Genomic DNA, 94842 nt, shown 5'->3' with positions numbered 1-94842 from the left:
CGGCCATGGAAAAGATGAACAGCGGCTTCCAGATAGAAGTATCGCAAGATGCCAAAAACTACCGGAATTTAGCCTTTGTACCAACCAAGAACGGCAACACTACGGCTAAACAGGTATACGCCTTCCACGACAAAGAAAACGGCAAGTACGGCACCCGTTACTACCGCATCAAACAAATGGATGCAGACGGCAAATCCGAATACTTTGGACCGAAAGCTGTACAGATGGATGAATTAGTAGACCAGATTGTTGCTTATCCGAATCCGTTCAGCAGCCAGGTAAACCTGGATATTAATGCCGAAGCGGCCGGTAACATGCACGTGCTAGTAACCAATGCGGTAGGAGCCAAAGTACTGGAGCGCACCCTTACCGTGCAGAAAGGCAGCAACAAAGCCCAACTGCAGCTGAATGCCAACTTGCCGCTGGGGATGTACATTGTTACTACCCGACTAAACGGCAAAACCACCCACATTAAACTACTTAAACAATAACAAGCTTTATTAGGGTTAAAGCTGATATTCTCAGAATAATCTTACACAAAAAAGCCCTTGTAAGTTTTACAAGGGCTTTTTTGATAAATCTGTTTAAACTTTTAATTATTAAAACGTCCGGATAACAGCGGGGCCGGTTTTCTCTTTGTTTGCGGCTTTCTTTTTATCTTTTTTAGATTTTTTATCGTCCATCGGCAAAGGCACTACTTTAGTTTCGGCCGGAATGGAGGAGGTTTGCTTTAAATGATTTCCTTCGGCATCTAACTCCATTACTTCGTAGCCCAGTTTTTCTAGGCCAGGCTTAATTAAAGCTTTATCGCCCACCAGCGTAATGTGCATTTTTTCGGCAGGCAGGTATTTCTTGGCCAAAGCATTTATTTCTTCTTTGGTAATGTTCTGCAAGATTTCGTTCTGCCGCTTCACATAATCTTTATCTAGGTTATAGCGCAAAATATTGTTCAGGAAGGCTGCTTTCTGAAAGGCCGTTTCGTAAGAACGGGCCTCGCTCTGGCCCATGGCACTTTTCACAAAAGCCAGTTCCTCATCGGTAATGCCTTCGTCGCGCATACGCTTAATTTCTTTCATAAACTCTACTACCGAGCTATCCGAAGAATTGGCCCGAACGCCCGCCGAAGCGGTAAAAGGACCCACATATTCGGTGCCGGAAAAACCGGACCGCGCGCCGTAGGTAAATCCTTTGTCTTCGCGCAAATTCATGTTTATGCGGCTGCTAAAGGCCCCGCCCAGCATGTAGTTCATGATGCGGAGTTTGTAGTAATCGCCGGTAGCATCGTAGGGCAAGGCCATGTAACCAATGCGTATTTCAGATTGCGCTGCTTTTTCCTTATCTACAATAAATATTTTCGTCTTATCAATGCTGGCGGTTTTGGTATCGGCGGGAATTTGGACCGGTTTGGCTTCCCATTTTTTCAGGAAAGCCAGTTTGGGTATTATTTTGTTTTCTTCGGTATCGCCCACCACCACTAGATTGGTTACCGACGGCGAAAAATTATCGGCATAAAACTTTTTCACGTCGTCTACAGAAATATTGTTTACACTGGCCGTAGTACCCGATACCGGCACCGCCATGATATTACCTTCGCCGTAAAGCAGTTTGTTGTACACATTATTGGCTACTACCGTAGGTTGGGTGCTTTGGTTCGCAATGGCTTCCAAGCGCTGCTTTTTCAGCCGGTCAAAATCATCCTGGGCAAATTTGGGGCGGAACATTCGCTCTTCTAACAAGGCCAAAGTTGCATCCAGGTTTTTAACTAAAGATTGAACCGAAACCGTCATTTCGTCGGCATCGCTGCCAAAACTAATAGAGCTACCCAGCTTTTCTAACTGACTACTGATTTCCTCGGCGGAATATTTTTCGGAATCTTCGTTGAGCAAAGCCGCCGTAAGCGAAGCGATACCGGCTTTAGAAGGGTCTTTGGCTTCGAGGCGGTGACCGCCTTTAACCGAGAACAACATAGTGATGGTCGGAATCTCGTCGTTTTTGGTACCAATTACTTTAATGCCATTTTCTATTTTGTCGGTCCAGAACGGCGGCACTTTTACCACTGGGTTCGCTCCGGCGGCCGGGCGTTTGCTGCGGTCGAAGTTGTCTTTGGCTTTTATATATTTCAGGCCAGCGTACTGGTCGGCGGGAGCTTTGTAACCAACAGCGTTTACCTTAAAATTATCGGCGTGGACAATAGCCTCAGTTTTGCCTTTAGGCACCACACTTAATATAACGGCGCTTTTACCTTTAATATATTGGTTATATACCCGCATTACATCGGCTTTGGTTAAGCCCTGAATCAACTTAAGTTCGCGCGGCAATTGGTTGGGGTTACCGGTAAAAGTTTGGTGCGCCGCCAATTGCGATACTTTACCCGAAACACTGGCCAAGCGGTAAATAGCACTAGCCTCGGAAGAAGATTTAAAGCGGGTTAAGGCATCATCGGTAACGCCGGTTTTTTCAAATTCCAGAAAAGCGGCCCGTACTTCTTTTTCCATGTCGGCCAAGGTTTGGGTTGGGAAAGTCATAACCGATACCGAAAACTGCCCGGCCAGTTCGGCGCTGTAGTTGCTGGCACTGGCGCTAGTCGCTTTCTGGGTTTTAATCAGGTTTTTGTACAGGATAGAATTTTTACCGCTGCCCAAAATATCGCTTAAACAATCCAGGGCTATTTCATCGGGGTGGTAAGCCGGCACCGTAGGGTAGGTAAGCTGCACCAGCGGGAACCGCACATTATCTTCGTAGGAAATATAACGGTTTTGGGTTAATACTGGCGCTGGCAGGTCCATATCTTTTACTTCGGGGCCGCGCGGAATAGAACCAAAATATTTCTCGGCCAATTTAAGTACCTGCTGGGGTGTTACATCGCCGCCCACGGTTAAGGTAGCATTATTGGGGCCGTACCAGCGTAAAAAGAAGTTTTTTAAGTCTTGTAAAGTACCGCGGTTCAGGTCTTCGAGGTAGCCGATGGTAGTCCAGGAATACGGGTGTCCGTACGGATAAAGCGCCTGGGCAGTTTTTTCGCTCACCAAGCCGTAAGGGCGATTGTCGTAATTCTGCCCGCGCTCATTTTTTACAGTAGAGCGTTGATTTTCGAACTTGCGCTGCGTTACCGCGTCCAGCAAAAAGCCCATCCGGTCGGCTTCGAGCCACAAGGCCGTTTCGAGTTGGTTGCTGGGAATGGTTTCGTAATAATTGGTGCGGTCGCGGTTGGTAGAGCCGTTAAGGGTACCGCCGGCTTCCGATACAATTTTAAAATGCTCGTCGTCGGCTACGTGGTCGGAGCCCTGGAACATCATGTGCTCAAAAAAGTGCGCAAAACCCGATTTACCTACTTCTTCGCGCGCCGATCCAACGTGGTACGTCACATCTACGTGCACAATCGGGTCGGAGTGGTCTTCGTGTACAATCACCGTCAGGCCGTTGGGCAATACGTATTTCTCATAAGGTATTACCAGTTCGCTGCCTTTGCGGGTAATTTTTTCTACTTGTTTGGTTTGGGTAGTTTTCTGGTTCTTCTGGGCTTGTCCGGCTAGCGGCAAAGCTATTACCGCACTACCCAACAGCAATAATTTAATATTTTTAAACATGAATACTGTATCTTAGAATTATAGGGCTTGATTAAATTAATTGTATAAAGCTTATTAAAGTTCAGGGATAGACTAAATAAATATAGATATTGGCTAATTAACTCCTACAAAAGCCAATTGCTTGCCTTTGGCATCCAGCGCCAAACGGGTAATATTTTTTAGGCCGGTAATGGTAAAATCGGCAATTTCTTCCCAATCTTTAGATTGCTGCGGTTTATATCGGTAAAGTTTGGGACCTTGGGCCATTATAATCCAACCGTTGGCCGTCCAGATAAAGTCTTCGGCACCGGGCAAGGTTTTAACCAGCGTAATTATTTGCCGGGTGCGCAAATCTAATTGTTTAATTTCCCACGCATCGCCATTTTCTTTACTTACAAAACTTAGCGCATTTTTACCCGGTACTTTGTGCAGCGACCGGCCAATATTGGCTGCTAATGGCTCCGATAAATTTCCGGCGGTAGTAGCCAAATGCAAGGTGTGCGGCTCGCCCAACATAAAAACGGCCAGGCTATCGGGGGTTAACCAGCAAAAATACCCGACTTTACGTTCGTTGCTAAACAAACGCGCCGGCTCCTGACTACCTTTTAACGGAAACTGCCAGATTTGCTGTTCCTCGCCCCGCACCACCGAAATATTTCTTTTATCGGGCGTAATGGTGGGCGAATATTCCCCTTCGGGAGAGCTAGTCAACTGGGTAAGCCGGTTCTTTTTGATGGTGTAGGCATAAATATCGGTGGCCGGTATGTCGCGGATAGAAGTGAATAAAATGGTTTTATTATCGGGGGTAAAAGCCGGCTGATTGTCGTAGCCGGGGCGCTGGGTAATATTTTGGGGCTGACCTATCTGCCACACGCTTTTCTTTTGTTTTACCCGGCACAAATAAATTTCGGTTTCGGGTAAGGTTTGGGCCAACGTTACCGGCCCAAAGAAAAATGACAAAAGAACAAACAGGCTAACTAAACTAATAATATTTTTTTTCATGCATGAGTACAGCAAAACGCCGTATTTATTTACCAAAGATAATTATAAAACTTAGTCTTTTACGGCTGACTTGACGGGCTTAAATTAACTAACAGAAGATAAAGCAGGTTAATTGATACCGGATCATTTAGTTAACTAAGTAATTTAAGTAATTGGGTTTATTGGGCAAAACAAACCCTGCTCCGGCCGGGTGCGTAGCTAAATATAATATTCCCGGAACGTATAATATTACATTTATGGTACGCCCGCATTTTACTCGCCGCAATATGCTGCGCCTGACTGCTAAAGTTGGGGCACTGGCTTGTTTTGGGCCTATTTTTAATACCCTTGCAATGAACGCTACGGATAAATCAAGTTTAATTAAACGGGCTATTCCTAAAACCGGTGAATTGCTTCCGGTGGTGGGTTTGGGCACCTGGCAAACCTTTGATGTAGGTCCTTCGCCGGTAAGCCGCGCCCAGGTTAAAGAAGTTTTGCGGTTATTTGCCGAAATGGGTGGCACTTTGGTAGATTCGTCGCCGATGTACGGCCGCTCCGAAGAAGTAGTAGGCGATTTAAGCGTTGACCTGAAACTGCAAAAAAAGCTTTTTATGGCTACTAAAGTCTGGACGCAGGGCGAGCAGGCGGGTATTAAACAAATGGGAACCTCGATGCAGGAAATGCAAGCCAACCCCATCGACCTGATGCAAATCCATAACCTCGTAGACTGGCGGACGCACCTGAAAACTTTACGCAGCTGGAAAGAAGAAAAGCGCATCCGGTACCTGGGCATTACGCATTACCTCACAAGTGCTTTCGACGATTTGGCTCGTATAATCCAGACCGAGCCCATCGATTTTGTACAGCTTAATTATAATATTACCACCCACGAGGCTGCTAATAAATTATTACCTTTGGCCGCCGATAAAGGTGTAGCGGTAATTGTGAACCGGCCTTTCGAGAGTGGTGCTTTGTTTAGCGCCGTTAAAGATAAACCACTGCCCGCCTGGGCCCGCGATTTTGATTGTAATAGTTGGGGGCAGTTTTTCCTGAAATATATCTTGGGGCATCCGGCCATTACCTGCGTTATTCCGGCCACCGCCAAACCCAAACATCTTACCGATAACATGCAGGCTGGCTACGGCCGTTTACCCGATGCGGTCACCCGAAAAAAAATGGAAGAATTTATTCAGAAGCTAAGTTAAAACGGCACTATTAAATAATTAATACCAACACAATCAGGTGTATACACGCTAACCCGCAGGAGTACCCTGTACTTTAATAAAAAACTCTATAAAATTTCTAAGAAAATAAAAAATTATAAATTTGGTTAAAATATATCCTGTTACTTTTACTAAACTATAGTTATTTTATTCATTAAGATTATCTTATTTTAAAACTTTACTTTGAGTCGTTACGCCATTTCTGACATCCACGGGTGCAATAAAACTTTCCGATACCTGGTAGAAAAGGTTCTTAAATTACAACCCACCGACGAATTATACCTGCTGGGTGATTACATAGACCGCGGGCCCGATACCAAGGGCGTTCTGGATTTTATTATATATATGCAGGAAAGTGGCTACCAGGTTACTACCCTTATGGGCAACCACGAAGACATGATGTTGCAGGCCACCGAAGGCCGCGAATACGAAAAACATTGGTACCGCAACGGCGGGCAACAAACCATGGCCAGCTTTGGCGAAAAAAAACTAAAGGCCATTCCGGAAAAATATTGGCATTTTTTGCACCAGCTCGATTTTTACGTAGAACTGGAAGATTATTTACTCGTGCACGCCGGTTTTGATTTTGATTCTGCCCATCCGTTTCAGAACCACGCGGCCATGCTCTGGATCCGCGATTTCAGAACCGATGCCCACTATACCAAAAACAAAACCATTGTCCACGGGCACACCCCTATTCCGCTCTCCGAAATTGAAATAACGGCTGCCAACAAAGCAAATAAAGTTATAAATATTGATGGCGGCTGCGTGTTTGACTTGCAGTTAGGGCACCTTACCGCCCTGGACCTGGATACCCGCCAGATACACGCCGTTAGTTACCTCGAAGAAGAAGATTAAGACCGGCTTGCGCACAGTAGTAAAGGCAATATTTTAGCGCTGGTAGCCTTAAATAATCTGCAGGGGAGTGGCTTACTGCCTCGCAAAGTAGATATTATTGCGTGCTTCTGGCACCATGCCGGGCAAAAAATTTACCGGAGTAGGCGTTACTAATACTTTATACTCGGTACGGTTAGAGCCGTTGGTTTTCAGGATTCCTTTAATGGGGCTACAATCGCTATAATCTACGCCGTGGGCCGTTTTAAGGTGGTTGGCATTAGCTACTAAATTATTTGTCGGGTCAAAGCCAAACCAGCCGTGTCCCGGCACAAAACCTTCGGCCCAGGCGTGCATAACCGCCGTACCCAATAAATTATCGCCCTGGTTTAAATACCCCGAAACGTAGCGGCACGGAATACGGTTATGGCGCGCCATAGAAATAAATAAATGCGCATAGTCCTGGCAAACGCCTTTTTTTAGTTCCAGCACTTCAGAGGCATTGGTATGCACATCAGTAGGGTCAGGATCGTATACCAGCAAGTCGTAAATATATTGTTTCAGCTCCCACAAATAATTATATATTGTCTGGTCGGGCCGTTTCTTTAATATTAAAGGATGGTACTGTTGGGCAATAGCGGTGTAATTACCAAATTCTAAGAACAGGTGGTGGTCGATGTAAAATTCACGGGTGGCCAGTATGGCTTCTTCTTCGGCCAGCGTAGTTTGTAAAGGGCCAATAATTTTAGGCGGCGCTTTTAACACGGTAGCTTTCATCGAAAACTCCAAATCGGTAAAAGGCTTTACTGCCCGGAAACAATCGCGCTGAAAGCCAAAGGTATTTTTGTGGTGATAAACATCTACGCCCAAAGAGTTAAAAAAAGTTAATTGGGTAATGGTTTGGGTAGCATCCGGGCAAGGCGACACTAAAAATTCGAACAAAGCTTCGGTTACCGGCGCTTCGTAGGTATTATGGGTATGGTAAACAATATTATATTCTGTAAGCATGGTTTTGCAGCCACCGTTTGGCCTGTTTAAAACGATAAATATTTTTCTTCGAGCAAGCCCGCCAGGTTATATATTTTATCGATGGTTTTGCCTAAAAACTCAATGGTATTTTCTTCTACTTCTTCTACGGTAAGGAACTGAAACTGCGTAGCTATTTTACCAATTTTAAAGTTTATAGAGCCTTTGCCTTTTTCTTCCTGAAAAGCAATATCATGAATATTTTGCTGTACTACATTTAAGTTAAAAGCAACAGACTTGGGAAAAGCCGGGTTAAATAACAGAAAGTCCAACGTGTTGCGCCTAAATGGGTTGGTTTTAAAAAAGCGTTTATACATGTCGAAAGACTCGGCACTTTTAAGCAACATAGTCCATTGGTAATTTTGTACGGGGCCACCGCGTTTAGCGGCATCTATTTTTTCAATGTCGTTTAATTTGGTCTGGATTATTTTGGCTACTAATGCGGCCCGCTCCAAGTGTATGCCCAAGGAAATAAGCATCCACTCTTCGTTACGGATAAGGGTATTGGCAATATAACCTTTTATTACGGCACTGTTTACCTCTACCAACTGAGAAAAGTTAAAAGCGCCTTCTTGCTGTAATTTATCGGCGCTGTAATTATTTACGGTATGGTAAAAGCGGTTAATAGCTTCCCAGAGTTCCATCGAAATACAATCGCGAGTGCCACGGGCATTTTCCCGGATATACCCCACATTGGCCAGCACCGAATACGGATTCTGCTCATCCAGGGTAAGAAAATATAGCACCTGGTCTTCGTGCAGTTGTTTGTATTTCTGGCAGTAATCGTCGTAAGAGCCTACCATATCCAGAATAGATTTAAGCACAAAGCTTTTACTCTGAGCCAGCGGCGCATCTAACGACGACACATAATGCACTTTGGTATACCGCGCAATGTGCTCGGCCCGCTCCAGGTACCGCCCCATCCAGAATAAACTATTACCAATTCTTGATAACATATATTGGTTTTAAGTAAGTAGTAAGTAATTAGTAGGAAGACTTAAGGCTCGGGGCAAATTTTTATGATTAATATTTTAATAAAACCATTAATTAATTTAACCGAACACAAGCCCTATATTTTCAAATCAGCCCATTAGCACATTAACTAATTAGCCCATTAACTAATCGGCTAACACCCAGGTATCTTTAGAGCCGCCCCCCTGCGAAGAGTTTACAATTAAGCTGCCGCGCTTAAGCGCTACCCGCGATAGGCCGCCTTTTAAAACAAATTGTTTGTCTTTACCCAATAAGGTGTAGGTGCGCAAATCTATGTGGCGGGGCTCAAATTTATTTTCGTCTTCGATGTACGTAGCGTGCACTGACAATGCCATAATGGGTTGGGCAATATATTTGCGCCGATTAGTAGCTATAATGCGTTTAAATTCTTCGCGTTGCTCTCTGGTAGAGGCGCTGCCCACCAGAATACCGTATCCGCCCGATTCATCGACGGGTTTTACCACCAGTTCTTCCATGTGTTCCAGCACGTATTTATAATCGCTGTCGAGTTCGCAACGGTAGGTATGCACGTTTTTCAGGATAGCTTCTTCGCCCAAATAATATTTAATAATATCGGGCACGTAGCTGTACACGGCTTTGTCGTCGGCGGCGCCGGTGCCGGGGGCATTAAGCAACGTAACATTTCCTTCGCGGTAAGCACCCATTATGCCTGGCACACCCAACATCGATTCCGGGTTAAAGGCCAGCGGATCCAGAAAAGCATCGTCTAAGCGCCGGTAAATAACATCAACCTTGCGGGGACCATAAATGGTTTTCATGTAAACCTGGTTTTTGTCTACAAACAAATCCCGGCCTTCTACCAGCGGTATACCCATGTTCAGGGCCAGAAAAGAATGCTCGTAATACGCCGAATTGTAAGCCCCCGGGGTTAAAACCACGCAGGTTGGCTCATCTACGCCGTCGGGGGCTACAGATTGCATCATCGATAGCAAATGTTGCGGGTAATCTTGTACCGAACTTACGTTGTGTTTCCGGAACAAATTAAACAAGGTGCGTTTCATGGCTTCGCGGTTCGATAGCACGTAACTTACGCCCGACGGACACCGCACATTATCTTCGAGCACGTAATATTCTCCGTCGCTGTGTTTTATTAAATCGGTACCCGAAATATGGTTGTAAATATTCCCGACCGGATTAACATCCAGCATGGCTTTGTGGTAATTATTAGAGCTAAAAATTAATTCGGGCGGCACCACACCATCCTTTAATATTTTCTTTTTATGGTAGATGTCGTAAATAAACATGTTAATGGCCACATTGCGCTGAATAACGCCCTGCTCCAGCCGGTTCCATTCCTGGGCCGGAATAATTCGCGGGAATAAATCAAAAGGAAAAATGCGTTCTACGCCGCGCCTTTTATCGGAATAAACCGCAAACGTTACACCCTGGTTAAAAAAGGAAACCTTGGCGTGCTCGTTTAGCTCTTTAAAATCTTCCGGCGAAAATTGTTTAAACTGATCTAAAATCAGATTATAATGCGGTACATGATCGCCTTCGGGGTTAAATACTTCATCCAGCAGTGCCGGATTTAAGCTATAATTACCAAATACACCATTGTTATTTCCTAATAGCCGGACATCATCCATACACCCTTAAATTTTAAACCTTATTCCGGATTAACTTACAAAAAGTTATACCAATAGCCAATTATTTTAACGGCATAATTTAATTTTTAGTTAATTTATTTAAAATATTACCTAGAATTTACCTGTTTCATTACATTTATAAAAATATACTCATAGGCCTTAAAATACATTTAAAGCTATTCTTATACCTCTGCTGGAGTTCGTTTTTAGAAAATAATGCTTTAGAAACTTAGTTATAACTCTAAGTATGCGGCGAGAATTTACTTAATATATTAGCAGCGCTTTGCAGCGGGGCCAGGCACCTAATAATTGTACCGGTTGCCGGTGGGTTAAGCGAGGCTTATTCCTCTTTCAGCAAGCGTTCAATATCTTTTATCCGGCCAAACAATACCATTATATCACCTTCTTTAAAAGTAGTATCGGCCGATACCACGCCTATTACCCGCCGGGAATTGCTGTTGCTCCAGAGCTTTATGCCCTCCTGCAAACGCAGCAAGGTAAGTACGTTTACATTAAATTCGTTCCGGATATTAGATTCGGAGATGCTGCGGCCTACGTACCGGGCCGGCACGGTGGCTTCTATAATATTGTAGTCGTCGGTTAGGTCAAAAGAATCGATAACCCCCTTCATTTCCAGCCTTTTGGCCAAGCGTTCGGCAGCTTCCTGCTCCGGGCGCACAATCTGGTCGATGCCAATGGCTTCGAGCACTTTCTGGTGAATTGGAGAAATAGCCCGGCCAATAATGCGTTTTACGTTGAGTTGCTTAAACAAGGCGGTGGTCATAACGGAGGCCCCAAATTCTTCGCCAATACCCACTACCACCACGTCGGTTTCTTTTAAGGGTAAAGTATGCAGGGCTTGTTGGTCGGTGGAGTCGAGGCAAATGGTATGGGTAATATGGTTTTTGTAGGTATCTACTTTGGCCATATTTTTATCAATGGCAATTACTTCGTGCCCCATGGCGGTGAGTTCCATAGCCAGCGTAGAGCCAAAATTACCTAATCCAATAACAATGTATTTCATAAATATTGCGCTTTAAAGCAAAATTATACACGTAAGCAAGCTATATTTTGCCGTTATCTATTTGCCCGCTTCGTCCACAGATAACCGCCGCCGGCTTCATCGTTTTATTAGCTGATAATAATATTTTCGGCGGGGTAGCGGTAATGTTTGGCTTTGGCCTGCCCAATTAAACCCAATACAAATGTAATTACCCCTACCCGGCCCAAAAACATGGTGAGCATAATAATCACTTTGCTGTAGGCATTTAGTTCGGGGGTAAGGCCCAGGGTAAGGCCAACCGTACTAAACGCCGAAAACACCTCGAAAGCCACCGCCTGTAAATCGTGGCGCGAATCGAACAGGGAAATCAGAAATACGTTGAGTCCAATAATCATAAAGGACAGGAATATTACGCCAAAAGCTCTTTTTACCGATTCGTTAGGCACTTCCCGCTGCATTATTTCTAACCGTTCGCGGCCTTTGCCAATATTAATTACATTCATGAAGGCAATAGCAATGGTAGTGGTTTTTATACCGCCACCCGTAGAGGCCGGCGAGGCCCCTATCCACATAAGCAATAAATAAATTAATACGGTGGGTGTGGTTAGGGCGGCCATGTTAAAGGTATTAAACCCTGCGGTGCGGGGCGTAACCGCGCCAAAGAAAGCCGTTACCAGTTTACCGTAAAAACTATGTTCCTGCAAGGCGTAGTTGTATTCGGTCAGGCCAAACAGCAAGGTGCCCATCCCCAATAAAATAGCCGTAGTAATAAGTACAATTTTAGAATTGAGCAAAAGCAACCGCGGGGCATGGCGGAAATCTTTGCGCCGCGACACGCGGTAGTAAGAACTCTGACTCTTGTGTTGCAGGTACTTGTATACGTTAAATATTACCGGAAACCCAATACCGCCCAAGATAATTAACCCGCAAATAACCAACTGCAAGTTGTAATTATACCGGATCCGGATATCGTAAAGGCCATCGGTTAAAGTAGAGAAACCGGCGTTGCAAAACGCTGAAATGGCATGAAAAATAGCAAAGCTCCATTGGTCGCCGGTTTGATTGGGATAAAGCTGGTTATCCATGCTCATAAAAATAAAGCCCGCTCCTATTGCCTCAATGGTTAATGTAACGGCAACTATTTTTATAATGGTCCGGAAGGTTTGCCCCAGGTGCTCTTCGTTTACCATGCTTTGCAAAAACAACTGGTTCTGGAAAGTGCTGTTGCGCTGAAAAAGCAAGGCGATAAAACTGGTAAACGTCATAATACCTAAGCCCCCCAACTGAATCAGGAGCAATATTATTTTTTTACCGAAGGGCGTAAAAACGGTAGCCGTATCTACTACGGTTAAGCCGGTAACACATACGGCGCTGGTAGCGGTAAAAAAAGCATCCAGAATATGAATGGGTTGGTGCGTTGCGCGCGGTAAAAGCAGCAAGCCGGCGCCGGCCACAATTAAAAAAAGAAAGCTGTATATAAACAGCAAGGCCGGACTAAAAGTAAGCCGGTATAGTCCAATATTTTGCCGGGAAAGCTGTACAATTAAAATATAAACAAATACTAACCGGGTAAATAAAGCACTGTTAAAAAAGGTAATCCAGCCGATATCGGCAAAAAAACTGTGGCGCATAAAAAAGCGCATGCACAGGGCCAGAAAAAAAAATATTAGTATGGCTATTTCTAAGGTGCGCTCCCGGGTAATATTTTTAAAATTAAAAAGCGCAAAAAAACGCCCGGCCAGTATTATAAAAAAAATAACGACCAGATAAGAATTTACCCGGTGAATAGCCCGCTCGGTTTCCAGGTTGTAGGTAAACCCCAAATCATAGATCATGATTAAAAAAGCGAGTAAACTCAGGAAAAAGGCAACCCGATCGGCAACTTTAGATACTTGCTTCCGGAACCGAAGCAAATTTTGTTTTCTCTGTTTAAAGCGTTGCGCAATTCCCATGTTTTGTTTAAGCCAAGCTGGCTGGTAACCCGATAGTAGCGGCTTATTTTAAATATTTAAGTTAAGCAAGTGTACAAAATTAGATTAAAGAATCCGCCCGTATCCTGCTGGAAGTTGCCGGCAAGTTACCTATAAGTAAACCAGAAGATTCTTGCCAGCATAACGGAGACATAGAACTAAAATATAGCCATCTAATTTTGTCTTGGTACTTAATATTTATCTCTTTGCTGCCTTTACGTACATCAGCAAGAGAATATTTACCGGCTAAATAAAAGTTTACGCCGGAAGTAAAGCTACTTTTTAAGCGTCAGATAATAGTAGCGGTTTCGCAAAAACCAGTTTATTTTTTCAGGAACAAATATTTTACCTGCAAGCCGGTATAATAGTTCCGGCCGGGAGCAGCCTGAAAATAACGGTTGCCAAACCCATTTAAGTCGTTGCCCAAACTATACGTTACATCCAGCGCGTTGTCGAGGCCGGCGTAAATTTCGGTTTGCCAATGTTGGCCCCAGCCGCGCCGGAAACCGCCACGGGCATTCAGCAAAATAAAATCATCGGCATATACGGTATTGGCATCGTTTAGCGGCAGCCGCGAAGTATAGTTACCCGTTACGTTCAGGTAAAAACCCAGGCGGCTTTCGGCATCTAAACCGGCTACCCACACGTGCGGCGGCGTACCGGTTAATTTATTGCCGGAGTAATCCTGATCGTCGCGCTGGTAATTCTGGAACCGGAAATGGCTATAAGTATAAGTGCTCCAGATTTTAAGCAATGAAACCGGCTGCAGAGGCGCCTGAATAACGTTATACGCCACGGCCGCCTCAATGCCCCGCTGGCTGGTAGCACCAGCATTGTTAAACACCACCACGCCCGACGGTGTAGCCCGGCTCACAATGGTCTCGTTCAGGTTAAACTGAAAGCCTACTAAATCATAGGTAAGTTTTTCGTTAAATAAATTGCCGCGCACGCCTAACTCATAATTTACGCCCCGCTCGGGGTTTAGCGTAGTGTTAAAGCTGGCATCGGAAGGCCGGATTTCGGCATCGGTGGGCGGCGAGAAACCTGCACTCACACTGCCGTGCGCCGATAGCTGCGGCGAAAACACTTTTACCAAAGCTACCCGCGGCGAGAGTTGCGGGTCGAACTGGCGTTCGTTCTCCACAATAGAAGTTTGGCCAGCTCCCGATACCCGGTTCAGCACGTATCGCATGTCGTTCAGGCTCGCGCCTAACGTAAAAATAAAATTCCGAGGCAAATCGGCTTCGGCCTGGGTAAAAACAAACCCTTGCTCTAAGGTTACTTCATCGTCAAAATTTAATTTACCCGATTTGCCTTTAATATTTTCGTAGTGCCGGGAGTTTACAAAGCTGCGCTGCCACTCGCCGCCCAACATAAACCGGGTACCTACGCCGCCAATTACAGTTTTGTAAGTAGTTTTGGTGCGGCCGCCAAAAGCCTGGTTGGTATTGCGTTCGTAATCGTTGGTAAACGGATGGTTCAGGAAGCTAAAAACCCCAAATACCGAGGTGCTGTTACTTACCTGCGGGCTAAAATCGTAGCGGTGCGACAATCCTACGTTTACCCCATTTAAATTAATGGAGGCATTCTGGTCCAGGTTAAGCTGGCGGGCCTGGCGGGGGTTGGCGTCGTATTGTTCGCGGGTAATGGCGCCGGGCAGTTCGTAGTACAAATCAGAATAATAGCCGTGGAAAGAAAAAGTTTGCTTATCGGAGGGGTATATTTGTCCAGTGAGCAACAGTACATCGCGGTCCATGGCGCTTTGCTGGCGGTAACCATCCAGTTGTTGTTTGGCGTAACGTACCAGAAAATTGGTTTTATCCGAAGCGGTGGCTACTGTGGCCGTGTAGCGGCGCAGGCCAAAAGAGCCGGCCATGGCCCCAACTTCGGCGCTGGTTTCGCCAGCTCGCGGCCTTAAGGTTTGTAAAAGCACGGTGCCGCCGGTGCCCGCCCCGTACGTACTACCGGCGGGCCCTTTTATTACTTCTACCCGCCCAATGGTACCGGCATCAAATAAATTTAACGGAATGGTGCCGTTGGCTTCTACCAGGGGCGTTTCGTTTAAATATAATTTTACGTTGCGTACCCCAAACGGCGCCCGCAAGCTGCTGCCCCTGATAGAAAGCCGGTAACTGGCCGTAGCGCGCTCTTCCATGCGCACGCCCGGCAAGGTATTAAGCGCTGGTACCAGCGAGGTAGTATTAAACCGGTTAATTTCGCGGGAACTTAATAGCCCAATAGCCCCGGCCGTTTCGGGTAAAGGCCGGTTGGTTTCGTAACCCGTAACCGTTATCTCGCTCAATTGCTGACTAACGGCTTGTAACCGGATTAACAATTCGGTGGCTGCTTGAGGCACGGCCAGCCGCTGCCCCTGATAGCCCACCATGCTTACAAACAAACTATCGGCCCCAGCCGGTAAGGTTAAATTAAAGTATCCCTGCTCGTTGCTAATGGTGCCGGTACCCGTTAAGCTACTGCTTACCGATGCGCCGGCTAATGGGCGCTGGGTTTGGGCATTAATTACCCGGCCCCGCACCATTTCCTGGGCCTGGGCAACAGAACAACTGCAAACAACAAAAAGTAAAAAGGCTAAATAATTTTTCATATTATAAAAGGAGCAATCTCTCCTAAGACGAGATAACTACGCCCAGCGTTATACAACGGCTAAATAAATTTAAAAATGTACCCCGGCAGCCAAGCCCAGTAGCCCTTACGCTAACTTAAAGAAGGTATTCCGGCCCCGAAACTATAAAAAAACCGCCAGAAAAAAGCTTTTGCCTTGCAGATTTCGCCATTGTAGCTTATTCCAGTAAAGTGGTTAGAACTTGCCGCATAAAACTACAGGAAATAATAAAGGAGAAAGCTTGGCCGCATTGTTCTTTATTGAATATTTTAGCCAGGAAGCATTTTTAGCCATCAAGTTTTATTATTTGTACCGGCGGTGAGAACAAATAGACTTTAGAATTTTTAGAAATTCCGTCTTTCTCAGAAACAAAAATAGTTTTTCTATAGCCTTTTAATTCTTATATTTATATATAATATATTCGGCAATCCAGTTCCGGTTATCGGTTGATTTTGGATGGATAAACGGAATAAATTCCATATATCGCGTAGTTAAGCGTAATAGTAAGATTTAAAAAAATGTCAATTCATAATATTGCATTAGTCTACTTGGAAGAAATTGAGAATATCTACCAAACAGAAATGGTTGATGCTGAAAAAGAAGGAGATTATTACAGAATGGTAGCTCCTCCATTTTTTGCTAAAAACCTTGCTATAGATGATTTAATTGCAGTAGAGAACGAAGATGGGGTTCATTACTTTGATGACTTAATTGAAAAATCAGGGAGAAGTACGGTAAGGATACTCTTTTGGAACGAGGATATAATAAACAAAACTTTAGAAGAGGTAAAGCAGCTTGGAGCAGTAGTTTTTACTTTGCCCGAAGTAACTATATATGTTGCTTTGGACATTCCCGCAGAAATTGATTACTCCCTAATACAAGAATTTTTAGAAACAGGAAAGATAAATCAGTTATGGGATTTTGATGAAGCTTGTTTAGGGTGGAAATAAAAGGAAAACTACATCGCACAACCACACCTTTACTGTAGCTACGCCACAGCAAAGCCCAGTACGTTGTGTGTAATACAATGAATAGAATATTATTAATTATTGGACTTATGGTTTTCATAACGAGTTGCAATAACCTAACAACTGAGGACAAAAATTCCTATGTTGAGGAACATCCTTCCTTTTTTGAATTAAGGCATGGAAACTGGACTGATAATTCATGGATAAGAAAACCAAAAAACCTATTGATGGTCCACGAGACCTTTAAGAAGATAGGTTACATGAACTTAATCGGCCCTTATTTGTCCGACAATCCTTTAGTTATTCAAGATTTTTATATAAAAAAAAAGACCATATGACCTTATTGATAGTCTTTTATTGACTTATAATCAGAAGCACATCAAAATAAAATATTATAAAGAATTTTGGGAAAGGAGAAAAAAGGAAAGGAATGATAGTATTGTTTATCAAATAATTAAAGATTTAAAATATTCCTATGAAACAAAGTTTACTTCAAGTACACTTTCATTAAATGCTGATAATAAACTTGTAAATGATACCTTGTTCCAATTGCTAAACATCGAATACCGAAATGACAACCTTTCAAATAAACTAGCTTTGGAAGACTTTAAAAGTTTAGTGAAGTCGGGTTTTCATCAGTCAGCTTTTAATCTCCTTCATGAAAGGACTGAATACGAAAATATCAATTGGGAGAAGGGAGAATTGACTAAGGAACTAAAAAAAGCAGACACATATTCAAACGCTTGGTTTGAGGATAATTCAAAATAAAAGTACTACCTACAACAACACCTAAACGGCAGTCTTCGTCCGATGGCTTCGCCCGTCGTTTAGCCATATACGTTAGCAGCAACTTAAAAAATGAAAAGAAATCTGATAGTTCTAACTTTCATAGCAGTTATGATAGGTTGCAATGAATCTTACAAAAAGGGAGTTCAAGCAGCCGACAGAGAAAATCTTGAACTAACTAAAGCGGATACTGATTCAATTAAACAGGCCGCAAACTGGAAAGCATTTGAAGAATCTTTCGTGCTCAAGAATTATTTAGTTTCAAAAATACCTTCAAACGACTTTATATCTATATCTCAAAAAGCTGGAATCTTCATATCGCCCGACAGCGTGGAGATTGAGAAATTAATAAAAGAAAACGGAGAGGAAGACTTTTACACAGTTGCGGACGACAATAGTTACTTCGAACATGAAGCCTCAGAATATCTAAAAGAAAAGAAGTTCACAATTATTTACCCGACCAAACGATATATAAAGTTCGTCTCTAAAAAGAGTGAATTTTACTTTGATACAAAAGCAAAAGCCGCTAGAGGCTGGACGACAATCTTGTTCTCTCCTGAAAAAGGGTCACCTAAAATCATAAATCCTGTAGATATTGATTTAGAATTTCAAGAATACTTAAAATAAAAAGCAGCTGCTAACAACACCTAAACGTCAGCCGACGGCCTCGCACGTTTTTTATACTAACCGTTGGCGGTAATGCAAATAAAAAGAATGAGCAGTAACTGGTATCTTATCTTGACAGGTCAATTTGGCTATCCACAGCCTGAGAATGACTTTGGATATTTAGAAAGACCTTACGAGCCAGAAAGTGGATGCCCTACTTGTCATATAGGAATCATTCAAACCAACGCTTTTAGGTTTAAAAAAGAGTCAAAAGTAAACCGAAGCCACTTTATTGGTTTGAATTGGGTTTTCGACCAAATATTTGTCAAAGAGGAAGTAAAGATAAAGTTAGAAAACGAAAGAGTAAGCGGTATAAGATTCTCAAAACCAGTACTCCATAAAACAGGTGAACCTCTAGGCACTGTTTTTCAATTGCATGTAGAGACACTACTCCCAAAAGGTTTGATCGCATCTAGTCTGTCTTCTGAGGTTTGCCAGCAACCAACCGATATAAAAGAGGTTAAGTTTCTGGAAGCAATTGGAAGTAAATTGCTAAAAGGTCCATTTTGTGGTCGAACCAAGTACAACTTTCCGCAAGGGAGAAAGCTAAGCTTTCACAAATCTATTTTCCAAGACCAACCCGATATTGTGCGGACTACTGAATGGTTTGGTAGTGGTGGTAGCGCCAGTAGACCAATTATTATTTCAGAGAAAGTTAAAGATATAATTGAGCGCCAAAATTGGTGTGGAGCTTTTTTGCAGCAAATAGATATTATTGACTAAAAAGCACTATCCGCCAACATTGTGCATAAGCCATGCTACGGCCGACGGCCTTGCCGTCGTTTACACAAGTACGTTGGAGCAAATTTGAAAGATGAAAATAAAAGAGCTACTGAAGAAAACAGAACACCGGCCTTGGATACTTCCAACTAGAAACTGGCAGTACTATCAGGAATGGAATAATGCGGTATTTCTACACTGGCAGGTTGACATCAACGAGTTGAAGAAGTTTGTTCCTGACGACTTAGTGATTGACTTGTTTGTAGGCAAGCCATGGGTGTCATTAGTAGCTTTCACAATGGAGAAAATAAGGCCAAGAAATTTACCTTCTTTCTCTCCTATATCTAACTTTCACGAAATCAACATTCGGACATATGTGAAGTATAACAATAAAACAGGTGTTTACTTCTTAAGCATTGAGGGTGGGACAAAAATATCTTGTCAAGTCGCCAAAGGCTTATCTGAGCTGCCTTACCGACACTCAAGAATAAAGAGGGAAGAAAACTACTATTGCTCTGAAAACTGCAGTTTTGGAGATAGGCTTGAACTAAGCTATCAGGTTGGCCCACCACTGTCTAAGAAAACTGAACTTGACAAATGGCTAACCGAGAGATATGCTTTGTTTCAAGACACAGACACCTCAATTAATGAATTTGAGATTCACCATATTGAGTGGCCAACATCTAAAGTAGAATTGAAGAGTATTAACGTCAAATACCCCAGATTTGGCAAACTATTGAGCGGCATTCCAAATCTAAGTCATTACTCAACAGGAGTTGAGGTAGTAGCTTGGGACAAAAAGAAGCATAAAAAGCTGGCTCCAACACAAGCTATAGCGCATTAAAATGCGCCACAGCCAAAACCGTTGGGCAGCATTAATAAATAATACATGAATATTAAATGCGGGAAGTGCGGAATTGATTTAACAGAAGCGTTAGAATCACTTAATAACACGACCCTTCTGCATAAAAACCAATGAAGAAAACTATGTACCATGTGGAAAATTATTTATAAGTGATGGTGCATATTATACAAGAACGGAGGGTAAAATATTCATCAACTGCGCCGACTTGAAAAAGGCAAAGAACCATCCAGGCAATAATAAGGCTACAGGGCTGTTGCCGTTTAGATGGGTTAAATGGGCATGAGACAAGGATAGAGGAATCAGACTACCGGATAGCCCACGAAATAATATTCAAAAGCGATTTGGCAGCTATTGAATAAGAAAGTTACGCACTGCTAAATATAATTTAAACGGCAACCACTACTTTGCTGCCACTTACTCGTACGCGTTTGTAGTAATGGTACATGGTAACATAGGGCGCTTACTTATATTACCATGTAACAGAAGCAAATATCGTTAAAAGGTTGCCAGGCATTACCCAGTTTAAAATCTTTACGAGGGGCCATACTACAAATTAAAAACAAATATTGTGGAAGAATCAAAAAACAAACCTGGGCACGCCGGTTCTGCCGGTAACACTACTCCAAAGGTAACCGGGATTGGTGGAATTTTCTTTTTTTCGGAAAACCCAGAAGAAACAAAAGAATGGTACGCTAAAAATTTAGGGTTCGCGGTAGATGAATGGGGCGCCACCTTTGAATGTAGAAGTGTAAACCAACCCGACGAAATAAATCGCCTCCAATGGGCACCCTTTGCGCGGGGAAGTGAATATTTTGCGCCATCGAAAAAGGAGTTTATGATTAATTACAGGGTCCAGAACATAGAAGGCCTGGTAAATAAATTAAGAGAAAACGGGGTAACGATTCTGGATGAAATAGAAACGTTTGAATACGGAAAATTTATTCATATAATGGACGCGGAAGGAAACAAAATAGAACTGTGGGAGCCCATTTAACCAGGCATTTACAAAAACGAAAAAATAGTCCATTGCCGACATTAGACTTGTATGCACCTGATACTACATAAGGGTACAGCATAGAATCATGGCCAGTTTTAGATTACTACAGCTAATTGCCAGCCAAAAGCTTTTTTAAATTCACAAACGAATTATACGGGCCAACCGTAGCCGCCATATTTACCAGCCAGGCCGGAATAGCACCACCCGGATTTACGCTAAATACATATTCTACTTTTAAGCGATTGGGCGCGAGGGGTACAACGGTCCAGGTGGCTACGGAATACGGCACCCGCACCAAACCTTTTTTAACTGGCAAATATTGCGGCAGGCTTTGGGTTTTTATATCCAGGTTTTTGGTACCGGGTACTTCCGTAATAATCAGTTCCAGAATCAGGTCGCGGCCGGTAACGGGCCAGGGCGCTTCGGTTTCGGTGTAGTACACAATAGATGCTTTTGTTTTTTTAAGTACGTAGGCATTTTTGGTTAAGTACACCCAGTTTTTGTAGTTATCAATATCCTGCAAAATATTAATTAACTGGGTAGTAGTGCCGGTAAGCTCAGTAACTACTCTTATTTCTTTTAATTTTTGGTCGGTTATTTTGCGGGTATAAACGGCAATGCCGTTCTGGTTCTTTTTCAGTTCCCAATTGCCTTGGGCCCGGGCGGGTTGTTGCTGTAAAACCCCGAAAAAAATAAGTAATCCAAATAAGGCGGGTTTCATACGGGTGGTTTACGCAAATTATTCCAGAAAACGGACGTTGATATAACTGTTACTGTTCCGCCCCTGGTCGTCGGTACAGGAAATTTTGTATTTGCCGGCCTGCGTGGGAGCAAAAAACAGTTTTTCGTTGGCGGGGCTGGTTTGCAAAAATTTGTCGTTGATGTACCAATATACCTGTTTCACCTCGTTGTGGGCGTTGCAATGCAGCATTAGCTTTTGGTTTTCGGTACGCTCCAGTAAATATTCCGTATCGGCGGTAGGTGAGGTAATAACCGGCGCAAAATCCTGAAATATGCGGCTGCAAGCCGGGTTGTGCGCCGGAATTTTGGTGTAAGGAATATGCTCGGTGTTAAAAAAAGTAATTAGTTCGGGTGCATAATTGGGGTACTGCTTTTGGATATAATTGCCGTTTACCGGCAAACAAACGGTACAGTAAGCCAATTGTTCGTTGGGGCTAACGGGTATTTGTTTCAGGTGCGTGCATTTAACTACCCCCGACACACCCGGTATAAAGGTATCGGTAATCAGGTCGGCACAAAAATTATTGGCGGGGTTGCCGCTGGCGGCACAAACCTGGCGGTGACTTAACCCCGGCGGTTGTTTAAACCAGCCGGCCGGGCTGTTATAATCAATGGTGTTAAAAATAGAAAAGAGCAGCGGAGTGGCCGAGTCGGTGCCGTTCAGTTCCGGCACGCCTTCGCCGGAAAAATTGCCCACCCACACGCCTACCGTATACTTTTGGTTATAGCCAATGCTCCAGGCATCGCGGCGGCCATACGAAGTGCCGGTTTTCCAGGCTATTTTGGGCAAGTGCATACTGTTTTGGGCGTTGTGCGGCAAATCGGGGCGTTGGAGTTGGGTTAAAATCTGGTTTACCATGTACGCAGCTGCCGGCGAAAGCAATCTTTTTTGCACCGCAGCGGTATCTTGCTGCTGCCACCGCAAAGAATAATATTGCCCCTGGTTGGCAAAAGCCGAAAACAAAGTAGTCAGCTCTTCGAGGGTAACATCGCAGCCGCCCAGAATAAGCGATAAACCCAATTGGTTGCCTTGTTTCTTTATCTGCGAAAATTCGGCTTGCTGGAGTTTCTGCACAAAAGCCGGTACGCCCAACTGATCCAGAATTTTCACGGCCGGAATATTAAGCGAAGTAGCCAAGGCCTGCTCCACAGTAATATTGCCACTGTAATTGCCGTAATAGTTTTCGGGGCGGTAACCCGCGTAATCTACGGGCACATCGCTAATTATACTTTTGGGCGTAAGCAAACCTTTATCAAAAGCCGTGGCGTACAAAAGCGGCTTTAGCGTACTGCCCGGCGAGCGAATAGCCCGTACCCCATCTACCTGGCCCCCGTGGGCCAAGTCATTAAAATCGGCGGAGCCCAAATACGCTTCTACCGCGTGGGTTTGGTTGTTAATAATAATTACCGAAGCATTCTGAATATTTTTATAGCGCAACTGCTGCATATAATTATAAGTCAGTTGCTCGGCTTTTGCCTGCAGGTGGCGGTTAAGTGTGGTTTTAATGACGGGCTGCTGCGGGTACCGGCGAAACAACCGGTATGCTAAATGTGGCGCTACCTGCGGCGCTTCCACGCGCTCGGCTACCAATGGTTCCTGCAAGGCATCGGCAATTACTTTTTCCGGAAAGGCCTTTTGTTCCTGCAAATACCGCAACCATTTGTTTCGGAATACTACAATTTGCGCGTTCCGTTGCCCAATGCGCAACGACGAGGGTTTGTTGGGAATAACGGCCAGTGTAACGGCCTGCGCCAAACTCAATTGCGCCGGCGACTGCTGAAAGTATAACACGGCGGCTGCTTTTACTCCTTCTATATTGCCGCCAAAGGGCACCAGGTTCAGGTATAACTGCAAAATTTCGTCTTTGCTGTACTGCCCCTCCAGTTGCAGCGCCCGAAACATTTCGGTTAATTTAGCTCCGTAAGTTCTTTTCTGAGGATAAAGCAACCGCGCCACCTGCATGGTAATGGTAGATGCCCCGGAAGTAGTTTTGCCGCGTAAAGTATTATTCCAGAAAGCCCGGCCTAAAGCAAATGGGTTTATACCCGGGTGGTAATAGAAATATTTATCTTCTTTTAGCAGAATGGTTTTTTTTAAAACCGGGCTTATTTCGCCGGGCGCCAGTTGCATGCGCCATTTATCATCCGGGCTCAGAAAAGCATTTATGACACTGCCATCGGCGGCTGTAATAACCGGGGAATACGCTATTTGTACCCGCAGCGGGAATAAGAAATGAAGCAGCACCAGCGTAAATATTGGGAATAGCAACAAGCCTGCCACCAGCTTAACCCTCCGGCTACGGCCGTAAGTTGCTATTTTGGGCAGAAAATATTTCTTGTAAAAAACGGGCGGCCGCCACATGCTTAATTCTACTTGGGGTTATTGCGCCAAATATTTTATGAATATTCAACAACTTCAAATTTAATAAAGTACCCGGCATTTTTCCGGATTTATCAAAACTAAAGCACCTGCTCTTGTTTTAGAAATAGAGGCCTGAGGCAATAATAAATATTTACCAAAACGCGCTGGCCCTTTTGTTATTTTAAATCAACCAAACGCAACCCTGGCAAATATTCAATTTTGAACTTATTGAGTGTTTTATAAAATTAGCAGGAACTGCGGCCATGGGTGCTATTATCCCCGCCAATCTTTTAACATTTGCCGGACTGCTTGCCGGTGAAAACACGCAGCCAGGGCAAACGTTAGTACCATTGCCAAAATATTAAACAGCTTCTTTATAAACTAACGAAAGCATTAATATTTCCTGTTAACGGCATTCCTTGAATCGCTTACCTTAAAGTTTAAGTTTTTTTAAATTCAACCTTTAATCAAAAGTGAGTTTAGCCAATTGTATTGCCAAGATTAAATATTTGCAATATTTACCCAGGATAATTAAATATTTATTTAAGTAATGTTCTAAATTCTGAATATTATTTTATTTTTACTCACCATACAACTATTCTTCTAACATTTAACTTTGCATGCAGCATATTTACACCAAGCGTTTTTACGCTGTACTTTTATTTCTGATTTTAAGCAACTTTGCGGTGCGGGCGCAAGAAACTTTTCCGCGCAACGGCGTTTACGACGACCGCCCCGGCCTGGTAGCTTTTACCAACGCCACCATTTTTACCGATTACCAAACCCGCCTCGATAACGCCACGCTGCTTATCCGAAACGGCAAAGTAGTAGCTGCTGGTGCTAAGGTAAAAATACCCGAAGGAGCCGTTACCGTTGATGCCAAGGGCAAATATATTTACCCCGGCCTGATTGATATGTACACCAGCTATGGTTTACCGCCGGTAATTCCGGCTCGGGTAGCCTATGCCGCGGGCGCTACCGAATCGCAGAAAAAAGGGCCTTATAGCTGGAACCAAGCCATTAGGGCCGAAAACAATGCGGCCGAAATATTTAAAGTAGATACCAAAGCGGCCGAAGATTACCGCAAGCAAGGTTTTAGTACGGTGCTGGCCCTGCACCCCGACGGCATTGCCCGCGGCACCGCAACCTTAGTAAGCCTGGGCCAAAAGCGCGAGAACGAAGTAATCTTACTCGACCGGGCCGCTTTCGGGCTATCTTTCGATAGGGGCTCTTCTACCCAGGATTACCCCGGATCACTCATGGGCGCCATTGCTCTGCTGCGCCAAACTTACCTCGATGCGGCCTGGAACAGCAAAACGCCCGGCAAAGAGCAAAACCTGTCGTTAAAAGCCTTTACCGATACCCGCGCGCTGCCCCAATTATTTGAGGCCACAAATAAATTAAACGTGTTGCGGGCCGATAAAATAGGCGATGAATTTGGGCAGCAATATATTATTAAAGGTAAAGGCGATGAATACCAGATGCTGAACGAGGTAAAAGCCACCAAAGCTACGCTTATTCTGCCGCTTAATTTCCCGGAAGCTTACAACGTAGAAGACCCGTTTGATGCCACCCGCATTTCGCTGGAAGATTTAAAACACTGGGAAATGGCCCCCGCCAACCCTGCTACTATAGCCAAAGCCGGTATTCCGTTTGCCTTAACCGCCGCCGACTTAAAAGACAAAAAGAGCTTTTTCCCGAACCTGCGCAAAGCCATTGCTTACGGCCTCGACGAAAAAGAAGCCTTGAAAGCCCTGACCTACACGCCTGCACGCTTGCTTAAAGCCGAAAAGCTGGTGGGTGCTTTGCAGCCCGGCATGGTAGCCAGCTTCTTAATTACCTCTAAGCCTTTGTTTCAGGAAGACAACGTGATTCTGGAAAACTGGGTACAAGGCGAACGGTTTAAACTAAGCGAAATTCCGGTGGATGTACGGGGCGTTTATGCTCTGCAGGTAGGCCAGCAACCAATCGTAAACCTGCACATTTCCGGCAACCCCGATAAACCCGAAGCCCGTGTACTTTTTAAAGCCGCCGGTGCTACCGACTCCACCAAAGTTAAAGGCAAAATTTCCCTAACCGGCGATTTGATAACCTTAACGTATAACCCCGACGAAAAGAAAAAAGAAAACGTAGTGCGGCTGAGTGGCTGGTATGCTGGCCCTGATAAAGGCTTCCGGGGTACTGGTCAGTTACCCGATGCCACACCCGTAAACTGGACCGCCAAATTATCAAAAGCCTTGACCCAGCAGGCCCGGCAAGATTCGATTAAAGCCAAAGACCCCATTGTTTTAGGACCAATAATTTACCCGTTTGCGGCTTTTGGCCGGAAGGCATTGCCCCAAGCCCAAACCGTGTTAATTAAAAATGCCACCGTTTGGACAAACGAAAAAGAAGGCAAACTGGAAAACACCGACGTGCTGTTGCGCAACGGTAAAATAGAACGCATTGGTAAAAACCTGCCGGCTACCGGTGCCCAAGTGGTAGACGGTACCGGCAAACACCTTACGCCCGGTATTATCGACGAGCACTCGCATATTGCCATTGATGGTGCGGTAAACGAAGGCACCCAGGCCGTAACTGCCGAAGTACGCGTAGGTGATGTGATAGTTCCCGAAGATGTAAATATTTACCGCCAATTGGCAGGTGGCGTGGTAGCTTCGCAATTATTGCACGGCTCGGCCAATCCTATTGGTGGCCAGTCGGCCATTATAAAGCTGCGCTACGGCCAGGGCCCCGAAGCGCTTAAAATAAAAGGAGCCGATAATTACATTAAGTTTGCTTTAGGCGAAAACGTGAAACGCTCCAACACCCAAAACGTGGTACGTTTTCCGCAAACCCGCATGGGTGTGGAACAGGTGTTTTACGATGCCTTCCAGCGCGCCAAAGAATACCAGAAAGCCCACGAAAATTATAATCGCTTATCCGGTAAAGCTAAAGCCAGTGCCGAAGTACCGCGCCGCGACCTGGAACTGGAAGCTTTGGTAGAAATATTAAACAACAAGCGATTTATTACCTGCCACTCGTACGTGCAGTCTGAGATTAACATGCTCCTGAAAGTGGCCGACCAGATGGGCTTTAAAGTAAATACCTTTACCCATATCTTGGAAGGTTACAAGGTGGCCGATAAAATGCGCGAACACGGCGCGGGTGCTTCTACTTTCTCCGACTGGTGGGCTTACAAAATGGAAGTAAAAGATGCTATTCCGTACAATGCCGCTATTATGACCAACGTGGGCCTGGTTACTGCTATTAATTCCGACGATGCCGAAATGGCCCGACGCCTAAACCAGGAAGCCGCCAAAGCCGTGAAATACGGTGGTTTATCCGAAGAAGAAGCCCTGAAACTGGTAACCCTGAACCCCGCTAAATTATTGCACCTCGATAAACAAATGGGCAGTATAAAAGCCGGTAAAGATGCCGACGTAGTACTCTGGACTGACCATCCGCTCTCCATCTACGCCAAACCCGCCAAAACTTTTGTGGATGGCATTGCTTATTTCGACTTGGAAACTGACCAACAACTGCGGCAAGAGTTAGCCCAGGAACGCCAGCGAATTATTCAAAAAATGCTCAACGCCAAGCAAACCGGTGCTCCCACGCAAACTACTCCCCTGGCCCGCCGCGGTAGCACAGTACAGCACTGCGAAGATGTGGAGTAATTGTTGATTGTTGGATTGTTGAATTGCTGATTGCTATTGATTTTTCAAATTATCTGAAAGCCCCCTATTTAGTTAAGGAGTAAATCTTGTAAGAAGAGGAATATATACCCAAAGCAGTCGGCTACGGAGCAAACTCTCCCCTTGAGGGGAGATAAAGAGGGGTGTAAGGTTGGATTGACAACTGAGAAGCAAAAGCTATTGTGAATTTCTGCTGTCTTGACATCCCTGCGGTCCCCTCAAGGGGACAGTTCCCCGTAGCAAAGGCTTTTTGTAAACTACCAATTTATTTTAAAGATTATTAATATATATTAATAAGGGCCTAACAAAAACTTACCCTCCTATATTAGGAGGGGCAGGGGTGGTAAATAAATAGTTCGAAAACCACTCCTAAAAAGTATACTTTAATTAAACCAATATTCCCAATGAAATATAAATATTTATTCATAGCACTGCTGTTTAGCTATAGCGCCTGGGCCCAGGTACCAGCGCCGGCACCGCCGCAAAGCAAACCCATTTTACTCACGGGTGCCACCCTGCACGTAGGCAACGGTACCGTTATAGAAAAAGCTGCCGTTGCTTTCGACAAAGGCAAAATAACCTATGCTGGTCCGGCTACGGGTGCGCCGGCCAATGCTGCTTTTGAACGCATAGATGTAAGTGGTCAGCATATTTACCCGGGGTTAATTCAGCCCAACACGACCCTGGGGCTAAACGAAATTTCGTCGGTGCGGGCTACTCTAGACCAACAGGAAGTTGGCGTTATTAACCCCAATGTACGGGCTATGGTGGCCTTTAACACCGATTCGGAGGTACTGCCCACCATCCGGGCCAATGGCGTGCTGCTGGTACAAGCTACACCGGTGGGCGGCACTATTTCCGGCTCCTCGTCGGTAATGCAGCTTGATGCCTGGAACTGGGAAGATGCCGTGGTAAAAGCCGACGATGGTTTGCACCTAACCTGGCCGTCTTTGCTTACCCAAACCCAAACCGACGTAACCCCCGCTTATACCGAAGCCCTGCGCAACCGCGAAAAATCAATTCAGGAACTCGACCAGCTTTTCGGCCAGGCCTCGGCTTACCGCCCGGGTGCTTACGACAAAACCAACGTAAAATTAAATGCCATGCGGGGTTTGTTCGATGGCACCAAACGCTTATACCTGCACGCCAATCAGGCCAAAGAAATAATAGAAGGCGTGCGGTTTGCCCAGCAACGAGGCGTTAAACATGTGGTGCTGGTAGGTGGCCGCGATGCTTGGCGCATTACTGATTTCCTACGGGAGAATAATATTCCGGTTATTATATCGGGTGTTCATGCCTTGCCCACTTACGCCGGCGACGACACTGATTTAGCCTATAAAACGCCTTTTTTGCTGCAGCAAGCCGGTATTTTATACGGATTAGATTACGATGCCAGCTTGCACGGCGTACGGAATTTACCTTTTATTGCCGGTACGGCCGTGGCCCACGGCTTAACGAAAGAACAAGCATTGATGGCTATTGCGGGTAACACGGCTAAAATATTAGGCATTGCTGGGCAGGTAGGTACCGTAGAAACCGGGAAAGATGCCACGCTGGTAGTTTCGGCCGGCGACTTACTGGACATGCGCACCAACAATGTAACCCGCGCTTACATCCAGGGCCGTCAGATCAACCTCACCGACAAACAAAAATCCCTCTACGAGAAATTTAAAGCGAAATACAAAGAAGCAAAGTAGTACCTCTTCCAGAAAGACCAATTGCCTACAAATACGACTGTTGATAGCGATTAATAATATACAGCTACTGGCGCGGGCGTCCTCGCCCGTGCTGTTTTCCTCCGCCCTCTGGCCAATATTATACAAATCATTAGAATTGATAAATACCTCGGCCAGAGGCCGGAAGAAGTAATCACCGGCGTGACGCCGGCGATAGCAGCTATTTATTTACATGTGAACAACAGTTCTTGGTGAAAGCCGCTCCCCTAAATATCTATCCTCTCGTATTTAAATTAAAATAACCCAAGAAAGTTATTTCCATACTAAATTCTAATTACAAAGCTTTAAGCTTTTATCTTACATTGTTATTTTACGCTGGCCAGTTATAAAATATATTATGAACACATTTACGCTACCCGCCAATACATCTGTACAACAGGTTACCCTCCGTACCCGCCAGTTAGCCGAGCTGAGTAATTTTTACCAAACTGTGTTGGGCTTACGGCAAATAGACAGTCCCGCTAACCAGGTACACTTAGCAGCCGGCGAACAGACCATCCCGCAACTTATACTGGAAGAAGACAAAACCGCCCCTTTGTTTAGCCGCCGGCAACCAGGGCTGTACCACATAGCCTGGCTTGTACCTAACCGGCCGGAACTGGCCCGGGCTTTACGGCATTTACTCCAAACCAAGTGGCCGCTGCAAGGTTTTGGCGATCATCTGGTAAGTGAGGCTATTTACTTGGCCGACCCCGATGGTAACGGCATTGAGGTATATGCTGATCGCCCCCGCGATACCTGGCCAATCGTAAACGGACAAGTACAAATGGATACCTTGGCGGTAGATGTGCCAAACCTGCTCGCCGAAATAGAAAATACTGACACTAACTGGAACGGTTTACCGGCCGGCACTATAATCGGTCACATTCATTTGCAGGTATCGTCGTTGGCGGCCGCCAAACAATTTTATTGCGAACAGTTGGGCTTTGATGTGATGCAGCAAAATTACCCCGGAGCACTATTCGTTTCGGCAGGCGGCTATCACCACCACTTGGGCCTAAACACCTGGCATAGCTTAAACACCACGCCTGGCCCAGCTAATAAAACCGGCTTAGCTAATTTTACGCTGCAGGTACCCAATAATGAAGCATTTAATTTTCTAAAGAATAATTTAACAGCGGCTGGGCTGCTTGTTACTACCCTCACGCCTACTCTTTTTACCGTTATCGACCCCGACAACCTAACTATTTTTATCAGCGCCTAATTTAATCCAAATATTGTGGGAGTAATGGAGCTTTATCTTTTCAGACATAATGGACTTGCTTCTACCGGAAAACTCAGGACATGCGCTGCGGCCAATTATCCCCCTACCCCGCCAGTAATAAAAAATACTTGTCTGTTTTTCGGTTGCTGATTAAAATCTGTTGTGCCTCTTTTGTAAAAAAGAACAATTGATTTTAGAAACTTGCCCACCCAAGTGCGATTGCCGCTTACCGGTAGGGGGAAGCAATTATCGCCTCAGCACCTAAATATTTTACGCCATGCTCGTAACGGAAACAGAAGAAGTAGAAAAATATTACCGTGCTTTAGTCCGGAAAGACGCGCAATTCATTGGTATATTTTACGTGGGAGTAAAAACAACCGGTATATTTTGCATTGCCACTTGCCGCGCCCGTAAGCCTAAACCCGAAAACGTGGAGTTTTATACCACTGCCAAAGAATTGCTGCAGCACGGCTACCGGCCCTGCAAAGTTTGTCGGCCCACCGAAAATGCTTATCAAACGCCGCCCGAAGTACAATTGGCTTTAAATTTACTTAGCCAAAACCCAGCGCAAAAAGTTTCGGACTATCATTTAAAACAGCAAGGGCTGAGTCCTGAAAAAGTAAGGCGCTGGCTTAAAAAGCACCATGGGGTTACGTTTCAGGCGTACCAGCGCATGATCCGGATTAACAGCGCTTTTGCCGAGCTGCAAAATGGCAAAAGTGTTACGGCTTCGGCTTTTGCATCGGGGTATGAATCGTTGAGCGGATTTGGCTACACTTTTAAAAAATTATTGGGCCAATCGCCCGACGAAGGAAAAGATCGAACCATTATCCTGATCACCCGCTTTACCACTCCACTGGGCCCTATGTACGCCGCCGCCACCTCATCCGGGCTTTGTTTGTTAGAGTTTACCGATCGGCGCATGCTTGAAACCGAATTCCGGGACCTTCAAAAAAGCTTAAATGCTACTATTTTAACCGGCGAAAACGCCCATTTAGCACAGGCAAAAAACGAACTTACTGAATATTTTGCGGGCACCCGCCAGCATTTTGGCGTACCGTTGCACACCCCGAGCACCACCTTCCGGCAAAAGGTTTGGCAAGCTTTAAGCCAGATACCTTACGGCCAAACTTGCTCTTACCAGCAACAAGCCGGAAAATTAGGTTATCCGCAAGCAGTTAGGGCAGTAGCCTCGGCAAACGGGCACAACCGCATTGCCATTATAATCCCCTGCCATCGGGTGATTGGCAAAGATGGCAATTTAACCGGTTACGCGGGCGGTTTGGAAAGGAAAAAGTGGTTACTGGAACACGAACGCCAGCACTCCATTTAGCTTACGGCACTTGGCAAACTGGGCAAAAATAGGTAGTACGGCCGCCTACCTTGGTAATTTGCAGGGATGTCTGGTGACGTGCACAAACCTGCCGTTCACTGGCTTTTAAAGCATTGTCGTCCCAGCCCCGGGCATGAATTAAAAATGTTTTGGGAAAGTTCTGGTAAACAGCTTCGTGCGCAATGGCAGTTTGCAAAACGTGCTGAATAGCTTCGTGCAGGTGTTCAAAATCGGCAGAGGTTAAATTATTAGCCGCTTGGGCCGGATGAATTTGGGCTTGATATAGCACTTCATCGGCAATCCAGTTGCCAATGCCGGCCAGTATTTTCTGGTCGAGGAGCAAAGCTTTAATGGGTGCTTTCCGGTTTTCTAAGCGGGCCTGCAGTTGCGGTAAGGTAATATCCAGGGCATCGGGGCCCAGGCTTTTTTCCTTGCGGTAAGCCGTTACACTTTCGGCCAGCCCCACCCGGCCAAACTTCCGCGAATCGATAAAAGCTAACCGGAAATTATTTGTAAAATGGAAAACAATGCGGGCAAAGCGCGGCGTATCTTCGGCATCGCGGAAATATGCCAAATCGCCGGTCATGCCAAAGTGCAGCACCAAAATTTTGCCGGTGCTTAACTCAATTAAAAAATGCTTGCCAATGCGGTAAGATTCCCTAAACTGAGCACCTTTTAGCGCCTGTTGCAGCGTATCGTAATCGGTGGTTAACTGGCGCTGGTCTTCTACCTCCAGGTTAGCTACGGTATGGCCCAGGGCCGTTTGGTTAAAATATTGACGGTAAGTTTCTACTTCGGGTAATTCGGGCATCAGGCATTAAGCTGTTTAGTGGGCGCTAATTGATACGGATTTATACAAAACTCTTTCGTAAACCAAATGTTTTCTGTCCTTGCTCCAGGAGATTCAAATTATTCTAAATCTCAGTTTCCCCCTGACATTCTACTGACAACCTACTTATTATTAATGACTTATAACATAATTGGCAAACCTTTCAAATTATATTTAAGACTAATTATTTATGCGAAAAAAAGCCTGAGAAGTAAAACAGCTACGATTTTACTGTAACCTTAACCCCATAAATAAGCTAAAAGAAACGGTTAAGATAATTTTGCCCCAGCACTTATGACTAGTTTATTTTCGCCGCTAAAGATTAAAGACCTGGAACTGAAAAACCGGGTAGTTGTTTCGCCGATGTGCCAGTACTCCAGCACCGATGGTTTTGCCAACGATTGGCACCTGGTACATTTGGGTAGCCGGGCAGTAGGCGGAGCCGGGTTGGTGGTTTGTGAAGCAACGGCGGTTTCGCCGGAAGGCCGTATTTCGCCCCAGGATTTAGGCATTTGGCAAGACGAGCATATAGCCTTTTTAAAGCGCATTACCGATTTTATTCATAGCCAGGGCGCCGTAGCTGGTATTCAGTTGGCCCACGCTGGCCGCAAAGCCAGCACCTGTCCGCCCTGGGAAGGCAACTACCAGGTAGCCCCGGAAGCCGGCGGCTGGACAAATATTTATGCACCCAGCGCCATACCTGTTTCCGACACCACGCCGCCGCCAATTGCGCTGAGTACAGAGCAAATTAAACAAGTTATTCAGGATTTTAAAGACGCTACCAAACGGGCTGTAGCCGCCGGCTTTAAAGTTGCCGAAGTACATGCCGCCCACGGGTATTTGCTGCACGAGTTTTTATCGCCGTTAACCAACCACCGTACCGATGCGTATGGCGGCTCGTTCGAAAACCGGATACGCCTGGTAACCGAGGTAGTTAAAGCGGTACAATCTGAGTGGCCGGCTGGTTTACCGCTTTTTGTCCGGATTTCGGCTACCGACTGGGTGCCCGACGACCCTAATGCCTGGGATTTAGAACAAAGCATAGCACTGGTCCGGGTACTTAAAGATTTGGGCGTAGATTTAATTGATACTTCCTCGGGTGGTAACGTAAGCTGGCAAAAAATTCCGGTAGGTCCAGGCTATCAAACAAATTTTGCTCAGGCCATAAAAACACAAACCGGCATTTTAACCGGTGCGGTGGGCCTTATCAGTTCGGCCCACCAGGCTGACCATATTATCCGGACCGGCCAGGCCGATGTAGTGTTATTGGCTCGAGAATTTTTGCGCGATGCGTATTTTGGTTTGCGCGCCGCTACCGAACTCCGGCAAAACGTGCCGTGGCCGGTACAATACGACCGGGCCAAGCCCCGGATTTAAACTGATTATGCACCTAATAAATAAGCAAAGGCCCCAGACCGGATAAATAGCGCACCGTTGCCAGTAATACCAGACAATTATTCCGGATTATTGGTAGCGGTTCTTACCTGATTTACAGGATTATTAATACCCGATACCGGCTTTTTTAAATAGAAAGTGCCATAACCAAATAGGGCCAATTAGCAGAAATTTTACATCGTCGAGGAAAGAAGGCTTTTTGCCTTCTATCTTGTGCCCGATAAATTGTCCGATCCAGGCTATAACAAAAACTATCAGGCAAACCTGCCACATGGGGGGCCAACCACTGTTATTATGTAGCTTTTCGAGGGTTACAATGCCGGCCGCAAAAACAAAAATAACCAGCAGCATGGCCAAGGCCAAAGCCGGCGATAACCGAAAGTAATAAACCACCGAGAACAGGATAAGAAACGTAGCCCAGTTTATGTAACCATTTAGCCGCCCTAGTGCCTCAAACCTCGGAAAAGGAATGGCCCACACCAAACCCAGCAAACTAAATACAATTAAAGGCACACAAATCCAATGAATAAATTTATTTGTGGGGTTCTGGTGGCTCTCAGCATACTTGTTAAAGTAAGCATCAACCGGGCGGGGGTGGACTGGCTGTAGCATAGAGTAAAGTTATATTATTTCCGAAATTTAGCAAACCATTCGAAACATATTTCAACTTTAACCTAATTAGATAATTTACAGCTACTTACAGTACTACGCATCCGCCTACCAAATCGTCGGCATACCCCTGCAATGCTGAGGATGAATACTACTGCATCTTATAAATCCGGTCGATGTTATTGTACTTGAATAATAGGCAGTAATAATACCACTTATCGCACTTCAACTGCATTTTAGGTATACCATTAAACAGCCACATCATCAGTAATTTATATTTTTACTTATACTAAAATTAAAACCATTAAATTATATTTATTTTATAAACCCCATATCTTATACTGTATTTCATTATCTGACACAATATTAAGAACTAAAAAACAACAGGTAATAAGAACTACAATCAGTTACTTAAGAAGTGAATATTCTTAAAATATATTAAAATACTTGAAAGTAAGTATTTTAAATTAAAAACTTACCTATTTACTTTGAAACTGGCTTATTCAAAGTTACCGAAACAAATACTAAGCTATCATTATTTAATAATTTATAAACATAATACAATTTAATGGAAAAACACTACTTTAAAAATTTCACTTTACTGCAGTACCTGGCCATTTTAGTTTTGGCTTTAGGTATTTTTAATGGCTGCACCGAAACCGAAAACAAACCCCAAACGCCCGATGCCGCCAACTTTGCCGTAGAAAGTACTAATGTAAAAACCTACGAACTGGTTACCCTGAATACCAAAAACGCGGTAGAGAGCTCTACGAAGGGTACGTTTGGCGAAACCCCGGTTGATTTGATAAAAACCTCGGACAGCACCCTTACTTTTATTGTACCGGATGTGGCCGCCGGCGGACATGCACTCAACTTCTCTAATACTAAAATTGATTTTACCGTAGCCAAAACCATTGAGGTAAGTTCAGAACAGTTATTTAAAACCATATTCCAGAATTTCGACACCCGGCTAGCAGCACTGAACCCAAGTACCGATGCGGAAAGAGAAGAAGTACAGCAGTTGAATTTATTTAAGGCTAATCTTACGCAAACCTTAAACGCTTTACCAACTGAGCAAAAAAGGCAAACGGTATTATTTTATGAGGCAAATAAAGTTGCTTTTACCGCCTTTACCAACCAGGTAACCACCAACCTGGATGCCGCCACAACCCTCCGGCTGGCCAAGGTAAATAAGCAATCCGATTGCCCCGAAACAGATTATCGCTCGTTTTACGATTGCACATCGGCTAATATGACCAACTCTTATGCGGCTTTTAATGGTAGCGCCAAGAAAATGTTGGAAATGGCAGCCATGGCCGGCACCATGGCGGGGGTAGCGTTAAAACTTTCGGCTTTAGGGCCAGTGGCTTTAGGTATTACCGCAGTAGGCATGTCTTTGCCCTTAACCATGGCCCTGTATTTAGGTGTAACCGAAGTGTGGCCAGCCTGGGTAAAATTACGCTACGATACTAAATTGTTTTTAAAAGCCCCCTGGATATTCCGGCAAGAATTATTCGAGAAAATAAATATTTCTTTCCAGACCGATAAAGACGAAGATTTAGAGTTAGAGGCGGGCTTTAGAACACTTAGCGCCGACGATAATCAGAATACCCAAACCAATTATATACCCCGCAGTAGCATTTCGTTCCTGAATATTTTTGCGCGGGTAAACACTTACTGGGATAAACTAACGGCTTTATTCGGGGAGCTTCCTACTTTCCAGCCAAGCGAAAGATTAATTAGCTTAGCCACCGAGAATATTCAAATATCGGCTATTTCTAACAGCCAGGTGCAATTGGTAAGCAAAGCCGGCGAAAACGTAAAATTCAAGTCTTTATCGGGCCAGGACGAATCTTTTAATTTTAAAATTAAAGTAACCAAAGAAGGATTTACCCAGGAGAAAGTGGTAAGCGCCAAGGTAACCGGCCTGAAAGTTTACGCTAAAACCATAGAAAGCTACAGTGGCCATTTACAACCTTTTGCCATTACCAACCACCGGGCATTTATTCCGCTGCAAGTAAAAGTGAAAGATGCCACTGGCAAGTTATTGGCCGGCGTTCAGGTAGAATGGCGCGTAAAATCGGGGGGCGGCAAGTTGTATTCTGCGCAAACGGCATCTGTCCAAAATACCGCCACATCCCTTTCGCGCTCCAGCTGGGTAGATGACGATGGCATTGCCAGCATTGAGTTTTACCCCGGCAACGACGGCATACAGGAAGTAGAAGCCATTACCCGGAAAAAAGACGGTTCTTTGGTAAGCGGTTCGCCGGTGTCGTTTAAAATGGGATCGCCCCTACTGGGCAAGTGGAACCTGGTTTCTTATAAAACGCAATTCGAAAGCGCGGGCTGGAAAGCAAGAGAGATTGGCTCTGGTAATTATATCAACCTCACCATCGATACCTACACCAACGGCCAAATGATTTACTCCGACTTTTTCGATGGCAATACTTCTAAAGGCGGCTTCACCATTTCGGGCCATCGGTCCGCTCCTACTACTTATTTCCTGGGCTTCGACAACAAGAGCAGCAAACCCGCTTGTATAAACGGCACCTACTCCATTAAATCGCTAACTGCCACCGAAATGATACTGGAAGGCAGCTTTAAAGTAGAACGAAATGGTAGCTATTATAACCAGTACGAAGAAGTAATATTCAGAAGATAAACCACAGACTTCACTTAATAAATAATTTGACTACAAAGGCTGCTTTTCTGTTGAGCAGCCTTTGTAGTTTATTTCAGATCCGTATATTTGTAACCAAACGGTTACGCATTATAATTTTACCGAAAGATGAGAAGAGATGTTTTTCAGGCCATTGCCGACCCTACCCGCCGCGAAATTATTAACCTACTGGCGCACCAGCAACTTAACTTAAATGCCGTAGCCGAAAATTTCAAGGTCAGTCGGCCGGCTATATCCAAGCACATAAAAATATTAACCGAGTGCGGGCTGGTAATTATTAACCAACAGGGCCGCGAGCGGTATTGCCACGCCGATTTGCGGAAACTACAGCAGGTAAACGCGTGGGTAGAACAATACCAGGCTTTTTGGTCGGGCAAATTAGATGCGCTCGGCGAATTCCTGGCAAAAGAGCAGGAACAAAAGAAAATAGATTAATTCCCTCTCACTAAAATATATAAAACTATGCAACAGCAACCTTTTGTAATCGAACGCACTTACAATGCCCCAGTGCAAGCCGTTTGGGAAGCCATTACCGACAAAAACAAAATGAAACAATGGTACTTTGATTTAAAGGAGTTTAAGCCTGAAGTAGGTTTTGAGTTCCGGTTTTACGGCGGCGAGGACGAAAACCAATTCCTGCACATCTGCCGGATAACCGAAGTATTACCGGGCCAAAAACTAACCCATACCTGGCAATACGAAGGCCAACCCGAAGAAACCTTTGTTACTTTTGAATTATTTCCGGAAGGTGATAAAACCCGCCTGCGGCTTACCCACGAAGGCTTAGAAAAAATTGCCGGCTACGGCCCCATATTCGCCCGAGAAAACTTTGTCGCTGGCTGGACCGATATTATTGGAAACCTTTTAAAAGATTTTGTAGAGAAAGTTTAACCTAATATTTTCCGGGAGTTCGGTTATCTCTGACTCCTGGAAAATATCTTAAACAATAAATTTTTTGTTAAAGTAGTTGACAATAAGAATTTTGTCACCCGCAAAGCCTTAGAGTATACAGGCAACGGTATTTTGTGATTTAATGAGCGTTATACTCACTTCCAGGCTCACCTAATAGAACGCTGCCCTTGTTGGTGTTATCACCATAGGCATGCCGGCTAAGCTACTCGCACTGGCGCAAGTTTAGCGAAGCGTACTTGTGTCTATTTATAAGGGCCAGTTTTCAGCTGGCCGGCTGTCCAAAACTTCCTTTCACAAAAACACACCAGCTACAAGCTGGCGCGAGCAAACGTAAATTATTCTAAAATATTCCCTAGCCGGCATGCCTGTTGATAACACCAACAAGGGAGAAATAAGTTAATTTGGTAACGGTAAACTGCCCAAAGTAAGTTTTAGCCGGCATGCCTCTATTGATAACATTAATATAGGCGGAAAAATATATTAACCCGTAAAGTAAAATTAATGATTTATATTCCTATTTATAACGGCTCTAACCTTTCCTATGCTACTGGTTTTAAAGAATTGCTTTTTATTCTTTTAATACTCTCTCAGATTAGTTGCACTAACAAGCTATCGCCGCCATCATCAGTAAATACCCTCAGTAAAGCGGTGCCGGTAAATTCCAAAGCTACAAAAGAAGCAAGAGCGCTGTTGCAATATATTTATTCGATATCGGGTAAGTCTACTTTATCCGGCCAACATAATTATATTGGCCATTTATCGCGCTATTCCGACGAAGTAAATAACATTACCGGCAAGTATCCGGCTATTTGGGGCAGCGACTTTGGCTTTGCGGGTGCTTCTCACGACCCGGACAACATTGCATACCGGCAGAAATTAGTGGAAGAAGCTAAAAAACACCACGCGGCCGGGAGCATTATTACGCTAATGTGGCACTCCTGCCGGCCGCAGGACCCAGAGCCCTGCGGCTGGAAAGAGAGTGTACAGGCCGAACTAACCGCGCAGGAGTGGGAAGATTTAATAACGCCCGGTACGGCTATGTATACAGCGTGGGTGCAAAAAGTAGACGTTATTGCGGGGTATTTAAAACAACTGCAAGCAGCTAATATTCCGGTAATCTGGCGACCCTACCACGAAATGAACGGCGGCTGGTTTTGGTGGGGCCAGAAACCCGGCGAACGCGGCTACCCTGCTCTTTACCGGATGCTATACGACCGTCTGGTAAAGCATCATGAGTTAAACAACCTGCTCTGGGTTTGGAACACCGACCGTCCTCGGGCCGGAATAGAACAATATTATCCGGGTCCGGAATACGTTGATATTTTAGCCGCCGATATTTACGAAAACGACTACAACCCGGAATACTATAGCCGCTTTGTACAACTAGCCAACGGCAAACCTATTGCCTTGGGCGAAGTAGGCGAACTGCCAACGCCCCAAATATTGCAGCAGCAACCTAAATGGTCGTGGTTTATGGTCTGGTCAGGATTCTTATTAAGAAAGAAAACCCCAGATGATATTAAAGCTATTTATGATTTGTCCACGGTTATAAACCGGAATGCGTTACCAGTCAATTTAAATAAAAGTCGGTAATATTTATTTGTTATTTTATTCTTGTTGCCCTTGTTGGTGTTATCACCAACAAGAAGTACTCGTATGCTAACCAATGGAATTCGAACATCCTATCCAGTTTTTTACCGCTACCATTCTGAACTGGAAACATCTGCTTAAACCGGACAAGTACAAAGACATTATTATAAGCCGCCTGCAATTTCTAGTAAACCAAAAGCGCATCATTTTACTCGCTTACGTGATTATGCCCAATCACCTGCACCTTATCTGGCAGATAAATAATGGTTATAAGCGAGAAGATGTGCAACGTGATTTTCTAAAGTATACTGCCCAACAAATACGGTTTGATTTACAAGCTAATCATCCGCAGGTACTGGAGAAATTTCGGGTTGAGGCAAAAGACCGAACGTACCAGATTTGGGAGCGCAATCCACTAACAGTAAATTTATTTGGGAAAGAGATGGTAGAACAGAAGCTGCAATATATTCACTTGAACCCTTTGCAGGAGAAGTGGAACCTGGTGCAGGAACCGGAGGATTATAGCTACTCGTCGGCTAAGTTTTATTTAACTGGTGAAGATGCTTTTGGATTGCTTACTGATTACCGGGAGATTTGCTGAAGCTACGGCCGATGCGCTTGTTGGTGATAACACCAACAAGGGGAGAAATATTTATTCAGAATATATATTTAAATAAAAACTTTAAATATATTGCACGTACAGATTTTAAAAATCTTCATCTTAACTAAATGTCTTCCAACAAATTAGAATTCAAAATTACTAAAGACTCTCATGGCAAAGATATTGAGTTAGACAATATGTCTTTGGGTGCGACTAAGTCTTTAATAGTTCTTCTTGAATCACTAACAAATATTATTAATCTCACTTCAGGTAATGAAAATGTCAGGATTCAAATTATTAAAGGTTCTGCCGCTGTAGTTGCACCTATATCTAACGAACAACTACTTAAAACTGAAGAAGCGTTTGAAGAAGTGATTGATAATCAATCAAGTAATAGTGAATTAGTTAGTAATTGGAGAAACTTGCAAAGTTTAATCTTAGCAAATGGATTACAATATGAGCTAAATTTTATAAAGGACTCACAAAAGATTCCTATTATTGATAAAATAAAAACAAAGAAGCTATTTAGAACTAAGTCTGTTAAAAAATCTTCAGAGTTTGAACTAACATTCTTATCTGGCAAATTAAATGAAGTTGGAGGAAAGTTTCCTAATATTCATTTATTAGATAAATTAGATAATAAAATAACTGTTAATTGTAAGGAAGAAGAGGCAATTAAAGTTAATACTTTTCTATATAAAACGATAAGTGTATCTGCTTGGTGTAAGAAAGTTAAAGGAGAAAAAGAGCAATATTTTTTCTGTGACTTCTACCAAAACGAAGAAACATTTAATGATTTTAAGGCGCATTTTTCAGTTATAAAAGACCTTGATGAGGCTGATGCTTTAGTCGAATTACATTATAGATTAAGATTTTATATAGATAATAATAATTTTGGATTGATGAGAAAATTTTTAAGGCTTTTCCTTCATGAAAGTGTGGATATAGGGTCATTAAAAACAATCTTGATTATTACAAAATCCTTTAAAAATCACGAGATGTTAATAGAAATACGGCAAAAGATTAAATCTCTTGTTGAAGCGAAACTTGGTCGTAAATTAATTTAGCTTTAATATTATTTTCTGTGTATACCTTAGAAGAAATAGATAAACAATTAATCCAATCCGATAGTAACCATTTACCTGAGAATTTTATAGCTGCGGCTGTTAAAATCCAAGAAGGTAAAGCATACCACTCTGGATTAATAATTGGGGTTAACCAGAAGTACTTTTTGTTTCATTATACATCAGCAATAATTGACTTAAATAATGTACCAAAAGGGAAATGGTATTTTCATAAAGAGTTAAGTTTTATAAGTTCGGACGAAGTAACTGCATTTCTTGCCCATTGCAGAATAATCAAACAAAATGCCAACCCAGAATATGGTTATTTTTACTCAGGCTCATATTATGATGAGAATGGGATATATTATTCAGAAAATGACACGCCTGAATATATGACTTGTGTCGGATTTTGTATTAATGTTGTATTAGGCTTTCTAGAAAATGACCAATATTTTTCATATAATGATTGGACAGAAGAAAGCTTAGAAGACTCAGAAGAATATTTTAACCAATTTATTACAGAAGAAAAATTAGTCAATCCCAATATTAATCCAGACCAGTTTAAAAGCAGCTTAAGAAGAATTAATCCTAGTGAATATTTAGCTTCTGCTTATTTACCTGGTACAAGTATCCCAATAAGGAAACAGAAAATTGATGAAATTTTAGATAATGTAAAACAAGTTATTCAATCAAAAAAAATTGATTAATTTTTAATTGTTGTTTATTTTTCTTACAAGATTCCAATTATCACCAACAATTCACACATTCCGCCCTTGTTGGTGTTATCACCAACAAGCATATCGGCACCAGCCCTCAACCCATACCAAAAACAAACCAAAACTTCAACCCCTCTCCCTCCTTTCACTTCCCAATATTTAGCCGTATTTTCGCCTACAGAAAAAAAGCAAATGCGTGCTGAATGGAAGAGAATATTAATATCAATCACTACCTTAAAATTGCTACTGAGTTAAGCATCAGTATTAAGCAAGTACAAGCCACTACCCAATTATTAGACGAGGGCGCGACCGTTCCGTTTATTTCCCGGTACCGCAAAGAAGTTACCGGCTCGTTGGACGAGGTGGCGGTGGCTGCCATCCGCGACCGCATGGAGCAACTCCGCGAACTCGATAAACGCCGCGAGTCTATCCTGAAATCCATTAACGACCAGGGCAAACTTACGCCGGAACTGGAAGCGCAGATTAACGCCGCCGAAACCATGGCCGTGCTCGAAGATATTTACTTGCCTTACAAACCAAAACGCCGTACCAAAGCCACCATCGCCCGCGAAAAAGGCCTGGAGCCGCTGGCCACGCGTATTTTTGAGCAGGAACGTTTTGATGTAACCGCCGAAGCCGCGCAGTACATTAGCGAAGAAAAAGAAGTTAAAGATACCGAAGAAGCCTTAGCCGGAGCCCGCGATATTATTGCCGAGTGGATAAACGAGAACCCGGATGCCCGCGCGCGCATGCGGAATTTATTCGAGAAGAAAGGCGTATTTAAAAGCCGCGTGATGCTGGGCAAGGAAGAAGAAGGCCAGAAATACAAAGATTATTTTGAGTGGGAAGAGCCGATTGAAAAAGCCCCTTCGCACCGGATTCTGGCTTTGCGCCGCGGCGAAAAAGAAATGATTCTGATGCTGAACGCGCAGCCCGAAGAAGAAGCCGCCATTGAAATGCTGGAAAACCAGTTTGTAAAAGGCAACAACGAGGCCGCCGAACAAGTACGTCTGGCCGCTAAAGATGCTTACAAGCGCATGTTAAAACTCAGCATGGAAACCGAAGTGCGAATGAGCTCTAAAAAACGTGCCGATGAAGAAGCCATCCGGGTTTTTGCCGATAATTTACGCCAATTGTTACTATCTGCGCCGCTGGGTCAGAAAACGGTTTTGGCTTTAGACCCCGGCTTTCGGACCGGCTGTAAACTCGTCGTGCTGGATAAACAAGGCAAACTGTTGCACAACGAAAACGTGTACCCGCACACCGGCAACCGTCAGGCGCAGGAAGCCGCCTCTACCGTTAAATATTTAGCGAATAAATTTGAAGTAGAAGCCATTGCCATTGGCAACGGCACCGCCAGTCGCGAAACCGAAACCTTTGTGCGGAGTTTAGGCTTGCCGGCCAATATTGCGGTGGTAATGGTAAACGAAAGCGGCGCGTCTATTTATTCAGCTTCGGACGTAGCCCGCGAAGAATTCCCGGATTACGATGTTACCGTGCGGGGCGCCGTTTCTATTGGTCGCCGGTTAATGGACCCATTGGCTGAACTGGTAAAAATAGACCCGAAAAGCATTGGCGTAGGTCAGTACCAGCACGATGTAGACCAGAATGCCCTGAAACATACTTTGGATGATGTGGTAATGAGTTCGGTAAACGCCGTGGGCGTAGAAGTAAACACCGCCAGCAAGCAATTATTAACCTACGTGTCTGGTTTAGGTCCGAGTTTAGCCCAAAGTATTGTGAGCTATCGCAACGAAAACGGACCGTTTAAAAGCCGCTCGGAACTGAAAAAAGTACCACGTTTAGGCGATAAAGCTTACGAACAAGCGGCCGGCTTCCTGCGCATCCGCGATGCCAAAAATCCGCTGGACGCCTCGGCCGTGCACCCGGAACGTTACCAACTGGTACAAAAAATGGCTGCTGATTTAAACGCCACCGTTACCGATTTAATGAAAAGCGCCGAACTGCGCCAGAAATTAGATTTAAAAAAATATGTAACCGCCGAAGTTGGTTTACCTACGTTGCAGGATATTATGAGCGAGTTAGCCAAACCCGGCCGTGACCCGCGCGAAGGTTTTGAAGCCTTTAGCTTTACCGAAGGTGTGAATGAAATAAAAGACCTGCACACTGGTATGAAATTGCCCGGCATTGTAACTAACATTACCGCTTTTGGTGCTTTCGTAGATATTGGGGTGCACCAGGATGGTTTGGTACACGTGAGCCACTTATCCGATAAATTTATCTCTAACCCCGCCGAAGCCGTAAAAGTGCATCAGAAAGTAGAAGTAACCGTGCTGGAAGTAGACGTAGCCCGCAAGCGGATTGCCTTATCGATGAAATCGGACCCGTACGCCGCGGGTAAGCCAAGCGGTGAACGGGGCAACGGCGGCAACCGGAATAATAATGATAACCGCCGGAACAATAACAGCAAACGCGAAGAAGAACCGATGGATGATTTTCAGGCTAAGTTAGCTAAACTAAAAGGGATGTTTAAATAATATTCCGGCTATATTTCAGTCACGCCATTCAGCCGAATAAAAATGCCTCTAAGTAATTAGGGGCATTTTTTATTTATATCCTGGAGATTATCTAAGCAACCTCAAAGCTAAAGATGCATTCGCTTGTACTTATTTATTTATTAGAATACCAGATAATAAACTGCCTCTGCCCTAGCTTAAACCTAGCAGTTGCTATTTAATACCAGATGGTATAAATACATACCAGCGTTATCAATTGCTAAACTCTTTCATTTAGCTTTACAACCTTTTAAAATAAAACTATCGTGTTGGTTATGTAAGGCCGTTTGGGAATATTTTAGTAATGCCGCTGAACAAAAAGAATAGGCAAGAGTTAAGTTTTAGCCTGATATTATATCGTCCGCCGGATTTTAGCTAAGATAATAGCCTTACAGCAGAATTAACTTCAAAGATTAGCACTTCCTGTTTGTTTCCGACTGCCCAAACTGGGGTTAATCCCAACAACTCCCACCCCAATGTGTAGAATTTTTCTACAGTACAATTTTTTAATTATATAATTAAAATCATCTAACTACCTTATAACTAAACCTATAACAAATTGTAAACTTTTTGGCACAACTGTCGCATATAGAACTGGCATCAACAATATTTAACCATAAAGATTAGAGTTATGAAGAAAGTTGTTTTTTCTGCCTTCGCTTTTGTATTATTTAGTGCGGCTACCGCTAACGCCCAAACAGGCACACAAACCGGTACCCAACAAACCGAAACCCAAAGCACCACCACAACTGCAACGCAAGGCACTACCCAAACTGGCACAACTACTACTGCTCCTGCTGCTGCTACAGCCGCAGAAGAAAATAAAACCGCAGTTACCGTAGAAGAATTACCGGCAGCTGTAAAAACCACCTTAGCCAGTCCAACTTTAAAACCCTGGACACCGACTGAAGCTTATCTGGTAAAAGAAAGTGATGGCAAAGAGTACTATGCCATTAACCTGAAAAAAGATGAGCAAACCGGTAGTGTTAAACTAGATAAAGAAGGCAAACCAGTTAAATAAATAACTGCCACCCAAAACAATTTGGCCGATTTAGTGAATCAATAAATTAAACACGGTCCTTAGTCGTAAAATAAAACTATGAAAATTGCCGTTTAAGTTTATGTCTATTACCTTACTGGAGCAAGAAAGAAAAGCCGGGCACTCCCCGGCTTTTCTTTTATTTTTGCGTATCTAGCGTAATTTATAAACAGGCATGCCCACATTCTTACTGGTTGAAGACGATTTAACTTTTTCTTTGATACTGGAAGGTTTCCTGAAAAACCAGGGCTTTGCAGTAGAAGTGGTACACCGGTTAAAAGATGGCATTAAAGCATTAGCTAACCAAACTTACCAACTGGTTTTGGTAGATTACCGCTTGCCCGATGGTACGGGTTTAGAATTGCTGCAATACTTGCGCGACCAACATGTACCTACCCCGGCCATTATGATGACTAGTTTCCGGGAAGTAGGTACTGCTGTGCGCGCCATGCGTTTAGGGGCGTTTGATTATATTACCAAGCCGGTAAATCCGGATGAACTGCTGCTGGTGGTACAGGAAGCGCTGCAACCCAGAACCACAACCCCTACAACCAAACCTGAGGCTAACCAGGCTACCATTGAAGGCCACAGCGAAGCCTCTATCCAATTATACAATTACATTCGTTTGGTAGCACCTACCGATATGTCGGTAATAATTCAGGGCGAGAGCGGAACTGGTAAAGAATATGCTGCCCGTACCATTCACCAGCTTAGTAAGCGGGCTCAGGCGCCCTTTGTGGCCATCGATTGCGGAGCCATTTCCGGCGAATTAGCCAATAGTGAATTATTTGGTCATGTGAAGGGCGCATTTACCGGGGCCCTCGCCGATAAACAAGGCTTGTTTGAAGTAGCCCGCGGCGGTACGGTTTTCCTGGACGAAGTAGGTAATTTAAGTTACGAGGTGCAGGTAAAATTATTGCGGGCCTTACAGGAGCGGGTCATTCAGCCACTAGGCAGTAATAACCGCATTGAAATTGATGTACGGGTAATTACCGCTACCAACGAAGATTTGGTAAACAGCGTTAAAAACGGCGACTTTCGGGAAGACCTGTACCACCGCCTGAACGAGTTTAAAATAAAAGTACCCGCTCTCCGCGACCGGAGCGATGATTTAGACGTTTTTGTGCAGCATTTTATTCATTTAGCTAATCAGGAACTAGGCCGCCAAGTAAGTGGATTTACCCCGGCTGTAACTACTTTATTCCGGCAATACCACTGGCCCGGCAACCTGCGCGAACTCCGGAATGTAGTAAGGCGCGCTGTTTTGTTAACTACCGGTACGTTGGCCGGCCCCGAAACCCTGCCGGAGGAAATGGTACAGGCCCTGCACGAAACGCCCAAACCCGAAGGTCCCGACCTTAAAGCTTTACAAGAGGCAACCGAACGCGAGTTAATTTCGAAAACCCTGCAGGAAGTAAAATACAATAAATCCAAAGCGGCCCGCCTGCTCAACATCGATCGCAAAACCTTGTACCTGAAATTAGCCAAATACAACCTTGAGGGCTAACCCCATACATTTACTCCAGCAGAATTTAATCAGTTACCTGTTAGTAAGCTTTTTCCGGAGTGAAGGAGGTGCGGGCGGATGTTTTTAACCCTATTATTTAAGTTAAAGCCTGCTGCAATTTACTAAGGCTTTACATTTAGTGTTAAATGAATATTTTGGGCTAAACAACCTGGACGGTATTTACTTTGCTTAGAATTTTATTTTTTAAAGATTCTACCGCACGTTGCAAGCTTTCAATTTCGGGCAGTAAGTCGGTTAAAGGTTGTTGGTTATTCAGGGCATTTTCTATGGCCCGTAACCGGGCCGCTAAAGTTGTGGCGCCTACCTGACCCGTTCGGCCAGCTAACCGGTGAATTATTTCGCTTACCGGTTCCGGTTCCAGGGCAGCCAGGTGCGTCTGTAAACTATCTAAATCTTGCTGGGTATCGAGTACAAACCTTTGTAATATTTTTTCCAGTAACTCGTCGTTGCTGCCGGTCATTTTAAGCAAAACCGATAAATCGGGTTCTGTATCGGGTGTATCCGGGGCCGCATTACAAGGTATATCGGTAATTAAATACTGCTGCAGCAAGGCCAATATTTCCTGCTCCCGAAAAGGCTTCATCAGAATACCATCAAAGCCCTGAGCCAGAATAGCTTCCCGTTCCTCGGGCAAGGCCTGGGCGGTAAGGGCGTAAATAGGCGTAGCATTGCCCGTACGGCGGCGCAGCTCCCGGCACAAATCCAATCCGTTTAGCTGAGGCATCCGGATATCTAACAAAACCAGGTTTATAGCCGGGTCCCAGTCGGTGGCCAGTACAGCCGGGGCATCGGGAGTACAAATGTGCGCTACGTGGTATTTCGTTAAAATGGCATCGCAAAGCTGCAAGATAAAAGCATCATCATCTACCACTAAAACTTTGCCGGCCAGTTTGCCGGGGTGCAGCGCTTGGGGAGCGGGTAACGCGGTGGCAAAGGCGGCAGTAGCTTGGGCAAAGGCTAAATTTACCGTAAAACAAGAGCCAACGCCGGGGGTACTGCTTACCGTAATATTTCCGCCCTGGGCTTCTACCAACGTTTTTACAATACTTAAACCTAAACCGGTACCGCCATAGGTTTGTACTACCGTGCTATTAGCTTGCTCAAACGAATTAAAAATATGCGTCAGTTCAGTCTCCGTCATCCCAATGCCGGTATCTGCTACCACAAAACTAAAATTAGCTGCATTGTTGGTGAGCTGCTGTTTAATGGTTAAGGTTACCTGCCCCTGCTGGGTAAATTTTATGGCATTGCCCAGTAAATTATACAGGATTTGCCGCAACCGAAAAGCATCGCCCACATATACGCCCGTTTCGGGTAAGTCAGTGTGCAGACTAAGTGTTAAATGCTTGTTTTGCGCCGGCAACTGCATGGTTTTTACTACTTCGGCAATTAATTGGGCCATACAAAAAGGCTTTTGCTCAAAGGTAAATTTATCGGTTACAATGCGGCTGTAGTCTAAAACTTCGTTTACTATTTGCAATAAATGTTCTGACGACCGGTAAATGGCCTCTAAAGCCGCGCGGGGTGGTTGCTCCTGCTGGTGCACCTGCTCGGCAAAACCAATAATGGCTTGCAGGGGCGTTCTTATCTCGTGGCTCATATTGGCCAAAAAGCGTTGTTTTACCTGCCCCAGTTGTTCGGCTTCTTCCCGGGCGGCTTCGGCTTCTTCTTTGGCAATTACCAATTGCCGCCGGTATTTCTGGCTGCGCGAAATATCCATAAATATTAAATAAACCAACAAAGCCGCCCCCAGAAAAAAGCCTACCATAATGGTATTTATGCGCCCAATACTGGCATTCATGGTATCGGTAGCCAAGCGGTTATGGCGTTTTACCTGTTTTATTTCTTCGGCTTCTATGTTGTGCAGTAATACCAATAGTTGCTGATGCAGTTTATTATCGGCATTTACCAGGGCCAGCTCGCGGTTAAGCAAGTTGGTGGTGCGGGCATGCTGCTCGCGCTCAATCCGGCGCATCATTTTTTCTACTTGCCAGAGGGCACTGTCGCGTTTGGCCACCGAAAGGGTATCTACCTGTACTTTTAGTTCTTCTTCTACATATTTAAGCGCCGGTGGTACTTTCTCGCTTTTGCGCCCACCAAATAAACGGCTAAAAAATGGCTGCTTTGCTTTGGGCTCGTTCGGGATAACGGTGGTGGTGGTAACTTTCTGGTTGGTGGTAATAATGCTGCTATCTATTACTACCGGCTTGGTCTGCGCAATAAACTTAGATACCGCCTTAATACGCTTAGAAAGGGCCTCGTTTTTAACAAAATCGCGGCGCAGGTCTAAATAATTTTTAAGCACCTTATCGCGCGAACGCAAAATGGCAGCCATAGAATCTAGTTGCTGCAGTTGCAAAGTATCGCCCTGGCTTAGCTGGCGCAACGTATCGAGGGTGGTAAGCAGAAATTGAGCTTTGGGCGATAAGGTGTTTCCAGTAGGTTTTGGCTTTTTAAGCGCCTGGCTATTTTGTAACTGATCGAGCTGCGAAACATGGTGGAAAAGATTATTTACAATTTGCAGCTTTTCGTTAGGCGCCGAAACTTCTTTAACGGCCTGCAGCATCTCGGCAAATCCCAGGCGGGTTACTACCCAAAAAGACACAAAGGCCAGCGCCCCAATAAAAAAGGCCGCCACTACTTTCTGGCGGATAGACCTTAAAAAAGAAGTTTCTTTAAAATAAGCCATGTTTATTAAAACTCTATTTAGCCCGATATATTATCTGAATAAACAATATTCTGGTAGAATTGCCGAACTAAGCCAGGTACTCATTTAAATAAATTTACTGCTTTCCGCTACTACTGGTACAAAACCCAAAATGTTATTTTGGTTAGGCATCGCGCGCCTATTAAGAAAATTGCGCAGGGGGACAAAATTATTTTTCAACAATTTACTGTTTATAAATGGTGGGTAAACAACCCTAACCTAAACGGGTGTTACCAGTATATCCTACTAGCTGATAAGTTGTTTTAGTTCATACGGCAGGTTGTGCTTTAACAGATTACGTTATGGAAGAGATTTATTTTAAAGATGAGTATCTGTGTCTTTATTTCGACAAAAGCACCCGCACCACCCACGCTGTGTGGAAAGGATTTTTAAGCGGCGAAACTTTGCGATTGGCCGTTAAACAATGTTTAAATCTGTTGGCTAAAGAACAACCCTATCACTGGCTGGCCGATAACCGGAAAATGAAAGCTATCCGGCAAAAAGACCAAATATGGATAGAACAGGAACTGGTGCCTAAAATGCTGGCTTCGCCGTTGCGCAAAATGGCCACGCTGGTTTCCGAAGATATTTTTAACCAAATGGCTATTGAAAATCTGTACAGCAAAGCTTCCGGGTTAATGCGTTTTGAGCACCAATATTTTAAAAGCGAAATATCGGCGGCCCAATGGTTACAGGAAAGTTCTCCGGTAATTGCATAATAATTTAGTTTATCGCGTAATAATTAAATATTTCTACTGTTTAACCCTATCGGCCTGCGTAAATAAAAGATGGTTTCTTCTTATTGCTATATGTAAGCTTCCTTATTTTAACCACGATATTGTGGTTAAAACCGTAATCGATTAGAAGCGCTTTTATAATTATTCATTAAAACTATTATATTATTTTTTAAGATCTTACCTAACTAAGGCATTCAGGCCTTAAAACCAACGCTTCAGCCAGAGAAATCGGCCATTCGGGTAAAAATAAGGGCCTTGCCGCTGCTACTTAAGTTAATTTTACTGCACTCTGCAAAAATTAAACCCAGTAGTAACAGCATGAACAGGTATAAACTTATTCTCCGGGCGGCCTTCTTTATCTGGTTAAACTATGGGTTAGTAGCTTGCCAGGAGCAATCTGAAGTTCCGGTCCCACCAAAAGAAAAGCCAGCGGAAGAAGTAAAAGGCGGTAAAATAAGTAAACTTGAAAAAGACGGCGAAACTTACGCTTATACTTACAACGCCCAGGGCCTTTTAACAAAAACTTTACTAACGGGTGGTTTAAGCCAAGTAGAAATGCTGTATGATTACGACCAAAACCAAAACTTAACCCAGGTGCGGGTTTACAATGAGGTAAGCAACAAATTCTATTACACAGCTAATAAATTATCTAAATCAGAAGAATATAATAGCCAGAAAGTAATTGCCACTACCTTTTACGAATTTAACAACCAGCAGCAGCTAACCGCCGCTACCATTTTATTTAGTTTGCCTAATACCCCGCACCCTGCTACCATTACCGCCCATAAAACTACTTACAGCTATAACTCTGCCGGTAATTTAACCCTGGCCTCCGAATATTTAAAAACAGCAGGCAACGATAATTATGTGTTGTCGGCAACTACCAAATACACCCAGTTTGATACGCACCCCAGCATAATGGATGTGATAGTTGAAGACCGGCTGTTGCCCATTCCGGTTAAGCGGTTTAAGAATAATGCCGGTTTGGTGGTGTATACCCAGGGCACTTACCAGCGCCAGGTTAAACTCACGTACCAGTACAACGACCAGGGCTTACCCATTAGCCGCACTAGCCAATTAACCGAAAACAACCAAATCCATACGCCCGAAGAGACTAAAATTATTTACCTGGAGTAAATGCTTCCGGTATAGTAACATTTTTAAATCTGGTTTTATAACAACTAACCGGCGCCAATTACTTAAATATTATAGTATACTTGTGCTTTAGCCTTGCATCTTTCCATGACAGCAGCAAATTCCGGCAACAAAACCTTATCTTTTTACAACAATTCCTCGCCGGAAGAGAAAGTAGAAATACTGTTTCGTCGATATTATTCGGGTTTGTGCAAAAGCCTGTACCGGTTACTTCACGACACCAGCCTGGCCGAAGACATTGTACAGGAAGTGTTTCTGAAAGTATGGGAAATGCGCGAAACAATCCAAATGGATGAAGCCATTCAATCGTATTTGTACCGTTCCTGCTATAATACCGCCTTAAACTTCCTAAAAAGACAAAAATCCCAAACTGATATTGAGGCTATACTTACGCTAGCCAGCGACTCCGGGGCCGAAAAGCATCTGAATATTGTGGAAACCGAGAATCAGATACTCGCTGCCATTGCCGTATTGCCACCTAAAACCAAACTGGTATTTACGTTAAGCCGCTTTGAGGAGCTGAGTTATAAAGAAATTGCCGAACGGCTGGATATATCGGTTAAATCGGTGGAAAAACACATGGGCATTGCGTTGCAGCGCCTGCGCGAAAACCTGAAAGAATTCCTGACTGGGCTGCTTTTATTCTTGCTTACCCAATAATAAAAAATATTTTAATTTTTTTCTGATCGCATGGTAGGGTAAGGCTTCAGTTATTTGTTTTATAGATGAAGGCAGCCGGCGCCCTACTTCCCTAACCTAATTAAAAAACCCAAGACCTTAAAAAACTATGAAAACTTTTCTGTCTAAAAAAATTATTACTGCTTCTCTTGCCTTAGCTCCTGCATTATTTTTTACTTCCTGCGAAGATGCCCTGCGCGGCGAAGGTGAGGTAGTGTCGCGTACCCGGACCATTGGTTCTTTTGAAAAAATTGAGGCGGGTGGCAATTTTGAAATTTACCTAACCCAAGGTCCCGCTACCGATATTATGCTCGAAGGCCAGGAAAATATTCTTTCTGAATTAAGGACGCGGGTGATTGGCAACAAACTGGAAATTGATTACAGCCGCAACCGCATTAAACATCACAAAACCGTAAAAATTCACCTCACTACCCCGCAGCTATCCGGTATTTCCATCTCCGGCTCTAATAAAGTAAGAGGCTTAAGCGAGTGGCAAGTAAATGATCTAGATATAAAAACATCGGGTAGTGGCAATGTTTATTTAAGTTTGAAAAATGCCGATGAGATTGAAACTAAAATTTCGGGGTCCGGCGACATTACTTTAAGCGGCAATGCCAATAGCTACGACGGTGAAATTTCGGGTTCCGGCGAAATAAAAGCATTTGACTTAACTACCAAAGCCGCAGATATTAACGTGAGCGGTTCGGGCCGTTGCGAATTAACGGTTACCGAAAGATTAAAAGCTAAAATAAGTGGTTCTGGTAAAGTACGTTACAAAGGCAATCCGGCGGTAAGCACCTCTATTTCGGGCAGCGGCAGTGTTAACCAGGTAAATTAGTAACCTCATTCCCCAACCCCTTCTCCTAAGTGGCGAAGGGGAGCCGGTCTAACGGTTAGATTAACTACAATTCCTTTAGCCGAAGGGGAATTATTGAATAGATAATTAAAGTCTACCGCCTAGAGGATAGGCCTTTAGGATGATGTTTACGCTACAGCAGTTATTAAAAGTAGGTTACAAATAAATGGAAGATAACCGGTTTACCATCTGGGAGAAGTTAGCCCAATACGTAAGCGGCAATGCATCGGCAGAAGACAAGGCTTGGGTACAGAAACAAAAAGACCAGGACCCCGGCTTTACCGATAACTTGCAGCAAGCAGAAAAAGTATGGGCAAAGAGCAAAGTGGCCGGACCAACAACCGCTTACGAACCCGATGTAAACCAAGGCTGGCAACGATTACAAATGCGGGTGCAAGCCCGTACGGCGCAATCGCCGCCAGTGCACCGGAAAATAGCCCTTAGCACCACGTGGGGAATTGCCGCTTCCATTGCCTTGTTTATCATGGTAGGATTTTATTTTGTTAACCGATCTACCGAGCCGGCCTGGACCCAGGTAAGTACCGCCGCCAACGAAACCAAAACGATTAACCTGGCCGATGGCAGTACCGTTTCGCTGAACCAGAACAGCACCTTCTCTTATCCGGCTAATTTTCAGAAAGAAAACCGGACGGTGCGCTTAACCGGCGAAGCCTTTTTTGAAGTAGCCAAAGCCGAAGGTAAACGGTTTACCATTTTTGCCGAAGGCACCAAAACCGAAGTAATTGGCACCTCTTTTAACCTGCGGGCTTATAAAAACCAACCCGTGAAAGTACAAGTAGTAACCGGCAAAGTAGCTTTTGCCAAAACTAAAACCGACGACGCCGTGTTTCTGGTTCCGGGTCAGGAAGGGGTAATTTCGGTAGCAAGCGCCCAGCCGGTGGCCACCAAAAAAGTTATCGCCGACCCCAATTTCAGGAGTTGGAAAACCCGGAACTTTACCTTTAACAATACCCGCTTAACCGACCTGGTGCAAACGTTGGAAAAAGATTTTAACGTAAGTATTCACCTACAAAACAACGACCTAAAAAATTGCCGGTTTACCTCTTCTTTTCAGCAGCCGGAGCTAAAAGAAATATTGGATATCCTGGCAGTTACAGGCAACCTAAAAATTACACAAAACGGCAACCGGTACATAATTTCCGGCTTGGGCTGTAAATAAAATATTCTGACATTTAATTATTTTAAAAATGAAAACACGCAGTTTTTTCATACTGGCATCTCTTTGCCTGTTCTTTTCGGTAGTTACGGCCGAGGCACAGGTCTTAAATAAAAAAATTACGCTTACCGTAAAAGATGCCTCGCTAGCACAGGTACTGCAAAAAATTCAGCAGCAGTACGCCGTCCGGTTTTCTTACCTGAATAATTCGTTACCCACCCAACAACGCTTCTCGGCCGAGGTAAAAGATAAACCCTTAGCCGAAGTGCTGGATGTGCTCCTGGCCCAAACAGATATTGGTTATCTGGAAAAAAACGGACAGGTAATTATTAAAAAAGGCTTACCTAAAAAACAACCCAAGCCTACTACTTTTAAGAAATTACCCGCGGCGGCACCCGAAACCAACCCGAAGCCGGCACCTAAAGCTACGGCCAGCCAGCTGCCCGCCACTAAAAAAACACCTGCTGCAAACCCAACTTCAGCAAATAAAGCCGTTGTAAGCACCCAGAACAACCCTAATGCTGCCCCGGAAAAACCTACTACAACTTCCGATACCACTATAGCAAAAGCAACACCGCTCCAAACCATAGCCCAAGAAAACAACACGCGCAATACGCCAACAGAACAACCGCAAGCAGGTAGTTCCCAGCCGGAACAGAATGCCTATACCCCCGATACTGCTACCGTAAGGCCTTACCATTTTGGCTTTATCTATCCACTCAGTACCAACGGTACACAGGCCAATAAATACGTTAACCGGGTTTCGGCACATGTACTTATTGGCACTGCGGCCGGCACCGATATGTTAGAATTTGCGGGCTTTGGCAATAATGTTAAAGGCTACGTAAATGGCGCACAATTTGCCGGCTTCTTTAATATTGCGCAAAACAACCCGGCAGTACAAACGCTTACTTTTTTACGAAATAACGGTAATGCTGTAAACGGAGCCCAGTTTGCCGGTTTTATGAATATTGCCGGAGGTACCGTGCAGGGTGGTCAGTTTTCGGGGTACATGAACCTGGCCAAAGAAGTAAAAGGCGTGCAGGCCAGCGGCTTCTTAAACCTTGCCCAAAACGTAGAAGGAGCCCAACTGGCGGGTTTCTTCAACCGGGCCCGTTCGGTTAAAGGTACGCAAATCGGCTTTATCAACATCTCCGATAGTATTAGCGGCGTACCCATTGGGCTGTTTAACTTTGTAAAAAAGAACGGTTACAGAAAAGCCGAATTTTATACCGCCGATGATTTTGAAGCCAATTTTACCTATAAACTGGGCGTTCAGAAATTTTATTCATTGCTAACTTTAGCCGCGCAGGTGCAGGACCAGAAACGCTGGGCCTATGGCTACGGCTTTGGCTCGGAATGGCAAATTTCCAAAGTATTGCGGATAAACACCGATTTGCTATCGCTGTATGTGATTGAAGACAGCTACGAGAACTTTCCGGATGGCCTTTTTGAAAATTACCAGATAAACCTGCTGAATAAATTCCGGTTACTGGGCACCATTCAGTTGGCTAAACACCTGGCCTTGTTTGGTGGCCCCGTGTACAACGTATTTGTATCGGAGTACCAGGAATCTGGCCTGGATAAAGTGGGCTCCCAACTGGTAACCAACACCTTTTACGACCGCACCTCCTTTGGTGGCACCAACGTGAAAATGTGGATTGGCTTTAATGCCGGTTTACGCTTCTAAGCTACTTAAACCAAAAAATTTACTTAACCATCAATATTTAACCGCCTTTTGGCTGTTACCAGCTCCCTTTTGCCTAAAAAAACACGACTATGAAACAAAATATCACCTTAACCTCAAGCATTTCCGGACGGACATTTACAGCCCAGGATTACCAGCGCGGCTGGGAACTGGCGCAAAAAGAATATTTACGCCAAGAAAAACAAGCCCGGCTAAAAGCAACTAATCGCCCATCACTTAGGCCGTCCCAACATCTGATTACCCTATAAAATAAACCCTAAAAAAGATAAGATCATGTTTCAGAAAATACGTTTTGTTTATCTGGTTTTAGGCCTGTTGCTCTGTGCCGGCTTTCCAATTAAAGCCCAAATTTTAACCCAAACCATCCGGGGTCGCGTGCTCGACAAAGAATCTCAGGAGCCGCTCATTGGCGCCTCGGTGGCTGTTACCACCATAGCTCCCATTAAAGGCACTATTACCGACAATGATGGTTATTTTAAAATTGAGCGGGTGCCCGTAGGTCGTCATAACCTCAAAATTAATTATTTGGGTTACGAAGAACAGGTACTGCCGGAATTGCTGCTGGGCTCCGGTAAAGAATTGGTGCTTACGATCGGCCTAACCGAATCTATTCGGCAAATGAACGAAATATTAATTACCGGTAACCAGGAAAAAGGCGTGCCCATTAACGAAATGGCGACCCTTAGTGCCCGTTCTATTTCGGTAGAAGAAACCAAACGCTACGCCGCCAGCATTAACGACCCCGCCCGCGCAGCCCAGTCGTACGCCGGGGTAGGCAGCACCGACGATACCAGCAACGAAATAGTGGTACGGGGCAACTCGCCGCGCGGCGTACTGTGGCGCATCGAAGGCGTGGAAGTGCCCAACCCCAACCACTTTGCCGAAGAAGGTGCCTCGGGGGGCGGCATTAGCATTTTAAGCGTAAACATGCTCGATAACTCCGACTTTTATACCGGCGCTTTCCCCGCCGAATACGGCAATGCTTTATCGGGAGTGTTTGATATAAAACTTCGCCGGGGCAACAACGAAAAACGCGAATACGCGGCGCAGGCTGGGGTGCTGGTTTTAGATTTTGCCGCCGAAGGTCCGTTTAAAGCGGGCTACAAAGGTTCTTACTTAATAAATTACCGCTACTCTACTTTAGCGGTTTTAAAGAAGATAGGCATTAACATTGCCGGCGATGGCGCCCTCGATTTCCAGGATCTTTCGTTCAAACTGCACTTACCCACCAATAAAGCCGGCGTATTTTCGGTATGGGGCATTGGTGGCCTGAGTCAGCAAAATATTGAAGCTGAACGCGACGTGGCGCAATGGCAGCACCGTTGGGATAATTACGACGATAAATTTACGTCTAACATGGCGGCCACCGGTATTTCCCACACCTATTTTTTCAAAAATAATGCTTACCTCGAGTCCAGTATTACCCTCTCGGGTAAACGCAACGCGTACCGCCAAGATTCTTTGAGCACCGAGTTTAGCCCCAACCTGATTTACCGCCACCAGTTTAATAATATTACCAGCCGGGCCTCGGTGCTATACAACCGGAAATTTAATGCCCGCCATACCGTTCGCGCCGGGCTAATTTACAGCCAATTGGGTTTTGATTTATTCTCGGAAGGAACAAATAACGACGAGCATACCCTGCAGCGCTACGTGAGCAACAACGGCAGCACCAGTTTGTACCAGACCTATGGCCAGTGGAAATACCGCTTAGCCGAAAAATGGACCTTAAACACCGGTTTGCACGTCCTATCGCTGGCCCTGAACGGCAACACTTCGGTAGAGCCGCGCCTGGGCCTGAAATGGAACTTCTCACCTACCCAATCGTTGGGTGCCGGATTTGGTATTCACAGCCGCCACGAAGCCATGAACCTGTACTTTGCCGAAAAACCTTTGGTCAACGGCCAATTGAGTTATCCCAACAAAAAACTTGGTTTTACCAAAGCCCGGCATTACGTTTTGTCGTACGATAACCAACTCCGCGAAGACCTCCGCCTGAAACTGGAAAGCTACTACCAGGATTTATACAACGTTCCGGTTTGGGCCGACCCCAGCAACACTGAATCGGCACTAAATGCTACGGATGGCTTTACCACCGATTCGCTGATAAATACCGGCAGCGGCAAAAACTATGGCCTGGAAATGACTTTAGAGAAATTCTTTACCAAAAATTATTATTTCCTGGTAACTGCCTCGTTGTACAACTCTAAATATACCGCCAGCAACGGTCAAGAATTTAACACCCGCTTCAACGGCCAGCACTTGCTGAATGCTTTGGTCGGAAAAGAGTTTAAAGTAGGTAGCCAAAAAGCCAATTTAATTGGGGTAAACCTGCGCTTAAACTGGGCTGGCGGCAACCGCTACACGCCCGTAGATTTAGAACAATCACGCGCCCAGAACAAAGCTGTGTACATCCAGGACCAGCGCAATACATTGCAAGCCGCCGATTATTTCCGGACTGACCTCCGGGTAAGCTACCGCAAAAACAAACCCAAAGCTTCTTATATTTTATCGCTGGATTTGCAGAATGCCACCAATCGCCTGAATGTGTATAGCCAATATTTCGACCTGGAAACCGAAACCATCAAAACCGCTACCATGAGCGGCCTGATTCCGGTACTTAATTACCGGGTGGAGTTCTAATATATTTGTTAATTGTTGGTTGTTCATCTAATATATACTTATTCCGCTTGGTTGTGCGTAGCGCGCAGTTCGCTGCGCATAACCGGGTAGAAAACGAAATTTGATTTTTGGCTTTTATAATGTAAAAACGCCTGTCAATTTCCTGTAAATGGTAATACTAATTAATGCTGAAAGTTGGCTTTTAGCTAGCTTTTTGCGTATAGTAGCGTACTTTAATTTTTCAGGAATAGCCTTTTCTTATGAAAGAAATAAACAGAAAAACAGTTTACGACGGTTTCTTTAAACTCTACAAAATAACCTACGAAGACGATGGACAGACTTTTGACCGGGAAGTTTTTGTAACCGGTAATGCCGTGGCCGCCCTAATGTACGATACTAAAAAAGAGAAATTTATATTGGTAAAGCAATTCCGGCCGGCCGTAAACCAGGATATGCTGGAGTTAGTAGCCGGCCTGCTCGATAAAGAAGGCGAAAGCCCCGAAGATGCCATGGCCCGCGAAATTGAAGAAGAAGCCGGCTACGCTGTAGATAAACTGGAACATATTTTAAATTTTTATCCGTCGCCGGGCGCTTTTGCCGAAAAGCTACACATTTACTACGCCGAAGTAAGCCGTAAAATTGGCGAGGGCGGGGGTGCCGAAGGCGAAAACGAAAATATTAAACTGGTAGAATTAACGAAGGACCAGTTAAAGGAGCAAGAATTAAACGATGGCAAAACCGTAATTGCGGTACAGTGGGCTAAACTGAAAGGAGTTATTTAACCTATTAATAAATTATCAACAAGTCTAAAAAATGAATAAAGCCCTGCTGGATATAAAAATCCAGCAGGGCTTTAATTTTCAGGTTAATAAGCCCGCAGCAAATCCAGCATTTGCCGGTCTAGCTTATGGCCCTGGTAGTCTTCGTAAGCTACATCGGTGCGGCCACTGTCCAGTACGCCAAATTGCCCACGTAAATTCCACAACGACCAGCCCCAACCGTTTTCTTTATAAATTTCGAGATTGTCTTTCATCCAGGCCAAAGCAACAGCGTGCGGGGTGCGGTTGTAAACGCCCCACTCACCCACGTGTACACCGGCTCCTTGCTCGGCTAGTTTCTGCCACGGGGTGTAGGTTTCCTGTTTTAGGCGCGCTTTATCCCAAATATTGTTTTCGCCTTGTTTATACGGCCAGGTGGGTTCCGGCCAGGTATCGGAGCCGGCCGCCCAACTGGCTTTGTAGTGGGTAAGCTGGAAAGGCCCGTAACCGCGGGTACTTTGCCCTAATTTTTGCGGAACAAGACTGTATACCGGTTTGGTACCGTACTGCAAGCCATCGGCAATAATCAGGCGCTTCGGGTCTTCGGTCCGGATGGCTTCTACCAAGCGGGTAACCACCCGCACATAATCTGCTTCCGACACGTTGGCGGGTTCGTTTATTAAATCTAAACTTACCTTTTTATTAGAAATGCCTTTGTAGCGCCGGGCAAAATGCTGCCAGTGAAAAGCGGCCGCTTCCAGGGCTTTTTCGTCTTGCCAGAGGTTAAGCGGTTCGGCGGGCGGATTTACGCAGTACCCCGGAATGCGGTGCAGGTTTAAGTTTACGTGTACTTTGTATTTTTGGCCAAACGCAACCGCCTGGTCTACTTCTTTCAATACGCTTTCGTTCAGTTGCAGCCAGTTGTCGGGTTTGGCCCAGCAATGGTACGACATCGGCAAACGGGCAAAGTCAAACCCCCAATCGGCCATCATCCGGAAATCGGCTTCGCGGAAAGGCTGGTTGTTGTTGCCGTTAAACTTTTCGAGAAGGTTAAAGCCCCGCCACCGGGGCAGGTGTTTGGCACTGGGCTTGCGTACCATACTAGCATTGGCATTTTCTCCTACTAAAAGAGCTGCGCCAAGGCCCAAACTGGTCCGGATAAAATCGCGGCGATTAAAATTATTTTTATGCATCAGGAATAATATAGAAGCAGTGGTGATAAATATTTGTTAAGCTATTTTATTATAAAATCCAGTTAGTGTTCCTGCGCGCACTACACTTAAAATTAAATATTAGCCCATTAGTTATAAGTAACATAACGGCAATTTAACCGGTATACTTGGTGCCGGGATAAAACAAATAGCTTTATGGCATAAAAATAATTAGGCTAAAATAAATTTGGGTTTTAAATATCATAATAAAAAATAAGATCATGAAAGAGTACTTAAAATTATATTTTATTGCGTTGGCTGCTACTTTTACCTTTGCAGCCTGCGAAAACAAAAACACTTCTGAATCGGTGGAGAACGATTTGGATAACGCTGGTCGTTCGGTAAAAGCAGACCTGAAAGAAGCCGCAGATGATACCAAAGCCGCCGCGAAGGAAGCTGGTTCTGACATAAAAGCAGGGGCTAAAAAGGCGGGTGCCGAGATAAAAGAAGGGGCCGAGAAAGCACGGGCTAAAATTAAAGCCGAAGCAAACGATGCCCGCCATTAAATTTAAATATCATTACCCAAACAAAAGCCTTTTGTGCTAGCTTATACAAAAGGCTTTTGCATATTTTATTAGTTATAAACTGATTATCTAACGGGTAATTATTGCCTTATTTATAATGTAGGGTCATACCCATTATTCATATCTGACCAGGTACCAGCTGAACCAAAATAATTTAAAAATTTTTAAAACGGATGGGTTACTTTTTGCTTCTGCTGGTATAAAAGGAAAATTAAAGCCTGAAAAATGAAAAAATTAGTAAGATTATCGTTCTTTGCCTTAGTGGCTGCTTTTACTTTTGCTTCTTGCGAAACTAAAAATACTGAAAATGCTACTGAAAACGCTGGCGATGCCATTGAAGCGGATGCCGATGCTACTGCTGATTCTTTAGAAGCGAACACCGACCAGGCTGTTGAAGCTACCCAAGAAGGTGTAAACGAGGCTGGTGCCGAAGTTAAAGAAGAAGCCCACGACGCTACCCACTAGTATTACGTTTCTGATTTATATTCTAGGGACCCGCTGCCAAACAGCGGGTCTTTTTTTATCGGGCAAATTACAAGCCGTCGCCGTATTTAAAGTGGTCGTTAACAGTTACCGGCAGTTTGCCGTTAGATTTAATTTTACCAAAAACCAGTTTGGCCGCCGCTTCCTGGATAGCGGGTAATTGCTGGTAGCCAATTATTAAACCATTGGCCTTTTCTATATCGGCAATTTGGTTCATGGTATAGGCATTATCAAATAAATTTACCACCACCTTCTTGTCCCGGATAAGCTTGCTCACCAAAGCTCTTTCTTCGGGCAATAAACCTAAACTATTGCTGGGCCGGATACTGGGTCCGTAAATAGCAATAACTACCTGATTATGCTTTTTAAGACTACGTAATAAACTATCCCGGTCTTTTTTGGTACTGCGCCGCGGTAGCGTATAGGCTTCAATAGGAGTAAATTGCGCCATTGTCCGCTGAAAAAACGTGGGGCGGGCAGCACCCACAGCCACTACAGCTAGTTTCTTCTTTTTATTTTTACTTGGTTCTAAAGGCAAAATGCCCCGCTTGTTATGGAGCAGCGTAATGGCGCCTTCGGCTAAGCGGCGATTGGTTTCGTGGGCGTGCGAAGCGTGCAAATCCTGGTAAAGGTTGGGGATAGCTACCGGCCTGTAGTGGTTAAGCCCCACCCAGTATTTAGCCGCCAGCACCTTCTTACACCGTCTGTCTATTTCGCTTTGGCTGATAACACCATCTTTTATAGCTTGCTGAATGGCTTTTATGGCAATGGGCACACTCACCAGCCGTTCCAGAATATCGTTACCGGCCACCAAGGCTTTTACCTCTGTTTCGCCGGGTTTAAAATATTTGGTTACGCCTTTCATCACCAGGGCATCGGTTATAATCAGGCCCGAGAAATCCAGCTCATTGCGCAGTAAGTCGGTAACTACCGGCCGGGAGAGTGTAGTAGGTAAATTTTTAGTAGAATCGAGCATGGGCAAATGCATGTGGGCCACCATAATACCTCCTACGCCACTTTTTATCAATTCCCGAAACGGGTAAATTTCCAAAGTATCCAGGCGTTCGCGGCCGTACGGAATTACCGGCAAATCGAGGTGCGAATCTACATTGGTATCGCCGTGGCCCGGAAAGTGCTTGGCCGTAGCAATAATGCCGTTCTCCTGCATGCCCAGCATGTAAGCCAGACTTTTAGAAGCCACATCTTTTTTATTCTCGCCAAAAGCCCGGTAACTGATAACAGGGTTATTGGGGTTATTATTTACATCTACCACCGGGGCAAAATTCAGGTGCATACCCAGGCGTTTAAATTCATAGGCTATTTCAGCACCCATGCGGTAAATAAGGCTATCGTTGTTAATCGCGCCCAACAACATAGGCAACGGGTACTGCATGGCACTATCCATGCGCATACCCACCCCCGACTCCGCATCCATGCTAATGAGCAAAGGCACTTTGGCCGCTGCCTGAAACTGATTGGTGAGGGTAGCTTGCCGTACTGGCCCGCCCTGGAAAAAAATAATGCCGCCAATATTATACCGCCGGATCAGGTACAATACATCATCTACGTGGTCTTGCCCTTTGTTCGGGAAAGCCTCCACAATCATGAGTTGGGTAATGCGCTGCTCCGGGGTAAGCCGCTTAAATACCGAATCGACCCAGGTATTACGCCGGTTTAAAGTAGTAATAAGCGCATTGGGGTACCGGATAGTATCTTCGGGCATAATTTGGGGTGCCTGAAAAACGACTACCTTATGGGGTGCCTTGTGGCGTTCGCAGCCAGCCAATATGGCTAAGCCTGCCATAAGCACCGCAACCCAGGTAAACCATCTTTTAAAAAGAAACAAATTTGTATACACAGGCAAAATATTCTTATTCTGTAGAGCCTCATTACTCTTTTACGAGCAGCTATGTTACACCCGGCCGCCCTTTTGCAAAAATATATAAAATACTAAATATTTAGCTGATATAAAATATTCCTTCTCCATTCAGTCCCTTAAAAGTAGTTTAATCCGCAAAAATCAGTTTTGCTTAATTAACTAAAAATAAAGGCTAAACGCTTAAACCTTAAAACTAATTTTTACCTTTAAGCCCAAATTTTATTAACATGATTCAGAAAAGTAACCGGCTGCAAAATGTATTTTATGAAATACGCGGACCGATATTTGAGAAAGCACTGGAACTGGAAATGCAGGGTTATAAAATTACCCGCCTGAATATTGGTAACCCTGCACCTTTTGGCTTTGATGCGCCCGACGAAATTATTCATGACGTTATAATAAATATCCGGCGCGCCCAGGGTTATACCGATTCGAAAGGGTTGTTTGCGGCCCGTAAAGCGGTTATGCACGACTGCCAACGCAAAGGTATACCCAACGTGCAGATAGACGATATTTATATTGGCAACGGGGTAAGCGAGCTGATTTTACTTTCGATGCAGGCTTTACTTAACAACGGCGACGAAATTCTGATTCCCTCGCCCGATTACCCGCTCTGGACTGCATCGGTAAATTTGGCGGGCGGTAAAGCCGTGCATTATATCTGCGATGAAGCTGCCGACTGGAACCCCGACTTAGCCGATATTGAAAGCAAAATAACACCCCGTACCAAAGGCCTGGTTATTATTAACCCTAACAACCCTACGGGCGCGGTTTACTCCGAAGAAGTGCTGCGGCAACTCGTGGCACTGGCCGAACGCCACAACCTGATTATTTTTTCCGACGAAATTTATGACCGTATTCTCTACGACGATGCGGTTCATTTTTCGCCGGCGGCTTTCTCCGACGATATTTTATTCCTGACGTTTAGCGGCTTATCTAAAAATTACCGTGCAGCGGGCTTCCGGGCGGGTTGGCTCATTGTAAGCGGTGCCAAAAACCGGGCAAAATCTTACATAGAAGGTTTAAATGCTTTGGCCAGCATGCGCCTGTGCAGCAACGTGCCTTCACAATTTGCCATACAAACGGCTTTGGGAGGTTACCAAAGTATTCAGGAACTGGTTTTGCCTAACGGCCGTTTGCGGCGGCAACGCGATGTAGCGTACGAAAAACTAACCCAGATACCCGGTATTACCTGTGTAAAACCAAAGGGCGCATTTTATATGTTCCCGAAAATAGATGTCGAAAAATACAATATAAAAGACGACCAGAAATTTATATTGGATTTACTCATCGACCAGAAAATATTGTTGGTACAGGGCACGGGCTTTAACTGGCCGCAACCCGATCATTTCCGGGTAGTGTTTCTGCCTACCGTAGAAGAACTGGCCATAACTTTTGATAAGATTAAATTATTTCTGGCCGATTATAAAGGTACCGACGCCGAATAATTGCCCCGGAGAGTATATACCCGCTTATCTGGTATATGCTCTCCGTTATTTACAGATTAAATTCACCCACTACCAGTTCCACGGCTGGTTTTTTTGTTTGCGGCAAGTAAAGTACCCGTACGCCCAAATCGAACAAAACCCCACTTAAACGCATAAAATTAAAATCGGTGGTTAGTTCCAGGCCTACAGATTGGTACGTAAAAGAGCGGTCTATACGGTTGGTACGGTCGTAGCGGTTACCTTGCCCGTAATCGTAAAACAAATTGGCTTTCAGGCGCTGAAAATAAAAGAAAGGCCCCAGCGCCAGGTCGGGGTACCACATCGGGAACCGGTACTGCACCGAACCGCCATAATAATTATCGTGCGAACGATAGCCATAACCTCTCGGGAACCGCAACACACTGCTAAATACATAATTGCGGGTATCTTCGTGTTGGTAATTGCCAGTAAGCAGCAAAGCATGGTGCCGGAACAAACCCGGAAAAGCTAGCCGGGTATTAACCGCCAATAATTTGCCTTTGTAGTCGCCGCCCAGGGGCGTATGGTTATAATACACAAAAGCCCTTTGCTCAAAGCGGCCAGCTAAATCGCGACGGCTTTGGCGCAGCACCCGGTTATAACTTACCAAATAATTAAGATTGCGCAAATTACCGTTGGCTTGCTCATCGAGATAACGGCGCGACCGGTAAAAATCAGAAATGCTGTTAACCTGCGCGTTGGCCGATAAAGTTAGCGACTGTAAATATTTAGAACGGGTAAGGGTAAGTGGCAAAGATAACCCCGCACTTAAGCTTTTCTCGCGCCATTGGTAAACGGTATCGTTTTCGGAGGTAGTTCTATAGCCAGTGGCACCTGTTACGTTAATAACCGGGTACAAGCCCTGGTAACTTATGCTGGCAAATGCCCGCCCACTGCCCTCGCTTACATTGCGGGTATAACCTACCGTAGAAACAGCGGTGCTCAAAATATCCTGCGATAGCAATGCCAATGAAACCGAATTATGCTCGGGCGTTAAGCTTGGCATCCAACTGTGGGGGTTAAAAATATGTTTTAACGGATTATATTTTTCTACCGGATGCGGATTGTTCGGTACATCGGCTAAAATATTGCGGTTACCTTCCTGGGTTACCAAAGGTGCGGGATAATCTATTTTATCTACCGCTACCTGCTCCAGCGGTACCCAATTAGCCGGATTATTGGGCTGGCTGGCTACATTATAACCTTGTACAGAAAAATCGTTGAATAGCAAGGTACGCCCATCAGGGGTTATAGCGGGGTTAATACCCGCATAACGCCGCGCGGCTACCTGGTACTGCTGTTTGGTACGTAAATCCAGGGCATAAATATTTTCGATGCCATTATGCGGCGAATTAAAATACACGTACTCGGCGGTAATAACCGGATGACCAATATTTTCATTAGTAGGAGGTAATAAATCCGTGAAAGTACCGGTCTCTAAGTCTACCTGCGCAATGCTGCGGGTATTATCGCGGGTGCGCAGCAACACAACACTCTGGCCATCTGGTGCCCAACGGGGCTGCGAAATAAAACCGTTCTGCGGACTATTAATGCGTTTTTCCTCTTCGCCGGTAACTGCATCAAATAAAACCAAGGTGTTCATATTTTCGCGGCTTACTTCTATGGCCGCAATGGTTTGGGCATCGGGCGAGAAAGCCGGCGCCATGAGGCGGGTACGGCGTTTAAGCACCCGGTGGGTATTGGTAGCAATGTCGTAGGTTTTAATTACGGCGTAGTTGCGGGTATCCCACCTTGGATCGTACTCATTTTCGCTCCAGACTATTTTATCTTTTACCACCGAGAGCATGCCGTTGTTGTTGATGATACCCGGCGTAAAAAGTTTCTGTTCGCCGGTGCCATCGGCGTTGAGCCGCACAAAAACCGGAATATCTGCTAAGCCTGATTTAAGCGCTACAATGCCCCCGTCGGATAAAGGTTGCGGGTATAAATAATCGGTGTAGGTGCGGGTGGTACGTTGGGTTAAAACCGTAGCCGGTGTTTGCGGCAACTTATCGGCTTGCTGGGTCCAAAGCGAATCGAGTTCCCGGGTCATGTCGCGGTAAGTAGCGGTTAGGCGTTTGCCCGACTGCTGGCGCATAGCCCGAGAAAAGGTAAACGGCACGTAAAACTGGTCCAAGGCTTGTCCCATTACATCTCCCCAAACATCGCGGCCGGCTTTGCGGCGCACGTGCGTTACCAGGTGGTAGCCGGTTACATAATGGTTGGGTATGTTGTCGCGGAAAGAGCCTAAATGCTGTTTGTTATAACTGTAAGGTTTACGCTCGAGCAAGGTAGTCCGGAAAAGTAAATCAAAATCTGGTATGCGCCCGCGGCCGCTCGGCGAGAAAGCCGTTTCGGTGGCAACGGCATCGCCTTCCCAGAACCAGTTGGGCACCGCCGCATTGGCTAAAGCCAAAATACCATTTTGCCCGAACGGAATGTAAGCCAGTTTTACCCGGCTTTGGTACGCTTTTTCGTACTGCACAATGTGCCGGTACTCATGTATAGAGAGTAAGTTTAGCCAATTATTGGTGCCCAGCAAATTATAATTCTGCGGCGAGGTAGTATAAAATTCGCTGCGGCGCGGCGACAAAGCCACAAATCCGTTAGAAACCACACCTTGGTTTTGCAAAACAACCGGAATTTTGTGCGGGGCCTTACCCAATGAGCCGGCTAAAGGCGCATGAATATGTTGCAACGTATTGGCTACCCGCTGCCCTTCTGCCTCCAGGCTAGCCGGAAAAATCACTTTAAAACTTTGGGTATTTATTTGCCGCCATTTAACTGAAGGCGGGTTAGCCCCCGTTTGGCCAAAAGCTGCCTGACTGGCGAAGCATAGCAGCAGCAAGAGAAATGTATTACGCATAGTATCTTTTAAACACCGGCAATTACTGCCCAGGCCAACTAACTCAGTTTAATGATACACAATAGGACCAGGCTAATATTTTGTTCTAAGCTAATAAATTTCTGGTGGCTACACTATACTATTTATACTTCTGAAACAACCACGTATAAATATATTTCTGGCGCTATTATTTTATAAACCGGTTGCTGCCAACATTACTAAACAGGTGATAATATAAAATTAAAAAAGCCTGTTATTAAGTATAACAGGCTAAAAAATAATTATGAATTGTTTAATAATTTAGAAAAATTAAGCAGTGACCCTAGCCGGGTGTTTTTCACTGGCAAGAACATATACAAAATATGGGCGGTGATAACACTACCCATTGTGCTTTGATTGCTTATTTAAGATAATCTCTAACCAAAATTTATATAAAAGCATTATTTCTTTACGTGCTGGTACAAATCTTTGGCGTCGTGGGCCGCTTCTAAAGCTAAATATTCGGCCTGTAAAGATTTTATTTTAAGCCGGTCGGTTGCCGGAATAGCGTTTTCTAGTTCTTGTTTCCGATCGTTAAGCCTGCTGTACACATTGTCTACATAATCCCAATCATCTTGGGTCCATTTATTCTTCTTGGCCCGTACAATACCCATAAACAACAAATACGTTTCGCGCATATCAGTAGCCGTAAGGGTAGTAAGCTCTTTGGTGGGGCCTAATAATTCCTGCTCCCATTGCCTTAGTTTATTCGCATCCAGCGGCTGGCTTTCACGGCTTCTTTTTTTATTTTCCCAAGCTTGGTACTCGGCTTTTAAACGGGCATATTCGGCTTTAGAATCGGCCGATAAGCTATCGAGCTTACTTTCAATGCGAGCCGAACGGCGTTTAAAATCTTCTTTTGCTTCCGGCCAGTTTTCGCGGGCGGCACTATCGGTCCGGTTGGCTTTGGCATTTACCCAATTTTTAAAATCTTTCAGATCTTCCGATACCCGGGTATTGCGCCGCGTTACGGTTATGGTGTCGGTGGTATCCGTAGTAGTGGTAGTAGTAGAAACCGACCTGGATTCACAAGCCCCTAATACGGCTCCTAAAATCACCGGGCAACTCCATAAGGTTATTTTTTTCATAATATTCATATTCTTCGTAAGCTTAGGTTAAGGCTAAATATTGTTTATAGATTATATTCTACGCAAACCAAATTCTTTGGATTTCAGCAGAGCGGTTTGTAAGTAATCGTTACGCCGGCATAAGGATTATACGGCTAATCGCGTTTTCTATTATGGAAAATATTACCTCGCCGGCAACCTTGCGTATAAGCTTTTATTAACGCCATAACACCTTGGAAGAAACCCTTAATTCTGCGAATACCCAATCATCTAAACTGCCGCTCTATATTTCGCTGGCCTTTATTGGCAGCATGGTAGCGTTGTATTTTCTGCACCCAGGTTTTCAGGGAGTTATTAAAGAAGCCTGGGCGGTTTTAACGTCCGGCGATGAAGCCCGCACTTCTAAATGGGTGAGTCAGTTTGGCTTTTGGGGACCGGTATTTATTGTGGTTTTTATGGTGGTGCAAATGTTTTTGGTGGTGGTAAATGTGGTAGCACTTATGGTAATTGCGGTGCTCGCTTACGGACCACTCTGGGGTTCAGTTATTTCTTTTGTGAGCGTCTTGGCCGCTTCTTCGGTGGGTTACTGGTTGGGGCGGGCGCTGGGTCCGGCTACAATGGGCAAATTTTTAGGCCATAAAACCGAGAAAAAGGTGGAAGAACAAGTAGAACGTTATGGGGTATGGGCCGTGATATTGGCCCGCATTTCGCCTATTATTTCCAACGATGCCATAAGCATTGTAGCGGGTTTGGTTAAAATGCCTTTTGTAAAATTTATAACGGCTACTATTGGTGGTATTATTCCGCTAATATTATTAATTGCGTACTTAGGCGAAAATATTGACCGTTTAAAAACCGGCCTGATTATCGTTTCCATAGTAGGTGTTGCCCTGCTGGCCGGCGTTTACATTTACGATCGGATGAAAACCCGGCAGAAAACAACTTAAAAAGCCAGTTCACCTTTTGCCCTAATATTTTAAAGCTGATTACCTTTAGCTAATAATTCGACTAACCGATTGCGCCAAAAACACCAGCACTACTTAGTCAAATATTGTTTCTTTGGCGGGATTATCCAGGTACTGGAACATCAGATTTATTTGTGAAACTGTACCCCGCTCTACCGATAATTCGGGTAACGCAGAACGGGAGAAATATTGTACATCTAATGTCTCGGAGCCTCTTTGCAGGGTACCGCCCAGTTCTTCGCACAGAATAAACATTTTATACGTATGATACGGCGAAGGTGGGTGCGGATGAAATTTTTTATCGAGTACGGCTAATAATTTTACCGGTTTTACTTCCAGGCCGGCCTCTTCGCGGGTTTCTTTCACGGCCACTTCACCGGCACTATACCCCACATCGGCCCAGCCGCCCGGCAACGACCAGCAATTATCAATTTTTTCGCGTACCAGCAAAATCTGGCCTTCCCGGAAAATGACGGCCCGCACATCTACTTTAGGCGTTTGGTACCCAATTTCGTTCGTGAATAAATCTTTTATTTTGGGTATTTCTTCGTCGGTGAGTTGGGCCAGGATGTTTACGCTAATATCACTTAACTCTTCGTAGCGTTCGCGATCATAATCGTTTTCGGCGTAGGTAAGGCCGGCCTGGGCCAAGGCTTGTACGCGTTTGGCAAATTCTAACCACTGGTGTGCGGGCATCGGGTTTCTATTATTTTAGATATGGCGCAATATCGGAAATTAATCTAGCAGGGCCGCAAGTTTGTCGTAGCTAAGTTCCTGGTAAGCGTCAATTACCAATTCTGTTTTATCCAGTTCTTCCTTAGGATGCGTGGTAGTAATGCCTACTACTTTCATGCCGGCCCTTACGCCCGCTTCTACTCCCGGCACCGAATCTTCCATTACAATGCACCGGGCGGGTGGCATGCCTAATTTGTCGGCCGATTTCAGGTATATTTCGGGATCGGGTTTGCCGTGTTTTACTTCGCTGGAATCTATAACAACGCTAAAATATTTACGTAATCCCGTTTTTTCCATTATAAAATTTACGTTAGATAAAGGCGCATTGGTGGCCACGGCCATGGGCACCCCGTGTTCTTGCAGGGTATCTAAAAATTGTTGCAAGCCCGCAATAGGCGCCATCTCTTTCCCGTGCAGTTCGCGGTAAATGGCTTCTTTTTCTTCGCCTAATTGCCAGTTTTCTTCCGGACTAAATTCACGGCCAAACACATCGCGCAGGGCCGTAGTATTGGTTTTACCGAATATTTTTTCCGGCACATCTTCTTCTTTTAATTCTACATTATACTTTTGGGTAAACTGTAGCCAGGCTTCTTTGTGATAAGGATTACTATCTACAATTACCCCATCCATATCAAAAATAACGGCAAATTTCTCGGTCATGATAATTTAAAATATTGGTAAAATAAAGCAAAAACTATTTCAGGTTGCACTAACGGATTTAAAGGGCTTTTGTTAGTTAAACCAGGTTTAATAAGTTAAATACGCCACAGTAGCCAGGCGCTACCCTGATATGGCAAAAGCCAGGTATATACCTGGCTTTTGCTTTTTGTAATTTTTATATCTGCTATTTAGTTCTGGTTTAGCTTTGGCTGGCAGTTAAACCAGATTGATATTTAAGTTTCCGTAAATAATTTCCTAAATCGCGCGACAAAGAACTTAAATACACCTTTGTTTTGTGTTTGGGGGTTCCTTTGCTGCGCAGGTGGCGGGGTAAACGCCCCGATCTAGAGTGCTCTACGTTATCAGCAACTACATCAACTACATTCTTTTTGGCGTAAAAAGTAAGATCATAGGTTACTTTGCCAAAGTCGCCTTTGTTTGTAGCCCGGTAAGTAACATAACCATCCTTTTCGTCGATGTCGCGCAAATAAAAAGTAGTAGTCGGTAATTTTTCCCGGGCCCACGCGAGCGTAGAATCGAGTAAAACCTCCTTAGACGTATGCGGCACCCGGAAAGTAGCCGTAAAGCCGTAACGTTTGGGTTTAGCGGCATATAACTCAACAGAAAGCAGGAAAAGAAAGAAGAAAAATAAGAGCAAACGTTTCATAAGAAAGGATAAAACAAAGCAGAATTGATTTTTAACAAAAGGTTTAGCCCTGTTGTTCCTTTAAACGTTCTAATATTACTTCATATTGTGATATACAGCTTGTACATCATCATCTTCTTCAATTTTTTCCAACAGTTCTTCAATCTCTTCGGCTTGTTCGTCGGTGAGTTCGGTACGGGTATTGGGTATTCGTTGCAGTTCAGCCGAAGTAACCGTTAAACCCCGTTCTTCCAAGGCTTTTTGCATGGCACCAAAATCGGTAAAAGCGGTTTCAATAATTATTTCGCCTTCGTGCTCGTAAATATCGTCGGCCCCGTAATCAATCAAATCCAGCTCCAGCTCTTCTAAATCTAAACCTTCGGCGGGTAACCGGAATATTCCTTTGCGGGTAAAAATAAAATCGAGCGAACCGGTTTTACCTAAGCTGCCGCCCGCCCGCGATAAATATACCCGAATATTGGCTACGGTGCGGTTAATATTATCGGTTGCTGCTTCAATTAAAATGGCTATCCCGTAAGGACCGTAGCCTTCGTATGCAATTTCTTCGTAATCTTTTTCTTCTTTAGAAGAGGCCCGCTTAATAGCCGCCTCCACGCGGTCTTTGGGCATGTTTACCCCTTTGGCGTTTTGGATAGCTGTCCGTAAACGCGCATTCGCATCCGGATTAGGACCGCCTTCTTTTACCGCAATCACGATTTCTTTCCCCAACCGCGAAAACGCTTTCGACATTTTATCCCAACGCTTAAATTTCCGGGCTTTCCTGAATTCAAATGCTCTTCCCATAGTAAGTATATAGGTTATGGTATTTTGTTATAGGTATATTTTGCAAAGGTAAGAAAGCCTGTGCTAAAACCGAAATTTAGGCATTTACTTCGTGGTGGCTTTTACGTGCTTTGGGTATTAAAATTTGCCCCAGCAGTAAACCCGTGATACTGGCCAGTAAGCCATAAATTAACGGATTAATACTTGTAGCCAGGGCCAATGCTACCAGCCAAACACCCATGCCCGCCAGCATAGATAGTATAGCGGCACCCGGCGAGGTACGCGGAAAGTACAAGCCGGCTACCAGGGGCACAAACAAAGAAACCAAACTCAGCGCCGACGATTCGCTTACCAGTTCGTAAATATTGCTGCGCATTAAGGCAAATCCCAGCGAAATAGCCGCCGCCAGTAACACACTCATCCGCGAGAGCCACAGTAATTTTTTATCGGTTATATGGGCGTAAAAAGGCCGAAAAATATTCTCACTTAAAATAGCGGCCGGTGCCAGAATGGCGCCACTGGCCGTACTCATGATAGCCGATACCAAAGCTCCAAAGAAAAGTATTTTTACCCACTCCGGTGTATGCTGCAGTATAAGCGTTGGCAACAATAACTGGGTATCACCGTGTAGCAATTCGGGGTGCATAGCTTTGGCATAAAGTGCCAGTACTAACGGCAAAAAACCAATCGTTAAGTACATTAAACCGGCTGCCAGGGAAGAATTCACAGCAACTTTCTCTGATTTAGCGGCCATTACCCGCTGAAAAACATCCTGCTGCGGAATAGAGCCTAAGCCAATAGTTATCCACATGGCAAAGTAATTTAACCAGCTCCCCAAATCGGCTTTTAAGGCAGGCGTAAACCGGAAAAAATCGGGTGGCAAGGTAGCCAGCACCTGGTTAATGGGTACTTGCCCCACAAAACTGGCGGTAATAAAAATTAAACCGGCTACAATTATAATGGTTTGCATAAAATCGGTTACCGACACCGACCACATACCGCCCATATACGTGTAGCCTACCACCACCACAAAACCTAGCAAAGTACCAGCCAGCAACGACAAACCCGTAACCAGGTTAAAAATAATACCCAAGGCTACCAGTTGGGCCGCAATCCACCCGAAATACGAGATTACGAGAAAAAATGAAGCAATTAATTCGGTTTGCCGGTTATAACGTAGCTTGTAAAAATCGCCGAAGGTTAAAAGATTAAGCCGGTACAATTTACGGGCAAAAAATACCCCTACCAGCACCAGGCACAAAGCGGCTCCAAACGGGTCTTCAATAACACCCAACAAACCTTTTTCGGCAAATTCTGAAGAAGCGCCCAGCAGGGTTTCGGAGCCAAACCAGGTGGCAAAAACCACCGCCGTAGCCACCGGGAAAGACAACTTACGTCCGGCTAATAAAAAATCGTTGGTATTATGCACGCGCCGGGAGGCCCAAATACCTACCAGCACGTTTATTAATAAATAGAGCAGTAAAAAAAGAATAAGCATAAGAAAATATTAACCAGACCACCCTTAAGGATGTTGATAACCTTTTATGTAAAACGTGCCTATATCCATCTGATGGCCTTTTTAGTCTTGTTTATACCCGGCTGAGCACGTTATTTTTCCTTTCGCTTATTATTATCTACAATATCCCTTAATTCAACCAGCTTATACAAGGAATCAACTGTAGTTTCATCTAATTGCTTTTTTTCAATCCAACCAACCTGGGTTTCCATATCATATTCGCCAATTAAGCCGTCCAGCAAAATATAAATAGCCTGATTAATTTTTGCATCATCAACATAATCTCTAATATTTAACTCAAGCCCAATTTTATCCTCATCATGTGCGTATCTGAAAAAGATATCATCATAGCTAATGGTTAGCTTGTCGCCAAAGTTTATCTTAATATCATCGCCCGGAATTCTTTGTTGGAAAGCATGAATTTGCCAATTCTTAATCTGGAGCGCTTTTTTAACCAGATTTTCTACACTTGGGAATGATTCTTTAAGCCCACCGTTCGAAATAGTGAATTCTTTTATTCCATTTTCGTGCGTTGGGCTAAATTCAAAGGTTAAATTTTTGTCTATTTTACTTAACTGGTTAGAGAGCTTATCAAATTCTTTCTCTCTGCTCCCGTTAAGGTTATAGTAAATATCCTGATGCTTTACGAACCAATTCCAAAATTTTTCTTCTTTAGATTTATTATCAAAAAAATAAAAGGCCATTATTATTCCTAAACAACTACAAGTGATAATTTCGCCAACTTACTCAATCGGTATTTAGCTGTTAACAGCTGCTTATTTCTTTAACTGATAAGCCACTACCCGGTTGTGGAAAAAGGTAGGCACCAGCAACAGGTTTTTACCCGGAATATATTCAATATCAGCGGCATTAATTTTGGCTTCTTTTGTATCAATCAGTTTAGTAACCTGTCCTTTGGCGGTTACATAGTTAACTTCACCATTCCAGTTAGAAATTAAAAAATCGCCATTGCCCACGGGCACAATACCATCGCCACCGGCTAAACCTTCGGCTACTTTGGTCAGGGCTTTGGTTTTATTATCAATCAGGTAAAAAATACCGGTAGGCATATCTATTATATACATTTTGTTCTGGTGGGCCAGTAAGCCGTTGGGCCGTTGCAGCACATCACTTTCCAGCCATACGCTGGCAACATTATTTTTAATGATATAAACTTTTTTACCCGTAGAATCTGATACGTACACATTGCCTTGGGCATCTACAGTTATGTCGTTCAGGAAAATAGCACCCGGCACCTCAATGGTGCGGGTTATTTTACCGGTTTTGGTATCGATAACCACTACTTTGGTTAAATCGGCTACGTAAAGCAGATTTTTAACCAGGCCCATACCTTTGGGCGCATCTAAGCCTTTTACCCATTCGGCGTTTTCTACCTTACCGGTTAAGCTTACTTTACCTACCGAGCCATTGCCATCTTTTTCGCCGGCCTGGCCATTAATATTAGACACATACAGGGCATTATTTGCTTTATCGTATATCACCGATTCGCAGGTGAGCAGCGTCGCATCGGTTTCCCATTGTTTGGTAAGGCTTACCTGTTGGGCGGCAACCTTGTGGATAACCACAGAAGACAACCCAGCTACTAAGCTGATAATCAAAAAACTAGATTTTAAAATAGACTTTTTCATAATGTAGGGTTATGGTGGTTTAAAAACTTATTTAAATAAATATAGCAGATTTTACCGCAGAAAAAATGGCCAGATAATCAGTTAAAATAATTTATGGCTTTAACCCTTTTAAAAACCTACCCGTATAGCCAGAAAGTTAATAACTGAATTACTGAACCCCAAAATAATAAAACTATGAGCAAGCTTAGAAATTTAGAAGATTTATTTCACCATGAACTAAAGGATTTATATAGCGCTGAAAAGCAATTGTTAGAAGCGTTGCCTAAAATGGCTGAAACCGCGCAGGATCCTAAACTAAAATCGGCTTTTGAACAGCATTTACAGGAAACCAAAGTACAGAAAGAACGCCTGGAAAAAGTTTGCGAACTGGTGGGCATAAGCCCGGGCCGGACCAAATGTAAAGCCATGGAAGGTTTGGTAGAAGAAGGCCAGGACATGATCGATGAAAAAGCCACGCCGGAAGTAAAAGATGCCGCTTTGGTAGCTTCGGCCCAGCGCATTGAGCACTATGAAATTTCGGGTTACGGCACGGCCACTTACTACGCCGAAAGACTAGGTTTAACCGAAGCCAAAGAACTGCTGGCCGAAACATTACAGGAAGAAAAAAGTACCGACGCCAAGCTGAACAAACTAGCCAAGGGCTGGATTAACCAAAAAGCAGAATAATTAAAATATTGCCCTTAGCCTAAAGAAAAAGCCTGCTAGACGCAGGCTTTTTCTTTAGGCTGGTTTGTAGTCTTTGTATAAATAATCCGGTTGGTCTGTAAAGTTGTACATAACCGGCAAGTTATTACAGATGAGCCAAGCAAATAATTAACAGTATAATCTACGCAGTACTGCTCTAATAGTCAGTTTAGGAAAGGTAAACCAAACCTTACTTACTTTAAAAGAGTACTATAGTTAATACTAAAACGACGATAATCATGGAAAATAATAAAAACCGGCAAGACCAGACCAAAACCAAGAACGAGCAAACCCAGGAAGATCCTACTATGGAAACAAAATCGGATAGTGATTTTTATAAAAGAACCATGATAGGAACGGGCGCGCAAAAGTCGGACGAAAACTTTGATAATACTTTTCGGCAAACAAACGAAAAAGATATTGAAGACCGCGATAACAACGATGGAGATGCCAACACCGAAAACAATTTTTAATAACTGCCTATTTTTTAAACAAAAAAGCCTGGTAATTAAACTTACCAGGCTTTTTTAATGGTATTTGATTCCGGGTTGTAGCGGCTGATTTAATTAGCTAACCGGCTACTCTCCTTTTCTTTTATTTGCTTAAGCTGATTTTGCATATCGCTCAGAATTTTAGGATTGGCACTGGCTACATTTTTGGTTTCACCCATATCGGTTTTTAAGTTATACAATTGCGGCTCGGGGCTGTTGCCTAACTCAATTTTGGTATGCGGGTTCATTTTAGGACCATTGCTTGGTTCAATGTATTTCCAGTTGTTCATTACCAGAGCCAGCGTATTATTCAGCGACTGTTCTACAACATACTCACGGCCTTTTTTAGAATTACCCAACAGCGTTTCCAGTAAGTTAAAGCTATCGGGCGCATCATTGGTGCCTAGCTTTTGGCCGGTTAAGGCGGCAAACGAAGCAAATAAATCTATCTGGCTAAACATGGCTTCGGTAACTCCCGGCTTAATTTTACCAGGCCAGCGAATAATAAACGGTACCCGGGTACCTGCCTCAAAAGCACTGTATTTGCCGCCTCTAAACTGGCCCGATGGCTTATGTCCGTTTAATTTAGCTACGGCTTCGTCCTGGTAACCATCGTCGATTACCGGCCCGTTGTCGCTGGTAAAAATAATAATAGTATTTTGGGCAAGTTGCAGTTGGTCTAAAGCTTTGGTTATCTCGCCTACCGTCCAATCGAGTTGTAAAATAGCATCGCCGCGCGCACCCATACCACTTTTACCGACAAACCGCGAATGCGGCATACGAGGCACGTGAATATCGTGGGTAGCAAAATACAGGAAGAAAGGCGTATTTTTATTTTTCTGCATAAAATTAATGGCCCGATTCGTAATTACATCAGCCATTTCTTCGTCTATCCAGCGGGCTTTCTTGCCCCCGGTCATGTAACCAATACGGCTTACCCCATTAATAATGGTTTGGTCGTGGCCGTGCGATGGTTTCATTTTAAGCAATTCAGGATTTTCTTTACCAGTTGGGTCGTTGCCGATTTTTCCTTTATAACTTACCTGAATTGGATCGGCAGGGTCTAAATCTACTATCCGGTGGTTTTCGAGGTAAACACAAGGCACCCGATCGGCGGTAGCCGGCAAGATAAAGTTATAAGTAAAGCCAATTTCTAAAGGACCCGGCTTAATGTCGCTGTTCCAGTTAGGGCCACCCTGCGGTCCTAAGCCCAAATGCCATTTACCTACTGCCGCCGCCTGGTAGCCGGCTTTCTGGAGCATGCCCGGCAAGGTGGTAATATCGGTTGGAATAATTAAAGCCGCATCGCCGGGCGCAATGCCTGTACCTTGTCTACGCCAGGCGTATTTACCGGTTAAAATAGAAAACCGTGAGGGCGTACAGGTAGCCGACGTAGCGTAGGCATTGGTAAACCGAAGGCCTTGGGCCGCCAGTTTATCTATATTAGGAGTTTTTACCTTGGTAGCGCCGTTACTACTTATATCGCCAAATCCTACATCGTCGGTATATATAATAACAATATTAGGCTTTTGCTGAGCTGCTACTACCTGGCTCCAAAGCAACAAAGCAAAGGTTAAAACTGGGAAAAAGCTTTTTTTCATAGATAATAATTGAGGTAAATATTGGGTGCGGCAATACTGTCTAGAATAAAATATGCTAAATGCAGATTCGCTAAAAAATAATTATAAAACCAGCAGTAAGTTTTGCAGCCGTTAACCAAATAGTAAACAGGTTTAGCCGGCTAATCTAATCAGTTTTAAGTAAAAAAAAGAACAGGAAAAGCGCACCGTACTATTTTTCATTATCTGCAAGCTTACTAAACTCCTGCAAACTTGGTTTTACTGCCTTTGTTTTAGATAAATTAAATCTTAAGTGAAGCCGGAATATACTAATTATTAAAGCTGTAAAAGCATAAATAGAGCAGGTATCGGAAAGTGGCACCTGCTCTATTTCATATATATTTATCAGCTTATATACGCTTTGTTATTTTGCCAATCCTGGGTTAATATTTATTTCGGATAACGGTATGGGCCATTGGTAGTCTTGCGGTGCCCGGAAATTACGGGTTGTAACAAACCATCTTTTGCGGCCTAACGGATCAGGCGTGGTCGCATTTTTTTGCCGGATGGCTTTTACAGCAACCGGAAAAGGCGCGCCGTAAAAATCGGCTTTTAAAACTGTTTCGGCTGTTTTCCAGCGGAGTAAATCCCAGTATCGGGTACCTTCAAAGGGCATTTCGAGGCGCCGTTCTTTCCGGACAATGGCCCGCAGCTGGGTGGGATCCGTAACGGTAATGGGCGGCATATTAACCGAGGCCCGGCCCCTCACTTTGTTAATAGTAGCATCTAAATCGGCTTGTAAAATGGGCTGACCGGCTTCTATTTTAGCTTCGAGGTAACTTAACAACACCTCGGCGTACCTGATTATGGGCAGATTGCCGCCATAGTTGGTTAAACTGCCCGAGAAACTGGGGTCCATAAATTTACGAATACCGTAACCGGTTTGGGTAGTTTGCTTGCCCGCACCTAACTGGTCGGGAGCAGTGGCCGAATCGGGGTGGGTTACGTAGCGGCCTTTAAACGTATCGCCGTTAAATAAAATATTAAACTTTAAGCGCGGATCGCGGTCTTTGGCTACGTCGCGCCAATTATAACGCGAATCGGTGTAAGAGAACGGCGTACCATCTTTATAATCGTAGGCTTCTATCAGGCTACCCAGGGGGCAGATAATGTGCCAGCCCCCGGCTACAGCCGGCCAGGCGTGTTGCGGCAAGCCGTGGGCGAGTAAATTTTCGATGTGTTGCACGCTAAAAATATTCTCGCTGCTGTTTTCTTTGGTAGTTATAAAGAGTTCCAGGTAATCCGGGTCAATTATATTATCGCCAAAATCAATAATGGTTTTGTAGGTCGTTACGGCATCGGCAAATTTACCTTCGGCTAATTGTAACCGGCCTAAAAACGCCAGCGCAGCTTGCTTGCTGGCCCGGCCGGTTTCGGTGGTTGGTATATCTTTGTAGCGGGGCAAATCGGCGGCGGCCTCGGTAAACTCTTGCGTTACAAAATTTACAATCTCGGTTTTAGGGGCTTTAGTTAAGGTATTGGCTTCTTCTTTCGTGAGCAAAGTGGTAACCAGGGGCACCGAACCCCAATATTGCGACATATAAAAATACTGGCAAGCCCGGATAAAGCGCACTTCGGCTACCATCCGTTTCTTTTTGGCTTCATCCATATTTACCTTATCAATATTTACCAGAAAATCGTTGCAGCGGGCAATCCGGCTGTAGCTCTGGTTCCAGTAATTTTCTAGAATTGCCAGGTTGTTTACCAGGGTACCATTGCTTAGTTTATGAAAAGGCGAAGTTTCGCCCCGGCGGTCGTAAGCATTATCGGTGGCAAAATCCAGGAATACCAAACCCGCATAAGACCACCAGTCGGTGGGGTTTACGTTGGTGTTGTTTACCGCAATATTGCCTTTGTAAATACCCGTTAAGGCTAGCAGGGCGTGCTCTTCATTTTGCCAGAAATTGATACTGCTAAACTGGTCTAAGGGGGCTTTTTCTAATTCGTCGGCGCAAGCAGTAAGAAGTAAGATAGCCAACGCCCCAGCCAGACCTTTCTTCATTTTATATATTAATTTCATGATTCTTTGCTTAATTAAAACCTGATATTTACCCCTAAAGTATAGTTGCGCAAGATTGGGTAATAAGCCCCGCTGTTTACAATATTATTGGCATCGTTGCTGGTATTATTGTCGGTGCCAACCTCCGGATCCCAGCCGGGCCGGTAACTGCTAAAAGTAAAGAGGTTATCGCCGGTTACATAAAACCGGACACTACCCACCCGTATGCGTTCGGTAAAGGTTTTGGGCAACGTATAGCCTACCTGCACATTTTTACCCCGTAAATAAGAGCCATTCAGCACCCAGAAAGAAGATAATAAGGTATTGGGCGTACCCGAGTTCGAAACTATTTCTAACCGCGGGTAACCGGCATCGGCGCGTGGGTTTTCGGGTGTCCAGCGTTCGTCTATTTGCCACTGTTGGATTGAGCCAAAATTATTAAAGGCAATACCGGCGTAGCTGTTCATATACCCTTTTACACCGGCTACCCCCTGTAGCAACATACTTACATCCAAGCCTTTGTATTTGGCACTCAGGTTTAGACCAAAATTGTATTTAGGAATATTACTGCCCAGCACCTTGCGGTCGTAGGTAGCATCTACTTTGCCGTCGGGCGTGCCGTCCGGACCGCTGATATCTTTATACCGGATATCGCCGGGCTTGGTACCGGGGTTAATGGCCACTTGGTTGGCATAAGCAGCAATATCGGCCTGATCTACGAATATACCGTCGGCTACGTAGCCATAATAAAGCTGCATGGGATGACCGATAAACAGGGTACTACCGTTGCCCACCAATCCGTTAGGCTGGGTAATATTGCCCACACCCAAATCCAGTACTTTATTTTTAATTACAGAGAAGTTACCGTTAATATTATAAGAAAAATCGCCAACAGAATGGTTATGGCCCAGTACAAACTCAAAGCCGGAGTTGCTCAGTTCACCGGTATTCTGCTCAGATAAAGTAAAGCCCAAAGAACCCGAAACACTACCGCCCGGCGCGTATAAAATATCGTAGGTGTAGCGGTCGAAGTAAGTAACCGAGCCGGTTAACTTATTTTTAAATAAACCAAAATCAACCCCTAAATCGGTGGTACGGGTAGATTCCCAGTGCAAGTTAGGGTCGATGATATTGGTACGGGCCGCACCGGCGGTAATAGCCCCCCCAAACGAATAATTATAAGCCGTGCCAATCCGGTAAAGGTTGTGGTACGGGTAATTACCAATATTTTGGTTACCCAGCACACCAATGGAGGCTTTCAGTTTCAATTCGCTAATCCAAGGCGAATTATCGCGGAGAAAACTTTCTTCGCCTACCCGCCAGCCAATAGCCGCCGACGGGAAATAGGCATATTTACGGGAAGTTGGAAAACGCGAAGAACCATCGCGTCGGATAACCCCTTCTAACAAATAACGGTTAGCAAAACTGTAATTTACCCGGCCAAACTGCGACTCCAGCGCCCACTCATTGGCGGTACCACTGGCCTGTTGGTTACTCGGGGAGCCGGCATTTAACTCCGTTAGGGCGTTGCCAGGAAAATTATTCCGGAAAGCAGTAGTGGTTTCAAAGCGGTTTTGCTCAAAAGAATAGCCCAATAATACCCCAATGGCGTGTTTATCGAACTGACGATTATAATCGGCCAATCCCTGCAGGGTATAATATTCGGTAGATGCATTTAAACGGCTAAGTTGATTGGGGCCTAAAGTAATATTTTGATTTATAACCTGCGTAGCCAGAAATTCAGCTTCCTTGTTATTAATTTGGTTGTAGCCGGTTATAAAAGATACTTTCAGGTCCGGAATAATTTTATAATCGAGCCGGATATTTCCATTTAGATTCAGATTGTTTTGTTTACCGAACGATTCACTTTCCAGGAAAGAAATGGGCGTTCCTTTTTGCACAACGCCGGAACCATAATACCCGTTCGATAATTTTCCGGCATAAATAGAGGGGTACCGCACGGCTTGGTTTACAAGGCCCAAAACCCCGGTAAAGTCTAAAGTAGCCGGGGCATTAGGTTCCTCGGCGCTGGTTTTGATGGCGGCTAAACGGGTTGTTAAATCCAGCTTAGGACTAAGCGCCGTAGTTAAATTTAACCGTACATTGTAGCGGTCGAAATTATTTTTAACCACTAATCCATCCTGAAATAAATAGCCGAACGAAAGGTTATATTTATTTGTAGCCGTTCCGCCGCTTATGGTTAAGTTATGGCTGGTCTGGAGGCCATTTTTAGAAAATACTTCTTCCAGGAATTTAGAATTGGGGTGGGTATCGGGATAAGCACCGCTCTTGTATTTTTCAATATCTTCGGGTGTATACGACTCGGTGCCCGAAGCTTCGTTATACATGGCCGCATAATCCCAGGAATTGGCAAACTCCGGAAATGCAGTAGGCTTCTGGAAACCGGTGTAACCATTATAATTAATCTGAATTTTGCCTTCTTTACCAGATTTGGTGGTTACCAGAATAACGCCATTGGCGGCCCGCGAACCGTAAATAGCCGCGGAAGAAGCATCTTTCAGGACCGATACACTTTCTACATCATTGGGGTCGATGTCGTTGAAATTACCCGGTATGCCATCTACAATTACCAAAGCGCCCGAAGATGCGCCAAAAGAGCCTACGCCCCGCACATTAATAACGCTGGCACTGGCACCCGGCTGCCCTGACCGCTGAATAGCAGTTACACCGGGCATTTGCCCGGTTAAAGCATTCGATAATTGCGTTACCGGCCGCGTAGCAATTTGCTCTGCCGATACCTGGGCAATAGAACCAATTACATTTTCGCGTTTTTGGGTACCATAACCAATTACAACTACTTCTTCTAAAGCTTTGGCATCGGGTTTTAAAATTACGTTTATGGCACTTTGGTTACCTATGGGCACCTCCTGGCTCACAAAACCAACGTAAGAAAAAACCAACGTACCCTTGGTGTCGGGCACCGTAAGTTTATAGCCGCCATCTACATCAGTAGCCGTACCCGTATTGGTTCCTTTTAGCAAAACACTTACGCCCGGCAAAGGTTGGTTATCCTGGTCGGTTACTTTGCCGCTAATGGTGGTTTCTAATACCCCCGTTAGGTTAATGTTACGAAAAGGCACAGTATTAGGGACTTTATCGGCGGGTTCCGTGTCGGTATCGGCAATAATCAGGTAATAATTTGCGCTCACCTTCTTAAACTTTAATCCGACCGGCTTTAAAATTTTTTGCAAGGTTATTTCCAAATCCGGGCGCTTGGTTAAATTATCCGGAATACTGGCTTCCGGTACTAACTTATTTTCCAACAAGTCGCTCTCAAAATTAAAGTTTACCTGGTATTGTCGTTCTAATTGGGCTAAAACGGCGGGCAGCTGCCGTGCTTGCTGCTTTTTAGGAGTAGCTACGGGCATTCTGGTTTGGGGGAGGGTGCGGGTTAGAGCCAGACTCTGGGCATTACTAACCGCAATGGAATTACCCAGCAGCAAAGAAGTCAATATAAATATTGCTCCCCGGCGAAAAGTAAATGTTTCGTGCATATATGGTGAGGTATTAGAGCGTATAATAACTTAAAAACAAAATGCCCTTTTTGAACCAGGCAGTACAACAAAGTCGCCTGTCTGTTCTGACGTGGTAATTTGTTTGGAGCAGTTGCTTTATTTATTCTAAACAGATCAGCTTTTAATACCTCACCAAAAAAATATTAATTTTTATAAAATAGCTGCAGTCAATAAGCGCGAAGCTATATCTACTTACCAGAAAAAGAAAGGAAGAATATATTTAAATGCTGATAAAAGTGATTTCATATTCTCTCTGGCATTCTTTTTTCCGCAGGAAATATTTTTTAAGATAAGCCTGATGTATTCACCCGTAATTGCATAGATATTTTTCGGGGATACGCAGAGTTTTTACAAGAATGTTTCCCGTGGAAAATAATTTTATTGCTTAGGTCCCGCTATTTGATAATAAAACTTAAGCCTAAAGAGGAAAGCAGAGCTATAATAATGGGAAGGAAGAAATGCTGATAGTTGCACCTAGTACGCACTTTTGTGCTTTACTCTTCTGGCTGATTGCTATTTATCTAGCTAAAAATGTTAACAGGACATTCTTCGCATACAGTCGGTAAAAAATAATCTCCCGGGTTTACAAAAAGCCTAACTCCAACTTGGCTTCTTCGCTCATGCGGTCGCGGGTCCAGGGTGGGTCGAAGGTTAAAAGTACGTAAGCATCTACTACGCCCGCAATGGCTTCTAATTTGCTTTGCGTTTCGAAAATAATGTCGCCGGCGGCCGGACAAGCAGGAGCCGTTAGCGTCATGGTTACCCGCACTTTGTTACCATCTTCAATTTTAATTTCGTACACCAAACCCAAATCCACAATATTTACCGGAATTTCCGGGTCGTGTACCGTTCTTAAAACTTCTTCAACTTTTTCTTTTAGCTCTTCGGGGTTCATGAGTTTAGGGTTTGGCTTTGGTAAGCAACAGCGTACATTTTTATTTGCTTCAGCATAGATAATAACCCATTGGAGCGGGTAGGCGATAAATGGGTTTGCAAACCTATTTTATTTATAAAATAAATATCTGCATCGGCTATTTCTTTGGGCGTGTGCCCCGACAATACCTGCACCACCATGCTTACCAAACCTTTGGTAATAACGGCATCGCTATCGGCGGTAAAAAACAACTTACCGTCCTGGTAATCGGCGTGTAACCACACTTTAGACTGGCAGCCTTTTATAATATTTTCGTCGGTTTTATATTTTTCTTCAATCTGGGGCAAGTCCTTTCCTAGCTGAATAATATATTCATATTTATCCATCCATTCGTCGAACATTTCAAAATCTTCAATAATGGCATCTTGCCTTTCTTGTATGGTCATGTAATTTATATCAGCTTAGCATGGCAACGGCTTTCTCTAGGCCGGTTACCAGTTGGTCTATTTCTTCGCGGGTGTTGTAAAAGGCAATGGAAGCCCTAACTGTACCCGGAATGTTAAAATATTGCATAATGGGCTCGGTGCAATGGTGACCGGTGCGTACGGCAATACCCTGCTTATCCAGAATCTCGCCTAAATCAAATGGGTGAATGTCGTTAATTAAAAAAGATATAGAGGCGGCCCGGTGTTCTGCTTCGCCAATAAACCGCAGACCAGGTATCTTTTTTAAAGCCTCTACTGCATAAGCGTATAATTTCTGCTCAGTTTCCTGAATATTGGCTAAGCCTAGCTCCTGCAAATAATCAACCGCTACGCCCAAGGCAATGGTTTCGGCAATACTGGGCGTACCGGCCTCAAACTTCAGGGGCAACTCGTTGTAAGTTGTTTTTTTAAAACTCACCGATTTAATCATGTCGCCGCCGCCCTGGTAAGGTGGCAATTGGTTTAACCAGGCTTCTTTGCCGTAGAGCACACCAATACCAGTAGGGCCGTACATTTTATGCCCCGAAAAAGCCAGAAAATCAGCATCGAGTTCCTGTACATCAATGCCGATGTGCTGAATGGCCTGGGCCGCATCTACCAAAACCGGAATATCGCGTTCGTGGGCCATTTGAATTATTTCTTTAACCGGATTAACCGTACCCAAAGTATTGGAGACATAGGTAACGGCTACCAGTTTTACAGTTTCGTCCAGCAAATCTGCGAGGCTTTCCATAATTAGTTCGCCTTTTTCGTTTACCGGAATTACTTTTAAAGTAGCGCCCCGGTCTTCGCAAATCATTTGCCACGGCACAATATTAGAGTGGTGCTCAATAGCCGAAATTAAGATGCTATCGCCGGCTTGTAAAAATTTTCGGCCAAAGCAACTGGAGATTAAATTGATGCCGTCGGTGGTGCCGCGCGTAAATATTACCTCGTGCACGTGTTTGGCATTAATAAAAGCAGCTATTTTGTGGCGGGATTCTTCGTGGGCGGCCGTAGCTTTCTGGCTTAGATAATGCACCCCCCGGTGCACATTGCTGTTATACTCCGAATAATATTCCGAAATAGCATCAATTACCGGCTGCGGCTTTTGGGTTGTAGCCGCGTTATCGAGGTACACCAGGGGCTTACCGTATACTTTGGTTTGTAATACCGGAAAATCGCCCCTTATTTTTTCTACATCCAGCACCGTTCCGGCTGCCATTGTTAAATTATCCCGCATGGCTTTACGCTTTTACCAACTCCTGTTCGGCAGGAATATGTTTTGTAATTAAATGATTAATATAATCTTCTAGGGCCGGAATTTGTATGTGCTGCGTTACATCAAAAGCAAAGGCACTTACAAGTAACCGACGGGCGGTTTGCTCCGAAATACCTCTGGATCTTAAGTAAAACATGGCTTCCTGGCTTAGTTGCCCAACCGTAGAACCGTGGCTGCATTTTACATCATCCGCAAAAATTTCTAACTGCGGCTTGGAGTTAATGGTAGCCCGGTTGCTTAACAACAAATTATTATTTTGCTGAAACGCATTGGTTTTTTGCGCATCGCGCTCTACATAAATTTTACCGTTAAATACGCCGGTCGCATTATCCAGAAGCACGCCTTTGTATACTTCGTTGCTTTGGCAGTTGGGGTGCAAGTGGTTTACAAACGAATGGTTATCGGTTAACTGGCGGTCGTTTACCAGGTATAAACCATACAAATGGCTTTCGGTATGCTGGTCGTCGAGGTTTACGTTTAAATTATTCCGGAGCAATTCGGCCTCCGGCAACGAGAAAGTGTAGTTGCTGTAAACACTATCGCGTTTCTGGCTTACTTCGGTGTGGTTTACCTGCCGGAAACCTTTGCCGGCAGTTTGCAAGGTATAATGGTTTACTTGCGCATTTTCTTTTACCACAATTTCGGAAAGGCTATTTACAAATAAATTGGCCCCCAGGTTCTCCGCAACCACCGATTCAATAAACGTAATACCCGCACTTTTATTAACCACAACTAAATTGCGGGGCTGAATAAATAAATTATTCACGCCAGTATAGATTTGTACCAGGTGCAATGGCTTCTGAATAATAACATTGGCCGCTACTTGGATAAATAAACCTTCGGTAAAAAAGGCGGTATTTAAAGCTGCAAAATGATGCTTTTGGGTATTTACCAGTCGGCCAAAATATTCCTGAAAAGCTGACTCCACTTGCGCTTCGGCTATAGATTTTATTATAATCCCGGCCGGTAAATCGTTATCTGATAAAGCAGGCTGAAATTTACCGTTTACCAATACTATTTTATAGGCTTCTAATCCTTTGATGCTGGCTTTATCCAGCGCAATAGCCGAATGGCCGGCGGCCTCCACGGTAAATGGATTTGTTTCGTACGACTCCTGCAAAAAAGGAAGTACATTGGTATATTTCCAGTCTTCTACCTTGCGGGTAGGAAAACCTAAAGTTCTGAAATGTTCGAATGCTTTTTGGCGTAGCTGCAGCACCGCCGCCGACTCCGCCGATTGCTCCACAACGAAACCATCAAACCCGTTAACCAGGTCGTGGTAAAGCGGTATGGATACTTGATTTGCCATGTTTAACCTGCCGTTTCTTCCGTTTTAAATTCTTCCTTAATCCAGTCGTAGCCTTTTTCTTCCAGCTCCAAAGCCAATTCCTTTGTGCCAGATTTAACAATACGACCATCGTACAGCACATGTACAAAATCCGGAACAATATATTCCAGTAAACGCTGGTAGTGTGTTATAATAATAAAGGCATTATTCCCGCTGCGCAACTGGTTAACGCCATTCGAAACAATTCGCAACGCATCAATATCCAGTCCGGAATCGGTTTCGTCGAGGATAGATAATTTGGGTTCCAGCATGGCCAGTTGCAAAATCTCATTCCGCTTTTTCTCCCCTCCCGAAAAACCTTCGTTTAAAGAGCGATTTACCAGCTTAGCGTTAAATTCTACCAGTTTTTGTTTTTCTTTGGTAAGCTTTAAAAATTCTTTTGCTTCTAATTGGGGTAAGCCCCGGTATTCGCGAATTTCGTTTAAAGCGGTGCGCAAGAAATTGATATTGGAAACACCCGGAATCTCTACGGGGTACTGGAACGCCAGAAATAAACCTTCGCGGGCTCTTACTTCCGGCGCCATGTCTAATAAATCTTTACCGTCAAAGAATACTTCACCTTCGGTTACGTCGTAGCTTTCACGACCGGCTAACACCGACGACAAAGAACTTTTACCAGAACCGTTTGGCCCCATAATGGCATGAACTTCGCCGGCTTTTACTTCTAAATTTATTCCTTTTAGTATTTTTTTGCCTTCTACTTCGGCTTGCAAGTTTCTAATGCTTAGCATTTATCCGTATTTTTAATTAACCCACGCTACCTTCGAGGGTGATAGATAATAGTTTCTGGGCTTCCACGGCAAATTCCATGGGCAGCTGGTTTAATACTTCTTTGGCATAACCATTTACAATAAGTGCTACCGCTTTCTCGGTACCAATACCGCGTTGGTTCAGGTAAAATATCTGGTCTTCGCCAATTTTAGAAGTAGTGGCTTCGTGCTCTACCATGGCCGTACTATTTTTAGTTTCGATGTACGGGAAGGTATGCGCACCGCAGTTACTGCCAATTAACAAAGAATCGCACTGCGTAAAGTTACGGGCATTATCGGCTTTTGCACCCACATGCACCAAGCCCCGGTAACTATTATTGCTCTCGCCGGCCGATATACCTTTGGAAATAATCCGGCTTTTGGTGTTTTTGCCTAAGTGGTAAATTTTAGTACCGGTGTCGGCAATTTGCTTGTTGCGCGTAACCGCTACTGAATAAAACTCGCCACTAGAGTTATCGCCTTGTAAAATAACGCTGGGGTATTTCCAGGTAATAGCCGAACCGGTTTCTACCTGCGTCCAGGAAATTTTAGCGTTAGCGCCTTTGCAGATACCGCGTTTGGTTACAAAGTTGTAAATACCGCCTTTGCCGTCTTTATCGCCGGGGTACCAGTTTTGCACCGTAGAATATTTAATTTCGGCGCCTTCCAAAGCAATTAATTCTACTACGGCGGCGTGTAACTGGTTTTCGTCGCGCATTGGGGCGGTGCAACCTTCTAGGTAACTTACATAAGAACCTTCGTCGGCAATAATTAAGGTGCGCTCAAATTGACCGGTATTTTCAGTATTAATCCGGAAGTAAGTCGATAATTCCATAGGGCAACGTACGCCTTTGGGAATGTATACAAACGAACCATCCGAGAAAGCCGCCGTGTTCAGGGCTGCAAATATATTATCGGAATGCGGTACTACTGAACCTAAATATTTTTTTACCAGTTCGGGGTGTTCCTGCACAGCTTCGCCGATAGAGCAAAAAATAATACCCAGTTCTTTTAGCTTGCCTTTGTAGGTAGTAGCTACCGAAATACTATCAAAAACAGCATCTACGGCTACTCCCGCCAAGGTTTTTTGCTCTGATAACGGAATACCCAACTTTTCGAAAGTAGCCAGTAATTCCGGATCTACTTCGTCGAGGCTGTTGTATTTCTTTTTATTTTTGGGAGCTGCGTAATAAGAAATCTTCTGGAAATCCATGTCGGGCAACTCAAAATTCTGCCATTTGGGCATTTCTTCCTTTAAAAAGGCATGGTACCCTTTTAACCGCCATTCGAACAACCATTCCGGTTCGTTTTTCTTTTCCGAAATAAACCGGATTACGTCCTCGTCCAGGCCGGCAGGCGCAATCTCCATCTCAATATCCGTGACAAAGCCATACTCGTATTCTTTGGTGGCAAAGTCATTTATTATTTCATTACTATCTTTCATTCCTGCCAAGTAATTAAATTTTTACCATTAAACCGCAAAACTCTCGCCGCAACTGCAGGTGCGCGAAGCATTGGGGTTATTAAAATATAAACCTTTACCGTTTAATCCGTCAGAGTAATCTAACTCCGTACCAAACAGGTAAAGCAAGCTTTTGCGGTCTACCACTACTGTTACACCGTTATCTTCAAAAACCTCGTCGGTTGCTGCTTTTTGGTTATCAAAGTTAAGCTGATATTCTAAACCAGAACAGCCGCCGCCGCGCACGCCCACCCGTACAAAGGTATCAGGGCCTTTGGTTTCTGTTTGCAATAAGCGGCCAATATAATCTTTTGCTTTTGGCGAAACCTTAATCATAATTCTTAAGATTTATGTGTTTAACTAATTTTTTAACAAATATTCCAAGTAATAGGTTGCAAAATAATTAACAGAATCTGCATATTCCGCAATAGTTTGGCTAATATTGCAAATGGCGAAATAATGCAAAAAGGGGCCGGAATGTTTCCGTGCCCCAAGCTAATTAAAATAATAAGTTTACTTAAAATCCTTTTTTTGCTTCGGCATAGGCTGCTTCTACTTTAGCCCAGTCTAATACATTCCAGAAAGCATTAATATAATCGGCCCGGCGGTTCTGGTATTTTAAATAATACGCGTGTTCCCAAACATCTAAACCCAGAATAGGTAAACCTTGACTCGTTGGGTTAATATCCATTAAAGGATTATCCTGATTGGCAGTAGACGAAAGTTCTATTTGCCCATTATATTTTACCAGCAACCAAGCCCAGCCCGAGCCAAAACGGGTTAAAGCTTCTTTGTTAAAAGCTTCTTTAAAAGCTTCTACAGATCCCCAATAAGCATTTATAGCATCGGCTAACTCACCAGTTGGTGCTGTTTGGGGATTAGCGGCTAACGTATTCCAAAACAGCGTGTGGTTGTAATGGCCACCGGCATTGTTGCGAACGGCCGGTGCATATTGGCTAATGTTTTTCAGAATATCTTCTAATGCCAGGTTTTCGGCTTCGGTACCGGCAATGGCATTGTTCAGGTTGGTTACATATGCCTGGTGATGCTTAGTATGATGAATTTCCATGGTTTGGGCATCGAAATGCGGTTCCAGAGCATTATAATCATAATTTAAAGTTGGCAGTGCAAATGGCATAACTCGTATATTTTTTAGTTAAGAATTATGGCTTTCCGGAATTAAAAATATAACTGGATTTGACCTTTACGGCTTTACTTTTAGATTATATAAAAAGTAAATGAACTATCCCGTTGGTTAATTAAGTTATATTTGTATTCTGTAGTCGCCTTTTTGTGTAAGGCAAAGATATTAATTAAAAAATAAAACAAGTACTTACTTGGAAAATAATTCCGCTACAACGCTTTCTGCAACCGACCGAATTTTAAAAGTTTTAAAGGCCCAAGGACCAAAAACTGCTGGTAATCTGGCCCAGATTCTGGGCATTACCGGCGAAGGTGCGCGTTTGCACCTGGTAAAAATGGCTGAAGCTGGTTTGGTTAAATCTGTTGCTGAGGCAAAGGGCGTTGGTCGGCCATTATTAAAGTGGAGCTTAACTGATGCGGGTAATGCCCGTTTCCCAAATGCCCACGGCGATTTATCTATCCAGTTACTAAGTACCATTAAAGCTGAGTTAGGAGACTTGGTTTTAGATAAAATAATTCAAAAACGCGGTGAAGACATTTTAAACCGGTACTTAGAAGAATTAAAAGACACTCATTCTTTAGAAGAAAGAATTACCCGTTTTGCCGCTATCCGGCACCAAGAGGGTTATATTGCTGAATGGACCAAAGACGAACACGGCTATTTATTTGTGGAAAACCACTGCCCTATTTGTGCTGCGGCTACGGCAACGCCCGGCTTGTGTAAATCAGAACTAAATATATTAAAGCAAGTATTAGGCCCAAGTGTAGACGTTAAACGGGTTGATCATATTCTGGAAGGCGCCAGACGTTGTGCTTACCGCATAACTTTTTTGCCTTAATACTTATTACTACAATTATACTGTATTTACCTTACATTACTTATCCACTAAATTTATAGCCTTTGTAACTAAGATGAAAACAAATCTTGTTGCATATACATGTAGTGGATAAAGGCCTTTCCTCTTCTTTCAGAATTTAATCGAATAGCTTTTTCTTCAATTTTCCACACCTGCTTGGTTTTCGTTAGCACCTAATAATTTCTTTCTCTCCAGATGGTAATCACCTAATTGATATAGTTTAAGTAAATTATTAGTTGTGGATAAGTTCTATAAGTACTTAAATATATCCATCATTAAAAACGAATATCTGGTTGACTATAAATATCTTACTTATCTATAATTACTTCTGTAAAATAAGTTATCCTATCATTTATTTACAGCTACTATTTCTGCATCTAAATTTTACCAATCTGACTAATTGTTTAAAGTAATAAAATAGAAAGCAGTTATACTTAATTGAGCAGAATAATTACTTCTACCCGATTTCGTATAACTGCTTTAGCATTGTATTTAAAACAAATTAATATTTAGCCCAATTTTATAAATCAAAATCAAGGCGCCGCTTTGGCAACGGCCTGGCAAAATATATTAGCCGGTATAGTTTGTTTAGCAATGCCCGGCCCCTCCCACTTTAGGTCCATTAACTGGTTAGCGCCATCTTTATAGGCATAGTAAAACCGAAACGGATGTAAACCGGATTTTAAGTTAACTTTGCCTTTAAGTTCGGTACCACCGGTATAATTATAATCAGCATCGATGACAGCCGTATTGTGTAACCGGAATACCGCCCCGGTAGTGGCCGTTGTGTAAAAGGTATACGTTCCGTCGGCCGGAATTTGTAGAAACCCATCAAAATAAAGTACGCCTGCTTTCATGTTATTAGCCGCATTCACAACGGGTTGCTTAGTTATACCGCTCGCCGTGGGCTTAAGGGACGATACCTCGGGTAGCCACGGAAACAAACCAGCATAAGTATTCCAGTTTACCCCAGCCTTAGTTGCAGTTTTAGTAATGGCCGGCACTAATTCGTTGTCGTACGGGCGCGGAGCTGCCTCATCGGGGCGCCTTACTTGTAAAACTTTGGCTTTAAATTGTTGTTGCAGATCTGCCATGTCTGGCTTAGCTGCTAAATTATTAGCTTCCTGTGGATCTTTAGAAACATTATAAATTTCGAAATCGTCGGCAGCCGATTGAATATCGTAACGGACACCTACATAATCACCTTGCCGGATTAATTGCATTTGGTTGCGCCGCCGTTGCCGGTGCTGTGGCTGAAACTCTTCAAAATTTGGGGTTTTATCACCATTAAAATATTCAACATATACCAAACTTTGGGTTTGTTTTCCCTGGCCCGTTAAGGCGGGTATCAAAGAAACGCCATCAACTATGGCTGGAGCCGGCATACCCGCTGCATCGGTAAAAGTTGGTAACCAGTCGTAATTTATGCTGGGTGCAGTAACTATGCGTTTGGCCGGAATGCGAGCGGGCCAGGTTACAATGGTTGGCATCCGTACGCCGCCTTCCCACAGATCGCGTTTAACGCCATCAAACGGACCAAAACTCCGGAAAAAATTCGGATGATTAGGGGCATACGTATCGGGTAAATAAGATTCTAAGGATGGCCCGTTATCTGAGGTAAATACGATTATGGTATTTTTATCAATATTTAAATCCTTCAGTAACTGCATTAAGTCACCAATTTGGCTATCGATGCGCCGCACTGAGGTAGCATACCTTTTATACACATCTGGCCACGGTACTTCCGACGTACTGGCATTTTTATCGTGGTCGTAAGTAGCTTTTGCGTAATCAGGGTCTATCCAGGAATCTACGGTACCAGAAGCAGTATTAATCATTTGTCCGGGTTTGCCAAGCCACTGCAAACCACCCTTTAAACCGGCTCCTGCCGGGTAAGCTTGCGTAGGTAATTCCAGTACTGCATGCGGGGTATCGTAGGCCAGGTATATAAAGAACGGGTTTCTACCTTTGTTACCTTGTTTATGCGCTACTATCCACTTTTTGGCAGCAGCTGTCCACAGATCTCCGGTATAGCATTTATCTAAATCAGCGGCAATATTCTTCCGGTTTTCCCATACTTCTTTTGCTCCGCGGTAAATACCTTCTTT

At 44.1% G+C, this 94842-nt stretch carries 76 protein-coding genes; 40 read left to right on the top strand and 36 right to left on the bottom strand.

What is annotated here, in order from left to right:
- Positions 1-491 (top strand): T9SS type A sorting domain-containing protein (locus ACO1R6_RS01530; protein WP_486261701.1); only part of this gene is annotated, 491 nt, incomplete at its 5' end.
- Between the two features lie 108 nt (positions 492-599).
- On the opposite strand, the gene ACO1R6_RS01525 is transcribed toward ACO1R6_RS01530, so the two are convergent.
- Both ACO1R6_RS01525 and ACO1R6_RS01520 read right to left on the bottom strand, forming a co-directional pair.
- The gene (locus tag ACO1R6_RS01525) at positions 600-3587 is read right to left on the bottom strand and encodes a M16 family metallopeptidase (protein ID WP_486261700.1); all 2988 of its coding nucleotides are present in this window, start codon (positions 3585-3587) and stop codon (positions 600-602) included.
- 93 nt (positions 3588-3680) lie between these two features.
- A complete protein-coding gene (locus tag ACO1R6_RS01520) occupies positions 3681-4568 on the bottom strand; it encodes a TolB family protein (protein WP_486261699.1) in 888 nt (295 codons plus the stop codon).
- Positions 4569-4804: 236 nt separating this feature from the next.
- Between ACO1R6_RS01520 and ACO1R6_RS01515 the strand changes: the two genes are divergently transcribed.
- Complete coding sequence (locus ACO1R6_RS01515) at positions 4805-5752, top strand: aldo/keto reductase (protein WP_486261698.1); 948 nt, start codon at positions 4805-4807, stop codon at positions 5750-5752.
- 201 nt (positions 5753-5953) lie between these two features.
- Complete coding sequence (locus ACO1R6_RS01510; protein ID WP_486261697.1) at positions 5954-6628, top strand: metallophosphoesterase family protein; 675 nt, start codon at positions 5954-5956, stop codon at positions 6626-6628.
- Between the two features lie 72 nt (positions 6629-6700).
- Here the strand turns inward: ACO1R6_RS01510 and ACO1R6_RS01505 are convergent, their stop codons facing one another.
- The 6 genes from ACO1R6_RS01505 to ACO1R6_RS01480 all read right to left on the bottom strand — a co-directional run bounded on the left by ACO1R6_RS01505 (position 6701) and on the right by ACO1R6_RS01480 (position 15808).
- A complete protein-coding gene (locus ACO1R6_RS01505; RefSeq protein WP_486261696.1) occupies positions 6701-7612 on the bottom strand; it encodes a transglutaminase-like domain-containing protein in 912 nt (303 codons plus the stop codon).
- A gap of 26 nt (positions 7613-7638) precedes the next feature.
- A complete protein-coding gene (locus ACO1R6_RS01500) occupies positions 7639-8586 on the bottom strand; it encodes an alpha-E domain-containing protein (RefSeq protein WP_486261695.1) in 948 nt (315 codons plus the stop codon).
- Positions 8587-8748: 162 nt separating this feature from the next.
- Positions 8749-10230: a circularly permuted type 2 ATP-grasp protein gene (locus tag ACO1R6_RS01495; RefSeq protein ID WP_486261694.1), complete on the bottom strand. Its 1482-nt coding sequence runs from the start codon at positions 10228-10230 to the stop codon at positions 8749-8751.
- 340 nt (positions 10231-10570) lie between these two features.
- Entirely contained in the window at positions 10571-11254 is a 684-nt protein-coding gene (locus ACO1R6_RS01490; protein ID WP_486261693.1) for a potassium channel family protein, read from the bottom strand.
- Between the two features lie 107 nt (positions 11255-11361).
- Positions 11362-13185 (bottom strand): TrkH family potassium uptake protein, encoded by a 1824-nt coding sequence (locus ACO1R6_RS01485; RefSeq protein ID WP_486261692.1) that lies wholly within the window; start codon positions 13183-13185, stop codon positions 11362-11364.
- A 340-nt stretch (positions 13186-13525) separates the two neighbouring features.
- Positions 13526-15808, bottom strand: a complete 2283-nt coding sequence (locus tag ACO1R6_RS01480; RefSeq protein WP_486261691.1) for a TonB-dependent receptor — start codon at positions 15806-15808, stop codon at positions 13526-13528.
- 536 nt (positions 15809-16344) lie between these two features.
- Between ACO1R6_RS01480 and ACO1R6_RS01475 the strand changes: the two genes are divergently transcribed.
- From ACO1R6_RS01475 to ACO1R6_RS01450, 6 genes are all read left to right on the top strand, one after another.
- Positions 16345-16776: a DUF4265 domain-containing protein gene (locus ACO1R6_RS01475; RefSeq protein WP_486261690.1), complete on the top strand. Its 432-nt coding sequence runs from the start codon at positions 16345-16347 to the stop codon at positions 16774-16776.
- Between the two features lie 375 nt (positions 16777-17151).
- Complete coding sequence (locus ACO1R6_RS01470; protein ID WP_486261689.1) at positions 17152-17562, top strand: hypothetical protein; 411 nt, start codon at positions 17152-17154, stop codon at positions 17560-17562.
- Positions 17563-17652: 90 nt separating this feature from the next.
- A complete protein-coding gene (locus ACO1R6_RS01465) occupies positions 17653-18207 on the top strand; it encodes a hypothetical protein (protein WP_486261688.1) in 555 nt (184 codons plus the stop codon).
- Between the two features lie 72 nt (positions 18208-18279).
- Complete coding sequence (locus ACO1R6_RS01460; RefSeq protein ID WP_486261687.1) at positions 18280-18969, top strand: hypothetical protein; 690 nt, start codon at positions 18280-18282, stop codon at positions 18967-18969.
- Between the two features lie 91 nt (positions 18970-19060).
- Positions 19061-19810, top strand: coding sequence for a YqjF family protein (locus ACO1R6_RS01455; RefSeq protein WP_486261686.1), 750 nt, complete (start codon positions 19061-19063; stop codon positions 19808-19810).
- A gap of 589 nt (positions 19811-20399) precedes the next feature.
- Positions 20400-20825 carry a VOC family protein gene (locus ACO1R6_RS01450; protein WP_486261685.1) on the top strand — a complete coding sequence of 142 codons (426 nt, stop codon included), beginning with the start codon at positions 20400-20402 and terminating at the stop codon, positions 20823-20825.
- A gap of 112 nt (positions 20826-20937) precedes the next feature.
- On the opposite strand, the gene ACO1R6_RS01445 is transcribed toward ACO1R6_RS01450, so the two are convergent.
- Together ACO1R6_RS01445 and pbpC are read right to left on the bottom strand one after the other, a co-directional pair.
- Positions 20938-21549 (bottom strand): START domain-containing protein, encoded by a 612-nt coding sequence (locus tag ACO1R6_RS01445; RefSeq protein ID WP_486261684.1) that lies wholly within the window; start codon positions 21547-21549, stop codon positions 20938-20940.
- Between the two features lie 18 nt (positions 21550-21567).
- A complete protein-coding gene (gene pbpC / locus ACO1R6_RS01440) occupies positions 21568-23931 on the bottom strand; it encodes a penicillin-binding protein 1C (RefSeq protein WP_486261683.1) in 2364 nt (787 codons plus the stop codon).
- 620 nt (positions 23932-24551) lie between these two features.
- Between pbpC and ACO1R6_RS01435 the strand changes: the two genes are divergently transcribed.
- The 4 genes from ACO1R6_RS01435 to ACO1R6_RS01420 all read left to right on the top strand — a co-directional run bounded on the left by ACO1R6_RS01435 (position 24552) and on the right by ACO1R6_RS01420 (position 31881).
- The gene (locus ACO1R6_RS01435; protein ID WP_486261682.1) at positions 24552-27590 is read left to right on the top strand and encodes an amidohydrolase family protein; all 3039 of its coding nucleotides are present in this window, start codon (positions 24552-24554) and stop codon (positions 27588-27590) included.
- Positions 27591-28012: 422 nt separating this feature from the next.
- On the top strand, positions 28013-29305 hold the full coding sequence (locus tag ACO1R6_RS01430) for an amidohydrolase family protein (protein ID WP_486261681.1): 1293 nt from the start codon (positions 28013-28015) through the stop codon (positions 29303-29305).
- Between the two features lie 376 nt (positions 29306-29681).
- Positions 29682-30548, top strand: a complete 867-nt coding sequence (locus ACO1R6_RS01425) for a VOC family protein (RefSeq protein WP_486261680.1) — start codon at positions 29682-29684, stop codon at positions 30546-30548.
- 277 nt (positions 30549-30825) lie between these two features.
- Entirely contained in the window at positions 30826-31881 is a 1056-nt protein-coding gene (locus ACO1R6_RS01420; protein WP_486261679.1) for a bifunctional transcriptional activator/DNA repair enzyme AdaA, read from the top strand.
- A 1-nt stretch (position 31882) separates the two neighbouring features.
- On the opposite strand, the gene mutM is transcribed toward ACO1R6_RS01420, so the two are convergent.
- Positions 31883-32692 (bottom strand): DNA-formamidopyrimidine glycosylase, encoded by an 810-nt coding sequence (gene mutM / locus ACO1R6_RS01415; protein WP_486261678.1) that lies wholly within the window; start codon positions 32690-32692, stop codon positions 31883-31885.
- Between the two features lie 312 nt (positions 32693-33004).
- Between mutM and ACO1R6_RS01410 the strand changes: the two genes are divergently transcribed.
- Positions 33005-34087, top strand: a complete 1083-nt coding sequence (locus tag ACO1R6_RS01410) for an NADH:flavin oxidoreductase/NADH oxidase (protein ID WP_486261677.1) — start codon at positions 33005-33007, stop codon at positions 34085-34087.
- Positions 34088-34210: 123 nt separating this feature from the next.
- Here ACO1R6_RS01410 and ACO1R6_RS01405 read toward each other — a convergent pair whose 3' ends face one another.
- On the bottom strand, positions 34211-34717 hold the full coding sequence (locus tag ACO1R6_RS01405; RefSeq protein WP_486261676.1) for an Mpo1 family 2-hydroxy fatty acid dioxygenase: 507 nt from the start codon (positions 34715-34717) through the stop codon (positions 34211-34213).
- Positions 34718-35282: 565 nt separating this feature from the next.
- Between ACO1R6_RS01405 and ACO1R6_RS01400 the strand changes: the two genes are divergently transcribed.
- The 10 genes from ACO1R6_RS01400 to ACO1R6_RS01355 all read left to right on the top strand — a co-directional run bounded on the left by ACO1R6_RS01400 (position 35283) and on the right by ACO1R6_RS01355 (position 47339).
- Positions 35283-37376, top strand: a complete 2094-nt coding sequence (locus tag ACO1R6_RS01400; RefSeq protein ID WP_486261675.1) for a hypothetical protein — start codon at positions 35283-35285, stop codon at positions 37374-37376.
- 126 nt (positions 37377-37502) lie between these two features.
- Positions 37503-37829: an ArsR/SmtB family transcription factor gene (locus ACO1R6_RS01395; RefSeq protein WP_486261674.1), complete on the top strand. Its 327-nt coding sequence runs from the start codon at positions 37503-37505 to the stop codon at positions 37827-37829.
- 27 nt (positions 37830-37856) lie between these two features.
- The gene (locus ACO1R6_RS01390) at positions 37857-38285 is read left to right on the top strand and encodes an SRPBCC family protein (protein ID WP_486261673.1); all 429 of its coding nucleotides are present in this window, start codon (positions 37857-37859) and stop codon (positions 38283-38285) included.
- A 522-nt stretch (positions 38286-38807) separates the two neighbouring features.
- The gene (locus ACO1R6_RS01385; RefSeq protein ID WP_486261672.1) at positions 38808-39899 is read left to right on the top strand and encodes a glycosyl hydrolase; all 1092 of its coding nucleotides are present in this window, start codon (positions 38808-38810) and stop codon (positions 39897-39899) included.
- Between the two features lie 73 nt (positions 39900-39972).
- Complete coding sequence (locus ACO1R6_RS01380; RefSeq protein ID WP_486261671.1) at positions 39973-40497, top strand: transposase; 525 nt, start codon at positions 39973-39975, stop codon at positions 40495-40497.
- A 128-nt stretch (positions 40498-40625) separates the two neighbouring features.
- Entirely contained in the window at positions 40626-41564 is a 939-nt protein-coding gene (locus ACO1R6_RS01375; RefSeq protein WP_486261670.1) for a hypothetical protein, read from the top strand.
- Between the two features lie 17 nt (positions 41565-41581).
- Positions 41582-42268, top strand: a complete 687-nt coding sequence (locus tag ACO1R6_RS01370) for a hypothetical protein (RefSeq protein ID WP_486261669.1) — start codon at positions 41582-41584, stop codon at positions 42266-42268.
- 212 nt (positions 42269-42480) lie between these two features.
- On the top strand, positions 42481-44775 hold the full coding sequence (locus tag ACO1R6_RS01365) for a Tex family protein (RefSeq protein WP_486261668.1): 2295 nt from the start codon (positions 42481-42483) through the stop codon (positions 44773-44775).
- A 649-nt stretch (positions 44776-45424) separates the two neighbouring features.
- Positions 45425-45814, top strand: coding sequence for a hypothetical protein (locus ACO1R6_RS01360; RefSeq protein ID WP_486261667.1), 390 nt, complete (start codon positions 45425-45427; stop codon positions 45812-45814).
- Positions 45815-46007: 193 nt separating this feature from the next.
- The gene (locus ACO1R6_RS01355) at positions 46008-47339 is read left to right on the top strand and encodes a sigma-54-dependent transcriptional regulator (RefSeq protein WP_486261666.1); all 1332 of its coding nucleotides are present in this window, start codon (positions 46008-46010) and stop codon (positions 47337-47339) included.
- Between the two features lie 160 nt (positions 47340-47499).
- On the opposite strand, the gene ACO1R6_RS01350 is transcribed toward ACO1R6_RS01355, so the two are convergent.
- Positions 47500-50049, bottom strand: a complete 2550-nt coding sequence (locus tag ACO1R6_RS01350; protein ID WP_486261665.1) for an ATP-binding protein — start codon at positions 50047-50049, stop codon at positions 47500-47502.
- A 320-nt stretch (positions 50050-50369) separates the two neighbouring features.
- Between ACO1R6_RS01350 and ACO1R6_RS01345 the strand changes: the two genes are divergently transcribed.
- The 9 genes from ACO1R6_RS01345 (at position 50370) to ACO1R6_RS01305 (ending at position 59782) form a co-directional block, all read left to right on the top strand.
- Positions 50370-50786, top strand: a complete 417-nt coding sequence (locus ACO1R6_RS01345; RefSeq protein WP_486261664.1) for a hypothetical protein — start codon at positions 50370-50372, stop codon at positions 50784-50786.
- A 336-nt stretch (positions 50787-51122) separates the two neighbouring features.
- Positions 51123-51941, top strand: a complete 819-nt coding sequence (locus ACO1R6_RS01340; RefSeq protein WP_486261663.1) for a hypothetical protein — start codon at positions 51123-51125, stop codon at positions 51939-51941.
- A 105-nt stretch (positions 51942-52046) separates the two neighbouring features.
- Entirely contained in the window at positions 52047-52619 is a 573-nt protein-coding gene (locus ACO1R6_RS01335) for an RNA polymerase sigma-70 factor (RefSeq protein WP_486261662.1), read from the top strand.
- Positions 52620-52746: 127 nt separating this feature from the next.
- The gene (locus tag ACO1R6_RS01330) at positions 52747-53475 is read left to right on the top strand and encodes a head GIN domain-containing protein (protein WP_486261661.1); all 729 of its coding nucleotides are present in this window, start codon (positions 52747-52749) and stop codon (positions 53473-53475) included.
- A 184-nt stretch (positions 53476-53659) separates the two neighbouring features.
- The gene (locus tag ACO1R6_RS01325; RefSeq protein WP_486261660.1) at positions 53660-54673 is read left to right on the top strand and encodes a FecR family protein; all 1014 of its coding nucleotides are present in this window, start codon (positions 53660-53662) and stop codon (positions 54671-54673) included.
- Positions 54674-54701: 28 nt separating this feature from the next.
- Positions 54702-56360, top strand: a complete 1659-nt coding sequence (locus tag ACO1R6_RS01320) for a DUF4974 domain-containing protein (protein ID WP_486261659.1) — start codon at positions 54702-54704, stop codon at positions 56358-56360.
- Between the two features lie 89 nt (positions 56361-56449).
- Complete coding sequence (locus tag ACO1R6_RS01315; RefSeq protein WP_486261658.1) at positions 56450-56626, top strand: hypothetical protein; 177 nt, start codon at positions 56450-56452, stop codon at positions 56624-56626.
- Positions 56627-56651: 25 nt separating this feature from the next.
- On the top strand, positions 56652-59021 hold the full coding sequence (locus ACO1R6_RS01310; RefSeq protein ID WP_486261657.1) for a TonB-dependent receptor: 2370 nt from the start codon (positions 56652-56654) through the stop codon (positions 59019-59021).
- Positions 59022-59260: 239 nt separating this feature from the next.
- A complete protein-coding gene (locus ACO1R6_RS01305) occupies positions 59261-59782 on the top strand; it encodes an NUDIX domain-containing protein (RefSeq protein WP_486261656.1) in 522 nt (173 codons plus the stop codon).
- A gap of 83 nt (positions 59783-59865) precedes the next feature.
- Here ACO1R6_RS01305 and ACO1R6_RS01300 read toward each other — a convergent pair whose 3' ends face one another.
- Positions 59866-60951, bottom strand: coding sequence for a cellulase family glycosylhydrolase (locus tag ACO1R6_RS01300; RefSeq protein WP_486261655.1), 1086 nt, complete (start codon positions 60949-60951; stop codon positions 59866-59868).
- Positions 60952-61190: 239 nt separating this feature from the next.
- Between ACO1R6_RS01300 and ACO1R6_RS01295 the strand changes: the two genes are divergently transcribed.
- A complete protein-coding gene (locus ACO1R6_RS01295; protein ID WP_486261654.1) occupies positions 61191-61475 on the top strand; it encodes a hypothetical protein in 285 nt (94 codons plus the stop codon).
- 243 nt (positions 61476-61718) lie between these two features.
- Complete coding sequence (locus ACO1R6_RS01290) at positions 61719-61958, top strand: hypothetical protein (RefSeq protein ID WP_486261653.1); 240 nt, start codon at positions 61719-61721, stop codon at positions 61956-61958.
- A 67-nt stretch (positions 61959-62025) separates the two neighbouring features.
- On the opposite strand, the gene ACO1R6_RS01285 is transcribed toward ACO1R6_RS01290, so the two are convergent.
- On the bottom strand, positions 62026-63780 hold the full coding sequence (locus tag ACO1R6_RS01285) for a glycoside hydrolase family 3 protein (RefSeq protein WP_486261652.1): 1755 nt from the start codon (positions 63778-63780) through the stop codon (positions 62026-62028).
- A gap of 302 nt (positions 63781-64082) precedes the next feature.
- Here ACO1R6_RS01285 and ACO1R6_RS01280 point away from each other — a divergent pair, with 302 nt between their 5' ends.
- Positions 64083-65303 carry a pyridoxal phosphate-dependent aminotransferase gene (locus tag ACO1R6_RS01280; RefSeq protein ID WP_486261651.1) on the top strand — a complete coding sequence of 407 codons (1221 nt, stop codon included), beginning with the start codon at positions 64083-64085 and terminating at the stop codon, positions 65301-65303.
- A 49-nt stretch (positions 65304-65352) separates the two neighbouring features.
- Here the strand turns inward: ACO1R6_RS01280 and ACO1R6_RS01275 are convergent, their stop codons facing one another.
- A complete protein-coding gene (locus ACO1R6_RS01275; protein WP_486261650.1) occupies positions 65353-68187 on the bottom strand; it encodes a hypothetical protein in 2835 nt (944 codons plus the stop codon).
- Positions 68188-68606: 419 nt separating this feature from the next.
- A complete protein-coding gene (locus tag ACO1R6_RS01270) occupies positions 68607-69293 on the bottom strand; it encodes a hypothetical protein (RefSeq protein ID WP_486261649.1) in 687 nt (228 codons plus the stop codon).
- 212 nt (positions 69294-69505) lie between these two features.
- Here ACO1R6_RS01270 and ACO1R6_RS01265 point away from each other — a divergent pair, with 212 nt between their 5' ends.
- Positions 69506-70219 carry a TVP38/TMEM64 family protein gene (locus ACO1R6_RS01265; RefSeq protein WP_486261648.1) on the top strand — a complete coding sequence of 238 codons (714 nt, stop codon included), beginning with the start codon at positions 69506-69508 and terminating at the stop codon, positions 70217-70219.
- Positions 70220-70312: 93 nt separating this feature from the next.
- On the opposite strand, the gene ACO1R6_RS01260 is transcribed toward ACO1R6_RS01265, so the two are convergent.
- The 7 genes from ACO1R6_RS01260 to ACO1R6_RS01230 all read right to left on the bottom strand — a co-directional run bounded on the left by ACO1R6_RS01260 (position 70313) and on the right by ACO1R6_RS01230 (position 76226).
- Complete coding sequence (locus tag ACO1R6_RS01260; RefSeq protein ID WP_486261647.1) at positions 70313-70933, bottom strand: NUDIX hydrolase; 621 nt, start codon at positions 70931-70933, stop codon at positions 70313-70315.
- Positions 70934-70972: 39 nt separating this feature from the next.
- The gene (locus ACO1R6_RS01255) at positions 70973-71632 is read right to left on the bottom strand and encodes an HAD family hydrolase (RefSeq protein WP_486261646.1); all 660 of its coding nucleotides are present in this window, start codon (positions 71630-71632) and stop codon (positions 70973-70975) included.
- 199 nt (positions 71633-71831) lie between these two features.
- On the bottom strand, positions 71832-72299 hold the full coding sequence (locus ACO1R6_RS01250) for a hypothetical protein (RefSeq protein WP_486261645.1): 468 nt from the start codon (positions 72297-72299) through the stop codon (positions 71832-71834).
- A gap of 75 nt (positions 72300-72374) precedes the next feature.
- Positions 72375-73082 carry a YebC/PmpR family DNA-binding transcriptional regulator gene (locus ACO1R6_RS01245; protein WP_486261644.1) on the bottom strand — a complete coding sequence of 236 codons (708 nt, stop codon included), beginning with the start codon at positions 73080-73082 and terminating at the stop codon, positions 72375-72377.
- A gap of 76 nt (positions 73083-73158) precedes the next feature.
- Complete coding sequence (locus ACO1R6_RS01240) at positions 73159-74559, bottom strand: high affinity choline transporter 1 (protein WP_486261643.1); 1401 nt, start codon at positions 74557-74559, stop codon at positions 73159-73161.
- 110 nt (positions 74560-74669) lie between these two features.
- Positions 74670-75281, bottom strand: a complete 612-nt coding sequence (locus ACO1R6_RS01235; protein ID WP_486261642.1) for a hypothetical protein — start codon at positions 75279-75281, stop codon at positions 74670-74672.
- Positions 75282-75353: 72 nt separating this feature from the next.
- Positions 75354-76226, bottom strand: a complete 873-nt coding sequence (locus tag ACO1R6_RS01230; RefSeq protein WP_486261641.1) for an SMP-30/gluconolactonase/LRE family protein — start codon at positions 76224-76226, stop codon at positions 75354-75356.
- Between the two features lie 174 nt (positions 76227-76400).
- On the opposite strand from ACO1R6_RS01230, the gene ACO1R6_RS01225 reads away from it, so the two are divergent.
- Positions 76401-76892 carry a YciE/YciF ferroxidase family protein gene (locus tag ACO1R6_RS01225; RefSeq protein ID WP_486261640.1) on the top strand — a complete coding sequence of 164 codons (492 nt, stop codon included), beginning with the start codon at positions 76401-76403 and terminating at the stop codon, positions 76890-76892.
- A 257-nt stretch (positions 76893-77149) separates the two neighbouring features.
- On the top strand, positions 77150-77383 hold the full coding sequence (locus ACO1R6_RS01220) for a hypothetical protein (RefSeq protein WP_486261639.1): 234 nt from the start codon (positions 77150-77152) through the stop codon (positions 77381-77383).
- Positions 77384-77472: 89 nt separating this feature from the next.
- On the opposite strand, the gene ACO1R6_RS01215 is transcribed toward ACO1R6_RS01220, so the two are convergent.
- The 11 genes from ACO1R6_RS01215 to ACO1R6_RS01165 all read right to left on the bottom strand — a co-directional run bounded on the left by ACO1R6_RS01215 (position 77473) and on the right by ACO1R6_RS01165 (position 91872).
- Positions 77473-79002 (bottom strand): sulfatase family protein, encoded by a 1530-nt coding sequence (locus tag ACO1R6_RS01215; RefSeq protein ID WP_486261638.1) that lies wholly within the window; start codon positions 79000-79002, stop codon positions 77473-77475.
- A 382-nt stretch (positions 79003-79384) separates the two neighbouring features.
- Positions 79385-81040: a RagB/SusD family nutrient uptake outer membrane protein gene (locus ACO1R6_RS01210; RefSeq protein ID WP_486261637.1), complete on the bottom strand. Its 1656-nt coding sequence runs from the start codon at positions 81038-81040 to the stop codon at positions 79385-79387.
- Positions 81041-81054: 14 nt separating this feature from the next.
- Positions 81055-84534: a SusC/RagA family TonB-linked outer membrane protein gene (locus tag ACO1R6_RS01205; protein ID WP_486261636.1), complete on the bottom strand. Its 3480-nt coding sequence runs from the start codon at positions 84532-84534 to the stop codon at positions 81055-81057.
- Between the two features lie 604 nt (positions 84535-85138).
- Positions 85139-85450 carry a metal-sulfur cluster assembly factor gene (locus tag ACO1R6_RS01200; protein WP_486261635.1) on the bottom strand — a complete coding sequence of 104 codons (312 nt, stop codon included), beginning with the start codon at positions 85448-85450 and terminating at the stop codon, positions 85139-85141.
- Positions 85447-85875: a SufE family protein gene (locus ACO1R6_RS01195; RefSeq protein ID WP_486261634.1), complete on the bottom strand. Its 429-nt coding sequence runs from the start codon at positions 85873-85875 to the stop codon at positions 85447-85449. Before ACO1R6_RS01195 ends, ACO1R6_RS01200 begins: the two co-directional genes overlap by 4 nt.
- Before the next feature lie 10 nt (positions 85876-85885).
- On the bottom strand, positions 85886-87118 hold the full coding sequence (locus ACO1R6_RS01190) for an aminotransferase class V-fold PLP-dependent enzyme (protein WP_486261633.1): 1233 nt from the start codon (positions 87116-87118) through the stop codon (positions 85886-85888).
- Positions 87119-87140: 22 nt separating this feature from the next.
- A complete protein-coding gene (gene sufD, locus ACO1R6_RS01185) occupies positions 87141-88484 on the bottom strand; it encodes a Fe-S cluster assembly protein SufD (RefSeq protein WP_486261632.1) in 1344 nt (447 codons plus the stop codon).
- Positions 88485-88486: 2 nt separating this feature from the next.
- A complete protein-coding gene (gene sufC / locus ACO1R6_RS01180; RefSeq protein WP_486261631.1) occupies positions 88487-89254 on the bottom strand; it encodes a Fe-S cluster assembly ATPase SufC in 768 nt (255 codons plus the stop codon).
- A 16-nt stretch (positions 89255-89270) separates the two neighbouring features.
- Entirely contained in the window at positions 89271-90716 is a 1446-nt protein-coding gene (gene sufB, locus ACO1R6_RS01175; protein ID WP_486261630.1) for a Fe-S cluster assembly protein SufB, read from the bottom strand.
- A 27-nt stretch (positions 90717-90743) separates the two neighbouring features.
- Entirely contained in the window at positions 90744-91070 is a 327-nt protein-coding gene (locus ACO1R6_RS01170) for a HesB/IscA family protein (protein WP_486261629.1), read from the bottom strand.
- A 181-nt stretch (positions 91071-91251) separates the two neighbouring features.
- Positions 91252-91872, bottom strand: a complete 621-nt coding sequence (locus tag ACO1R6_RS01165; RefSeq protein WP_486261628.1) for a superoxide dismutase — start codon at positions 91870-91872, stop codon at positions 91252-91254.
- A gap of 199 nt (positions 91873-92071) precedes the next feature.
- Here ACO1R6_RS01165 and ACO1R6_RS01160 point away from each other — a divergent pair, with 199 nt between their 5' ends.
- Complete coding sequence (locus ACO1R6_RS01160; protein WP_486261627.1) at positions 92072-92716, top strand: helix-turn-helix transcriptional regulator; 645 nt, start codon at positions 92072-92074, stop codon at positions 92714-92716.
- Between the two features lie 551 nt (positions 92717-93267).
- Here the strand turns inward: ACO1R6_RS01160 and ACO1R6_RS01155 are convergent.
- Positions 93268-94842: sulfatase-like hydrolase/transferase (locus tag ACO1R6_RS01155; protein WP_486261626.1), on the bottom strand; the 1575-nt coding region annotated here is incomplete at its 5' end.

It is taken from the genome of Adhaeribacter sp. (assembly GCF_057359045.1).
The sequence above is the reverse complement of the archived record's forward strand: the minus strand, read 5'-3'. Positions and strand labels throughout refer to the sequence as shown.

Excerpts from the sequence above, each read along its gene's own strand:
- ACO1R6_RS01525 (WP_486261700.1), bottom strand. The coding sequence starts at position 3,587 with ATGTTTAAAAATATTAAATTATTGCTGTTGGGTAGTGCGGTAATAGCT.
- ACO1R6_RS01520 (WP_486261699.1), bottom strand. The coding sequence starts at position 4,568 with ATGAAAAAAAATATTATTAGTTTAGTTAGCCTGTTTGTTCTTTTGTCA.
- ACO1R6_RS01515 (WP_486261698.1), top strand. The coding sequence starts at position 4,805 with ATGGTACGCCCGCATTTTACTCGCCGCAATATGCTGCGCCTGACTGCT.
- ACO1R6_RS01505 (WP_486261696.1), bottom strand. The coding sequence starts at position 7,612 with ATGCTTACAGAATATAATATTGTTTACCATACCCATAATACCTACGAA.
- ACO1R6_RS01500 (WP_486261695.1), bottom strand. The coding sequence starts at position 8,586 with ATGTTATCAAGAATTGGTAATAGTTTATTCTGGATGGGGCGGTACCTG.
- ACO1R6_RS01495 (WP_486261694.1), bottom strand. The coding sequence starts at position 10,230 with ATGGATGATGTCCGGCTATTAGGAAATAACAATGGTGTATTTGGTAAT.
- ACO1R6_RS01490 (WP_486261693.1), bottom strand. The coding sequence starts at position 11,254 with ATGAAATACATTGTTATTGGATTAGGTAATTTTGGCTCTACGCTGGCT.
- ACO1R6_RS01485 (WP_486261692.1), bottom strand. The coding sequence starts at position 13,185 with ATGGGAATTGCGCAACGCTTTAAACAGAGAAAACAAAATTTGCTTCGG.
- ACO1R6_RS01480 (WP_486261691.1), bottom strand. The coding sequence starts at position 15,808 with ATGAAAAATTATTTAGCCTTTTTACTTTTTGTTGTTTGCAGTTGTTCT.
- ACO1R6_RS01475 (WP_486261690.1), top strand. The coding sequence starts at position 16,345 with ATGTCAATTCATAATATTGCATTAGTCTACTTGGAAGAAATTGAGAAT.
- ACO1R6_RS01465 (WP_486261688.1), top strand. The coding sequence starts at position 17,653 with ATGAAAAGAAATCTGATAGTTCTAACTTTCATAGCAGTTATGATAGGT.
- ACO1R6_RS01460 (WP_486261687.1), top strand. The coding sequence starts at position 18,280 with ATGCAAATAAAAAGAATGAGCAGTAACTGGTATCTTATCTTGACAGGT.
- ACO1R6_RS01455 (WP_486261686.1), top strand. The coding sequence starts at position 19,061 with ATGAAAATAAAAGAGCTACTGAAGAAAACAGAACACCGGCCTTGGATA.
- ACO1R6_RS01445 (WP_486261684.1), bottom strand. The coding sequence starts at position 21,549 with ATGAAACCCGCCTTATTTGGATTACTTATTTTTTTCGGGGTTTTACAG.
- pbpC (WP_486261683.1), bottom strand. The coding sequence starts at position 23,931 with ATGTGGCGGCCGCCCGTTTTTTACAAGAAATATTTTCTGCCCAAAATA.
- ACO1R6_RS01435 (WP_486261682.1), top strand. The coding sequence starts at position 24,552 with ATGCAGCATATTTACACCAAGCGTTTTTACGCTGTACTTTTATTTCTG.
- ACO1R6_RS01430 (WP_486261681.1), top strand. The coding sequence starts at position 28,013 with ATGAAATATAAATATTTATTCATAGCACTGCTGTTTAGCTATAGCGCC.
- ACO1R6_RS01425 (WP_486261680.1), top strand. The coding sequence starts at position 29,682 with ATGAACACATTTACGCTACCCGCCAATACATCTGTACAACAGGTTACC.
- ACO1R6_RS01420 (WP_486261679.1), top strand. The coding sequence starts at position 30,826 with ATGCTCGTAACGGAAACAGAAGAAGTAGAAAAATATTACCGTGCTTTA.
- mutM (WP_486261678.1), bottom strand. The coding sequence starts at position 32,692 with ATGCCCGAATTACCCGAAGTAGAAACTTACCGTCAATATTTTAACCAA.
- ACO1R6_RS01410 (WP_486261677.1), top strand. The coding sequence starts at position 33,005 with ATGACTAGTTTATTTTCGCCGCTAAAGATTAAAGACCTGGAACTGAAA.
- ACO1R6_RS01405 (WP_486261676.1), bottom strand. The coding sequence starts at position 34,717 with ATGCTACAGCCAGTCCACCCCCGCCCGGTTGATGCTTACTTTAACAAG.
- ACO1R6_RS01400 (WP_486261675.1), top strand. The coding sequence starts at position 35,283 with ATGGAAAAACACTACTTTAAAAATTTCACTTTACTGCAGTACCTGGCC.
- ACO1R6_RS01395 (WP_486261674.1), top strand. The coding sequence starts at position 37,503 with ATGAGAAGAGATGTTTTTCAGGCCATTGCCGACCCTACCCGCCGCGAA.
- ACO1R6_RS01390 (WP_486261673.1), top strand. The coding sequence starts at position 37,857 with ATGCAACAGCAACCTTTTGTAATCGAACGCACTTACAATGCCCCAGTG.
- ACO1R6_RS01385 (WP_486261672.1), top strand. The coding sequence starts at position 38,808 with ATGATTTATATTCCTATTTATAACGGCTCTAACCTTTCCTATGCTACT.
- ACO1R6_RS01380 (WP_486261671.1), top strand. The coding sequence starts at position 39,973 with ATGGAATTCGAACATCCTATCCAGTTTTTTACCGCTACCATTCTGAAC.
- ACO1R6_RS01375 (WP_486261670.1), top strand. The coding sequence starts at position 40,626 with ATGTCTTCCAACAAATTAGAATTCAAAATTACTAAAGACTCTCATGGC.
- ACO1R6_RS01365 (WP_486261668.1), top strand. The coding sequence starts at position 42,481 with ATGGAAGAGAATATTAATATCAATCACTACCTTAAAATTGCTACTGAG.
- ACO1R6_RS01360 (WP_486261667.1), top strand. The coding sequence starts at position 45,425 with ATGAAGAAAGTTGTTTTTTCTGCCTTCGCTTTTGTATTATTTAGTGCG.
- ACO1R6_RS01355 (WP_486261666.1), top strand. The coding sequence starts at position 46,008 with ATGCCCACATTCTTACTGGTTGAAGACGATTTAACTTTTTCTTTGATA.
- ACO1R6_RS01350 (WP_486261665.1), bottom strand. The coding sequence starts at position 50,049 with ATGGCTTATTTTAAAGAAACTTCTTTTTTAAGGTCTATCCGCCAGAAA.
- ACO1R6_RS01345 (WP_486261664.1), top strand. The coding sequence starts at position 50,370 with ATGGAAGAGATTTATTTTAAAGATGAGTATCTGTGTCTTTATTTCGAC.
- ACO1R6_RS01340 (WP_486261663.1), top strand. The coding sequence starts at position 51,123 with ATGAACAGGTATAAACTTATTCTCCGGGCGGCCTTCTTTATCTGGTTA.
- ACO1R6_RS01335 (WP_486261662.1), top strand. The coding sequence starts at position 52,047 with ATGACAGCAGCAAATTCCGGCAACAAAACCTTATCTTTTTACAACAAT.
- ACO1R6_RS01330 (WP_486261661.1), top strand. The coding sequence starts at position 52,747 with ATGAAAACTTTTCTGTCTAAAAAAATTATTACTGCTTCTCTTGCCTTA.
- ACO1R6_RS01325 (WP_486261660.1), top strand. The coding sequence starts at position 53,660 with ATGGAAGATAACCGGTTTACCATCTGGGAGAAGTTAGCCCAATACGTA.
- ACO1R6_RS01320 (WP_486261659.1), top strand. The coding sequence starts at position 54,702 with ATGAAAACACGCAGTTTTTTCATACTGGCATCTCTTTGCCTGTTCTTT.
- ACO1R6_RS01315 (WP_486261658.1), top strand. The coding sequence starts at position 56,450 with ATGAAACAAAATATCACCTTAACCTCAAGCATTTCCGGACGGACATTT.
- ACO1R6_RS01310 (WP_486261657.1), top strand. The coding sequence starts at position 56,652 with ATGTTTCAGAAAATACGTTTTGTTTATCTGGTTTTAGGCCTGTTGCTC.
- ACO1R6_RS01305 (WP_486261656.1), top strand. The coding sequence starts at position 59,261 with ATGAAAGAAATAAACAGAAAAACAGTTTACGACGGTTTCTTTAAACTC.
- ACO1R6_RS01300 (WP_486261655.1), bottom strand. The coding sequence starts at position 60,951 with ATGCATAAAAATAATTTTAATCGCCGCGATTTTATCCGGACCAGTTTG.
- ACO1R6_RS01295 (WP_486261654.1), top strand. The coding sequence starts at position 61,191 with ATGAAAGAGTACTTAAAATTATATTTTATTGCGTTGGCTGCTACTTTT.
- ACO1R6_RS01290 (WP_486261653.1), top strand. The coding sequence starts at position 61,719 with ATGAAAAAATTAGTAAGATTATCGTTCTTTGCCTTAGTGGCTGCTTTT.
- ACO1R6_RS01285 (WP_486261652.1), bottom strand. The coding sequence starts at position 63,780 with ATGGCAGGCTTAGCCATATTGGCTGGCTGCGAACGCCACAAGGCACCC.
- ACO1R6_RS01280 (WP_486261651.1), top strand. The coding sequence starts at position 64,083 with ATGATTCAGAAAAGTAACCGGCTGCAAAATGTATTTTATGAAATACGC.
- ACO1R6_RS01275 (WP_486261650.1), bottom strand. The coding sequence starts at position 68,187 with ATGCGTAATACATTTCTCTTGCTGCTGCTATGCTTCGCCAGTCAGGCA.
- ACO1R6_RS01270 (WP_486261649.1), bottom strand. The coding sequence starts at position 69,293 with ATGAAAAAAATAACCTTATGGAGTTGCCCGGTGATTTTAGGAGCCGTA.
- ACO1R6_RS01260 (WP_486261647.1), bottom strand. The coding sequence starts at position 70,933 with ATGCCCGCACACCAGTGGTTAGAATTTGCCAAACGCGTACAAGCCTTG.
- ACO1R6_RS01255 (WP_486261646.1), bottom strand. The coding sequence starts at position 71,632 with ATGACCGAGAAATTTGCCGTTATTTTTGATATGGATGGGGTAATTGTA.
- ACO1R6_RS01250 (WP_486261645.1), bottom strand. The coding sequence starts at position 72,299 with ATGAAACGTTTGCTCTTATTTTTCTTCTTTCTTTTCCTGCTTTCTGTT.
- ACO1R6_RS01245 (WP_486261644.1), bottom strand. The coding sequence starts at position 73,082 with ATGGGAAGAGCATTTGAATTCAGGAAAGCCCGGAAATTTAAGCGTTGG.
- ACO1R6_RS01240 (WP_486261643.1), bottom strand. The coding sequence starts at position 74,559 with ATGCTTATTCTTTTTTTACTGCTCTATTTATTAATAAACGTGCTGGTA.
- ACO1R6_RS01235 (WP_486261642.1), bottom strand. The coding sequence starts at position 75,281 with ATGGCCTTTTATTTTTTTGATAATAAATCTAAAGAAGAAAAATTTTGG.
- ACO1R6_RS01230 (WP_486261641.1), bottom strand. The coding sequence starts at position 76,226 with ATGAAAAAGTCTATTTTAAAATCTAGTTTTTTGATTATCAGCTTAGTA.
- ACO1R6_RS01225 (WP_486261640.1), top strand. The coding sequence starts at position 76,401 with ATGAGCAAGCTTAGAAATTTAGAAGATTTATTTCACCATGAACTAAAG.
- ACO1R6_RS01220 (WP_486261639.1), top strand. The coding sequence starts at position 77,150 with ATGGAAAATAATAAAAACCGGCAAGACCAGACCAAAACCAAGAACGAG.
- ACO1R6_RS01215 (WP_486261638.1), bottom strand. The coding sequence starts at position 79,002 with ATGAAAAAAAGCTTTTTCCCAGTTTTAACCTTTGCTTTGTTGCTTTGG.
- ACO1R6_RS01210 (WP_486261637.1), bottom strand. The coding sequence starts at position 81,040 with ATGAAATTAATATATAAAATGAAGAAAGGTCTGGCTGGGGCGTTGGCT.
- ACO1R6_RS01205 (WP_486261636.1), bottom strand. The coding sequence starts at position 84,534 with ATGCACGAAACATTTACTTTTCGCCGGGGAGCAATATTTATATTGACT.
- ACO1R6_RS01200 (WP_486261635.1), bottom strand. The coding sequence starts at position 85,450 with ATGAACCCCGAAGAGCTAAAAGAAAAAGTTGAAGAAGTTTTAAGAACG.
- ACO1R6_RS01195 (WP_486261634.1), bottom strand. The coding sequence starts at position 85,875 with ATGACCATACAAGAAAGGCAAGATGCCATTATTGAAGATTTTGAAATG.
- ACO1R6_RS01190 (WP_486261633.1), bottom strand. The coding sequence starts at position 87,118 with ATGGCAGCCGGAACGGTGCTGGATGTAGAAAAAATAAGGGGCGATTTT.
- sufD (WP_486261632.1), bottom strand. The coding sequence starts at position 88,484 with ATGGCAAATCAAGTATCCATACCGCTTTACCACGACCTGGTTAACGGG.
- sufC (WP_486261631.1), bottom strand. The coding sequence starts at position 89,254 with ATGCTAAGCATTAGAAACTTGCAAGCCGAAGTAGAAGGCAAAAAAATA.
- sufB (WP_486261630.1), bottom strand. The coding sequence starts at position 90,716 with ATGAAAGATAGTAATGAAATAATAAATGACTTTGCCACCAAAGAATAC.
- ACO1R6_RS01170 (WP_486261629.1), bottom strand. The coding sequence starts at position 91,070 with ATGATTAAGGTTTCGCCAAAAGCAAAAGATTATATTGGCCGCTTATTG.
- ACO1R6_RS01165 (WP_486261628.1), bottom strand. The coding sequence starts at position 91,872 with ATGCCATTTGCACTGCCAACTTTAAATTATGATTATAATGCTCTGGAA.